Below are 115,343 nucleotides of genomic sequence, written 5' to 3' on the forward strand. Positions count from 1 at the left end.
CGTGTACAACAAGGAATAGAGGCATGGGAACAAGGTAATATTGAGCAATTTGGTAAATTGATGTTTGAATCGGGGGAAAGCTCCATTTATCAATATGAATCCGGTTGCCCAGAGCTGATCACTATTTATGAACTGTTAAAAGAAACAGAAGGTGTTTATGGGGCACGTTTCAGTGGTGCAGGTTACAGAGGATGTTGTATTGGATTGGTTAATCCAGCATATAAGGAACAAATCAAAGAACACATCGATAAAATTTACCCCATTCAACATCCTGCATACAAATACAAATACAAAGTTCACTTTTGTAAATTAAATGATGGTGCACATATTGTAGATCGTATAAAATTAAACCAATAATCAAACTAAAAATTGTTCAACCATGCTTTCTGGAGGGAAAAAGATGAAATGTATTATTTTAGCTGCCGGCTATGCCACAAGATTATATCCCTTAACGAAGAATAAAGCGAAACCTTTACTGGAAGTAGCGGGGAAACCAATATTGAATCACATTATCGAAAAGGTGGAGAAAATAGATTCAATAGACGAAGTATACATAGTCACCAATGAGAAATTCACTTCAAGTTTTCAAGAATGGGTTACTAACTATCAAGGGGATAAACTAGTAACCGTTGTAAATGATCATACAACAACAAATGATAATCGATTAGGTGCAATTGCTGATATACAGTATGTATTAGAGCGTCATGAGATCAATGAAGATATAATGGTCTTAGCAGGTGATAATCTCTTCGAATTTGAATTATTAGATTTCGTGCATTTCTATCACGAGGTGAATGCAGATTGTATTTCCTCACATGAATTAGATGACATTGAAGAAATGAAACGAACGGGGATTGTCGAAGTGAATGAAGAGGGGATTGTAGCTTCCTTTGAAGAGAAACCATCAAAGCCGAAATCAAATTTAGCTGTACCACCATTTTATTTATATAAATCATCAACTCTACCGTTATTCAAGCAATATTTAGCAGAAGGAAATAATCCGGATGCTCCGGGTAATTTTATTCCATGGCTGATTCAGCGACGAAATGTATATGCCTTTACTTTTGAAGGTTTGCGACATGATATTGGTACCATGGAAAGCTATGAGAAAGTACAAAAATTATTTTAGGGGAGTAGAGAGAAATGAAAGTAACAGTAGCGGGGACAGGCTATGTCGGATTATCTAATGCCGTTTTATTAGCGCAGCATAATGAAGTGACAGCAACCGATATTATGGAAGAGAAAGTTAGGATGATTAACCACAAGAAATCACCAATAGTTGATGATGAAATTCAAACTTATTTGGAAACAAAAGATTTGAATTTGGTAGCGACAACCGATGTACATCAGGCTTATGAAAATGCTGAATTTGTGATTATATCCACACCAACCAATTATGATCCAGATCGTAATTATTTTGATACAAGTACTGTTAATAATGTAATTGAAACTGTTTTGAATATTAATCCTGAGGCTGTAATGGTCATTAAGTCTACGATTCCAGTAGGTTATACATTGGAACTTCGAGAAAAGTTTAAAACAGATAATATAATATTTTCACCAGAATTTTTACGTGAAGGACAGGCTTTATATGATAATTTGTATCCATCTCGAATTGTTGTAGGTGAGAAATCAGAGCGTGCTCGTACGCTTGCAAACCTTCTAGCCGAAGGTGCGATCAAAGATGATATTAAAATTCTGTATACGGATTCAACAGAAGCAGAAGCGATAAAATTATTCGCAAATACATATCTAGCTATGCGTGTTGCGTTTTTCAACGAGTTAGATACTTATGCAGAAGTACGTGATTTAAATGCCAAACAAATAATTGAAGGAGTCGGTTTGGATCCGCGTATTGGAGACCACTATAATAACCCTTCATTTGGATATGGTGGTTATTGCTTGCCAAAAGACACGAAGCAATTACTAGCTAATTATCAAGATGTACCAAATAATATTATTGGTGCAATTGTAGATGCAAATAGAACCCGTAAGGATCATATTGCGGACAGGATTCTTGCGAAGAAGCCATCTGTTGTAGGTATTTATCGTTTAACAATGAAAAAAGACTCTGATAATTTCAGACAATCTGCTATACAAGGTGTAATGAAACGTATTAAAGCTAAAGGTATAGAGATCGTTGTCTATGAACCGGTATTAACTGAGGATGAATTCTATGGTTCTCGTGTAGTGAAGGATTTTAGAGAATTTAAAGGCATATCAGATGTAATTGTGGCGAATCGGCTGACAGATGATGTTAGAGATGTTGAGGAAAAAGTATTTACGAGGGATTTGTTTAGTAGAGATTAAGAGATTTGAGAACACCAACCACTTGATAAAGTGGTTGGTATTTTAGTCAGATATAGAAAAGTAGGCTCCATTATATATGTTGGGGTTTGAAAAAATTAAGCATAATAAAACACGCAAGCTCCTATATCCTTTACACTTGAATGGACTAGAAACAAACCAAAGGGATAGGAGATGCGTGTACATGCAGTTTAACATGAATTTACCAGGATTAGAAAGTGTTATTGTTACTAAGATGGAGGAGTTGGAGGGGGACTTTTACTTACATATAAAGTTGCCTGTTAAGAAACACCGTTGTCCTGCTTGTGGGGAAAGAACAAGCCACGTCCATGACTATAGAATACAAAAGGTACAACACTTAAAGCTCTTTGAACGAACATCTTATCTGTTTTATAGGAAGCGAAGATACGTTTGTACTTGTGGAAAGAGGTTTCCTGAGAAAAACCAAGTTGTAGGGCGATATCAAAGACATTCAAAGGAATGGAATCAAGCCCTAGGGCTTCGTGTTATCCATTAAAGATACTGCTGGTCAGTTCAGAACTTCTCAAACAACAGCTATTCGTCGATTTGATCAACTAGCAGCTACTAGTTTAAAAGAAGTGGACACGTTACCACCAGTAATAGCTATCGATGAATATAAAGGGGATACAACAGAAGGTAAATACCAAGTAATCATCGCAAATGGAGAAACAGGTGTCCCGCTTGATATATTACCGAATCGCTCTGTACGTACGATTAAAAAGTACTTAGCCAAAAAAGGATCTCAAGTAAAGATGGTTGTCATGGATATGAGCTATAGCTTTAAGTCAGCAGTTCAAAAGGCTTTGGGGAACCCCATCATCATTGCAGATCGCTTCCACTTTTGTCGGTATATTTATTGGGCTTTAGAACGAGTGAGAAGACGTGTTCAAAAAGAATTCCATGATTACGACCGCAAAAAGTGCAAGCGTATGAAACACATTTTTTATAAACGATATGAAGAACTGAGTAGTAAGCAACACTGGTATTTAGACAGATATTTAGGCTTGTCGGAGGATTTACGACAGGCCTATGGTTTAAAGGAAGCATTCCGCTCCTGGTTTGAAGGAGCGAAAAAGGTTGGAACAAAAGATTTAGGTGAAGTAAAACAAGGACTGTATAACTATTACAAACAGGTAGAAAAAGCAGGACTAGATGAGTTCATCAAAGCCGCTGGTACACTCAAGAACTGGCAAGCAGAAGTTTTAAATAGTTTTGCCTTTGACTACAACAATGGATTTGTGGAGGGCTAAATAACCAAACAAAGGTTATTAAACGTAATGCATTTGGCTTTAAACGATACGATCGATTAAGGTTACGTGTATTACTGCATCATCAATTTAAAAACCTAGATTTTCAAGTTGGTTAAGGGATAGGAGCAAAGATTCCTACCCCAACATTTGACGCAGAACCGAAAAGTATACTAATATAAATTTACAAATTATATAAATAAATGCAAAGTATGACTTTTGTTATATACTATATTTTGTAATAAATTTATAGTGGGGTGGAAGAAAATTAAAAAATCCTTAGTTCCTAAAAATGATCCCATGCAACTAGTAAGTATTCCCCTTGATACAAGAACTTAGATAGTCAAAAAAGGGAAAGATGATAAAATCAATCATGCATATGCCTTTGGTGGTGTAGGTTTGTCTATTAATACTGTGAAGAATTATCTGGATATTGAATTAGACTACTATGTTCGAATGAATATGGAAGGGTTATCAGACTTAGTCGATTCATTGGGTGGTATCTATTATTTAATGGTGTCGGATGAAGCAGTAAACAAGGTTCATAACATGTTAATCAAGTCAGAATCATAAACTTTACATAGTGTTAATATTATCTTCATAAATTACATTGTAAACTTTTTGGCCATTTAGATGCTCAAAAGATTGTGCTGGAGGGGAGATACAATTAACCGACGCTATTCAGCACAAGACCAAAGTGTATTTGCTTATGATTTCACAGGTAAGCGATATGACGTTGGTGAGAAATTAGGTTTTATTAAGACAACGATTGAATTTGCATTGGAGAATGAAGAAATTGGTGAGGACGTCAGGAAGATTTTGCAGGAACTGATGGAAACAAATTTGCAGAAATAATAATGAGTAATACTTCCCTGGATATTCAGGGAAGTATTTTTTGTAATATATATATATGAATATATGAGCATAGGTGATTTTATATTTACTACAAGACTCCAGAGTACTAATTATAAAAGTTCATTACATTGTATTTGCTGGCAATTGATCCTCGAGTACAGGGACAATTCCCTACACTGTATCAACTGCTAGTGTGTGTGCCTTGCTAGTTTTTAGTTGATGACAATAAACAATAACTATAGGAAATAGGTGTCAGTTCCACTGCTGAAACAATGTAGCACACATCCCAGCCCGTTCTTTCTGCATTTTCAATGAATGAATCGATTCTTTAATGGTAAGCGGTGAATGATGATCGAAATAAATCTTCGTTTCTTGCTTCGATATACGTTCTATAAGATGAAGATGACGCCAGAACAGCCAGATACAATCAGGATCTCTAGCGGGTTTTGTGGGGGAAGCGATGATGGATGCTGCCGGATGAATTGGTATCGGGGTCTTTTGGGAGAAGGACAGGTGGTAACGAACTGCTGCCCGCCTGCCTTCGAAAGTAGAGCCATGTCGTAAGCAATTTTCTTTCACAATGGCTAAAGGAGTCTGTGTACTATATAATTCATTCGTTGTTTCGATAATTTTTGTTGGATATGTTGGATGAGCGGCAGGCATGATTACTAGTGTTATATCGGTGACACGATAGTTAGTCGTCACTGCTATCATTAGTTGATCCTGTTTCCCATACGCGCAATACGCTGCTGCATGGCTTCCTGGAGGTATTCCGTATGTAGGTCAGTAAGTACGCTCTTGGGAAGATCGAGAAATGCAAATAAATTTGTTACGTAATAGATGCCCACATTACTATCCCCTTTTTCAAATTTCTCTAATCCATCCACACTCATATCAATCACTTCGGCCACCTGTTGTCGTGTATAGCCTTTCGCCTTACGTGCCTGTTGGCAATAACTGCCTAACGCATATTGAAAATTATCCTTTTCTTTACTACTCATTTTTTAACCTCTTATTTATTTTCATAGATTCAAGAGGCGAATAGAACCGATTATAGTACGGTTTATGTTAATATTTTACATTAATAGAGAACTAATATTACAAATGCCTGATCTTCTGGAATAAGGGGATATGGTTAGTGATGCTTTTTAATTTTGGAATTTGTTTATGGATTGATTGCTTCATAGTATGCGACCTTAATGAAGCAACGATTGATAACAAATTGATTCCGTCACAAGCATAAACTTTACATAGCGTTCATACTAACTTCATACATTTTATAGTAAACTGGTACTAATTTATTGAAATAGGATTGCCTTGTACAATGATTCTTGGAGGGATGACAGTGAAGAAAGTAAGAAAAGCCATTATACCCGCTGCAGGTCTTGGTACTCGTTTTTTACCTGCTACCAAAGCAATGCCGAAAGAAATGCTTCCGATCGTAGATAAGCCGACCATTCAATACATAGTGGAGGAAGCCATCGAATCCGGAATTGAAGATATTATTATCGTCACGGGTAAAGGGAAACGGGCCATTGAAGATCATTTCGATCATAATTTTGAATTAGAAGATAATTTAATGAAGAAGAATAAATTTGAGCTCTTGGAAAAGGCAAAACAGCCTTCACAAGTTGAATTGCATTATATTAGACAGAAGGAACCTCTAGGGTTAGGTCATGCCGTATGGTGTGCACGAAAATTTATAGGGGATGAACCTTTTGCTGTATTATTAGGGGATGACATTGTTCGTGCGGAGAAACCTTGCTTAAAACAAATGATCGAACAGTATGAATCACATGAGGCTTCCATCTTAGGTGTACAACAAGTGCCTGACCATGAAACGCATCGTTATGGAATCGTAGATATTCTAAATAAAAATGGCAACTTATATAACATTAAGAATCTTATAGAAAAACCAGAACAAGGAACAGCACCATCCAACCTTGCTATTATGGGACGTTATCTATTGTCTCCGGACATCTTTCGTTTCTTGGATATGCAGAAGGTTGGCGCTGGAGGAGAGATTCAACTAACAGACGCTATCCAGCAATTAAACGAAAATCAGAGTGTGTTTGCCTATGATTTTAAAGGGAAGCGATATGACGTTGGTGAGAAATTAGGATTTATTAAAACTACAATTGAATTTGCATTAGAGAATGAAGAAATCGGTGAAGATGTAAGAAAGATGTTACAGGAACTGGTGGAAACGAATGTGCAGAAATAATACTGTAAGTGATCAACAAGTTTGAGATAACAAAAATGTTGTGAAAAATGCGGCACTCGCTAAGAAACAAGACGAATGCCGCAATTTTCTTATTATCTATTTAAATACATGATCATGTAGTGTATGTTATTCCAATAATCTATTTATCTTTCAACGTGTACTACTTATAAAGCAGTTCATTACATCGACTGGCAATAAATACTCAACAGGTACCATTTCATAAAAGGGCGCTACTCCTTTCTTATTTGGAATATAACGAATCAATCCTTTTGAGAGGAGTACGGCTCGTCCATTTTTCCTGCCTTTGTCCGATAATTTCGTTAATTGATGAAGGAATCGCTTCCGAAGCTTCCAATTCTTTCTCCCATGCGACAGCACTGTTTATTTGCAGCAAGGTATGCCATAATAAAATCGCATTACGTGGTAGTCTATGAATATCTTTCCCTTTATCATTGTAAATGGTCTATTCACTTCTATAATCAAATAAAGTTAGCGTTGGGTGTCTACTTTTTCATGAAAATAATGAATTGTTTGATGTGTGATAGATCCAGGGGTACAATGTAATGATAGGAAGTAGTTTTGAAATGTTATCGAATCTTTACTGTATAAATGGACTCATTTCTAATTAAGTAAAAGATTCATTATGTGGATCGTCTTATTTGACTATGATTTGGTAAACTATACTTAGTCAATCCATGGATAGTTGTGACCGTCAACTAAAATGAAACAGTTTCTGCTTAATTATCAGAAACACTTAACTGTAAATTACCTTTCCCATTTGTAATGAATTCAGCCTTTCATCACAAGATATATGTTAATCATGGTCTAAATTTCTTACGTAAAGATGGAAGAACAAGGAGCCAGTATATACATTGATATGCATAAATAATGTATATATTGGCTCCACTTAAATATTAGAGTTGTTGAACTATTGCACCCTTTAGTTTAAATGATGTATTTCACAATTGTTTTTTCAATTATCTAGTTGTATAAGATATCCACCAAAAACATTGACCGTAATGAACCTCTAGATCATTGGAATAGGGTCCAAAAATATTTCTTAACTCAGTTTCAGTATAATAATTTTTAATTATTTCGTATTTTGAACCATTTTCTAATGTCCTTATTTTATAAGTATTTTCATCATTTTCTTTTTTAATTAATGTACCTCCCAATGCTCGAATGTACACATTATCAGCCATGAAAATTCTTGATCCTTCCCCTAATTTAAAATGTAGTTGTTTTAGAAATTCTTGTATTCTTGCTTTCGGAATATGGGAAAACCAAAAATTAGCTAAGCCTGCATCAAAATTACCTGTGATAGATTCCAAGTTATATGCATCACCTCGAAGGAAAGTAACTTTATTTGAGGGAATATCTTTTTCCTTTGCTATGGATAAGACTTCAGGTGAAAAATCAATGGCTGTTATATGCTCGGCTTCTTGTTGCACAAATTGAGTCCAATACCCTGTACCACATGCTATTTCTAATACATTTCTATTTTTGAAAAATTCTTTCATGGTGCCTTGTATATTTATTTGCCCTTGTTGTCGTATGGGATCGTCTCTAAAATATACTCTTTCGTATTCTTTTGCTCGATCTGAGTAATATAGTTTCATACTATATCTCCTCTCTCTACAAATTAACTTATTGTAACAAAAATCGATAATCGTTTCAAATTAAATAATCACCTCCTAATATTATCCTTTTTAGCTCATTAAATAGATTTTTCTGATAAGCTAAAAGGGTCTAGTCAAAGGAGGTATAAATTTTGAATGTTAATGAGTTTCAGGAATGGGTAAAAGCGTACTATAATGAGAGAGGGTGGTCAGAGTTAGATATTTTTATTCGAATTAGGTTTTTAACCTGTACTTCATAGTAGACTTTATACGTTGCAACAAACGGGCCAGATTGTTGTATCACAACTTGGGGTAGAAAGGGTTGTCTATGGAGTTTTTTACAGTTTTACCAATGCGAAAATACTTAGATAAGCAGATTGTAATTAGTGATTCAGATAGTACGAAGGTTGGTTTTATTCAGAGAAGGTATAAAAGCCGTTTGGATAAAGTTATTAATTATTTGCCGTTATCTTTTTTGGAAACCAGAAACATTGATGGTGAAGGTGGTGGTTATCAATTAAAGATAAGGGAGCAGTCCTTTAAATCAAATTTAACCAAGTTAAAGTGGGATGTGTATTTAAAAGACGTTAATAAAGAGAGCAGTTTCTTGTTAAGAGACAAAACTAAAATAAGCACAAATCCGCGTATGGTGTACCATAAAAATAACAAGGAATACGTTTTTAAAAAAGATATATTTAACCGTACCTGTGACATCAGCATAGATGGTCATATCAGCTGCGCTGAAATCAAGATGGATAAAAAGTTTCCTCCGTCATTAAGAATCAAAGTAAAGACAGATGATCTTACAGTTGCCGAGGTACTTGGAGTTTACTACATAATAAATTTGGTTTATTAATGCCGCAATAGGGCGCATTTGCGGCATAAGGATCTGATTTTTAAACGACTTTAGTGTAATTTCCATAATTGTGTATTCAGTAATTGTACAAGAAATTAAACGACTTTACTTTTACACCGTCCACATTTTTGGGCGGTGTAATGCGTTTTTTAGCTTCAAAATTAAACAACTTTATTATCATTACACACTTAAGCGACGTTGTATTATCCAAGATTGTGAGTTGAGTTGACACAGAGGGTTGTTCATTTTTTTGAAAGAAAATACAAATGAGAGCTTTCTAGCAACACTTAAATCGTAGCAAAAACCTCAATTCGCGATTCTGTGTTGCCTAAAAGTCTGCTCATCACTCGTAAGCTAGCTAAAAACACTAGCTAACGAGCTGATGGCATTTCGCTTCCCTCTAAAACAATCGATAACAACAAACTGTAGATTGATGGCCAACTATAAGAAAGTGTATAGTTAGCTATCATCTACAGGTTGTAAGTTCCTGTTTGTTTCTTAACGAGTGAACGACAAACTTTGTTAAAAAAAATCAAAAAGGATGAGCACGAGTACTGTTTTGATCGCTCTGATTGTCCCGATGACACCTGGGAAAAAAATAATCCAGGAGAAGACCGAGAGACAGATTTCTACGAATCATTAAAATACTTTAATGAATTGACTACTGAGGAAATTTTAAGAATTTTGGGAGATAAATATGATTACGTTTCAGAAATGCATAAGAATGCGAACTAAATACAAAAGATCCTATAAGAGTGATGAGCTTAAAAGGGGCTCAGACAGCAAAACGGAAATATCGTACGTTAAGGTTACAACCGTTGGTATAATATGAGTAGAATCTAGATCACCTCTGGTAAAATTAGAGGTGATCTAGTTTATTAATTGATTAAAATTGTTTTTATTATAGTAATACAATAAGCTACATTTATAAGTAGTGTTGTTTAAGTAATTCTATGTTTGTGACCCAATACTTACAACAACTGGAGGATCAGTATGGGTCGCCGTTAAAGCTATGCCACTACCATTACTATGATATGATACAGTAGCTGTACCAATTGCTAATAGTCCAGCTGCAATACCGGTAGCAACGCCAGCACCAATATTAATAGGGGCTGCTATTGCTGTTGCAATAGTTGCTAGTCCTGCCGATACGCCCAACAAATAAATAAGATCTTTGGTTATGCAGTGGTCAAGACCAATATAATAGTAATCAGTACTTTCTCCCACGTGATTTAAACCAGGACATGAACTAGCCATAGTGGTTACTGAACGGTTTTCTTTTTCCAACTTGTTATTAAGTTTTTCAAAATCTTGTTTTGTTTGAGTAATTAATGAATCTCTCACACCAGCTTCTTGGGCAGCTTCCGAATCAAAAATGTATCTACATCACTTGAAACCTCGAGATATTTCTGAATAGTTTCAACATCTTTTACATCTTGCTCAGAATAATCAGTAGACACATTGACAGATTGAAAATTAGTTGATTCTAAACCAGCATTTGCGTTAGCGAATGCTGGACTTACTGTCATCACACGCATAGCTAGAATACAAGATACAACTACATTTTTGAAAAAACTAATAATATATTCCTCCTTTGTGTAATATCCATATTATGTTAAAATATTATATATGATTTGTAAATCCTTTATTGGTAATAAAATACATTTTTTGTTAAACGGGAGGTAGAAACAGTGATGAATTCTACGAAAGTTTTTATTATTTCAGATTTGTTACTTATCCTAAGTTTTGTTGTAGGTTTCTTTATTTTGTTCTTTTCTGGTATTTCTGAAGGAAATGATTTTATACCACTATTAATAATACTTGTATTTGGGTTAATGTCTTTCTTTAGTAAAGCTGTTTTCCATACAATTAGTAAAGATTTTTGGAAGTCAATTGCATTTTACTTTCTGTCTTTCTTCTTCTTAGTAATATTTTTTGTGAATTTAACACTTATGCTAAAAAGTTAATTATTAGATATTGTTCTTAAACAGAGAAAGAGAGAGGTAATAACATGCTCTCTCTTTCTATTACTAAACTTTAACTTTCCAATACAAACTAACATGTCTCAAAAACTCTTTCTAGTTCAAATTCAAATATTCCATAGAGGGGTACAGACAACATTTCAGAAATTTTGTACGCTAAGCTAAATAATCTCCCAAATATGCCAATTATATGTACGTTAAGATCTTTCAAATTGCTGAAATTTTTAGGTTATAAGTATTTATAAACAACTTGTTCTTCCTAGTCTATTTTTTTATTTTACCGGTACGCATATTTCGCAATAGGGGTTGTTAATCATATTACCGACGTATTTTTCCATAATTGGTTTGTTATCCATTTGATATCCATCCTATTGTAGGGATGGAAAAATATTAGAATAGGCTTTTTGGATATCTTTCGCTGTATGTTCGATTTCGTAAACAAGGTAATTCCCACCAGGAATTTCACCTTCATAAATTGAATTATCCATTTGATAATCCTTTGAAAGTACAATACACGCATCGAATCTGCAGTTCTCTGGCAGTGTTGTTTTAGGATTATCTTGTGGAACTGCAAATAGGGTTGCCGATTCAAGAAGATTTCTGTCCTTAGCCCATTTTTTTAGTCCTTCTATTACTTCGATATTGGCAGAGCCATATGGACCAACCCTTCGCATATAAGCGATACGATAATCTGGAAATGTTTCGACTTTAAATTTCAATTTGCCACTTCCTCTTTTTTGTTATTTTTTTTGGTGCAATTTGAATGTATCATGCTTTAAATATATATACATTTCAATTTTTGAAATTTTATGAGATGGTTCTTACATCAATAACAATCTTCAAGAAAAGGGCGCAATTCTTGAACAAGAAACAGCGCTAGTATTGCATATAAAGGCCATATTGTGGAATAACATAGGTATAAAAAGATCAAACCTTTTCACAAAAATCCTTCAGATGAAATGTTATAAGAAGAGTCAGTTTTAAATCTTTTTTTCTATAGTGGGTTCTGGACTATTTATTGAATCGTGCCATTTTGTTGGGGGCATCAAGCATAAGTTTGCTCAACGGCAAATCTATGCTTGAATATCGGGATAACAGAGTTTATAGAATAAAAAATTGACAGTAGGAACGTGTTAGGTTCCTGCTGCCAAAATAAGGTGTCAGCATCTTTCGAAGTCGTTTCCATATTGACCCAGTTGTTTCAACTCCAACTTCGATTGTCATATGGCATTGGGTGGGTGAACAACACTGTTACGACCGTCAAGTCAATGCGCTTATCCTGCCCTTACTTAAACTCGATGCGACCAAGCGAGTTATCGCTCTCTTCCAGAGCCGCGCAAGCCGCCGACCAGCTGGAATGTTCAATGTCGAGAGCATGGCGGAGATAGGCCCATGTGACTCGTTGGATCAGAGCGACCCGCGCGGGGTTATCGTCCGTTGTTTCCTGGACCTCGTAGCCGGCAATACCGCCGAGCGAGTGTTCTGCTCCGAAGAGGGTGAGCAGGCTCTCGGCGCCAGGGCTGAGAAAGTAGGGATCGGTCATCCAGTCCGGCCCGCGGACGGTCAGCTGATACTTGTTCGGGATGTTGTCTTGGTCCCCGACAATCACGAGAGTGGGTGTGGTCATGTGCGCGAAACTCACGTTCAGGTGCGGCATGTTCTCGGCTGCGAACGGTGTCAAGCTGTCCCCACCTTGCCCAGCGGTGGCGAACAGCAGGCCTGCTTTGATACGCGAATCGGACAGATCCTCTTCCTTCTTGGTCTCCGGGTTGAGGACTCGCAAGCCCAAAAGATTGCCCGCCGTTTGACCGCCGAAGGAGTGTCCAGCTGTAGCGATGCGGCTTCTGTCTAGGCGCCCGCTTAGACCGGGAACGGCAGATTCTAGAAGATCAAGCTGATCGAGAACGCGATTCATGTCCTCGACTCGGAAACGCCAGATCCGTGGTGTACGGGGGTCGTCCTGAGGAAGGCCCACTGTCCTCGAGTCAAGATGGGTGGGTTGAATGACTACGAAGCCGTGTGCCGCCCAAAAGTCGACCAAGGGACCGTAGCCCTCTAATGACGAACCAGATCCATGTGAGAAAACAATGATGGGTAAGTTACGGCCGGTCGTCGGCGCGGAAACTTTCACCTTCAGACCTTCACCACGGCCTGGGGCTGATAGGACTACCGGCTTCACCGAGACGACTGGGGTGGGGTCACTAACTTTAATTTCTGCAATATCCATAATAAACGTTCCTTTCCTTCTTTAAGAAATAATAATTTTTCCTATACTTCGATCACTATACATACTTAGCATCAGCAGTTATCAGTGCAAGATATAACGTTTACTAAAGCTCGATGTAGATCTCCTCCTCCTTCATATGGACGGGATTTTTCTTCCTGTCAGAGCCTATTATAAAAGTTCGACTCGAATCTAAGTCAAGGTGCAAAAATACAGAAATTGCCCAAGGATAAGAGATGGGGGAATAAGTTTGACTTGGAGTCGGCTCTAAGGTGTATCATATACAAAATGGTAATTTCAGGAGGAGTTGCAATGGAAGAACAAACGTTTACGATCAAGCAAGCCGCTAAGCAAACCGGATTTTCCGAGGACACGATCCGTTTTTACGAAAAGATCAAGCTGTTGCCACAGGCAAAACGAAAGGAAAACGGACATCGCATCTATCGAAAAGAGGAAATCGATAGGATAAAGCTGATATCTTGCCTGAAAAAAACGGGATTGTCGCTCGAGGCTATGCGGCCATTTTTATCGGTCTCGACCGACAATGATTCCGCAGGATATACCGAACTGGTGGACCAATTAAGAAATCACCGCGAAAATATCGTAAATCAAATCTCCACCCTTCAGCAGTTGGTTGATTTTATTGACATAAAGCTGAAAGAAGGGGAACCTCGCCAGGATTACTCAGATCAAAGTCAAGACGAAGTTTTAGAAGAACACAAGGAAAAAGCAAAAATAAGGCCCATTTCTGTCGTTGAGATGAGTTATTTTTCCACATCTGCGAAAATGGACAAATCAGATTAGAAATGGTGTCTATCATACCAAATAATACGTTCAATACGAACGACTACAGGATGCGAATTTAAAAAATCTCCTTGATCGACTGACGGAAGATTAAACTAACGGAAACGATAGTTGAATCAAATGGCAGCAGCAGGATGACAGCTGAATACAAAATATCAAAAGTCGGTAATCCTTAGCGCAGAAAAGCCGACTTTTGCTTTTGTGAAAATTGTCTTAGCGTCGGTTTTACGTTCATTGGTAGGCTGTACCCCTGTAGAACAATTTTGATTTGCTGGAACGCGTTAAACTCTTCCCATGAATTCTAATAAGTTTTCACAACTATAAAAATACAGGTTGAATCAAACCGCCTCAATCCCATACTAGGATGAGATCGCATAAATTAAAGTCCAACTCTATTAAACATAATTTCTGAATTGGTTCAGATGATGAAATTGTAAGCAACAGTATTGAAAAGTTAGATGCTGAAAAAGAAAACAATCTTGAGCCAATGGTGAAGGAATTAGAAGTTTATCAATCAAAGTTGAATTCTCTAAAGGCTAAACTAGCAAAAATAGATAAAGATTATTTTGATGATAAAATTGAAATAACGAATTATAACCGTTTATCTTTAAACACTCAATCTGACATTGGCAATTTTGAACAGAAGGTTAATCAACAAAAGAGTGAGATTGAAAAGCTATCTAGTTCAAATAAAATAGCTCTATCAAGTAACCCCGTTGAGTTAAACGTGAAGCCAAGACTCCTGATGCTCCTGTAATGAACCATGTCTGCATGATAAATACCCTCCAATCGTTGTTATCCACTAAATCATACGAACAACTGGAGGGAGCTAGCCACAGCATGTCTATTCTATTAACGGGAGTAACTGTCTAAGGGAGCCGCCTGTCTTGCTCAAGTAAACGTACTAATCTCTCCTCCGTACCTGAACCGGGCACCGGAACAAAGAAACACCAGTGCAGTCCCGGATCATTATCGATTAAAGCCGAGGAATGGAGCTCGAACTCCATCTCCTGTGCGTCAGGAAGACGGAATAAAGCGGTGGCCACGCGTTTTTGCTTGATTTCATATAGTTCCCAGAAATGCACGAATTCCACGCTTTCCCGCCTCAAGCGTTCGAAGCGTTCCATATAGAACGGGTTATTCTTGTAAAGATCGAATCCTGCCCGCAGAACGGCTACAGCGTAACGGGCAAAGCTTTCCCAATTCACCAGTCTGTTGCGGTAATCCGGCCTTAAAAACATAATGTTCATCATATTCCGTTCGTTGTCCGGCAGACTGCCGAAATCGGCTACAATCAGTTCTGCCGCCCGATTCCAGACGATAATATCTGTACCTTCGTCTGTGATAAAAGAAGGATAATGCAGTTGATCTACAATTTGCTGGAAAACTTTCGTATCCGGCTCTCTGTTATTTGTCGCTGTGACGACGCTCGCCATGTCTACGTTGACCAGATCGAACAGATGCTTCTGCTCGTCTTCGTCAAGCTGAAGCGCTTTGCTGATACTTAGCAGGACTTCCGGCGAAGGATTAACCTCTTTGCCTTGTTCCAGCCAGGCATAGTAAGTCACGCTAATATGGGCAAGATAAGAGACTTCTTCTCTTCGAAGTCCCGGAGTGCGTCTTCGTCCGGGAAGCGGATGAATCCCGGCCTCTGAAGGCTGTAACCGTTCTCTGCGCGATTTAAGGAAGTCACCCAATGCGGATGAGGAACGATTCTTTTTCAAGTGAATCACCTCTATTTACTCATATGGAAGATACATATCGCTAGTAACCAAATGGACCAAAAGCACATTATATATGATTATTATAAGCTATGTTAATTGCCGTTTCCACAAAAGAGAACCATAACAAGTACCGAAGCTGTTAATCCCATTAATAGTATAAACATGATGTGGTTAACTCCCTCCATAGACAGTAGAATGAAGATAATTCACAGCAGAGATGGTGTTGGATAGGAGGTTTGCATCTTGGAAAAGTATTCATATCGAAACAAGCTAGCAGTAGTCACCGGTGCTTCATCAGGGATTGGGAAAGCATATGTGAAAGAATTGGCTTCAAAAGGCTGTCATGTCGTTCTGGCAGCGCGCTCGAAGGACAGACTGGATGCAATGGCTAAAGAAATCAACCTTCAGTATGGCGTGGAGGCTTATGCATTGGCTTGCGATTTGTCCAAAACGAATGCCCCGCGTCAACTGGCAGAACAAATCTCCCAACTGGGCTTGTCTGTTGATATTCTCATCAACAATGCAGGCGTTGGCACCTATGGCCGTTTCGAGGAAATAGACCCAGAGCGCGAGCAGGAAGAGATTATACTGAACACGGCTGCATTAGTCGATCTCACGCATCGGCTGCTGCCCGATATGCTCAGGAGAAAGGATGGAGTCATCGTTAACGTGGCCTCGATGGCTGCGTTCATGCCTTGTGCTTATTCTTCAGTTTATGGGGCTACCAAAGCATTTGTATTGTCCTTCTCTGAGGCGCTATGGGCGGAAACGCGTAGGCGAGGCGTTCGCGTTCTCGCACTGTGCCCGGGTGCAACAGATACGGGGTTTTTCGAAGCGGTCGGCAGTGAGGAGATGGCAGCAGGTCAAAAGCTCTCTACCCCGGAGAAGGTTGTACTGGCCGGATTTCGCGGAATCGATCAGGGACACAGCTATATCATCGATGGCCGTAACAATTTCTTTATGGCTCACATGATCCGATTTTTTAGTAGGCGCAGAGTGGCTTTGATCATGGAGCGCATGTCAAAACCAAAAAAACACTGTTAGTGGGCTGCATCATACGTGACGGGCGTCGTTCTAAAGGTGGATGGTGGTGCGAGAGCATAATCCAGGACAAAAAGATGTAGCACAAAGGGGGCATTGACCCGGAATATTAGCCGTTCGTACCGAGCAACTCTCTAGTAACATGAATAACGGAACGGAGCTCGTTCCTATTCAAGAGTTGTGAGGTCGCAGCTCGCCAGATACCACGCTTAAGTATGTCACGAAAGAAAACGTGAGCAGCATAAGAGATATCTAATATAATAATTGTCATTAGACGTATACTGTGCAACAAACGGACCATAAGAGAACAAGGTCTTCTTATAAAGAAGTCCTCGGTTAAATTTCTGAGTAAACAGTCTTCAGCAAAACTACAGGTAAAGAATCCATTTTGACTCATTCTTTTTTCAAAATGGATTCTTTTCATAGAACAATCAGAAGATAAAAGAGATCAAGTTTGAATAACGATTTGGCCCTCTCTTCCGCCGTCAGTGGCTCTTTTATCGGCAAATGAAGGCTCAAAACTTCGCACAGCTGGCTCAATCTTTCCGCAATACTCAATTTGATTAATAGTGCTATTCATCAGTAAAATGCACCCTGTTAAATTAAACCTGTGCTTGCCCGCCATCTACAAAAAATTCACCACCTGTCATGTAGTTGCTTTCGTCTGAAGCAAGGAAAGATACAACGTTTGCTACTTCTTCAGGTGTCCCAACTTTTTCGGCTGGAACAGTATTTCTTGTATGTTCAAGTACTCCTTCAAGTGCATCACCAAAAAGCTCATTGTAGGCAGGTGTATGAATAACTCCTGGGCTAACCACATTTACACGGATTCCAGTTCCTTTCAGGTCAAGAATCCAGTCGCGAACTAGAGTTCTTAGTGCTGCTTTAGATGCTCCATATACACTGAATGCTGGGTTGCCAATTGATCCAGCAGTAGATCCCGTTACAATAATGGAACCTCCTTTGTTCGGGAATAGTGATAATGCTTTTTGAACAGTAAAAATCGTTCCTTTAACGTTAATGGCGAACGTTCGATCAACCTGCTCTTCAGTAATTTCACCTAATGGAAGAAAGCTGCCGACCCCTGCATTAGCAAAAAGAATGTCCAACTTACCTTTTTCCTGCTTTATAATGTCATATAGTTTGTCTAAGTCCTCAAGCTTAGAAATATCCCCTTGAACTCCGGTTACGTTCTTGCCAATTTGGTTAACAGCTTTATCAAGTTCGTTTTGTCTGCGTCCAGTGATATAAACATATGCACCTTCGTTTACAAACTTTTGTGCTGTAGCAAGACCAATGCCACTTGTACCGCCCGTTACAAGCGCTATTTTACCTTCAAATTTATCCATACTTAACACTCCTTTAGCGTTCATTTTGTTTTATGTCTAGTACCTTTAAGTACTTGAAAAACATCTTACAAGATATAGTGTCTATCAGTAATCACTTTATTGCAAGTACCTACTTTTTTGTGATATAGTAACTAAAAAGTAATAAATGTGAAATGAAGGGGTTTATACATGAAAAAATTTAGTTGTGGTTTTGAAGTAACAATGGAAGTTATTGGTGGAAAATGGAAAGGTCTTGTATTATACTTTTTAATGGATGGACCAAAGAGAACGAGTGAATTAAAGCGCATTATCCCAAATATAACTCAGAAAATGCTGATTCAAACACTGAAAGATCTTGAAGCTAGTGGACTTGTGAACAGAAAGATGTATAATCAGGTACCGCCGAAGGTTGAATATTCACCCACCGAACTTGGAGAATCTCTTAAACCTATTTTGCAGGAATTCTGTCTATGGGGAAGCCATTATGCGGAGCAAGTGTATGCAGAAGGTGAATTCGAAATCGTATCACCAGAAGAGGCTTCTTAATAAGGAATACAACTTTTTAACACCTTTTATGTAAGGTGTTTTTTTGTTGCACTGAGATGAGGTCAGGAGGCAACTTTTTTAGTTACCCCATTAGAGTAGTAATTTATTAGTTAAAAATAAAGGTATCTAATTTTTGGTGCAATTACCGAATAACACTCCATAACTGTAACAACGCGACAAAATCGTTTAAATGGATGGGGTGTTCAACAATCGCGTTTGTGGAAGAGAATTATTCATGCATGATGGACTAACTGATCCAAATTCTATAATATTCTTATGTTAAAATTCGATAAAGTTCCTCAAGCATTTGAATCTCATAGGTTGGAATAATATCAGTGTTATTGGGCTTCATTTCAGCGTTTAACCAACATGTATCTATCCCTGCTAGCTGTCCTCCTTTAATATCCGCACTTAAGGAATCTCCTATAATTAATGCTTGTTTCTCGTCAAAGTTAGGAATTCTCGCAAATACATAATCAAAATATTCCTTCATTGGCTTCTGAAAGCCAGTGTCCTCTGATACAAAAATATCTTTAAATAACGGATGTAATCCTGAAGCACGTAAGCGTTTATACTGAGTCTTGGAAACACCATTCGTAACAATATATAAATCATATTGATGTTGTAGGTCTGTTATCACTTCAAGGGAACCATTGACAAGCTGTTTTCCCTCTTCTAAGTAACTGCGATAGCTCTTTTCCAGTAAAGCTCCATCAACCTCTCGATTATATGCCTTGAACAAAATCGAAAATCGAGTATTCAAGACCTCGTCACGATCTAATTTTCCTTCTTCAAAGGACTTCCAGAGACCTTGATTTATTTTTTTATAATGTGTTTTGATTTCAGCGGTTAAGGCCATGTTTTGCTCCACGAAAAGCAAGCGTAAAGCTTCCCTTTCAGCTGCGCCAAAATCCAGTAATGTATCATCTACGTCAAATAATAAAGTTCTGTACTTTTTCAAAATTATCTCTCCATTTCCTGCTTTTGTTATCCAGTATTATTGTCGAACTGATTGATATTATGCTGCTTTTGGGTTTAACGCCTAATATAAGCGCTTCTAGGTCGATAAACAGACGTAATCATTCCTATCAAAAGTTTAACTTTTTAGAAACAGTGTAACTTTATTTTAAACCTAAACTTATACGAAAATACAATCCTGTGATTAGGATGTCTTGCAAAAAACTTGGTAAAGAACTAGCAAAACGAAATATTGCTCTTGTTTATGGTGGGGCAAGTGTTGGAGTTATGTGCTGTTGCAGATCCAGTTTTAGTAGAAGGAGGCTACGTAATTGGTGTTATGCCTAGATTTCTAGATGATAGAGAGATTGCCCATAAAAAAACTTAACAGAGCTGATCATTGTAGATTCTATGCATGAAAGAAAAGCGAAGATGGCAGATGGATTTATAGCTTTGCCTGGTGGGCCAGGAACTTTAGAAGCATTCTTTGAAATTTTTGCGTGGGCTCAATTAGGACTTCATCATAAACCATGTGGTCTCTTAAATAGTAATCATTATGCTCCTCTTATCACGTTATTTAATCATATGTCATACGAACAGTTTTTACATCAAAAATACCGTACAATGGCATTAGTCGAGAGTGAACCAAAAGGGATACTTGATAAATTCAATACATCTGAACCACCGACCGAAAAATCTTACATTAATAAAAAAACAGATCTGATAGATAAAAAAAGACCGCTTTATTACCCTTGGTCTGTTATCCTATTGAGAATGAACATTTCTATAAATCCGTTGCCTATCCTGATCAAAAGGTAAAAAGAAGCTGGGACAAAAACCAAAAACACCATTTGTCTACTCAAGAAAAAAGGTGTTTTTGTGGTGTGGTGAATTTCTTCAAAATAAGCGCAGGTTCTTTCCAGAAATGCACCAGTTATTTAAGTGCATTTATTCACAATCTGAGAATCAAGTACATTTTAAACTCTAATTTTTTAGTGTAGTAAAAGAGCAACAGCACATTGCAAAAGTAATAACGCCAATATAATATTTATTATTCGATAATGTTTGAAATATGTCTTTTGTAATATCCCGCCGAAAAATACCCAAGACAAAGTAGCAATCGTACCTACTGTAGCAATAAGTATTTCAAAAAATAAAAGCGTTCCCAGTGATGAGTAATAAGGTGTAATATATCCTGTTAATGCGGTAATTCCAAATAAAAATATTTTCACATTAACAACTTGCAGGACAAATCCAATCCAAAAAGAAGGCTGTTTGTCAGATGTTTTATTGTCAGGCTTACTGATTGCAACCCGATAGGCAAGCCATAAAATATAAATAGCTCCCGCATATGTAAGTACATTCATAATTGGATTTATTAAGTTATTTAGTCCAAAAATAAAGAAGGCACATAACGCTTGTACGAAAAAATACCCTGCAAAGATCCCGAAGTATAAAGGTTTTCCTTTTTTCCATCCATAATTCGTCATTGTATTTAATGCCAGAATATTACCCGGACCCGGTGTAAAGGCATTTATTAGTGCGTAGATAACAAATGAATACAATACTTGAACTCCCATACAACAATCACTCTCCAATTTCAATCATTACACATAATTATAAGGGAGCTTACTCGTAATAGCATAATACTTAAACGGCATAGCCTGATATAATTAAAAGTTATATCAGAAAGGCTATTTACTAAGACAATTTTTATTTATAATTCCTGTGCAACACTTTCTAAAGCTTCCACATATATTTCACCAAGTCTTGATAATGTGACATCTCTATGCTGCATTATTCCTACACGTATAAGTGCATCTACATTAAGAGGAACAGCAATAATATCTTCCCCATGAAGATATTTAGGAAAAACTCCCGAAGAAATGGTGTAACCGTCAAGACCAATCATAAAATTAACAATAGCTGCCCTGTCACTGACTTTAATGCTTTTCTTCACACTTCTAGTACTTAGAATTTCTTCTGAAAAATAAAAAGAATTGTACTCTCCTTGTTCGAAAGAAAGGCAAGGGTAGTCATCTAATTCTTCCAGATTAATCGATTCTTTGCCAGCTAATGGATGTCTTTTACTAATAAACACGTGTGGTTTTGCAGTAAATAATTCTGAAAAGGTCAAATCCCTTTCTTTTAACAATTTTAATAAAACAGATTCATTATAATTACTTAAATAAATAATACCTAACTCACTTCGTAAATTTTTAACATCTTCTATTATTTCAAAAGTTTTCGACTCACGAAGTGTAAACTCATATTCAGAAGCCCCAAATTCTTTAACAAGTTCCACAAAAGCATTGGCTGCAAAAGTATAATGCTGGGTTGAAACACAAAAATGTTGCTTAGCTGGTTTTTTACTTAAATATTTTTCTTCAAGCATGTTAAACTGCTGTAATACTTGTCTAGCGTAACCTAGAAACCCGGATCCTTCATTAGTAATGGTAACTCCCCGATTGGTTCTAATGAATATAGTGATTTTAATCTCCTTTTCTAACTCCTTAATCGCATTCGATAATCTTGGCTGGGAGATGAATAAATCTTTTGCTGCTTCATTCATGGATCCCTTACTTGCTACTTCTAATGCATATTTTAATTGTTGTAAAGTCAATTTGAACACCTCTCTTTCAAAGTTCCAATCCTTCATTTAACAATAGATTTTACCACTTTTCTGTCAAACATATTCAATTTTATAGGATTCTCAAGATGCTTTTTTCCGTTAAATGGTTCGATTGATGAATAAGAATTTTTTCTTAAATATGCATAAAATTAATGCCATATATACTATTGTTATTTGTAATTATATACGCTATATTGCTTTTTGCAACCCTATCACAATATGATAGTGAGGATTTCAACTGGAACACAATAGCCCTATTTTAATGAAGGTGAAGAATTTAGGAGTAAATTATCTTGATAAATATGGATATCAGGTTGTGAAACAAGCGAAACAACTGTAATTGGTTTCGTTATTTTCAAAAAAGTACGGTATTTCTCCGAACTGTATGAGAAAGCTCTTTTTCTCTAGAGAAGTGCTTCAAAATCGATCAGGAATAGCGATTATTGCTGATTCAGAACGAAATACCGGTATGTGACCTGCACATGCATTCCCGCTATGATAGACATACCGCGGAATACTGGATAAGTGCTTATCACCTAGCAGGTGCAGGAGAAAGATGGAATTTCAAGAAGTATTGGAAGAGCATGAACGCATGATCCACCATTTTATTCATCGTTATCAGATACGGGATGCAGAGGGTGAATTTTATCAGGAGGGCCTAATTGCTGTCTGGCATGCTTATCAACAACATGATCCTTCTAAATCGAAATTATCCACGTTTATTTACAGCTCCATTTCCAGACGTTTTCTCAATATGATCCAGAAGAACAACCGTGACCAGGAGAAGCAGCAGGACTGGCTGGAACAGGTGAGGGAAGACGACTTATGGAAAGAGGATAGCTATCCACTCGATAGTTACCTGATGGACACGTTCAAACAAGTATTATCAGAAAAACAATGGTGCTGGCTGGTCGAATTTGTCATAGAGGATCAATCTGTAAAATCCATTGCAGAGCGTCACGATACGACAGAGGTTGCCGTGAAGAACTGGGGCAGAATGGCGAAGCAAAAGATTCGGAAGGTGATGGAGCAGTAAGGGGAGGTGGAGAAGGCTTTTTTGATAGAAAATCTTTTCAGCATTTCATAGATAGTGATAAAGCCCTTGTTGAACAAGCAAGGGCTTAATTTATTAAAATTTGTAGCGTATATTAGTCAAGCAGGCAGAAAAAGCGATTTTCTAAATGGAAAATCTAATTTTCTCTCTAGAGAATTGCTTTTTCTACTATGCTCACATAAATATCGGTATATGCTAAATCTTCCGTCTCCCGCTATCATGGAAGCACTGCTTATTATACTATAAGTGAATGAAGAGAGGGGAATGGATATGGCAAATCCGCAAGTGGAAGATGGGTACATAAGAATAGCAAATGAGTTATGGAATGAAGTATTACGACGAGCTTTCTCAAAGAGGCAGACGAATCTGATTCTGTTCATCTGGCGGTTATCATACGGAACCGGACAGAAGGATTGCATGATTCCAAGCTTTATGAACTTTGAATTAGCAGGCATGTATAAACAGGACGTGAAGAAGGAGCTTACTTTTTTACGCGATTGTGCCGTCCTGGATTGGGATCCACAAACAATGGTGTTTTGCATTAATAAAAACTATCATCTCTGGCAAATTACACCGAATAAGAAATGGGACAATGAGCGCTTTAACCAGCTTCTGAAAAAGAATGTACATCGCAAGAAAGCGAATACCTCAGATGCACAACCTGTTACGGCAGAAAGTAAGCAGGTAAGTCATTCACTGACGAAACCGAATAAACAGGTAAGTAAATCACTTACCACCAAGTTAGTAAAATACTTACCCGAAAATGGTGATAAGCCAATGGTGGTAAAGGATCCAGCTTCCCGAAAGACAGAAGAGAGGAAAGATAGAAAAGAATGTAATAGTTATAGAGACCCGCACTTTTGCGAATTATTGCAATTTTATCGTGAAAATTTACAAATAGGAATCACGGATTCGCCATATAACTATGAATTACTGACCCAATGGTATGAGGAGTATGGCTATGAGCTGGTAATGGAGGCGATGAGAATTGCTACCAAGGCCGAAGCGAAGGGGGTGAAATATTTAGAAAGTGTCCTGTTGAATTGGGCACAGATGGGTGTGAAAACAGCAGCGGATGTGAAGGTGATGGTAAAACAACGAAAAACAAATCATATGAAGCCGGCCTATCAGAAAAATCGTGCTGATGTTAAGCGGGATATTATACCGGATTGGTATGTGAGACAGAGAGAGCAGCCGGCAAAACAAAATACGGAGACAGAGGCGGAGAAGGAGAGAAAAGCGGCAGAGGTGGATCGGATGCTGGAGGCGTATTTGATGGGGGAGGTTTAAAAATGAGATATTGGATCTAATATAAATTATGTATAAAGTAGTATTATTCTCGTGTTTTAGTTAGTAAAGAGTAACACATAGCCCATTTCTACGCTTGAATATTGTCTTTATTTGTCGAAAGTGTTGCGATGTTTGATTTTCTTTAGTACTTTTTACTTATAATAGTAAAAAAGAATCATGAAATTAACAGGGGGATCAAGATGAATATAACAAACATTACTAACGAAATAAATTATTTGAAAGATATATTATTAAAATACGAGGAATTAGAAGCCGAGCGATCTAATATTTTTAAAAAACCATTATCAAATATGAGTATAGGAAAGAAAATATTGCTATTTATTGGAATGTATATGGTAAGTGGCTTTATTTATGCGATACCGAATTTAAAATATTTATCTATCTTTGTGCTTTTAGGAAGTGTTTATTTTATATTCTTTTGGCCAAATAGAAAGGTTAAATCAAATATTGCTCAAAACAAATCAAGAATTGAGGAGATAGACACAAAAATTTTATCTTTAAGTCAAAAGATTCGCCCTAATTATATACCAGAAAAATATATTCATTTACATGCTTTAAATTCATTAGAAAGTTATTTTTCTAACAAACGAGCGGCATCATTAAAAGAAGCATTAAATTTATATGAAGAAGAAATAAGACATATGCAACATTTAAAAGAAATGAATATGCTACAAGAGATGCAAAACGCTACTTATAAAAAAGCACAGGAAGCTACAACAATAGGTTGGATAAATATGTTTCGACGATAATGGATTTTCAATGTGAAAATAAAATAGTGGGACAAAGGGGACAAGAAACGATTCTTGTATTTTATCTATGAATGAACCGTTCTTGTATCACCCTTATGGATAATTTTCACCCTTTAATCCCAGTAATCGCAACACCCTCAATAATTTGCTTCTGAGAAAAGATATACACAATCAATACAGGAATAACAGAAATCACAGTTCCCGCCATCATTAATGGCCAGTTAGCGGTGTATAAACCTTTGAACGAGTTTAATAAGATTGGTACGGTAAACTTCTCCGGTGTGTTTAAATAGATTAATGGATCAAGGAAATTGTTCCATGATTGTAAGAAGGTGAAGATTGCGATAGCTGCAAGGGCTGGTCTAATCAGAGGAAGGATAATATTCCAATAGATTCTCACATAGCCAGCTCCATCCATGATGGCAGCTTCCTCCAGTTCTTTCGGGATACCCATAATAAATTGTCTCAATAGGAATACAGCAAACGCATTAAACAAAGCCCCTGGTACAATAAGGGAATAATGGGTATCTAACCAATTTAATTGATCCATTACTAAGTATAGAGGAATCATCGTGACTTGCTTTGGAATCATCATCGTGGCCAGGAAGAGAATAAACAGGATGTTCGCACCTTTGAAGTTAATTTTTGCAAATGCATAGGCGGCCATCGAAGCGGTAATTAATGTACTAAAAACGATCAACACCGTAATGTAGAAACTATTAAAATAGGCTAAGCCAAACGGCATTGCCAATAGCGAGTCTATATAGTTACTCCACATAACCGGATCTGGTATCCATTGAGGTGGAATAACAAATATTTGCGACATATCCTTTAATGAGCTTAAGATCGTCCAAACGAAAGGGAAAATCATGATGAATGATCCGGTAATCAGCATGATATGGAGCAAGATTTTGGTCCAGTTGCCATTCTTTCTTGTTTGAGCCTGATTCGCTATGGTTGCAGGTTGTAATTCCAGATTATTTTTCATAGAAAACCCACCTGTCTTGGAATTTAAATTGAATAAGCGTGAAGATCAGAATGATAATAAACAAAATAATCGCTGCAGAAGAGCTTTGTCCCATTGTGAAATCTACAAAGGCTTGTTCATAGATATGAAATACTATGGTATAACTAGCTTTGGCAGGACCACCCTGTGTCATTACGAATGCTTGATCAAACACTTGAAAGGATGAAATAATCGTCATAATCGTGACAAAGAAAGTAGTCGGTGTTAATAGCGGCAAGGTGATATGCCGGAATTTCTGAAATACATTCGCCCCATCTATGGAAGCTGCTTCATAATAACTCTTGGAGATCCCTTGAAGTCCGGCTAAGAAGATGACCATGTTATAACCTAATCCCCACCAGATACTTAAAATCGCGATAGATGGGATGACCCATTTCGTATCGGTTAACCACATTGGTCCATCTATCCCGACAAGAGCTAGTAATTGGTTTAAAATACCAAAGTCGCCGTTTAGTATCCACATAAAAATAATCCCGACAGAAACAGAACTCGTGACAACTGGCATAAAGAAAAATACTCGGTATATTTCTTTCCCTTTAATTTTATTTAGGCCAATCGAAAGAATAAGGGAAATGAAAATCCCAATCGGTACCACAAGTACCATGTAATAGATCGTGTTCAGCATTGCCTTCCAAAATTCTGGGTTTTGGAACTGTTCTATATAGTTAGCTAAACCGATGAATTGAAAGTCACCAAATCCATTCCAATCGGTAAAGCTTAGTGTGAAAGCATAGACTAACGGAATTAAAGAAAAGATCAGTAAACCAATTAATTGAGGAGCAATAAAAAAATATCCCCATACATTTGGTCTGTTCCGGTTCATTTTTTTCACCTCGTTTGCAATATGCCAAGTGAACGGATCATCTTGGCATATTGCTATTATTGGATTTTTACTTGGTATGTTCCTGAATGACTTCGACTACTTTATCAATCGTCGTATCTGCATCTTGTTTTCCGAGGAACATTAAATCAATCGTTTCGGTTATATCTGTATTAAGGCCAGGGTAATGGGCATCCTTCGCTAAATTAGATCCATGTGTAAAGCCATCTTCACGGGCATTAAACATATATTCAATATGCTTATCGGTGGTATCGGCAAGTGCTTCCGAATTAATAGTATTGATCGAAGGTAAAGCACTTCCTCCTTCCCCTGTACGAACTTCCTGACCAGCTGTACTGACATAATAAGAAACGAATTTCATCGCTTCCTCTACATGATCATTTTTACTGTTTACAGCCAGATAAGCTACAGGAACTCCTACTTCCTCCACTTTGTTGCCCGTATTCGTAGGGAAAGGAATATAATCGTATTCTAAAGCTTTATTTTGGTCGAATTGAGGTGTGAACCAGCGTCCGCCTGCGATCATACCTACCTGGTTGGACATAAACATCGCATCTACGCCTTGTCCTTGAGGCAGGGATCCAGCATACACGGCTTTTTCAGATTGTACGAGATCATGCATGAAATGGAAGGCTTCCTTCGCTTTATCATTTTCTTGCAGCACTACTTCACCATTCTCATCGAAAATTAAGCCATCATTGGACCATACCCAGCTATACCAATGTGCCCACCAGTTCTCCATTACTAGTCCTGTTTTGCCAGATTCTTTGATCTTTTCGGATACTTCAAGAAAAGCATCCCAATTCCAATTCCCTTCGTCATAATATTCTTGTGGGGACTTCGCACCCGCTTCTTCAAATACCTTCTTATTGTAATAGATCACCATTGGGTTCGCATCAGGTGTAATACCATAGGTGACATCATCACTTCTTGCTGGACCAAATAATCCTTCTGAGAAATCATCGAGACTTGCATAACTTTCGTCACTTGCAAAGAAATCATCCAGTGGTTGCACAACACCGGCATCTATCAACTCAGGCATCGTCGGTTCATATGCATAGAATATATCAGGGCCTTTACTTCCTTGAAGAGATGTCATGAGCTTTTGTTCATATTGATCACTAGCAACAGAAACTAAGTCTACTTTAATGTTAGGATTTTCCCCCATAAAACCATCAATGGCTCGTTGGTATACCTTTAATTCTTCTGGATTCCCCCAAGCTTGCATAGTTAAATTAACCGTTTCTCCGCCTGAATCGTCTGTAGAATTGCTGGTTTCCGTATCATTACTGCACCCAACTAAGAACAATATAAATCCAATCATGAATAAAAAGCTATTAATCGGCAATTTTTTCATTACCTTTAACCTCCCTTTTATTGGAATGTAATGCTTGTGTGGCAGCTGGTCTTTCCTGTGCTTTATCAGCTTGTGCCTCATTATTAGCAGTAGCTTTCCTATCTTGGGCTAGCTCTTCGACCGACTTGATCGGTAATCTCGCTGCACCGTGATATTCTTTGGTAGGAAGTACTCTGTCATCTTGTAATCTAACTTTTGCTTCTGCTATTTCGTGTTGATATTGTGGTAACCATTTCTCCTGGCTTACTAGTAATTCGTCTACCATTTGCCAAATTTCTTGAGGATTGCAAATTGCCCCAACGAGAGGGTCCATCATCATCGCCTGTCGCAGTAAATCGATATCACCACGGACTGCTGCTTCAACAGCGAGGTGTTGTACAGAAATACTAGTATAACAAACAGCCGCACAACTGAGTGGTAACTCACCAATGACTGGCATATGAATACCATTTCGATCGACATATCCTGTTGCTTCGATAATCGCATCATTTGGTAAATTCGCAATGACACCATTATTTACTGTATTAAAATGATCCCGATAAATACGCCCGGTTTCCAGCCCTTTAATGATATAAGAGCCATGCTCTTCACTTCGCAACGCTTGTTTGTATTCATATGGAGGGTCTTCCAGCCAATTTGGGAAAGCTGTTTTAAACCAGTTTCTTCCCTCTGTACAAACACGTAAATAGCCACCTGTTTCCCGGTTGATCCAGGAACCAAGATCAATCCATTTTTCAATTTCATCAGGGCGCTTTCGATACCATGGCAAGTACTCGCTTAGATGCCCATTTGATTCGGTGCTGTAGTAACCGAATCTTTTTAACATATCGATGCGTACTTTTTCTGTTTCTTTAAAATGGGGATGGGATTGGAATGCTTCCAGTAACTTACCTGTCATATCTTCCCCTTGATAGTTGACTTGGATATACCATGTTTGATGATTTCCGATCTGTTGTTGCTTCAATGGTAATGTTCAGGCCATTTTCATCAATATCATGCTGACAGAGGCGTCTTACCATGTCCAAGTTTTCCTCAGAGATATCTGTAAAAGCTATCGAGATGTTGTGAAATGCAGGCACTGAAAGTAAATCGCGTAATAGACCACGAGTAAACCCGATACTTCCGGCACCGATAAATGTGACCTTGCATGTCATGAGCTTCCCCTCCTTTAGATAGCATCATAACACCAGAAAAATGAAAACGCTTTAATAAATCTAATCAGGTCATCTGATTTTGTGTAAAATTCTCATCTATTTCTCACAGCTTGCTAATTCTCGATATGCCAATGGACTGACACCCATTTCCTTTTTGAATACTTTACTAAAGTATTGACTACTGTTTATGCCTACAAATCCTGATATCTCTGTGATCGACATTTCTGATTTAGATAACAGCATTTTGGCCTTGTCTATTCTTATTTTTGTTAAATATTCAATGATGGTACAGTTCATGGTGTTCTTAAAAATTTTGTGTAAGTAATTAGGATGGAGGTGAACCAGCTGTGATAACTCGGTGGTTTTAATGTCACAATCATAGTTCTCATGAATATAATTCACTATTTTGGAAACGTAATAATCAGCATCTTGCAGCTCTCTTTCCTGTGATTCCAATTGATTACGAGAAATCTGGATTAAGAGCTGAGCTATCAATAGGTTCACCATTAATTTTTTCTCGTATTTTTGTGTATCCAGTTCAAGGACTAAGCTTCTCAGGGAATGATAGACCTCGTTAATATCCTTTTGGATGATGAACGATTTTTTGTTCTGCAGAAATTCTTTCACTTCTTTGCATTCTAATGCTAATGAGCCTAATACCGAGTTTTGGTCTTTGCAATCTTGGAGTATGAATTCGATATTCAACATTCTGCAAGGTTTGCCTTTTTCGACAATAAGCCGGTGTGGAACATGACTATCAATGAGAATGTATTGTTTTTGTTTTAATAAGAATGTATGGTTATGCACTTCAATTTTACTTTGACCATTTACCATATACATGATCTCGATCGCGGGATGGTCATGTGTAGGCATATGAAATTCATTCCAATCCTTATAGTAATAATAGGTAATTCGTGGGTTGATAAAGTGGTGTTGAAAACTATTATAAATACTATATTTATTCATTTTGATCCCATCCTTTCTTTTACATATATGATTTACTAGAGTGATTTATTTGTAAAATGCTGAAGATGGGGGGACGGGACTAGGAGAGGGGAGTGCTATATTGGATGGTATGTTTGGGAATCTATTATTTAATGTTAGGTAAAAAAACTGGACCTTAGTTAAGCCTGTTAAGTTGTTTGATAAGGTGGATGATGTGGCGGGGTTGGGGGGAACAGCTTGGTAGTGGGAATAAGGGGATAATAAAACTGGAAGGACATTTTGCTAAACATGGAAAAGAATTTGGTGGACTATATTAAAATACAGACGAGTATCTTTCAGGAGCAAAAAAGGTTATTAATATTGGTATAAAAAGTTGAATACGAATATAAAGGAGAAGTAAAGACAGGATATGTTAAGCAGAGGCTTCTGATAGAAGAGCCCCAACTTGACATATACTTTTCACAGTGTTAGAAGCTGTGCTGTTGTATTCTTTTATCCTTGATCAACAAGGAGATGTACAATAATATGGATGTCATGATGGAAACGGCAGCTGTGATATAAATATAGTGATAGCCAAATGCAGATGCAATAAAGCCAAAACCAATCGCGCCGACACCTACCCCCAAATCGAAGAAGGAGAAGAAGGTCGCATTTGCCATGCCTTTACGATTATCAGGTGCCTGATTCACCGCCCATGCCTGAAGCGCAGGTTGTACTGTACCAAACCCCAATCCATATAATGCAGCAGCTAAAAATAGTACAAACGAATTTGGCAGCCAAGCTAATAATATCATTGCTGTAAAAATAGAAATCGTCCCAGGCAAAAACACGACTATATGCCCTTTTCGATCATACAATTGGCCCGCATACGTTCGAGTAATCATCAAAAAAATCGCAAACACAAAGAAGTAAATCTCGATCCCTGCAATACCCTCTTGCTCTGTATATAAAGGCAGGAAAGAGGCAATTCCGCCAAAAGCTGTTGTAATAAAAAATAACAATAACGATGGTCGTAATGCCCTTTTCTCCAATACATCAAACCGGGGAGCAACCGCTTTTTTCGCTTCCGGATCGACAGGTTTGTACGTAATCTGGCTAGACAATAAGAACGCCACTAATCCCAGCGCCGAACAAATTAAAAACAACTTAGTAAAAGAAATATACCCGTATAAAGTGAGCCCTAATGCTGGTCCAAAGGCAAGCGCCAAATTACCTGAAAGACCAAAATAGCCCATTCCTTCGCCACGCCTGCTCTTCGGAATTAAATCCGTAGCAATCGTCCCAGTGGCCGTGGTAGAAAACCCCCAGCCTAACCCTTGTACACAACGCATAATGAACAAAAAGATAATACTTGTAATAAACGCAAACGATCCAATCGAAATCACAAAAATTCCAAGGCCAATCATATAGACATACTGTCGCCCCTTTGACTCCAATGCATGTCCGGCAGTGGGACGTAACATTAATGCTGAAAACGTAAAAATACCTGTAATAATTCCAATTAATTCATCACTGCCACCTAATTGTTGTACAAATAACGGTATCGTCGGTAATGTCATCTGAAAGCCTAAAAATATAAAAAAATTTGCCAAACAAATGAGGGCAAAATCCTTCGTCCAAATCTTGTCTTTTTTTATAGTCGCACCATCCACAAACAAAACTCCTTTAATTCGGTAGTCGAAATATATTATAACGTATTGGTATTCACTCTAATAACAATATGCATTTTAATATGCTGCTAATCATGGGTATGGTTCTCGGTTGACATCGTTAAACTAATACGATCTGCCTTTCTGTACCAACTATGAATCATATTCTAAGCTATCGTGTTGTAGTTGCCAGATGTTCTCTTCATAAGGTCTCAGAGGGCGATGATGGTCTCTGCACTGGTCTGAGCAATTTTCCGTCTTCTTATTTGAGCAATGAAGAAGCTCGACGTAGTGAAAATTTAGCGTGTACCAAGTAATAAGAATGACTACTGGACTTGCTAAAGGACGAGACAAATGCCGAGTTTTTCCAATAATCAAAGAAAGTAGATAATTCCTTCATTAAAGCCGTAGTATCAAAATTCGATTAAGAGCGAGAGGATAATAGTGTAGGAGCTTATAATTCGGATTAAGTAAAGTCAGAGGAGTGATCAACTATCCAATAGAGAGAACTTTCATCAGTACTAGCACCAGCCTATCCTGCGTCATCCTCATAAAAACTCGTTAGCACATGGTCAGTGGGTTTTTGTTCGGTTTTTCTTATGGAGCAGGAAGTATGTTCACTTATCCCCAAAAAAAGCAGGCACCACAGACTGTGATACCTACTTTTCTTTAACAAAACGAATCTTTTGGTTTTGGAACGGATAGTCCAAACATCGGTCGCAGATAAAGTGCGACAAACGTTCCTGCTAACGCTAGAATTCCCCAAATGTACCCGTGAAGGCTGAATGAAGCAATGCCACCGAAATACGCACCAATGTTACAGCCAAAGGCTAATCGCGCTCCATACCCCATCAGTAATCCACCGATGATGGCTGCAAGAACATTTTTAATAGTTAATCGGGTAAACTTGAAAAGTCCTCCCGCAGCGGAAGCTAAAAATGCACCAAGAATAACACCTAGGTTCAATACGGTAGTTGAATCAGCAAATATAGATGCTTCTAATGCTTGAGCATTTGCTCCTTGCCAGAAACCCCAACTTGCGGCATCCATACCGAAAAATTGTGCTACTTTTGATCCCCATAATGCAAAGGCAGAAGTAACCCCCCATGGTGCACCACGAGTCATTAGCGTTAATGCATTTAACACAGCTAGAGCAATGGCTGCTGCAAATAACGGCCAAGAACCACGGAAAATACGCTTCCAGCCAGTGGTAGTTGGCAATGCAGCCATTTTTGGTGCTTTTCTTTTTCTTTCGACTACTAGCGTAATCCATGCAATGAAACCAAATAACAAGATCGATACGACCCATGCACCACCATAACCAAGACCAGTAGAGGTAGCTAATGAAACAGGTTCAAAAGCTGGCAGGTCCTGTGTCCAAAATGTAAAGTGAGCAGCTCCAATGGTAGAGCCCACTATAAAAAATAATAATGTGATTAACATGACAGTACGTCCGCCACCAACGGCATAAAGTGTACCAGACGCACATCCACCGCCTAGCTGCATACCTACACCAAACATAAAGGCACCGACAAGCAGACTAATCCCTATTGGCGATACATAACCTGAGGTACCCGTTCCAAAGAACGATACGCCAAATGCTAGAATCGGAGCAAATAATGTTACGGCAACTGCTAGCATAAGCATGTGAGCCCTTAATGCTTGTCCATTCCCTACAGATGCAAGCCGACGAAAGGCGGAGGTAAAGCCAAAACGAGCATGGAATAATGTATAACCAAGTAATAATCCTATTACTAATAATAATGACTGAGAGATATCTTGCGTTACCATTAAATAGATAAGCAATACGATCCCTATAATAAGCGCACCGATAATTAGTGGCATCTGTGGAGCATTTAACTCTTTTTGTTGTGGTGCCAACTGATCACTTTGCTGAGCAGTTAGATTCTTTGCGGTTGTTGCCACTTAAAACACCCTTTCCCTATTAATTTTATCGGAATAATACTTTTTAATGGTAATGATAGACTCTAATATTGTCAACCTTAATGTTCGGAGGCAGCCTCTGATATCACAAAAGATATTGACAACCCTTATAAATAGACGTACTATAATTAATATTGATAATCATTATCAATTATTAATGTTTAGCGAGTACATAATAAGGAGAGGAAATAACGTGAAGAAAGTACTTATCGCATTTTTATTTGTAACAGCGCTTTTATTAGCAGCTTGTGGGAACACAGAGGATTCCACTAGCACAGATGAAGCAGATACTCAAGAAACTAGCAATCAGGAGCAAGCAGCAGAAGAAGCGTCTTCTTCTGAAACTTTCACATACGATTCAGAAGAAGGGCCGATGGAACTACCTGCTAACCCACAACGTATTGTGGCGCTATCATACGCACCGAATGTACTTGCATTAGGTGGAAACGTCGTTGGTGTAGACGAATGGACATATAATAATCCCATCATGGAAGATAAATTAGAAGGCATTGAATCTGTAACAGAAGAAAGCTTAGAGAAAATCATTGAACTAGATCCGGACTTAATCATCGTAGGTTCCTGGTTGAAAAACATTGATAAACTGAAAGAAATCGCACCGACCGTTTCTTTCACTTATGGTAAGTTAAGCTACTTGGAACAACACGAGGAAATCGGAAAAGTTCTTAACAAAGAGCAAGAAGCAAAAGATTGGGTAGAGAATTTCAAAGCTCGTGCAACACAAACTGGCGAAGAGATCAAAGCCAAGATCGGGGAAGATGCGACCGTTTCCGTTCTCGAAAATGATGTGAAACAAATGGCTGTATTTGGCGACAACTGGGGACGTGGAACAGAGTTATTGTATCAGGAGTTGGAGTTGAACATGCCTGAGAAGGTAAAAGAAAAAGCATTAGCAGACGGTTATTATTCCTTATCATTAGAGGTGATCTCGGACTTCGCGGGAGACTATATTGTGTTAAGTAAGAACCCGGATGGTGATACCTCCTTATTGGAAACAGAAACCTGGAACAACATCCCGGCCGTTCAGAATGGGAATGTGCTTGAATTAAATACACATGTGATTGCAGATAGTGATCCGATTACATTGGAATATTTGTTGGAGCAATTTAGTACGTTCTTTTTAGGGAGTGTAATATAAACTGTGTAAGTAAGAAATGCGTACGGTTTCTTACTCACACAGTTTTTTGTTTGTTAGAATAATAAGTATAAAGCTAAAGGGGGTTTTACATGGGGAAACCGAAAAGAGATCCTAACTCCGTAGAATTAGCTAACAAGATCATTGAACAGTATCAACCTGAAACAGTAGAAGATATGCAACATGCACTAAAAGACATATTTGGACCTATGTTTGAGACGATGTTAAAAGGTGAAATGGACCATCACTTAGGATATTCCTCCAATGAAAAAGGGCAAAAAAGCACGGTAAACAGACGGAATGGATATGGAAAGAAAACCATCAAAACATCCACTGGAGAAGTAGAATTAGAAGTGCCAAGAGATCGAGACGGCTCATTCGAACCACAAGTCATTCCCAAACGTCAGCGAGATGTCTCCGCCATTGAAAACAAAGTCATTGCCATGTACGCCCGTGGTATGTCTCAGAGGGATATATCCTCTACTATTGAAGATATTTATGGATTTTCTGTGTCTCATGAAATGGTATCTAACATGACGGACCATGTACTGACAGAATTAGAAGAATGGCAAACAAGACCCTTACAGCCTTGTTATCCTTTTGTCTTTGTGGACTGCCTTTACGCGACTGTTCGTAATGATTATGAAACGAAGAAATACGCAGTCTATACCATGCTTGGATACACCATCGAAGGCAAGAAAGAGATACTAGGTTTATGGCTTAATGAAACGGAAAGTAAGCATAAATGGATGCAAATCTTTGATGAGATTAAATCGAGAGGAGTAGAAGATATTTTCTTTCTCTCTATCGATGGCGTAACTGGTCTAGAAGAAGGTGCTCGTGTCATATTCCCATCCGTAACGGTCCAACGATGTATCGTTCACCTTATTCGAAATTCCCTTAAATATGTACCAAGTAAGGATTACAAACCCTTCACAGCTGCTTTACGAAAAGTATATGCCGCATCCAGCCTAAAAGCTTGTCGCAGCGCCTTTGAAAACTTTCAACAACAATGGTCTTCTTACCCTGGAGCCATTGATGTCTGGAAGCGCCATTTCTCTCATGTAGAACAGCTTTTTGATTACGGTAGTGCGATTCGTAAAATCATGTATACAACAAATGCCGTAGAAAGTGTTCACTCAAGCTATCGTAAAGTTACCCAAAAAGGAGCATTCCCAGACGAGAATGCCCTATTAAAAGTACTATATTTACGAACGAAAGAATTAGAAGATAAATGGAAAGGTGGCCATATTCAGCAATGGGCCATGGTGATGAACCAGTTGTTAATTCATGACCATCTAAAGGATCGTGTATTAAAGTATTTAGAATAACTTACACACTTTTCTTGACAAGCCCTAGTAGTTCTAATAACGTCCTCATTTCTTATCTCTCACCTACCTCTTTTATATACGCTCCCGTTAATGAAACAAGAATTTATAATTGTTTATATACAAACTCACGATATTTCACAAAATCATGTTTCTCATAGAACTCTTTTGCAATTTTGTTATCTAACCAATAGTCTAACTCAATTAAGTCTATACCTTTTTCATTAGCTAAGTTATAAATGTTATTCATCAAAGCTGTGCCATCTCCCTTTTTTCTTTGAGTTTGAATTATGCTAATTTGATGAACATAAATTGATTTATAACTTTTTTCAAACGCATTTTCTGGATATTCTCTAACCTCAATCCAAGCATAACCTACTGCTTCATGGTTATCTTCTAATAGCAGAAAGATAATATCATCATTTTCTATTAACTTTTTAAAAATTTCTTTGATTTCATCATAGTTATATTCATTAAAATACTTAGGATAGAGAGAACAATGTAAGTCGTGAACTGGTTTGTTTAATTTGGCAACTACCTCAAAATCTTTTGTTTGGCTTATTTTCATTTAAATCCCCCACTTAAGCTTTTAATGATTAACTCTTTTTATTGTTTATTTGGTTAAAATAACAGATTTCTTCTTCCGCATAATGCTTCTTTAGTCGAAAACAAATGAGTTACCGTAGCAACCCCTGTCCTTTAACTCTTGTACCCGTTTGTTGGGATCAAGTATTAATCATAATTCTTTTCAACTTTTAAATGTGAAATATCTTTTTTATTAGAAGTGATAACATTAAGTATTCCTTCTGGATAAAACCGTCTGTCTCCCAATTGCGGTATAGTACGCCAAATGAGTTTGATATCTGATTTCTCATTATGTATTAACTCATTATCTATTTTATTATTGCTTGAACACCAATGAATTAAAGTACAATCGTGCCTTTTCTTCCCATCGTACTGAACAATATTTTCATTTATACAAGCTAATTCACCAATATCTGAGTGTAAATCAAATTCTTCAATTAACTCCCTTTTAATAGCCTCAACTGCTGTTTCACCGAATTCAATACTTCCACCTGGAAGACGATAGAAACTTTCTTCTAAATCACATTGCACAAGGATTTTTGTCTTATCTTCATTTACAATAATCCCTTCAGCTCTTAACAATGGTTTATTCACAAAACCACTCCCAAATAAAGATTTAATTATTTATTTCCATCTTTCATCTAATATTTCCTTCTTCAACATTCCTGCTCCGTTAGTAAAAAAACGACTGCTCAATTGAACAATCGCCCCGTTACTTTAATAGTTATATTTAAGTTTATTTCTCTTTTATGAAATAAAACCCTTGTCCATTTTCCTGTGGCACAAATCCTGATAAAGCTGATGAATTTTCTACTCTATTTTGTTCTTCTGCTGTTATAACTGTTTTAAGGTCTTTACCTTCAATAGTCTTATTTTCACGCACTGCTTGTTCCTCTACTGTTACAACCCTAACTTTATTTCCATCACTAACGTCAGCTTGTCCTTTTGCTAATACATCTGTAAGTCCAATTGATAGTGCAAGAACTCCTATAAAACCAAAAACCAAACCTGATTTTCTTTTCATAAAGCACCCCTCCGTTTTCAATATCTTATAATAAATATATTACTATAAATAAAAAATAAAACCTTCTTCTACATTCCTGCTTCGTTAGTGCAACAACACTACTTGTTCATGTGTATAATTATTAGTATATATACATTTTTCATTAGTATCTATAATAAAAAGGAAAACAATGATTGCATTATCTTTAATACCATCATACACACTCTTCCATAAAAAAGGGAAGTCCTTAACTGGAAAAAAGTGTTTCATTTTATCAAGCAAAAACTGTGTCATCTGTTTCAAGCGGTCACAAGGAGTTACCTTACAAAAATTGATAAACCTATACTTATACCTCTAAAAATCAAGGAAATAAAGAGAAAACAATTGTTTAAATGATTTTTTGGTAAAATCACCCATGATTTAGCCCTTTATTTTGGATTTGGATTGGATTACTATGGAGTTTTATATGGCTTGAAAAGTACTGGTTTAGCAAGACAGTAGGTTAAAAAGAAAAAAGAATAGGGATGACCTATTCTTTCGCACGCTTATTCCATTTGATATAAAGTAAGAATAATTGTCCTAACAATAGAAGGAACGCACCTATTATTACAAGATTGATAATGTTTGTTGCTGTACTCGGTAATAATGCTCCATTATCACTATTGGTAGAAATAGCGAAGGATGATGTTTCTGATTCCATATCATCAAAAGCTGTAATGATAATTTCTGCATTTGTCATTAACCCTTGAAATTCATTTCCCGATTCAGGAGGGAATGTTAAGGTGAACGCCAAATTGTCGGTGCTATCTGGTGGTAAAGTCAAATCTGCTAGTAATGAAAAATTGGATATCTTGTCATCAAATAAAATAGCATCAGCATGCTGTATCTTTAGTGACAATTGATTGTAGAATAGTTCCGATCCGTCCAGGTGTTGAATGTCAATCGTATAGGATATATCGTGATCCACTTGATTACTAATGGTCATTTCACGATCAGCCCAATCTCCTGGCTTCAGATTAGTTAGATCAAATAACTTACCATTTTCGGCAAAAGTTCCATCAAGGTTGATCAGATTTTGGTTCGTCGTAGCCTGGACAATGGGAACAGAAAACAAGAAAAACAGCAGGAATATAGAGTAAAAGAGTTTCGGCTTGGTCAATATCATGCACCACCTTTTTATTAAGCATGAGTCTCTACTTGCAGGGAAACAGGATATTACTTCTGTTCAACTGTTTCCTGGGCCTTTGATTCAGCAGGTTTTTTTAGATCTATTTGGGATAGGGCTTGCCAAATAGTGAAAGCAGCATATCCAATTAATAAAATGCCGGGTAAAATTAACAACATCGCGCTACCAGCTTGTGAATTTGCGAAAGTGACAACATAACCGAGATAGGGAATAGTGAATCCTTCGTACTCCGCCACCACATTATCCGACAGAACGGGTGCTGGATCCACTGCGTTATTATTATCTCCTTTTGTTTCATACATAACATGTTCACCGCTCTCAATGACGTCGGAAACGCGGTGGGTGATTAACGTTTCATTTTCACTTAAGAAGGTGATGACGTCTCCCTCTTGAAATCTTGTCATATCACCACCAGGTTTAACCGCAATGATGGACCCTGTTTGAATGTCGGGTTCCATGGATCCCGATAAGACAGCTTTTAGCTGATATCCCATCACTTCGGGTTCACCACCGGATGCTTTGGTAGAAATCATAATAAATACCGTAAATAGTAAAGAAACAAAAAGCACAACGGTAATAAGAGTACTAAGCCATTTTTTAGTTTGTTTAAAAACTTTATTTGTCATTTTTTTTCACCTTCTTGTGATTCAGTTTGGGATTGTTCTGCATCTTCTTCTGGTTGACTTTGCTCCTTTTCTTTGTCAGTCGATGTTTCAGATCCTTTCATTGTTTGCTCGGTAGATGGTTGTTCTTTGATGACCTCTTCATCTTTTGGTTGTTCCTGATTATCATCGGCTGCAGGTGGTGTTTCTTCTGTATCGGAAGTTGCATCTTTATCAGTATCCTCTGTTGTTGTTTCTTTTTCTTCTTCTTGGGCTGGCTGTTCTACTGGTTCATCAGTCGTTTCTGGAGGCGCTGTTTTTATTGGTGCTTCTTTTTCCGGTTCTTGCACTGTATCTTCCGTATCTGGTTTAGCTTCTTCTTCCTGTTCCTTTTCTGTCGGTTCAGCAGGACAGGATACTTCGATTGTTTCACTCCAGATTACATTTTCTGCTTCACCGGCATAATCCGGGTGTTGTAAAACCTTCACGATATAGAATCCTGTACTCGTCGCTTCGTGTGTGATTGTAGTAACTTCCTCAGCTTCCAGCGGATCAAGCGTATCCTCAGCTATTTTGTCCCCATCTTTTGGGTTACCGTTCTCTATGTAGAAAATCTCGTAATGGGTAGCGCTGGTCATACTGTATCCGTTATTCTGCACGTCCACAGAGAATGCCGCAGGGAGACAACTATCGGTTACATTTTGATTGTCACTAGCTGTAAATAGTAATTCACTCCGATCCCACCAACTTCCAGACGGCATAGAGAAACTAACCGCTTTTGTGTTACTGAACATGGAACTGGTAGGAGAGGTAAGTTGGGACAAAGAAAGTATGACTGCATATAAAATGATGACTAGTTGTATATGAGGGATTTTTTTCCTGTGATTTTTTTTAAATCTAACCGTTCTTGAACTTCTCATATCCATTCCTCCATCTTGAAACGTTTTATTTATTTTCGTGAATAGATATTTGGATTATGTATTCACGGAAATAAATAAAGGATAGAAAAGGGTGAGACAAGCTCACCCTTTCCGTATTATTTTTCTTCGCCGGCTTCTTGTTCAGCTGTGAAAGTCCAGTTAAGTTCTAGAGAATCGCCTTGGAAAATGTTTTGATCCTGTCCGTTGTCTACAAATTCAATTTTCACACTCAAATTGTCGGCTTCTCCTGCAGGGATGCCATCTTGCTCATAATCCCAAATAATAAAATCTTCCATTTCTACAGCTAAATCGTCTGGCGTCATCGCCGAGAGTTCAGCTAGTGTCTTTTGGTAAACTACTGTATATTTATCATCATCAAAAATGTGTTCAGGGTGTCCTTCATTTTTTAGGAATTTGACTACATAATGCTCCCCTAAATCTTCGCTTCCATTGTTATTATCAACATCTGTTACACTATAGGATGTATCTAACAGGACACTTGCAATATCCAAGGATCCAGTATTCTGTAATTCAAAGGTGCGAAGCATGTAATCACCTGGTTTTAAATTATCTACATCAAAGATTACTTGTGGATCTAATGTCAGATCCAATGTACCTGCCGCAAATGTATTAGTAGAAGCTTCTGTATCGTTAAAATATGCATATGTACCTCCGCCTACCAATGCTAAACCTAGTGCAGCTGTAACAACGCCCATACCTAATTTCTTTTTAATTGTCATCTTTTCTCCTCCTTATTTCGTTCTTTATCAAGAACGCAATTTGTATTGTACCTCTAAATCTTCGTTATTCAAAGGACAAAAAAGAGCCGAAATAAGCCTTTTTGACCGTTTTAAAGAACACTTACTTTTGTTTTCTCTGTTTTTCAAAGAATATCACTTATTTGCGAACGTTTAATTCTTTAAAAAGAACAATAATTAGTAGTTTTTATTCAGATAAAATACTTTAATGATACAAAAGGTCAAGTAATAATTAGTATGTAAATAAAAATTGTTGGTATTATTTAGAAAAATGAACACATTTCATCACCCAATACGTCTAACTTATAAAGGGGGGGACAGCAATTGGAAATAGATGACCGCTTTGAGCATGTACAATCAAAAGAAGAGTTGTTAAACGAATTAATTCATTATTATGGTAATGATTTAAAAAGAATTGCCTATTCATATGTAAAAGATATGGCCCAATGTGATGACATTGTTCAAGAAGTATTTATCTCGTGCTATCAGCATCTTCACACTTTTCGAGGAGATGCCGAATATAAAACATGGCTCATCCGTATCACCTTAAATAAATGCAAGGACTATCATCGTAAATGGAGTTTCCGTAATCTGATCTATCATTCTTCTATACAAAAACAGGTCGATAAAGAAAGTATCAGGCATTCGGCGGAGCAGGAAGTCATTCAGCAAGAAGGGGCAAATGAAATTTTTGATGCAATTGCTACTTTGAAACCAAAATATAAAGAAGTGCTCATCTTATATTATGTACAGGATTTAACCTTGAAAGAAATTAGCGAGATAATGAAGCTCAATCTTAATACGATTAAAACCCGTTTTAATAGAGGGAAGACCCAGCTGCAGAAGGAATTGAAAAGGAGGGGATATAACAATGGATCGGTTTGATACGCAAATAAAAAACGATTTAAACAACTATTTACAACAGAATGTGCATGTTACGAACGAAAACAGGAATAAAATTAATGAATCGATAGCAAAAAAGAGGACCCCTTTTCTCATCACTGGATTAACAACCGTGATGCTCGCTATAACCATAGTAGCTATGATCGGTTTACCTGTATGGTTTCAATCACAGAATAATGTTATCCTGCAACAAACGATAGCTACAATATCAGAAATAAATCTCACATTAAAAAACAAACTCCCAGATGATTTCTTTCCGGTAGTTGAACCGGAAGAACCTGAAAAGACGGAAGAGCAGGAAGAAACAGAGCAAAATGAGAAACAAAGTGATACTGAAATAGAAGACAACGAAGACTCACCTTCGCAGAATAAGGAGGAGGAATCGGAGGAGACGGAAGAATCTCCCGCAACTGAGCAGGAAACAGAAGAAGAAGCGAAAACAGACGCAGAAGACGAACAACCTTCCTTTGAAAACGTTGATAAAGCGGTATTTATTGGTTTAGTAAAAAAATATAATGCAATGGGAGATCATTTAATTGTGAAGCAGGGATCTTACAAAGTGGAAAATTATCAGTCCAAAGAAGAATATTATGATTTTCTATCCAGTTTTATGACCTATGAAACAGCAAAAGAATTATGGGATTACAGACTAAAGGAAGTTGAAGATGGATTAGAAGTAATACCAATGGATGGATATGAACGTTTCAGTTTGGAAGAGGGTTACATCTTTGGTCAGTACTCTGATACGGAATACTATATAAATCGTTATCAGGAAAGTGATCTTTTTGGTGGAACTGACATGACCATTAATTTTACGCTTAGAGGAGAGGCATGGGTGATTAGTGATGTTATAAGAAAATAATGGAGAGGTAAATAATCTCCATGTAACGGGAATAACCATTCATGCAGATCTAGGTATACAAGTCGATAAGTGCAAAAGTGGGATACAAGGACGTTCTTGTGTCCCATTTTTTTGCGATAAATCCTACTTGATGTCGTTATAAAATTTGCGAAACAGCAGAAATAATGATTAACAATAATATGATAAAATAGAAATAGCTTTACATATGAGAGTGGGTCAAATTTGGAATCTGTATTATTATTTTTATTTATTATATTAGTGGCCTCTGTCTTGCAAACAAGTACAGGCTTTGGATTTTCCATCATGGCGACACCCTTCTTACTGATGTTATTTTTACCACAAGAAGCCATACAAATAAACATTATTTTATCCTTACTTATTTCCGTTTCATTAATCTGGAAACTAAGCAATGACATTGATTTCACGCTTCTTAAGCGGTTTATTATCAGCAGCATTGTGGGTGTACCTTTTGGTATCGTAATCTTTATTTTCGTTAACATCAACGCTTTTAAAATTGGAGTCAGTATCCTGCTACTGGCATTAACATTGCTATTAATATGTAATGTTAAAGTGAAGCCAACACGTAATAGAGATTTTATAATTGGCGGGTTATCGGGTCTTTTAACAACAAGTGTCGGAATGCCAGGTCCTCCGTTATTACTTTATTTCACAGGGACGGATACTGAAAAAGGGAAGTTAAGAGCAACAACTTTGGCTTTTTACCTGTTTATTTATTTGATCAGTCTCATTACTCAAATAATCTTTACCGGTTCGAATAAATTAATATGGGAATCAAGTCTGTATGCCATTCCCATCGTGTTTCTGGGTTTATTTATCGGTCAAATCATTTTCAAATGGCTTAATCAACGGATTTTTAAAATATTTACCTATATCCTTTTGAGTTTTACAGGGATTTATCTTCTGATTCAAAGTTTGAATTGATACATATCTCTTAATGAAACAAACGCAGCGAACATTCGACCAAAGTACGATGAAAGAAGAGTGGAAGTGAACGAAAGCGGAGCTTATTCGATCAAAATGGGCAGTGAAAAGCGGAGCAGTGAACGAAAGCGGCGCCCATTCGGCCAAAGTGGGCTGTGAAAAGTGGCAAAGTGAACAATAGAGTTGCACCACATTCCTAGCAGTTTTAGGTAGTGATGCTCCACTAAACGCCTTGAATTTTATTTTGATCTGCACAAAGGATACGCTGATGCCGGGTAGCCAAGTCGATAAGATCACAAAGGGGATACAAGCAAAAGTTGCTTGTGCCCTCTTTTCCGGTGGGTTTTAGAAGAGATTTTCTACTCATCCGCAGTCCCAAGTGTCATCCCGCCATCAACCACAATTTCTGTGCCGGTGCAATAAGAACTTTCATCAGAGGCGAGGAATGCTACTACCTTAGCAATTTCAACTGGTTGTCCGATACGTCGAAGAGGAACTGAATTATAATAATCGGGAACACCCTCATCTTGCGTGACCATGTCGGTTTCTATTCCACCCGGGTGGACCATATTCACTCGAATTCCTGTTGGTCCTAGTTCAATAGCTGCAGCTTTGGACATTGCAACTACGGATGATTTTGTTGCAGCATAAATAGAGGATTTGCTGATGGGAGCAAATGCAGAGATCGATACGTTGTTGATAATCGAGCCTTTTAGCTGCTTTTCCATTTGTGGAATAACGGCTTGCATCCCCATAAAAACACCGAGCTGGTTCACATTAATCAACTGCTGATAATCATCGAGCGTTGTCTCTCTAAAGGGTTTGCGTTTGAGAGATCCGGCATTATTGACTAATGCATCCAGCTTACCGAATGTATTTATAATCTTATCGACTGCTGCTTTCCAGTCTGACTCGCTTGTAACATCTAACTGAACGGGGAGAGCATGATCTTCTCCAATCCGTTTTGCTACTTCGTTCGCTGCATCATAGTTGCGAGCACCAACCACTACGATAGCTTCCAAGCTGGCAAGGTGTTGAGCAATAGCTTTTCCCTGTCCACGATTAGCCCCGGTGACTAGAATGACTTGATTTTTTAGATTTGGCATATGTGCACTCCTTCTATTATCATGACTTATATGTGAAACCTTAAGGAATAAACGTCAAATGAATACCTTTTAGAATCGTATTTATTGTATCACGTATGTTTCTAGTGGAAAATCCAGTGTTACTTTTTAGAATGAAGTCTAACCGAGCTGTGTTCTCTCCTTTATTATCCCTGTTTTTCTGAAAAAAATGAAATGAAGGTCGCAGATTAGGAATAGTCTTATAGGAAAAGCTATTATTTGATTGATTCCACAAATCGTTTTATTATTTTTGTAAGCGCTTAAATGTCGTTCCGCAACTATACAGATTCCAAGGGAGGGTTTATTTCGCTATACTTTTTGCTAATGCTTACGGATTAAATAATATCACCTGGAGGTTCAAATGAAATCACCCATGCATTCTATCACCTTCAAAACAAAAATTTTTCTTGCCTTTGCCAGTGCGTTCATAGTTGTAATCCTCATCATCGGAACGGCCATTTTTTTATTTAATGTCGATAATATGAAGAAAAATACGCATTCCCTTTCCAATATCCTGTCTACTCAATTCAGCAAAACCATTGATTTATATTTTGAAGATATCGACCGGGTATCGTTAGCTATTTTTACAGATCCTTATGTCCAGGACATGCTGGAACATTATGATAAAGAAGAGATCACGAATGATATCGACAATCGTAAGGATTTATATCCGAAGATTTTTAATCAAATATATCCGAATGAAGATATCGAGGGAGTGACGATTTATACGACAGATAAGACTGCGTTTACGTATCAGGAAGGGAGTGGGATGGAGCTTCAATATCGGGAACATGATCCGCAATGGACGGCGCAGTTGGATAGGCTGGCCAAGGATGCGTTCATGCTATTGCCGACAAAAAAAGTATCAATTTCAAAAGAAGAGAAACAGGTGGTCTCCTTCGTAAGGCATATTTATGGAATACCGAAAAGAAATAAAATTGGCTCGCTGAAGATCGACATTAACGTAAATGTATTTGATAAATTATTAGAGTTGGATAAGCTCGAAGAATTGGGGGAATATTTGCACGTATTTGTCTTAACAGAGGAGAATCAAGTCATCTATGATCAGGAACGGGAAGAAATTGGCGAGACTCTAAATATAGATCTTCCGGACACAGCCAATGAATTAGCACAAAATTGGACATTAACTTGGAATGACAGATCCTATCTGTCTACCAGTAACAGCTCGTCTTTTACAGGTTGGCAAAGTGTGTTACTGGTTGATAATCATTTTATTATTTCAGAACGAAATCAAATCCTGCTTTTTATGGTGGGAAGCGGTCTGATCACGATATTGATTATTGCGATTATCTCCTATTCGTTATCTTACAGTCTGTCAAAACCGTTGACTCTTTTACGGAAGAAGATGGAGAGAGTAGAAAGTGGGGACTTAGCGGACAGGATGGACCTGACGAACAATGAAGAGCTAAATGTGCTAATAAGGGTGTACAACAGCATGCTCGACAGCATTAACAAGCTAATTACCGAAGTCTATCAATCAAGCATTGCGGAGAAAAATGCGAAGATTTCGACCTTACAATCGCAAATCAATCCGCATTTTCTTTATAACACATTAAATGTCATGAAGTCTTCCAGCCGAGTCAAAGGGGTGGAGGAAGTAGCTGTATTGGCAGAGTCATTAGCGGACCTGTTTAAATACACTATGGTCGGACTTAATAAAAAAGTGATGGTGGCAGAAGAAATCGAACATATCCATAATTATATTCGGATTCAGCAATATCGCTTTGTCGGCAGATTCGATAAGGAAATCTCGATTAGTGAGGAAGCGAAGTATGCGTTTATTCCTAAGCTGCTGATTCAGCCGATTGTAGAAAATGCGGTGATTCACGGCTTGAAGCATACGAAGAAGAACGGTGTTATCACGATCCGCATTTATAAGGAGACAGATGTATTGCATATAGAAGTCACCGATAATGGACAGGGAATGGATGTCCGAACATTAACCCAACTTCAGAAACGTATACAAAATAAGAAGATGGATAGTGATGCTACGAGTGTTGGTTTGATCAATGTCGCTCAGCGGATTCGTTTACTGTACGGTTATCGCTATCGGTTGGAGATTGCGTCTGAGAAAGACCGAGGAACACATATGGTGATAAAGATTCCTTTTGAAAAAGAGAGTGGGTAAGACAAATGAATATATTTATTGTAGAAGATGAGTATTGGGCGCTGGAGGAATTAAAGGCTTTACTCATGAACTATCAGCAGGACCATCAGCTTTTCTTTTTTGACGATGGGGAAGAAGCGTACGAGCATGCGCTCCGTCATACACCGGACCTGGTGATGACTGACATTACGATGCCCGTGATCGATGGAATCGAATTAATCAGAAAAGTGAAGCGCCTTTATCCTGTTACGGAATGCGTGTTGTTAACGGTGCATGATAGTTTTGACTATGCCAAGCAGGCGATTGATCTGGATGTCTCGGATTATTTATTGAAACCGGTAAAAAGACATACATTGGAAGCTATGATGAACCGCCTGCTTCGTAAAATAGCAGACAGAAAAAGGCAGGAGTTCGATAAGCAATTATGGTTCATCAATCAGCAGATCGTAAATCCGACAGCTGCCAATACGGAGATGTTTTTTGACGAAGCATTATTTGTTACATACATCGTGCTCGGAAATTGGAAAGCTCCGATAGAGGATGATTACACCATCATGCAGGAGCTCCAACAGCATACGGAGGGCTGGCTGCTGGCGCTGGATAAGCAACGGATCCTTTTTCTAAATAAAACAGAGGTGATCACAAAAACGCTCTTTCAACAGTGGAGTGAATCCGGGCAGGTTCATATTGCTACCGTGAAAAAAGCAAAACAGCAACGGTTAGGAGATGCCTATCAGCAGGTACAACAACTCATGAATCAGCACAAATTGTTTGGAAAATCCACGTTTATCACAGAACAAACCCCTGCGAAATTTGTTAATATCAGCACGTTATGGGATGAGGTGCGTGTCTTGGAGAAATCATTGCGGAACAGGGAATACACCTCTGTTGCGAAACAGTTGTCGATTCTGAGAGAGCAAATCGAATATTCACAGCCGACACAGAGGGTATTAAGGCAGTTTCTGTTAGATATGTATTATGCGATTTGGTTTAAATTAGAGCAATCGACGAGTAAAGTCATCAGGATCCAGCATATGGACAGTCATTACGCGGCATTAGACAGTCTGCTAACATACAAGGAGCTGAGAGACTGGTTACAGCAGCTGGTTGAATTCATCATAAAGTCGTTAGACGATAAAGAGCTTGCGCCTAGACAGTTAATACCGAAAGTAAAGGAATTTATTGAGACGCATTATGCGGATAATATTACATTTCAGCAATTTGCCGATGATCATCATGTTAGTTTGAGCTATCTTTCGAGAGAATTTAAGCTGCAGACGTCTATGAATTTCTCGGAATATCTGACAAATTATCGGATCGAGAAAGCGAAAGAATTATTTGAGAACGGCTTTACCAAAACAGTTGAAGTCGGGATGTTAGTCGGTTATCATGACCCGAAACATTTTCGTTCGGTCTTTAAAAAAGCGACAAATTATTCACCGAAGCAATATAAGGACCTACAGCAAAAGACAAGAAGGGAGTAAAATTTTCCCCTCTTTTTTGTTAAAAAATTAGGTTTTTCATCGAGATGACTTCCCCTATACTTAACCTAATTCCTTTTCGCAGGGGGTGAACATGGACCGATTATATGAAAAGCAGAGGGGGCAGATGCATGTTGAAAGTAGCGGTTGTCGGCGTGAACAATATTGGCAGTCTGCATTGTAACGCCTACCGGGAGAATCCTGATACGGAGTTAGTAGCCGTCTGTGATCTTCTGGAAGAGCGGGCACAAGCAGTAGCGACGAACTATCAGACCAAAGCATATACAGATCTGGACGCATTATTGGACAAAGAAGAGATTGATATCGTCAGCGTGGCAACGGCAGGTGTGGAGAATGGCAGCCATCATTATACACCGGTGATGGCAGCGGTCGAGGCTGGCAAAGATGTGCTGGTGGAGAAGCCGATCTCCAACAGCTTGGAGGAAGCGAGAGAGATGGTAAGGTTTACGCTCGAGAAGAATGTCCGGCTGGGCTGTAATTTGAATCATCGTTTTGTTCCGGCAGCGGAGAAAGGAAAAGCGCTCATAACGCAAGGCAAATTAGGCTCGCCCCTGTTTGTGAATATGAAATTAACGATACAAAATCCAAAAGATCTCACGGAATGGTTTCATATGAGAGCTCTGCATCCGCATTCGATTGATGTGATGCGCTATTTTGCAGGGGATGTTCGACGGGTGCAGTCTTTTATGACAAGAGCGCCGCAGCGACAGAGCTGGTCAACGGTATCGGTCAACATGGAATTTCAATCAGGGGCTGTTGGTCATTTGACGGGCAGCTACGATATGTCGAGGCATCATCCGATCGAATATTGCGAAGTAGCGGGAACGGAAGGACGATTTGAAATCGATAATGTCTATGAACATTTTCGTTATTTTCCCCATCATCAGCAAGAGATGACGACGATGCGAAATTCAATTATGACAGGTGTGGATACGTTTCATGCTACGATACGAAATAGAATTTATCAATTTATTCTGGAGGTAAAAGCGGGTACACCTCCGATGAAATTGTCTGCATCAGGATTAGATGCGCTAGCTGCACAGGAAATTATTGAAGCAGCCATTGCGTCACATCAACTAAATGGAAAAGTAATCGATGTTCCACAGCTTCATGATGGTATGCCGGTACGTAACGTTTCCCACTAACCGGAGTCCATTTTTCGCTAGATAATGATAACACTTACAAATATAATTGTTAAATCGATAAGGAGGAGTGTTTCATGATAAAGCGCCAGCGTCATTGGGTCTTATTTTTTCTTGTGACGTTTATTGCGATGGTCTTACTAGCAGCATGTGGTGGAGGGTATTCGGAGGAAACGTCAGGGGATGCAGGTGGTGATACAGGCAGTGATTCGGGTGAAGCGGTAGAATTATCGATGCTCGTGTCGGAAACAGCAATGGATGATCCCGGGTTTGTGGCAGTACTGGATGCAATTGAAAAAGACTTAAATATGAAGACGAATGTCGAAGTCAGACCTGGTGGACCGGAAGGGGAAAATGTTGTCAAGACGAGACTTGCTACCGGCGATATGGCAGATCTCGTTTTGTTTAATTCGGGCTCGTTGTTAATGGCTTTAAACCCATCTCAATATTTTGTGGATCTAAGCGAAGAGCCATTTATGGATAACGTCATGGACAGTTACAAAGAGGTCGTTTCGTCTAATGATCAAGTATTCGGTATCCCAGCGAAATCGAGCCAGGTTGGCGCCTGGTTATATAATAAAAAGGTTTATCAGGAATTAGGCCTTGAAGTGCCCCGTACCTGGGATGAGCTGATGGCGAATAATGAGAAGATTAAAGAAGCAGGAAAAACGGCTGTCATTACGACGTATGGAGAGGCTTGGACATCACAGCTTCCAATTTTGGCTGACTTTTATAATGTGCAAGCAGAGGTAGCGAATTTTGCCGATGATTATACGAATGGCGAGGCTAAATTTGCCAATACACCGGAAGCACAGCGAGGCTTTGAGCGGATTCAGGAAATCCATGAAAAAGGCTACCAGAATGAGGATTATACCGTTGCGACCTATGATCAAGGGATGCAGATGATTGCAGAAGGTACGGGGGCCCATTATCCGATGCTAACACAAGTATTACCGATTATTGAAGAGAACTACCCTGATTTAGTTGACGATATCGGCGTATTTCCGCAGCCGTCGGATGATCCGGAAACGAATGGCCTGACGACATGGATGCCGGATGCGATTATGATCAATAAAGAAGCAGAGAATGTCGATGCCGCGAAAAAATGGCTGGACTATTTCATATCAGATAAAGGTATTGCTGCTTATGAATCGAAAGCGAAAAGTATCGGACCATATGTGCTCAAGGATGTGGAATTACCAGAGGATTCCTATGCGGCAGTGGAAGAAATGCAGGTGTACTTTGAGGAAGGCAATATTGCACCAGCTCTTGAATTCGTATCACCGATTAAAGGACCGAACTTACCACAAATTTGTACGTCCGTCGGCAGTGGCACGATGACCGCAGCAGAGGCAGCTGCCATGTATGATGACGATGTCGAAAAACAAGCAAAACAGCTGGGGCTGGATTGGGATTGATGTAGTTAGGTACAGACAACTGGAAAAGCGCGCAATCAGGGGTACTTTTCCAGTTGTGGCAAGAAAGAAATTTTATCGCAAAGGAGTTGACATCGAATGAACAAGAATATCAATAATATGTATCCGTATTTTTTTCTGATTCCAGCTATCCTCATCTATGGTACATTCTTTCTGGTCCCGACCGCTCTATCGTTTTTCTACAGTTTCACTTGGTGGACGCTCACGGACTGGGAGTTTATCGGCTTTGATAACTTTATCCAGTTCTTTCAGGAACCATCACTAAGAATTGGTTTTCGCAATACGTTAATTTTTGCATTTACGACAATGGGCGGGAAAGTCATTCTCGGTCTGGCGCTTGCGGTATTTCTGACGTCGAAAATAAGAAATAAAGATTTGCTGAGATCGATCGTTTTTTTTCCGGCACTGCTAAGTACGATTGCTGTCGGTTATACATTCAGTTCGATGATGCACCCGACAAAAGGGGTGATCAACACCATTCTTTCCTTCTTTGGCATTACAGGACCGAACTGGCTCGGTAATCCGGATATTGCGCTATTGTCGGTAGCTATGACCGATATCTGGAAAGGGGTTGGTATTGCAACGGTTATTTTCATTGCCGGGTTAATGGCGATTCCTACTCATTATTACGAAGCACTAAAGATTGATGGCGGGAATGCCCTGCAAGCGTTTTGGCATATTACCTTGCCATTATCAAGACCTGCGATGAATACCGTTATTATTCTCGCCTTAATCGGCGGCCTCCGTACATTTGATCTGGTATGGGCGATGACAGGCGGTGGACCGGGTTTTAGTACAGACCTTCTCGCATCGATAGTGTATAAACAATATGCAGCAGGTTTCTTCGGTCTATCTACTGCCGGGAACGTCTTATTATTCTTATTTGTGGCAATGGTTGCTTTTCCGATCTTTAAATTTATTAATCGAAAAGAGGTGGACTTATGAGAGCCAATGTGATTAGTCAGATAAACGAACAGCAGCAACAAGAGGAATTGATCCAGGCAAGGAAAAGAAGCAGCCGGCGCATGCTGATCCTCGAAACGCTGGGCGTATTAGTGGCTTTAACCTTCTTTGGGATCCCTTTTTATTTTGTCTTGATTAACTCGTTTAAAGATCGCGCAGGTGCTTCTTTGCTGAACTTGTCTTTTCCTGAGAATTTTCAGTTCCTCCGTAATTACAAAGAAGTACTGACCCTAAACGATGGCGTCGTGCTGCGAGCGTTCATGAACAGCACGATCATCACGGTACTTTCTTTAACAACGATCATCATTATTTGTTCGATGGCAGCCTTTGTGATCGCAAGGCGTTCCGGTTTAGCCAAAAAATTAAATTATGTGATCCTGATCGGTCTCATGATTCCACCTTCTATCGTGCCAACGATCTGGTTACTGCAAGGGATGGGGTTATTTAAAACCTTTCCCGGAATTATTTCATTAGAAGCAGGACTCCATTTTTCCTTTGCCTGTTTGCTGTATACCGCTTTTGTCGGGACGATCCCGAAGGAGCTGGATGAAGCGGCACTGATGGATGGCTGCGGTCCGTTCAACTTATTTTTTCGTGTGATTTTTCCCTTGTTGAAGCCGGTAACGTCGACTGTTATCGTGCTGTCATCGATCCAAATCTATAATGATTTTGAAAATATGCTGTATTTCTTCCCGGGCGCGGATAATGCCACGGTACAGCTCACGTTATACAATTTTACCGGGATTTATGGAACGGAGTATCACTTACTTTTTGCAGATGTGTTATTAATTTCGATACCGCCGTTAATCTTATTTATCTTCTTCAACAAAAAAATAGTAGATGGCATGACGGCAGGTGCGGTCAAAGGATAACAGCCGAATGTCCTGATTGACCATTTGCTGGACGCCATTCGCTATGATAGCGATGTCGAGACGATGTATGATAGATGTAAGCGGTTAAATATATTCGAGGAGGACTTTCGATGAAGCTAGGTGTCAATAGTGTGTTGTTTGGTGGGCATGATTTACAGTCAGCGGTTGAGCAGATCCAATTTTGCGGATATGAAGGGATGGAACTCGCATCGATTGTAGGGATGGCAGAACACTTGTCAGATACGGCCAGTGATCAGGCGTTACAAGACATTCGGAAAATGGTCGAGCAAGCAGGATTAGAGCTCTATTGCGTGGAAGCAGCAACGAACATACTAGAAGCAGAAAATCGTGAACGGACGAAGCGCGTTTTCGAACGGGCGGCGAAACTGGGCATTCCGATGGTGACAACAGGAAGTGCCGGCGAGTCAGATAACGAGGAAAAAATGGAAGCATCCTTGAAAGCGATCGAGGAATTGTCCCAGGCAGCGCATGATGTTGGTATTCAATTTGCACTGAAGATTCATTATGGTCAAAGTATTTATAATACCGAAACAGCCTTACGATTAATGAAGGAAATACAACATCCAGCATTAGGCTTGAATTTCGATGCGACACATGTCGGCAGAGTTGGAGATGATCCGGTGCAAGCAATCGGCGCTTTAAAGGATTATATTATCCATTCCCATATTCGCGACACGAAGATCGAGCAGTTACAGATTGCAGCGCCGGAATTTCAGACAGCAGGAAGAGGGACAGTACCATTAGATGCGGTCGTCAACAAAATGGTTGACATCCATTACCAGGGCGCAACGGTGTTAGAAATTATCGGTGCCAACGATTATTCGCTGGAACAGGTAACGGCGATTGCTGCCGAAAGCCGTGGGTACTTAAAGCGCTTGTTTGAAGAAGCCAAAGCGGAAGCAGTTATATAAGAGGGGGATGGTAACATGCAAAAAGTAGCAGTGGTTGGATTAGGCAATATCGGAAAAACACATTGTAAATTTTATAACGAAAATCCGAATGTCGAACTGGTTGCGGTCTGTGATCTAATGGAAGAGAACGCCAATGCAGTGGCTCACCTTTACAGTGCCAAACCTTATGATGATATCGCAACTATGTTAGCCGAGGAAGAGATTGACGTGGTTAGTATTGCAACAGCCGGGGAAGAAAATGGCGGTGATCACTATGAGCCCGCTGTGCTGGCAATAGAAGCAGGTAAGAACACACTGGTAGAAAAGCCGATTTCGAATGATATCGTCAAAGCGAGGAAAATGGTCCAGCTGGCAAAAGAGAAGAATGTGCGCTTAGTCAGTAATTTAAACCACCGCTTTGTCCCTCCTGCTTATAAAGGGAAGGAGTTAATCGAAAAGGGTGAGTTAGGTACATTACTTTTTCTCAATATGAAACTGACGATTCAAAACCCTGCTGAAACAAGTCCATGGTTCCATCTGCGAGCATTACACCCGCATTCGGTTGATGTGATGCGCTATTTCGCCGGGGATGTCAAGCGCGTGCAGGCATTTATGACCAAGGCACCTGGCAGAGAGATCTGGTCGACGGCGTCTATCAATTTGGAATTCGCCTCAGGGGCGGTGGGCCACTTAACCGGGAGCTATGATATGGCGGTGCGTCATCCAATCGAATATTGTGAAGTGGCGGGAAACAAAGGACGCTTTGTGATCGATAATGTGTATGAGCATTTCACTTTTTACCCGCATGACAGTGATGAGCTGCTGACAATGCGCAATTCGATTATGACAGGAGTCGGAAGTTTTCAGGAAACCTTTAAAAATCGGTTAGACCATTTTATCCAGCAGATTGAAGACGGGGTTCCGCCTGCGGACATGGAAGCATCAGGTGCTCATGCATTGGCAGGTCAGGAGGTCATTGAAGCGGCTATCCGGTCGCAACTGGAAAATGGTGCGGTGATTGATATTCCAACTGTTGAGTAAATGTGGAAAGGGTGGAGCAGATTGAAGTTAAAAGTGAGTCAGTTTATCAAAGAAAACGACTTCCCTTTTTGTATCAATCATAAAGTCCATACAGATCGCAACGCCCCGCCATTACACGCACATGATTTTATTGAACTGGTGTATGTCATGGAAGGAAAGGGAGACCATGTCTGTGATGGGGAGAGCTATCCATTAACCGCTGGGGATGTCTTCATTATTAATCCGGGAGAACAACATACCTATATCATCAACCAAAAGGATAAATTAGAAATTGTGAACTGTCTGTTTATGCCTTATTTATTTGATGCTGTATGGCTGAAGGGGCTGGGGATAACGGAATCGATGGATTATTTCTATGTCCACCCATTTCTCGAAAAGGAAGAACGATTCCATCATTGCATCAATTTAAGAGGCAATGAAGCAGACCAGATTTATTGTATGTTCGAAAAAATGTGCTACGAATACGAAGGCGGTCAGCACGGCTATGAATCGATTATTCGGCTGCAGCTGGTCCAGTTACTTATCGAGTTATCGAGAATTTATCTGCGTGTAAATGACGGGCAGTCCAAGATCGATATCAAACAGCAGGAGCGGAAAACATTTATCCACCGCATTAGTGGTTATCTCGAAAGACATGCCGATCAGAAGTTGACGTTAACCACATTATCGGAATTATTCGGCATCAGCTCACGGCATTTGAATCGAATTTTCAAAGAAGAGACAGGAAGAACCGTTGTCGAATATATTCACGAAATCAGGATGAATCGGGCCAAGAAATTACTGGTCGAAACGTCGGAAAAAATTATCGTGATTGCGATGGAGGTAGGATATGATGATCCAGCCTTTTTCACCCGATTATTTACGAGAAAAGTAGGGTGCTCCCCGGGGAGATACAGGGAACAGCTTGCGTTAACTAGGACTAATCTGAAGGAGGAGAAGATATGAAACAACCAAATGTGATTCTTTTTGGGATTGATAGTTTACGAAGAGACTTTATGAGCAGTTACGGCTACCATAAGCAGACGACTCCTCACATGGATAAAGTAGCAAAAGAAGGCGTGCTTTTCGAAAATCATTTCAGCCCGAGCATCCCGACCACACCTGGTTATGCATCGATGCTATCTGGTCTGGATTGTTTCGGAACCGATACCGTCGCCTTAAGGCATGAAGGGGATATTCAGGGGCAAACGTTAGCGGAATTACTTGGGGAGAAGGGCTATAATACGTCGTGTGTCGGCTTTTCCAATAATCCGTCCGCAAGAGGTTTTCAAAATTATTTAGATTATGAAGCATGGCTGCCGGATGAAACAGGCCGTTGTCCGAAAGCGCAAAATTTAAATGAAGTGGCGATTCCGGAATTACGCCGTTTGCATGAAGCGGATCAGCCATTTTTCCTGTTTATGCGCCATATGGATCCGCACTCTCCTTATTTACCACCGAAACCTTTTGAACGAATCTTCTATGACCGGGATGAGTTGGATCCTGCCAATACATCAATGGGGCCGGTGTACAACTTCAAACCACATGCCGACTTTTTTAAATCGTGGATCCCTGAGGGTGTTACCGATCAACAGTACGTCACCGCTCAGTATGAAGGCGCGATTGCGTACATGGATGCGTGTATCCAGAATCTCCTAACGACGGTAGCCGAATTGGGAATTGAGGAAGAAACGCTGATTATTCTAACATCCGATCATGGGGAAACCTTATATGAACATGACTGCTATTTTGACCACCACGGTATGTATGATAATTGTCTGATCGTGCCGTTGATCATCAAATATCCAGGCAAATTGCCAGAGGGAAAACGAATCAAGGATGTAACACTCATTAAAGATATTATGCCGACCATTTTAGAGTTAATAGGGGTGGAATCAGATGCAGCTTTCGACGGCCAAAGTCTGCTGCCGATGGTCGATGGTTCAGAGTTTGCCAGAGTCTCCGAATTTTATATTACCGAATGTACATGGATGCGAAAACACGGCTGGCGCACGCCGGAATGGAAGTTCATCCAGGCATTGGAACCTGATTTTCATGATAAACCGGAAATCGAATTGTACAACTTGGTGGAAGACCCTGGGGAGAATCACAATCTGGCTGCCCAAAAACCGCAAATCGTGAAAATCCTGCAAGGCAGAATGCATGATTACATCGCAAAAAGAGAAGCCCATACAGGCAGGGAAAATCCAATGTACACGAATACCAATTATCACGGACTAGGCACAGGACCGTTTCAATCCTCACAAGAAGCGTATGACAAACTGTATTTAGGGTCTATTCATAAGGCGCGTGCACTGCAGGCGAAGGATTAGATGTGAGGAACTGTCGGACAGTTCCGCTTGGGGCGGGGGTGTCCGATAGAGGTGTTTAATTGGATGGAGAATGTTGGGTTGGGGGAAGAGAGTGGTTTTTGGGTTGAGTGGGTTATTCGATCAGAGTGGGGTTGGAAAGTGGGGAAGAGGACGAATGAGAAATTGATTCGATCAAAGTGAGGTTGGAAAAAGGGAGAAGTGAACGAAAGCGGTGCCAATCGGACAAAAGGCGGAAGAAAAGCAGAGAAACTGTCCGAAAGCAGCGCCCAATCGGACAAAAGGTAGAAGAAAAGATGAAGAATTGTCCAATAGAAGTGCACAATCGTCTATATTAGAAGATGTGTAAAAATAAAAGGACTGCGGGGTGCATATGAATGAGCGGGGGAGCTTATGGCATTTTACGGATACCTGAGTGGATTCTGAAGTTTGCATATTTAACCGTTTTGTGGGTGATTTTTTCGATGGCTGGCTTGATTGCATTCGGCGTGTTTCCTGCTACAGCTGCGCTTATGGCGATCCAGCGACAATGGCTGAAAAAAGATGCAGATGTATCTGTACTAGCAAATTTCATCCATTATTATAAGAAGAATTTTGTGAAAAGTAATTTGGTAGGTTATCTTTGGGGGACCATCGTCTTCACTTTGTATGTCTATTTTCAACTAATCCAGCTGTTAGATGGACCGCTATATACATTCACTTTTTATGGATTAGTAGTCACTACGTTGCTATCTGTGTTAACGGCAGCTTATTCATTTGCTGTTCTCGTTCATTTTGAGCTTCCATTATTCTATGTTATCAAAAATGCTTTTCTTATTATGATCGTTTCTCCTTTGACTAGTGTGATGATAGTTAGTGGATGTGTTATTCTTTTTTTCGTGTTCAGGCATCATCCAGGATTACTCGTTATCTTTGGGCCAAGTGTGTTCACTTTTCTAGTATTATTCTCGTCTTATCTGGCATTCCTTCATATAGAGAAGAAGCAGGAGCGGCAATTCATGCATACGGTAAAAAAAGTAAGAAGCGAATAAATCTCTCATTTATTCGCTTTTTTAGCTTTCATTAATGTATCTATTTTTTCTTTGGAAGGGTTCTCTCTCCAATCACGCCATGTTAATCCTACGGTATTAAGTATTCGCTCAATCCGCTTTTTAAAAGGTAATCCTTCCACTTCCAATTGTCTGAACATCGGATCTTTTTCCCCTGCCAGCATGTCCTTTACCCATTGATCTAGTGTATCTTCGAATTGGTCGGCAAGTCGGGGATGAGAGGCAGCGAGATTATTCGTCTCAAGCGGATCATTTTTGATATCATATAATTCTCTGGGTGGCCTTGTAAAAAGGCCACTATCTAATGTTTTGATAAATTTATATGTTTCGGTCCGGATTCCTCTCGCTGCTTGCCAGGCACACTCACTTAAGTAGACGGTATCAGTTGTGCCGTTTTCTTCACCTCGGATCGATGGCCATAAACTTTTTCCGTCGATGGTGACATCATTATCGATCTTAAGGACGTCCATGATCGTAGGAAAAAGATCGACTTGTTGCACCATACCTTTTATCCTTTGCTCTTTGGGGATATGACCCGGCCATCTCATGATAAGGGGCACTTGCACGGTCGTATCATAAAGACCACAGTGGTCCCAATAAATATCATGCTCGGTCAAGCTTTCTCCATGATCGCCAAAAATGATAAGGAATGTCTCTTCTTTTATTCCTAATTCCTCAAGGTGTTGATCTAATTCTTGCAGTCTCTGATCCAAATATCGAACTTCCGCATCATATAAGGCATTAACATATTCCGCATCGGTCACGGGTCCAATTAAATCAAAATGATGTTGTTTGAAAAAAGGATACGCCAGATGATTATAGGCTGCTTCCATACTTTTATTCTCGGGATCATAAGGGTCTCTATTGTGATCGTAAAAAAAATCGATGTTTTCCTCTGGTGGTAAATAGGGAGTATGGGGATCCCAGTAATGAAGAAAAAGATAGAAATCTTCGTCTTTATGTTCGGTTAACCATTCTTTCGCATATCCGTTAACGGTTTTGCCGTCGATCCAACGCTCATCGCCGACGCTGTTGATATAGTAGCGATAGCCTCTGGCAAACCATTCCTTCAATTGATAAAGGTTATCCACCGCCGCTGTCGTAAATCCTGATGAACGGAGGATAGTGGTCAGCCATGCTGTTGATCTCGGCAAGTTTGTCAAATTGGAGCCATGAGAGACGATGCCATTTTTTAACCCTACTTTGCCGGTGAAGATGGCTGTATGTGCTGCTTCTGTAGGAATGTCAGCTGCAAATGCTTTTTCAAAAAGAACGCCATCACTCGCTATTTTGTCGAGATAAGGACTCGTCGGTTTATGATAGCCGTAGCAGCCTAAGCGGTTGGCGCGTAATGAATCTAGCGAAATCATGATTATTTTCATTGGTATCCTCCTATCCATAGGGAACATTCAGCTTAGTATTAGCTTAAAATATTTTCCAGTATTTATCTATGAGGATTAAGACAGACAGATAGCTGATGTGGACATTTTGGAAATAAAACGGAGCCTCCCTACGTTTTATAAACACATACTTAGACAAGGAAACTAATTTACGATAGCATTTATAGTGATTCTGAATTACATAAGGAATATGCTGCCGAGCAAAGGCAATGATGTAAAAAGGAGCGTTCCAACATGAATAAACGATTAGAAGCGTTAGTGAACTGGTTAAACGAGGAAGACATTGACGTTCTATTTATCAACTCAACAGAAAATGTCTATTATGTATCAAACTTTCATACAGATCCGCATGAACGGTTGATGGGGGTGTTCGTATTTAAGGAGGCAGAGCCATTATTTATCCTGCCTGGCATGGAAGTGAATCAATTAAAAGATGCAGGCTGGCAATATGAAATCGTCGGTTACGCAGACCATGAAAATCCATGGGACAAGATTGAAGCAGCTTTCGCCTCAAGAAATCAGACCGATGCGAAGAAAGTCTCCTTTGAAGAGGAGGTTCTTACCTATAGTCGTGCCAGCGCTTTTCTTAACCTTTTTGCAGAAGCGGAGGTTATTGCTGCAGAAGATCAATTAAATGGTATGCGGGTTGTCAAAGATGATAGCGAGATAGCGATTATCAAGCGTGCAGCCGAAATGGCTGACTATGGTGTTCAAGTAGGCGTAAATGCACTCCAAGAAGGTGTCACCGAGATGGAGGTATTAGCCAAGATTGAGTATGAGCTGAAGAAAAAAGGCATTCGTGAAATGTCCTTCTCTACGATGGTGTTATTCGGCGAAAAGGGTGGTGACCCACACGGCAATCCAGGAAATCGCCAATTAAAACCAGGTGATATGGTGTTATTTGATTTAGGCGTCGTACTTGACGGTTATTGCTCCGACATCACCAGAACGGTTGCCTATCAATCAGTAACGGACAAACAGAAAGAAATCTATCACACCGTATTAAAAGCTGAAATGGCAGCATTGGAGGCTAGCAAGCCAGGTGCTCGTATTGGCGACCTTGATACCACCGCAAGAGATATTATTACAGATCCGGGATATGGAGACTATTTTCCACATCGACTGGGCCATGGGCTGGGAATTAATGTACATGAGTTTCCATCCATGAGTCATTTAAATGATGGTGTTTTACAAGAAGGAATGGTTTATACGATTGAGCCAGGAATTTATATGCCAAATATCGGCGGGGTTCGAATTGAAGATGATGTGCTTGTGACAAAAGATGGTTGCGAAGCACTCACCAAGTTTCCGAAAGAATTGCAGATTATTGAATGATGTAGGTGTGAGGCACAAGGATGTACTTGTGTCTCGTTTTTTAACAGGTAAGAAAGTATAAAATTTTAAGGTTTCGTACCGCTTTCTAACATGAACAGCCATGTCCAGCGCAAGCGCCCAGAAACTAGGCGACTTCCTGCATCGCCCTACGATAAAGAAGACTTGCCGATTGGTGATAACCAGAGGCCTAGTCGACCTTCTTGATATTATATCAAACGAACAGATACTACAATGGGGAGAAGCAGCTATGAAAAATGGTAAGGTCGTTGGCGCGGGGAGAGAGATAACAGGTGTTGTCTCTAACGGACTGCAATTTAGAGGTTTTCTTAATGAATCAGGCGAAATAACAAATTTTTTTCCTACACTGGATTACAATGAAGGAGTTGTAATCATCGTGGAAGATAAGTATAGAAAATTAATTAGTTACTTTTATCTCCATATGGGAGATGGAAAATTTTTAAGAATCTTAAGAAGCTATGCTAACGGCGAAGGATATGGCGACGAATATGCGAGGTTTGTGTTTGCTGACTATTATGAGGAATGGGAAGAAGACTACTTTGGTAAAGATAGAATAGCTTATTACATTGATCGTCCTCTAGTAGAGAAAGATGAAGAAATTACTTTAGATTATTCTACATTATATAGATATTTAAGAGAAGATTGTGATCGCTATCTTGAAGAATATCCTCAAGATAAATCAGAGGTAGAAGAACTATGAAAAAGAATTAAAGAAAGATTTCATATACAAGAACTTTGATTTGCTTTCATGCGTTTTTTGAATCTACAAATAGAAGAGACCATCCCCATCATTTACTGGGATATTATGTTAAAATTAGAGCGTTAACACTTTTACGACCGAAAAATGTGAGAATCAATGAGGATGGTTCTTGATGTTTAGAAAATCAAAAAAGAGAATGTATGTACTAATTTTGATACTCGGATGGATTTGGTTTATATTTTGGGACTTATTGATAGAGCAGAAGGTTAATTTGTTTGATAATTTAGTTTTTTCCTTGATTTTTACAATAACCTTTGTTTTTTATGACTGGGCTTGGAAGAGCTCTAACAAAAGAAAGAGTAAGTGATCATCACTAAAGCTACTCGTTTGATGAAGGGGGGAGGATAATTTGAAATTAGTAAGCAGGATGCAGGAAAATCTCAACAATCTTCATTCTTGGTGTATCCGTGTATGTATTGTTGGTGTGAAATGAATTTAAAAGTTACATTCCATTTCGTACTCTGTACTTATTGGTGTAAAAAAAGAGCAAGATAGTTGGAAAGTACATATGTCATATGCAGTGAAACGTTGATTCACCTGTAAATTTATGGGTAAGAAAAGGTTGAGATTTTGTACCGTTCTCATGAACGGCCGTGTTCAGTCAGTCGCATCATCGGTTGGCAAGCTAATTGTCATTCCTTTATCGTACGTTGTAGCAATGATTATCAAAAAATATTTGCAATAAAAGCCTGCTGAATAAAAACAGAAGTCATTCGATCAAAAGGGAGAAAAGCGAGAAGCATAATGAACGAAAGCAAGTCTCTTTCAAACAAAGCGTTCTTTTATAAAACTACGCTTTTTAATAGCGTATCGATTCAACACATCTATCGTAACATTTGATTCATTGGCCGGGCGGAGGTGTCATATTTAAACGCATGAGCTCATTATCAAAAAATGAAAATTTGAATCCATTTTAATCCTCAATCGTATGAAGGATATCATGATTTTAATTAATATTAAGTCCATTAATCCCCATCGTATTAGGTATGGTTAAACAAAAAAAGATTCAATAGGTTAGCACTCTTACGTATATCTGTGAAATGTATTTCTTCTATAATGGCTAAACATCAAACTGTTTCAAATGATGGTCAAGATGCTTAAAAATTCCTTTCCCCCACTGTTCGGGAGTTAGTTTCCCGAAAAACGGATGTGGATGACTTGTACATTTTTCTGGACCATTTTCTTGGAATGTTATTATTTTCTGTTTAAGCCTTTCTCTTTCTCTTTCAAAATGCTTCTTATCTGCAATTAAAATGGCTGGAATGGTAGACATATTTAATGGTAAAGGCTTGTCGTTAAAAAAGATCGGTTTTGCCATTCTTCCTACTACTTTACCTAACAAACCTCTTGGAGGAGAAGAATTTCCCATAGCGATATCTTGGAAGGCAGAGCAATGAGCTAACATTTGGGCAACAGCCATTTTCCCCCATTTCGGTTGGGAATGTTCATTTAATTTATCAATCCGTTTAACTATTTCATCTGTACAATATTCATCAAAAATACTATGCATTAGAATGCTCCTTAGTTCTTATTTATATAATATAAGATTCGACGTTAATGATAGTTATCCTTCTTTTATCACGGCGCTAACCGTCCGTAATACCCCCACTTCAAGATGCGAGAGATAAATAAGAAGCTAAGTGGGGGATAAACGGACGATAACTTCCTTATAAGTTTCGCTAGCAATCAGTGGGGGTCAAAAACCCCCACTGATTGAAGTCTCACTTTATAGCGGATGTCTGATTTATTTTTGTCTCATGGAGGTAAGGCAAGGATCATTAATCATATGTTACTACATCATTATCCTCTGAAAATGGTTATTTATGTTAAAATATAAAGGAGTTTACGACAATATATAGTTAAAGTTAAGGCAGTAGCCGGGAGGAATAAGTATGAAGCAACTTTATATCAAACAGAAGGTATTCAGTCTAAGCGGAAAATTCACAGTGAAAGATCAGCAGGAGCAGGATGTATATTATGTGGAGGGAAGTTTCATGAAAGTGCCAAAGACTTTCTCCATTATGGATACAGCGAGAGATGAAATAGCACGCATTACGAAAAAGACGTTCAGCTTTTTACCAAAGTTTTTAGTGGAGGTAAACGGTCGAGAGGTATTAACCATAAAAAAGGAATTTTCTTTCTTGAAAGCACGATATACAATTGATGCGGCAGGGATTGAAGTACATGGTAATTGGTGGGACATGGATTTCCAATTGTTGCAGCATGGTGAAATTGTAGGTGAAGTGGGCAAGGAGTGGTTCTCGTGGGGAGATAGCTACAAGGTTCAAGTAATAGATGAAGAAATGGAAAGTATTATTATTGCACTCGTTGTTGCGATTGATTGTGTGAAGGCTGATCAAGCAGCTGCTTCCTCAGCGACGTCGGTTTAAAGAAGTTTAAAATAAAAGGCTAATGTTTGGTGGTCCTTATTATAAAGACATCAGGTACCAATGTTTTCATCCGTATACCTGCCTATCTTTCATAAGACGTTATTCAGTTATAGAGCGGGTTTATGGAAGAAAAGGATTTAGGGGGGAATAAAGTATGAATAAATTATACAGTCATTTAATTAAGATTATTATAACTTTGCTATTACTGTTTGGCTTCCATGAAATAAGTGAAATGGATCTGCCATTAATATCGGATATCCCATTCATTGGTATGTATATCCAATATCTTTATGAAATTTTAATGGATATTTTATTTTTGATAGCCATTTTTTTGTTTATAAAATTAGCTTATCAATCTATAGAAGATTTATTGTTTAAGAGAAACTAACATTTTGAGCTTGGATAATCATAATAAGTTTAATAAGAGTAAGTGGTAGTTGGTGTGAGTATTAAACGAAAAAGATCGGCTGGACATGAGGGGGCTTGCAGTAGTCCTTATCATTTTTTATTGATGAATAGGCTCTATCCGTATCCCCCTTTCAGTGTCATCAAAAGTGGTATTGCTTGGGCTATTAGTATGTTTTGCTTCATTATTGCACTAATTAGTTTTTCAAAAAAGAAAGTCTGATTTTTAACTAAACAGTAGTTGTTAGCAGAGTGATGCTCAATGGTAAGATAATTGATGGGAGATTTTACGATGAAGTTAAGAATGGAGTTATTTGTGAAAATTCAGGAAAATCAGTTCATTTCTATCAAAGTGTGCTAGGCATCTTCTGGTATAGGAGTCACACCCACAGTTAGAGAAAGAGCATCAACAGTACTTGATGGAACTCCGAAACTAGGATAATTAAAATTACATCCTATCATCTAAGCGACGGGGCTTGTCAAGAAAAGTGTGTAAGTAAGAAACCATACGCATTTCTTACTTACACAGTTCATATTCTCCCTGTACCTCACGTATTTTTAAAATACTTTAATAATAAAGCACATTTACTTTTTTACATTTGCTACATATTTCGTAGAATGGATTACCTTTAAAATGATGGTCACAATTTTGCTGTATATGTTGCTTGCAGTTCTCCAAGTAAGAAATGCGATTTTTTAATTGATTTATTTCCTCTTCCATTTTTGGGATATCCACAGTATGACCTCCCATATGATATAAATTACTGATATAATTTACTTCCAGCTTCTTTAAATTCATTAGCTTTTTCTTTCATTCCTTTTTCTATGGCTTCCTCTGTATCCAGCTTATTTTCTTTAGCGTAATGACGAATATCCTGAGAGATCCTCATACTGCAGAATTTCGGTCCACACATGGAGCAGAAATGTGCTGTTTTTGCCCCTTCTGCAGGTAGTGTTTCATCGTGAAATGCTAATGCACGTTCCGGATCTAATGATAAATGAAACTGATCTCTCCAACGGAATTCAAATCGAGCTTTTGATAAGGCATCGTCTCTTTTGTGAGATCCGGGATGTCCCTTTGCTAAATCGGCAGCATGTGCAGCGATCTTATATGTGATAACCCCTTCACGTACATCATCTCGATTTGGTAAACCTAAGTGTTCTTTAGGCGTAACATAGCAAAGCATAGCAGTACCATACCAACCAATCATGGCAGCACCAATAGCCGATGTAATGTGATCATATCCAGGAGCTATATCAGTAGTCAGTGGCCCGAGTGTATAGAAAGGTGCTTCTTCACACACTTCTAGCTGTTTATCCATATTTTCTTTAATAAGGTGCATTGGAACGTGTCCGGGTCCTTCAACCATAACCTGCACATCATGTTCCCAAGCAATCTTTGTTAGCTCTCCAAGCGTTTCTAATTCTGCAAATTGAGCTTCATCATTTGCATCTGCAATGGATCCAGGTCGTAAGCCGTCTCCTAAAGAAATGGATACATCATAGGTTTTCATAATTTCACAGATATCTTCAAAATGAGTATATAAAAAACTTTCCTGATGATGATAGAGACACCATTGTGCCATTATCGATCCACCTCTGGATACAATTCCTGTTAAACGTTTTGCTGTTAACGGTACATATCTTAAAAGAACGCCGGCATGAATAGTGAAATAATCTACACCTTGTTCCGCTTGTTCGATTAACGTATCGCGGTAGATTTCCCATGTTAGATCCTCTGCAACGCCATTTACTTTTTCAAGTGCTTGATAAATAGGAACTGTACCCACAGGGACAGCAGCATTTCGAATAATCCATTCACGAGTTGTATGAATATTTTTCCCTGTAGAAAGGTCCATAATATTATCAGCGCCCCAGCGTGTTGCCCAAGTCATTTTTTCCACCTCTTGTTCGATGGAAGATGAAACTGCAGAATTCCCAATATTTGCATTGATTTTAACATGGAAATGTCGCCCGATGATCATCGGTTCTGACTCTGGGTGGTTGATATTAGATGGGATAATCGCTCGTCCTCGTGCTACTTCATCACGAATAAATTCAGGTTCCATATTTTCCCTTATCGCGATAAATTCCATTTCAGGCGTAATTATTCCTCTTTTTGCATAATGAAGTTGTGTTACATTGCACCCTTTTTTGGCACGTAACAGTTTTCTTTTTAAACCAGGAAAGACGTTATGGTTGGCACGAGGATCATTTTCATCTTGATAGCCATTATCTTCAGGCTTTATTTCTCTCCCTTCATATTCTTCGACATCTTTTCTTTCCTGGATCCATTTACTTCTAAGTGCAGGAAGGCCCTTGGTTATATCCACCGAGTAATGAGAATCTGTATACGGTCCGCTCGTATCATAGACGCGGACGGGTGGATTCTCTTCATCACCGAAGGTTCCTGTAGTAGGACTTAGCTCAATTTCACGCATCGGTACCTTAATGTCTGGTCTAGAACCTTCTACATATACTTTTTTACTTCCTGAAAAGCTAGACATGATGGAAATGTTTTTTTCACTTACTGAGGTTGTTGACATTGGTTAAATCTCTCCCTTTCAAAATAATAAAGGACAAGAACAGGAACATACCAATTTAAAATAAGATAATTAAGAAGACATAAAAAAGCCGGATCCCTAAAAAGGATGGACCCGGCTTTATATGTAGAAGTATTATTCATAGTAATGATGAGAGTTCTAACTTCCCCACGCTGGTATGATCCAGATCAGGTCCAAAGAGTCAAGAAACTTCAACGTGTTTCTTTCTCAGCCCAACTTATTGGACTCCCCTAGTTATTTCTTATTCTGTTTGTAACAAGTATACACGAGTTTCCATAAAAATGAAAGGATTAGTAAAAAATAGAAGAAATAAAAATTGAATTTTTTGTAAATGTAAAGGTTACCCTTTATTAATTGTGCTTATATCTTGCTGTAACGCAAACAGATGATGGAAACTAAAAGGGATCATTTTGTCTGTTTAGGAAAAAAGCGAATCATTGATGCTAAACTTTACTATACATTGGAATATTATGTTAAAATACATCTATTAACATCTTTAGTTAATGAAGCAGGTCATTTGGTATATTCTGTACGACTACTGGATTTGACTACAGTTATCCTATGCATCTGATTATGTAAGGGGAGAGAACCAATGAATATTGGTCAACCGATAGCAAGCGGAAATACGGCAAATATTTATCTTACAGACAACAAAATAATTAAAGTATTTCATGATGATTTTCCAGATACCGAATCCTTAAAAGAGGCAAATAAGCAAAAATATGCGCGTTCCTGTGGATTGCCTGTACCTAAGCTATTTGATGTAACCAGGATACAAGGAAAACAAGCAATTATAATGGAGTATGTGAAGGGAGTACCATTAGGAGAATTATTTTTCAAAGTAGCGTCAGGAAAATGCGGATTTACAACGTTAAGGAAATTTCAATATCAAAAAGCCTAATTTCTCAATTAAAGCGCCTGATTGTTGAATATAATTTTTTTGTTGAACAGTATCTTTGTACTGCGCAGCAAAATTTCTGTTTAAAATTATAGCTCTTGCTCAATTAAAGTCACCCGTTAATGGAATAAGAGTAGACTATTTGTTAGTTAAAATCCATTCTTAAATAAGTTTTTAGATGTTCATAATCAATTAACTTACCATCTGCACTTACTACAATTATATCTTCACCATAAGTAATATGAGCACGATAATAAGGTTTTACTTTTAATGTGATTTCATATGCTCCACCAACACCATATAATTGCTTTATCTTTAATATCTCCGTATCATATGAAGCCCACATAAGACTTTCTGGTGCACCTTCATCATCTTTATAAATTTCAGATATTGCTTTATCAATTGGCTCTCTTAGGCTATTGATTAGTGCATATTTAATTGTTTCACATAACTCCGTATCAGCTTCATTTACCGTTTGTGAAAATGCTGGGGTGTCATAGCTTACTAAAGATATTATTAAAGTAAGGAATATAGTTAGCTTTTTCATAATTTTCACCTCAGTTTAGTATTTGAACCTAAACTGGTCTTATTCAAGTATTCTGTGACTTTAACGAAATAAACTGTATCCCTTGTTGCAGATAAGCATCCGTTACTTTAAGTTCAATTTTTCACAAATTTACATCATCTCTTTAACCGACTTTAATCCCAAATCCTATCCATCTTCCATCAATATCTTCAATTACAAATTCTTTATTATTGTAATCCGTATTTTCTAAGGTACGGATTATTTTTATATTCGAGTTAATGAACTCTTCTTGGAGTTCTTCTTGATTCTTGGTTATAAAGTAAGCGTCATATCCATATCCATAGAGGTCTCTATTAGGAATTACTTTTTGTCCATTAGTCTTAGTTAAAATAATTTCAGTAGTATCACGGTATAAACAAATATGAGGTTCATTTGCGTCCAAATACTGTACAGCTTTAAATCCCATCTTTTGTTCATAAAAAATTGCTGTTTTAATTATATCTAGTGTTGGAAATACACAGTGTGATTCTAATAGTAAGTTCTTCATTTCCCTTCTCCTCTACAATTTCAAATATATTTCAAAATATATCCATTATCGAACTCTTCTGCTCCTTTACTTCAACAAAGGAAAGCGAATAGATTTGTTTGTTCAGCATTCGCCCCCTTTAGTTGAAGAACTCCCGGTTATCAATCAATGTCTTCTAATAAAGTTAAGCATTTCATCGAAAGCATCTGAGGCTGATTTTGCATTAAAATTAGGAGAGTATGGGTCGCTAAATCCATGTTCTCCATTAAATTCATGTATTTCAGTATTTCTTTTATCCAGATTTGAAATTAATTCATTAACATCAAAGAACCGTTCTTTCTGCGGAAAGAATAAAATTGTGGGTCTTGCTGGGACTAATTCTTTGTAATTCCTAATTCTTGAACCATAATATCCTACTATCCCATCGAGATAATCTTCCTCACTACACAGCCAAGCAACAGTTGCTCCTATACTAAATCCAATAATGTATATTTTTTTGTATTCCAATTTAATACTTACTAATACGTTTTTTATTTTATGAACAGCCTCAGTAAACCCAACATTCTCTATAAAATTTTGATAGGCAATCTCTTCTTCGGAATAATCGAAAGGTTGCTCACGTTTTAGTAAGTTCGGACAGATAACATCAAAGCCCTGTTCTGATAATCTTTCACAAAAACTCGTCATGTGTTGATTAATTCCATATATTTCGTGAATCACAATAATTAAACTATCTGCCTCATTCAGTATCTGAATCATTTTATCCCCTATCTTTCAAGATGACTATAACAAAAAATAAAAAATATTATATATTTTTTATCCCACCACTAAACTGCTCCAAGAGTGAAAGAGCATATCTGTTCCCAGATATGCACCCGTTAGTTCTACAAGCTAATTGTTTACTTTAGTTAATATTGTTTGTAGCTCTGTTAAATCGTTAATGACCATATCAGCTTGAGAAAGTTCATCCTCTCGTGCAAAGTCAAAGTTGCATCCAATTGAAACTAAATCATTATCTTTGGCTGCATTTATATCTGAAAGTCGGTCTCCAACTACTGCTCCATTAGTGATGCCGTATTTTTTTATAATACCTTGGACCAAATCCGATTTATTCAACGATTCAATTTGTTGGATACTGAATGTTTCCGTAACCCATTCATCCAAATGATAATAACTGACAATCGCTTTTAAATATTCCGTTAAGCCATTACTTGCTATGTATATTGAACAATCATTCTCTTTTAAATAACTAAAGACTTCTTTTACATTAGGATATAAAGCACCTTTACCACTGCTTATATTTTCAATTAGCCTTTCTAAAAAATAAGCATCCATTTGTTCTCTTTCCTTAACGGTATGATTAGGTAACAAAGTCTCCCATACTTTCGGTAAAGGAACCCCCATAATTTCACGGTATTTATCAATAGGCGTTTCCTTATCCCACTTATTTAATGACCGTAAACAGCTAAAAGTATCATCCAGTGATAATTCCAATATCTTATCTGTTTGAAATAGTGTTCCATCCATATCAAAGATTAGTGATTGTGCCATTATTTTCTCTCCCCTTAAAATTATTACCTTCCAAACCTTAACAATAAATAAAAATTAATAATGTGTCTTAAACATAAGCCACCCGTTAACGCAATAAGGAGTGATCTTCATTAGCAGGTTTAACGTAGTAATTGAACAGAGATTACGTTAAATTTTTGCATTCTTAAACAAAGAAACTACGTTTTCTGCTAATTGAGATTTTGTAAAATCATCGTGATATATACGACATACTCCTGGCTCATCAGAGTTCAGTTTGATAAATATGGGGTCACCACTACCATGGGAGCAACTGGCTATAAAAACGTATCCGTCTTTTAATGCTGATGTTCCAGGTTCATATTCGGTGTTTTCTTCTATTATATCGTCCACACTACCCCATATCATATAAGAAACACCATCATAATCCCCAATTGGCTCATCTTCTTGAACTCCAAACTCTGCACCGATTAAGGGAACCGTTGTATAAAGTTCAATGTACCATTTTGGTAATTTTATATTCAATTTTCTTTCTAATCTCGCTATATCACTTTCGCTTGCTGTTTTATCAACAAATTCTGGATATTTCAACTTAATTCTTTCAATTAATTGTTTTGCTTCAGATATGGATTCATTATTTGTCATTTTTAAAACCTCCCATTAAACATAAAACAAAAGATCAGCTATCGTTGCTCAAAATCCTTGTTGCGTTTTAGCCACCCGTTGCTTAATAATACTTGCTTATTTTGTCACTGTTACAATCAACTCATCAATGGTTCCAATACATTTCTCAACTTCAGATAAGTGGTAAAACGTACTTGTTGTTTCGAATTTATGTACTTCATCATTTTGTGAATAGAGATAAATTCTTTTTCCTTGTCCAAGTGCAATACCAAATTCAATATGACTTCCTTTGCCTGCTGGTAATAAAACTATTATAAAATCTGCTTCCATTACAGCATTCTTTTCTTCTTGTCCTATTTCTTTTAAATCGTCAATCGTTGAAGCTCTTTCATTTTTTGTCCAATCATATGTTTGAATATAACCTTTGTTTATTAACTCAGTACTAACGTAACGAACTGTATCTATATTTTTAAAACTCGATGCAACATAAAATTTTTTCATTATTTATCTCCTTTGTTAACATTGCTGCTTCATTAGCGAAAGATGCGACTCCCCTGTTCAGCAATAGCCACCCGTTACTTTAATAGGAGTTTTTAACATTTATACTCCATCTTCAGAAACTCAAATGTACTTCCATTTGTATCTTGCATGAAAGTCTCTACATCTTTAAATCCGACTTTTCTATATAACTTTATTGCTCTTTGATTAAAAGTTGCAACTGATAATGTTATTTTTTCAGGTTTAAACTCAGATTGAATAAAGTTAATACCTGCTCTTAAAAATTCTGTCCCATTACCTTGTCCAGTTAAATCAGGTCTCATTCCTAAACCAATATCACAGGTTCTGTGGGCAACTTTACTAAAACTAAGGAACGCAACCAATTCATTTTCTATTGTTACAGAAAATGTTGAGTTCCCTCTTTCTTCTGGGTTTAAAAATTCAGTTAAATCTTCTTCATCAGCTTCCATATTATAAAATGAATATTCGCCTTCATAATGCCAGTTAAATGCAATATTTTCTGCTTGTTTTTGTGTCATGACACTAAATTCATAAGTCATTTTAATTCTCCTTCATTTCTATCTTTTATCTCCTTGTTCAACTTTTCTGCTCGTTAGTTTAAGTGAATAACTTCACAATGTTATATATCTTCTTACTTAAATCATACCAGAATATAAAGAATTATTGTTCCCATTTTCCACAATTATGGAAATAATTTTTGTTGCGCAGTATAAAGTCTACTACGTAATTAGAGATACTCCACAATCGTGTCTTATATGGAATAAGGAGTGACTAATTGTTCACTTCTGACAGCTTTCTATATAATGAAGCCCTAGATACATTTGTAATTTCACAAATTTGATTTACAGTCATATTTCCTTCTTTATATAGCTTTACTGCATAATTCATTCCTGCGTATGATGTTGTTATCGAGATCAAACCACTCACAAATATAACCCACGATTGACTCTTTATCTTCGAATAATGCAGGCTTTGTATTGGCTAGAAATTCAACGTCCAGATCTTCCTTTTCATTTGCACGGATACGTACTAATGTACGCACATTACTAATCTCAATAACACGAGTAATCCTATCGTTTTCGATTTCAAACATGCATTCATTGTGGTCCCTCTGTAAATAATCCAAATTCACCTTGAAATTAAATGCTTCAGGTGTTTTTATTATAATGTGATTGTTATGTTCCTCCCATGACCTCATGAATGTCTACACTCTCGTCTTGTTCGATTCTTCCATTGCAAGCAGTGCTTTTTTCATCTCTAAGCCTCCACGAAATCCAGTTAGGCTACCACTTTTAGAAATTACTCTATGACAAGGCACTACCATCATAACTGGATTTGCTCCATTAGCTGTTCCGACTGCGCGCACAGCATTCGGTCTCCCAATTTTCTCAGCAATATCCGAGTAAGACACCACTTCTCCATAAGGAATATTCTGTAGTTCCTTCCAAACCGCTTTTTGAAAGGATGTACCTTTCAGATCGAGAGGAATATCAAATGTTTTTCTTTTTCCATGCAGATATTCTATCGTTTGATGTACATAGTTACTAACTTTTTCATCATCTTCTATCAGTCTTGCATTTGGCCTGTTTTTATCTGTCCAAATCTGTAATTTGTTTATCGCTTTATTTGGAGAGCCGACAAAACATAATCCTTGGTCAGTTGCTGCAATATAAATCGTCCAATTTCCGTGGTTTAATGTTCCATAATAGATGGTTTGTGCATGTTTATTTTTCATTTATTACCCCTTCTTTTTCTAAATTGACTTGGTGTTTGACTATTTTTCTCTTTGAAGACAGTTGAAAAGCGTGAAGCATTTGTGATTCCGACCAGTCTACCAATTTCCTGTATAGGGAGGTCAGTTTGAACTAAATACTTTTCCGCTTTTTCGATTCTCAGTTGCTGCACATATTCTAGTGGCGTTATGCCTTTTATCTTTTTAAACACACGATGCAGGTGATAAGAGCTGCTGTGGCAATGTTCCGCAATTGATGTTAAAGTTAAAGGGTTGGAATAATTCTCTTTGATATACATTTCAACATGTGAAATCCATTCCTCATCAGGTAGACTGTTTCCTCCTGATTTACAGTGTTTACAGGGCCTATAACCTGCCTTTAGCGCATCTTCTGCTTGCGTAAAAATAGTGACATTATCAAAATTCGGAACTCTTGATTTACAAGAAGGTCTGCAAAAAATGTTGGTTGTTTTTACAGCATAGAAAAATTGATCGTCATAGCTTTTATCATTTTCCACTATCGCTTTCTTTCGTTCTTCAGTGAGTTGCAGCATCATCAATTCATCACCTCTGGTCTAAATTTTACACCTAATTCAAATAAAAGAAACATTTGTCGAGTTGAATAGCAAGATATGAAAAGAATTTTTTGCAATTCGGTAAAAATATTAATGGAATATTATGTTAAAATAAGAAGAGAAGACAGCAATTCATTTAATGCTTCATTATCCATTGATGAAGACACCTTCTTACATCAACGTCTATCACATTTCCATTATAAGACTCTAAAAATAGTAGGTTGAATAATGGAAAAAAGAATAGTCATTTACAAAGGAGGAATGTTATTGAATAGAAAAATACACATTTTAGGTGCTTCAGGGGCTGGGACATCGACATTAGGTGCCGCATTATCCAAGGTTTTACCACACAGGCATCTGGATACGGATGATTACTTTTGGATAACCAAATTCACTGAACAAAGAGAAGTACCGGAAAGAAGAAGATTGTTGGAAAAAGATTTATCACTAAACGAAAACTGGATACTCTCTGGTGCTGTTTGTGGTTGGGGCGATAATTTTAAAAGTAGTTTTGATCTTGTTTTTTTCTTATGGATTCCTCAAGATATAAGGCTTGAAAGACTAAAACAAAGGGAATTCCAGCGTTATGGAAATGAAATATTAGCTGGAGGAAGCAAATATGAGCAATCGAAAAAATTCCTGGAATGGGCTTCTTTATATGATAGTGCTGGAATGGAAGTGAGAAGTAAAACGTTACATGAGCATTGGATGGCAGAGTTATCTTGCCCTGTATTAAAAATAGAAGGTGATTATTCAGTCGAGGAAAGAGTAGATATTGTATTGGATTATCTGAAAGCTAAAGGGTGATAGGTATTTTTGCAAAAGTGGCCATAAAAGTAGCCGAAGTGGCCATAAAACATCGAAAAGTGACCAAGGTTATAGATCGATTACTTTATTTATTTGGGGAGGAGATAATGTTAAAAGCAATAATATTCGATTTTGACGGTTTAGTTTTTGATACGGAGACTTTTGATCTCAAAGCATTTCAGGAATTATATCAAAAATATAATGTTGAATTTCCACTTGATAATTGGATGAATTCTATTGGCATTTCGCTTGCATTTGATCCCTACGAACCGTTATTAATGAGTCTCCCTGGAATCAGTAGAGATGATGCTAAAGAAGAGCGGAGTAATTTATATGAAAAATTATTAGAAGGTAAAGCCCCAAGAGAAGGTGTTGTGGAGTACTTGGAGCGAGGCAAACAACTGGGTATGAAAATTGCAATTGCATCAAGTTCTACAAGAAGCTGGGTGGAACACCATTTAAATATATTAGGGATTAAACCGTATTTTGACTATATTTGTACCTCTGATGATGTCGAGAATGTCAAACCCGAACCAGACTTGTACAAAAAAGTTCTTGAATATTTTGACATTAGCGCTAAAGAAGCTGTTGTGTTTGAAGACTCTCCAAATGGTTCATTAGCTTCGATACGTGCTGGAATACCTTGTGTGATTGTACCTAATGAAACAACTGAAGTGCTTCCTTTTGATAAAAGTGTTGCGTTGCGTTTGAATTCCAAGAAGGATAAGACTTTAGATGAAGTTTTGGAAGCGGTATCGATTGTAGATACATTTGATTAATGTAAAGGAGCTTCCCTTTAATTTAGTGGAAGGAGAATTGAACATGTACAGGGGGACACCTTCTTGAATATTACCAAAAATAATGGTTTCGAATTTCTTGATTTTCTTGTAGTAAAAGAGTCGGAACTATATGATTATCATCGATTGGCTGGTTCTTATGCAGTAATAGAATGTGACGGTAACTATCTTTTTTGTTATAACACTTTGAGAAAGCAATGGGAATTATCAGCAGGGCGAAGGGAAAAGAATGAGACACCGAAAGATTGCGCGATAAGAGAACTTTACGAAGAAACTGGTCAGTGTGTTTCGGAATTAGAATTTAAAGGCTTGTTAAAAATAAAGAACTTAATCAGTGGCGAAATGAAGTATAATCCTGTTTATTTTTCTACTATTGAAAAACTCCAAGCCTTTCAAAAAAATAATGAGATATCTGAGATACAATTATGGGACTTGAAGCAAAAGATTGGCTACATAGATGAAGTAGATATAAAGATACTCGATTATTTTGATTAAATTATCCATACTTAGGAAAGGTGAAAAACACATGACACAGCAAATAAAAGCACTATAGTTGACTGGGGAGACACCCTTATGTGGGATTTCCCCAAATTTGAAGGTCCGATGGTTTTATGGGAGAATGTTGAAGCAGTTCCGGGTATCAAAGAAGTATTGGGAACATTGCACTTGGATTACATATGCTGTGTAGCTTCTAATGCTGGGGAATCTACTAAAGAATTAATGGGAGAAGCGTTAAATAGAGTAGATTTAGGTGAATATTTTAATCACTTATTTACCTCTCGTGAATAGGGGCCACGAAACCAAACCATGAATTTTTCAATAAAATCCTCCAAAGCATAAATCTTAAACCCAAGGAATGTATGATGATAGGTAATGATTATCTAAAGGATATAGTTCCCGCTAAAGCAGTTGGACTTCATACGATTTTATTTACAGATGATGAAAACACTAAAATTGAAAAATGTAGTGATGCAGATTATACTATTCATTCTATGAATCAGCTGCATGAGATAATCTTACATTTAGAGTAATAGTTTGGAATGTTCAATAAACATTGTACGATCACTGAGAGGAGTTTATTAGTGCTTAAAAATAAGAAAGTATTAGTAACTGGTGCAGGTGCTGGCATTGGAAAAGAGATAGTCAAGCAATGTTTAGCCGAAGGTGCTTCAGTAATTGCCTGCGATATCAATAAAGATAATCTCTATGATCTGAAAAAGTCTATCCATAATGATGGTTATTTCCATACATATCAGTTGGACGTAAGTAATTATGAAGAGGTATACGATTTTTTGAATATCTTCAGAGAGAGGATATTAATGTAGAATGTTTGGTCAATAATGCTGGAGTTTATTTAGCAAAAAATCTACTCCATTATCAAATAGATGAAATCAATAAAGTATTAGACATTAATATCAAGGGCTGTATTTATTTCTCCCAACTGTTCGGCAAGAGAATGATGCAGCATAAGTCAGCGGGAGTAATAGTAAATATTTCTTCAGTTTCTGGACTGGAGGGAAGTTCAGATACCATATACGGTGCATCTAAAGCTGCTATTTATTGGTTGGACTAAAAGCTGTGCAATGAATTTTTCCCCCTATATAAGAGTAAATGCTGTTGCTCCAACGATGGTTAACACCTCAATGATGGAGGCAATACCGGATTGGAGAAAAGAAGAGTATATAAGTCACCAGCTGATAAAAACGCCAGTGATGCCTGAAGATATTGCTGATACGGTTGTGTTTTTACTGTCAGATAAAGCAAAGCATTATACTGGTGCAACTTTCGATATAAATAATGGTGGGTACTTAAGGTGATTTTATTTTGAAAATCCCAAGATGTGTCGATGGCAATACATAACCAAAGCTAGAAGAAAACATTTTTCTTCTAGCTCATTTTTTTTGAAACTTTTTCATCTGCTGGCTGCTCTAACGGATGAAAGGGGGGTATAACTTGAAAGATTTATCTATCGTGAAAAAAGCTATAAATGGGAACGAAAAAGCGTTTGAAACGCTAGTCAAAAAGGAAAGTGAGAAACTCTATAAAACTGCTTTTCTTTATGTCCGAAATAAAGAGGATGCCTTGGATGTACTCCAGGAAACTATATACAAGGCTTTTATATCCATTGAACAAGTAAAGCAACCGCAGTTTTTTAATACCTGGCTGACAAAAATACTGATCCGTACTGCTTATGATGTCATAAGAAAGCGAAAGAAAGTCGTTTTTGATGAGGAACTTATGCGTAATATTTCTGACGATAGCAGTATAGATGTGGAAGGCAAAATGGATGTGTTAAACGCCATTTCCGGTTTAAGCAAAAATTATCAAACCGTCATTATCTTATTTTACTACCACGACTGTACGATTGATGAGATTGCGGAAACAATGGGGAAACCCGCGAACACTATCAAAACCTATTTACGTCGGGCAAAAATGGAATTAAAAAAAAGTATTGGAGGGATGAATTATCATGGACAAAGAGCGTTTACATAGAGAAATAGATGAAATAGAAGTTCCACAGAGCGAAATATATCATGCAATAGAGAAAGGGATGGAGGAAGGTCGTAAAGAAAAAGTACCAAAAAGAAGATCCAAGGTTAAATTTTTTAGTGCTGCAGCATCGATTGCGGCAGTAGCATTCTTAGCAGCAGGTTTCATTTTTGCACCTATTTCATATGCCCTATCTTCTATTCCTCTGCTAGGCTCTATTTATGACAAGGTTGGTATGCAAATCGGAGAAGAGTTATTGGAAAGCGATTTAGTTACGCAGCTTAATCAAAAGGCGTCAAGTAAGGGAGTTGATATCACGATAACAAGTGCTTATTATGACGGTAATGTCATTGGTATTACATTTAATGCGAAAGGTGACAAACTTTCATTGGATCGTGTTGGAGGTGCAGGACCAGAAGCTGGATATGGCTTTCATCTTTTTGACGGAAAAGAACAAAATCAGTGGTCTGCTTCCATGTCAGGCTTAAAAGAAACAGAAGATGGATACATCGCCTCGATCGAATTTTACAATGATGATGCTGATTTACTTGAAAACGATACATTGCCATTAACCTTCACTAGTATGACAGGTGTCAAAGGCCGTTGGAAATTTGATGTGCCGGTTGAGCAAATCCCTTCTGAAACGATTTATTCGGAAGCTGCGACTGAGCTTGAAGGTTCAGGATATTCACTTCAAATGGAGTCCATTGTGAAAGGAAAGGCGACGACGATATTAAATTATAAGACGACACTGCCCTTGGCAGGCAAAGAGGATGAATTAAGAATTACAGTGTTCGATAATGAAGGTAACCGTTTATCTAAATTCCACCCCAATGTATTAACAACAGAGATAAAAGCAAATTCTGTTGTGAAAAAGAACCAAGAAATGTTTAGCAGTAGCATCAGTGAAGATGCAACGTATTTAACTGTTCAACCTGAAATCGTAAAATCGGATAAAGATATTGTACAGACAATGGACCAATCGACTCCTTTTACCGTAGAGAGTAGCAGGTTTGACTATTCGATAAAAGTAAATAGTATACAGCAAGAGGGAGATCAGCTAATATTGGATTATCATATACAGAATGTCGATACCGGTTCGATTCGAGAAGATGTCATTCAATATTTTGCAGACTTTATCATGATCATAAAGTCTGACAATGTTCAAAGGGATGAAACGGGAGAATTGAATATGATGAAAATGCTTGAATATAGGATTCGAAGTGATCAAGCAACGTTACAAGAAGATGGCAATCGCCATTTTCAATCCATTTTTGAATTAAAAGATCAAGATACGTTTGATTATAGAAATTATTCCATTGAAGTACCATTTGGAACATTAAGTGAAAATGAAGAGCCGATTAAAATGGAACCAATGAAAGTGGAATTAGAGTAACATAAAGAGCAGGTGTTGGAAAATCTTTTCAACACCTGCTCTTTTATACGTTTGCCTATTATATAACTTAAGATCACCTATATCCTCCGAAAACAAGAAATATTTAGCAGAATGCCAACAGATACAATACTAATTAACAAGGAAGAACCTCCATAGCTTAAAAATGGTAATGGAATACCTGTTATCGGTAAGGTACCTGATACTGCACCTAAATTAATGAATGCTTGGGTTACTATTTGTAAAGTGATGCCTACTGCTAATAATTTACCAAAATTATTTTTGGCGCGCATTCCAATACGAATACCTTTAACAAAGAAGAAGAAATAGAAGCCTAGGACAAGAAGCACCCCTATAAATCCCAATTCTTCCGCTATGATAGACATAATAAAATCCGTATGAGCTTCAGGTAAATATCCATGTTTCTGCACACTTTGACCCAGACCTAACCCGGTAACGCCTCCTGAGTGAATAGATATATAGGAATTGACTAATTGATAACCTGCACCATCCATGTCTTCAAAGGGGGCCAGAAAGGATGTAATACGCATCAAGCGGTATGGCGCCATTAAAGCAAAACAGGAAAAACCTAAAAGTGCGAAACACATTAACAAAATTAAATAGCGGAGACGAATCTCTGTGAAGAATAGAATGATACCACATGAGAATATAATTAGAGTAGCAGAGCCTAAGTCAGGCTGAGATATTATCAGACAGAATACTATTGCTAATATAATTAAAGGTGGTAGCAGCCCTTTTTTGACATTATTTATCTCTTCCTCATTCTTGCTGTAGAAATAAGAAAAATAGATGAGGATGGTTAATTTTGTTATTTCAACAGGTTGAAGTAATATACCCCCGATTGATAACCATCTGCTTGAATAATTACGTTCCACCCCTATTTGTGGAATCAATACAAGAACTAAAAGAAGAATGGTTAATATGGTGAGAGCAGAAACAAGTTTCCCATATAACTTGTATGGTAATACTATCGTTGGGATCAGAAATAATAAACCGAGCAGAGCCCAATATAACTGTCTGTGAAAGTAATACTCTGCGTTATCAAACCGTATAAGAGCATAGGGAGAACTAGCACTATATACCATAGTTACACCAAAAAAAATAAAAAGAACTACGGCTATTAATAAGGTTAAGTCCATTCGTTTTAAGTATTGCAATGCAAGCCCCCTCCTACGCCATCACTCTGTATTAGTGAAAAAAATATAATTTTTTGATCTAGCATCTATACTTTGTACTAAACCAAGTGCAAACAAATTAGTCATTAAAGCACTCCCACCATAACTGATGAAAGGTAATGCAATACCTGTTACTGGCATTAACCCAATAGTCATGCCAATGTTTTGAAACACCTGAAAACCAATTAATAGGATGACGCCAACACATATATAAGTACCGAATATATTATCTGTCCGTAATGCTATCGTTATTATTCGATAGATTAATAAGAAAAATAATAAAACTAAGAGACTGCTGCCCATAAAACCAAATTCCTCCCCAATTACGGCAAAGATAAAATCAGTATGTGCCTCAGGTACACGGCCACTTTGCACTTGAACTCCTTGACTAAATCCCGAACCATTGAGTTGACCCGCACCAATTCCAAGCATGGCATTTTTAACTTGATAGCCAAAATTATCCGAGTAATCTGAAGGGCTTAGCCAACTATAAATTCGTCCTAATTGATGTGTTTGAAATACATTAGTAACAACATCTTCATGAAAAGTGAATAAATAGATGAGAAAGGAGCCACTTGAAGCTATAACAGTGAAGATAAGGGTGATCATTTTGCTACTGATAGTCGAAGTAAGTACTAATCCTATAGAGGTTATAGCTATCAAAATGGCAGAGCCTAAATCAGGTTGTTTCAATATAAAATAAAAAGGAAAAATAGAAATAGCCATGGCTTTAAAAACAACGGGAATGCTTTTACTAAATGACAAATTCTTTTTGCCGTTTTTTTTAAGCATCGCAGCTAAATAGATCACTAAAAAAACCTTCATCAATTCAGAAGGCTGAAACTCCATAAATGTTAAATCAATCCATCTTTGAGAACCATTTTTTAATACACCAAAAAAACGAACATAGAGTAGTAGCATCATACCGAAGATATAAAGATATACAGCCCAATTTTCAAGTAATTCGTAATCAAATCTGCTGACACCTATCATCAAGGCAAAACTGATGGTGTACCAGATGAGTTGTCTGAGTGCGAAGTGAAAGGATTGACCATCTGTATATTGACCAGTTCCACTATAAACGGTTATCAAGCTGATGATGAAAAAGACGATAAGTATGAAAAGAATCAAGTAGTCTATCGATTTATTTTCGCCCATTCGTTGTCTCATTCTTTCTGTGTTAAGGATTGCGCTACGTACTGTACAACAAATCCATCATCTAAAAACCCAACCGGAAATAAGTAGTCAGGTATCATGTCTGTTGAAGTGATAAAGTATAATAAGGCTCCACCTATTAATAAGATGTCTTGCTTTGTTCCTGCATTTTCTTTAAATGATTGAAACATCGATTTTAATTGTTCTATCAATGGTCCTTGGCTGCTTAATTCGGAAAGTTTTGCTTTAAAATCATTTAGAATAGTTGTCCTTCCTTTTTCTGTTGCTCCCTTTAATTGATGTTTGTGCAGATTATCTTGAAGAGCAGTAAAGGTAAATTCTTTGACAGAGAATCCCATATTTTCGATTATGACTCGAATATTGTGGAATTGCTGAGCTATACTCTCTCCCTTATTTTGCTCCATAGTTAATAACTCAGATATAGGTATATTTAAGCAATTCGATATTGCATGAATATGATTCAACGTCGCTTTTCTTTGTCCATTTAAGATTCTGGAAATGGTAGATACATTAATAGCTGTTTCTTTTGCTAATTCACGCATACTTGTATTCGTTTCTTTAAGTTGTTTTTTTACCAAAAGAGTATTTAGTTCAGGCATACATATGCACATCCTTACATGTATAAGTCATGTTTTTTTCATCACTATTATTGTAGATGGTAATTAAAGAATAAAGAAGTGTTGACATTTTGTCAACACTTCTTTATTCTTTTGGTTAGAAACAAATACTGTCTACTATTGCAATCCAGGCTACTATATAATCTGTACATATAAATGACATTGTTTTCACAGGTTCCGCAGCTTTTGGACAGGCTCCTTTGTGTTCAGCGCAAGCTTGCTGGTGACATTGCGTTTACCACCAACTACTTCATTCCTATAGAGAAAAAGGACAATTAAGGTGCTTGCACAAGGTTTTAGTGCTCTTCTTGTTTCTTAACGAAGGGAGGGATAATGACTGGTATTGCAAGTGGGATAGGTTAGCTACTGTTACTCCATTCGTTCGCGGGAGAAAAACGCTTCAGAAAATAGCGTCTTCTTTATATATCAATAGCTTTAATGTTTAAAACTTAGGAAGCAAATGTACGAAGGAGGTAGATTTATAGTGAGTGATCGATTAAAGAAGAGGTCAAATAAATATAAGCGAAAATTACTACTTTGGTTTCTGTTCGTTGTGTTTCTTCTAGTTCTATCTTGTGGAACATATATATTTGTTCAGGTCTACACCGCGACAAAAGGTGCATATGAAGAGATAGATCGACAAGGGAATAAATCAGAATATAGAGAAGAGGAAGTAACCTTTAGCAAGGATCCCATCTCCATTCTGCTCATAGGTGTGGACTATGGTGTTGAAGGGAAGAATGGTCGTGCAGACACGTTAATGGTTGTGACGCTCAACCCGTCAACGAAAAAAACCACGTTAACCACGGTTCCCCGAGATACGAGGGTAGAATTTTATGAATCGGAAGCTCAAGAATATGCGGGATTTCATAAAATTAACGCAGCCTATTCCTACGGTTCAATTTTTGAATATGGGTCCAATAAATTAACGATCGAAAAGGTAGAAGAATTGCTTGATATCCCAATAGATGAATATGTAGCCCTTGACTTTGATGCCTTTCACCAGCTGGTAGATACATTTGGTGGTGTAACCGTGGATGTAAAACAACCTTTTAGTCAAAAAAGTTTTAAAAATGATGGAAAGATGATCAATTTTGACAAAGGAATAATGAAAATGAATGGAGAAGAGGCACTAGCGTTTGTCAGGATGAGAAAGCATGCGGCAAATACGCTTTATTCCCGTGAAGAAAGACAGCGTCAATTTGTTCAAGCTGTGATAAATGAAGCGCTATCTACTACAACCTTTTTGAAGATAGCGGAACTTTCTAATGTTTTGGAAAATAATATAAAAACAAGCTTAAGCCCGTCTGAAATTCTTCAATTACAGAAAGCATACGCATCTATGGATAATGTGGATGTGCAGACATTTGAAATAGAAGGTCAGAACGAAGTACTTCATGATATATATTACTTCATTCCTGAGGAAGAAAGTTTGTTAAACGTGTCCGAACAAATAAAGCAGGAGTTGGCATTACCCTAAATTAGCTTAGGATGTTTCCTTGTTTTAAGTGTTATTTCATATGTCAATATAGCTGAAGTTAATCAATGTTACAGAAGCTTTAATCTGGTCCAAATCTTATAATACATATTGTGTACTGGAGGAAATAGTAAATAAGGGAAAAAATGGGGTCAAATGATGATCCCATTTTTTTGTTATTTTTGGAGGATGAATTAAAAGCATGATACCTCTTACAATTGCAAAAAAAATAACCATTCAAGTTCAATAAATTAGTCTGTTTTTTTATCTGATGCAAGAAAGGAACGTCCATGATACCACCATATATTCGCAATGTGTGAAACAGTTCTTCAACTAATTTGCGCCTATGTGTCATCCGGGGTATTTGGTATAGAAGAGAAAAAGATAAGCTAGCAATCTAACAGACTTCATTTTTCTAAAAAAATAGAATCAGCTATTGCTATCTGGTTTATATTACTGTACACTAGTAACGACATTTTCAAATGAAAGTGATTCTCATTATCATAACAGGAGGAAGATTCAATTGAAAAAAGGGGTAATTATTTCTATTATATGTTTATTTTTCATGTTCTTGGCTGCCTGCGGTCAGTCCGAAAGTACTAACCAGGAGGAGAATGATGATAAAGCAGAAGCAACGGGTTCGATTGAAATTGATCATGCTCTTGGAACAACTGCTATTGATGGAGAGCCGGATCGGGTAGTTACGCTTTATCAAGGAGCAACAGATGCAGCGGTTGCTTTAGGGATTAAGCCAGTAGGTGTTGTAGAATCATGGCGTCAGGCTCCGATGTATGATTATCTAAAAGATGATTTAGGAGAAGTTACATATGTAGGTCAAGAAACACAGCCTAATTTAGAAGAGATTGCAGCACTTGAACCTGACGTGATTATTGCCTCAAAGATGAGACACGAAGAGATATATGATCAACTAAGTGCTATTGCGCCAACTGTTGCACACGAAACTGTATTTGCTTTTAAGGAAACGCTTGAATTAGTTGGAAAAGCAACTGGTAAAGAAGAAAAAGCGACGAAGCTATTAGAAGATTGGGACAATAGAGTAGCGGATTTCCAAGAAAAGGTTGCCTCAGAGTATAAAGGAGAATGGCCACTACATGCAGCTGTTCTCAATTTTAGAGCAGATCATGCTCGTATTTATGTAACAGGTTTTGCAGGTTCTATTCTAGATGAATTAGGGTTCAAGGGACCAGCGAATATAACAGACAAGTCACAAGCTGTGCTTAAGCTAACAGATAAGGAAAGTATTACAGAAATGAATGCTGACGTCTTTTACTTGTTTATGGATGATGACCCTGCAGTGGAACAAACGTATCAAGATTGGACTTCGCATCCTTTATGGGAAGAACTTGACGCCGTTCAATCAGATCAAGTCAACCGTGTGGATGAAGTGGTCTGGAATATGGGAGGGGGTATCATCGCGGCTAACCTAATGCTCGATGATATCTACGATCGATTCGACTTAGAGAAATGATAAGAGCAGGTAGGAGCAACTTCCTACCTGTTGATTTTTGCTATTATGCTCTAGAATACAATGAGGTGTGTCAGATGAAAACGAAATCTCGAGTAAAAAAAAGGGTGCTAACCTTTATTGTAGCTGTTATCCTTTTCATTCTATCCTTTTTTGCTAGTCTAACACTCGGTCAAACGAATATATCTATTTCTACGACGCTTCAAGCAATTCTGCGGTTTGATCCCAATAACACGGAACATATTATTGTGGTCACTTCCCGACTGACCAGAACGTTGATTGCATGTGTGATTGGAGCTAGTCTTGCGATTGCAGGTGCTATGATGCAAGCATTAACTCGAAATCCACTGGCATCCCCAAGTATTTTCGGTATTAATGCTGGAGCTATCTTTTTTATTGTAGTTGGCATTACCTTCTTTTCTATGGAATCGTTGACGCAATATATGTGGATTGCTTTTTTGGGAGCAGGAGTAGCGGCAATATGTGTCTATGTTTTAGGAAGCTCTGGTTCTCAAGGGGTGTCACCGCTAAAAATAGTATTATCTGGTGCAGCAATTTCAGCATTATTTATGTCCTTTACACAAGGTCTATTGGTAATAGATGAGCAACGAATTCAGACAGTCCTGTTTTGGATGACTGGTTCTGTTGCAGGAAGAAGTATGGATATGTTATTACCCGTTTTTCCTTTTATTGTATCAGGGATGGTGATAGCACTTTTAATGGGACATTCTATGAATATATTGTTGTCAGGTGAAGATGTAGCAAAAGGGTTAGGGCAACAGACGTTGTGGATTAAGATATGTATGGCTATCGTTGTTGTTTTTTTAGCAGGAGGTTCTGTTGCTATTGGTGGCTCTATCGGTTTTCTCGGATTAATCGTACCTCATATGGTACGGGGGCTGGTTGGTCCTGATTATCGCCTGGTTCTGCCTTTATGCGGAATTACAGGAGCATGTCTGTTATTATTTGCTGACGTAGCAGCACGATTAATTATTATGCCACAGGAAGTGCCGATTGGTGTCATGACAGCGTTTATAGGAACACCATTTTTTATTTACATTGCTAGACGGAGGTTATCATAAAATGGTCGCAGCACAAACCAAAAACGGAAGAAGATTGCTCTATATATACCTCGTTTTAGTGCTTGTTTTATTTGGAGTAGTAATGCTAAGTTTATCAATGGGAGCGGAGTGGATATCTCCTCTTGAGTTATGGCGCTATTTTACGGGACAAACAGAAGGACAATACGATTTCACCATTTATATGTTGCGATTACCTAGAGTCCTATTAGCAATAGTAGTTGGGAGCTGTCTAGCTGTTGCCGGACTTATTTTACAATCGATTATTCGTAACCCGCTGGCTTCTCCGGACATTATTGGCGTGACTGCTGGTGGCTCTGTGGGTGCAATGGTTTTTCTTGTCCTATTTATGGGGACGATAACTATCATTTGGTTACCTTTATTTGCAATATCAGGCGCTGCCATTGTTATGATTCTCATCTATGGATTATCATGGAAAAATGGCGTAACACCCAATCGTTTAGTTTTAATTGGCATTGGAATAGCGGCTGCCATGCAAGGTCTTGTATCATTTATGATTGTTTTTAGTGATACAAGTGTTACAACCAAGGCATATATATGGATGACCGGTAGTATTTACGGTGCTGTTATGAAGGATGTCTATCAGCTTTTACCTTGGGCAGTCTTGGGTATTTTGATGACGGTTATGTTAGCAAGAACGGTTAGTACGTTGGAATTAGGTGATGAATTAGCAACCAGCCTGGGTGTACGTGTGCAATTAATTAGATTGTCATTATTAATTCTTAGTGTTTTGTTGGCTGGTTCGGCTGTCGCTTTTGCGGGTGGAATCGGGTTTGTAGGATTAATTGCACCTCATATCGCAAAGAAGTTAATTTCTTATTCCTTTGTACTTCTTGTACCAATAACAGCTGTAATCGGTGCTATAATGGTAGCAGTATCTGACCTTGTTGCACGGACGGCTTTTTACCCGTTAGACCTTCCAGCGGGAGTATTCACTGCTGCAATAGGAGCTCCGTTCTTTATCTATTTATTGTATCGAAACAGATATCATAATTAAAAGGGAAGTTTTGCTATGAATGAATTAATAAATGATCTAAAAAACTACCATCTCCACCTGAATCCAAAAGAAGGGGTACTCGTAACAGATTTATTCGATGATGCTAAATGCAAACACATGTTAGAAGAACAAAGTAATATTTGGGGAGCACCTAACTTAGTAATTGCTGCTTCTATGTTTATAAAGAGATACGCAATGATTACTGTGTCATCTACAATGTATAGCATGATTGTTCATCAAACGGTTTTGTCCCTTCATCCTGCCACATTGACATGGTCTAAGAACGGTTCGCTGGGCCTGAAGCATGAAGAGGTAGTATATATTACGTTAAACAAAACAAATCGGAATACAATACGGGAAAGTTATTTGCAACAATTATTTGCTCAACATCTTACACCTTTGGTATTAACACTGTCGAGAATGACAGGTGTTAAGGAGGAAATGCTGTGGGAAAATATTGCAGTGAGAATTAATTCTGTTTATCGTAAGCTGTTAGAAAAGAATCCGTCAGAACAAGTGATTACTAATATTTATGAAGATTTTCATTTCCTTATACAAGCTGATGCCGAACTATTTGGCATAGGGAGTAACCCATTAGCTTGTTATCTTAAGATAGGTGAGGAGTTGAAGGAAAATCCTCAGCGAAAAACTTGCTGTCTGTACTATCTTTTAGATAAAAATAGAGGCAAAGGAAACTACTGTGTGAACTGTCCTTTAATATAATTACCTAATGTATGTGTTCCATTTCATTTAGTAAAATCAGAATCAAAGAGGCAAATAATCTAAACTTCTTCCTATTCAAGAGTTTAGATTATTTAATATCGAATAATAGTTAAGGGAATGGGTAATCCATTGATAGGTGGCTGATTTCTTTGAGGATAAAGGATCAGCACCTTTTTTATGTCCGGAATATGGAAAAAAGACTATTCAGCCAAATGTTTTAAAAATATTTCTTTGAAAATGGTTATTTATGTTAAAATATAAAAGAGGTTCTGAAAATATTCGATTTAACGTCGTGATTATAGAGGCATAATTAAACAGAAAATAAATGCTGATCGGAGACATATGAATGAAAAATAGGAATATATAGGAGGTATGAAAAATGAAAGTCCATAGAATCGATCATGTTGGTGTTATCGTCCAGGATCTTCCTGCCGCTAAGGACTTTTTTATTGAACTTGGACTGGAAGTGTTGGGGGAAGCAGAAGTGGAAGGGGAGTGGGTGGAACGGATTATTGGTCTTACGGACGTTAAAGAGACGGTTGTCATGTTAGGAATGCCAGACGGTGAGGCAACCTTGGAACTCGTCAAATTCCATACGCCTTCAGATGAAAATGGGATGCAGCCATCTTTTTCAAATACGCTGGGTATCCGGCATATTGCATTTGCTGTCCAAGATATCGAATCGATTGTTGCCAAGTTGAAAAAGAAAGGCGCCGAACTTGTTGGTGAGATACAAAACTATGAAAACGCTTATAAATTATGCTACATTCGTGGTCCGGAAGGGATTATTTTGGAGTTAGCGGAGAAGATCAATTAAATGAAAGAAGTGATTCAACATGGGAGTTATCCAAGCAATTACCCTTTCGTGATTGACGCAGTGATTGTATTATTTGTCCTCTATAGGCTTCGACATAAATATAACCAAGGTGAACTGGGGAAGAAAAAAACAAAACGTGCCCAAGTGATAGTAGATAGCTTGATACCGATGGGAATGCTTGCTGGCTGTGCTATCGGTGTGCTGGCAGGGATCTATTTGCCGTATTCACTGCTGCTTACCATCAGTTTAGGAACTGGAATCGGCTATTTGTCTGGCTATTTTGCTTATGAAATGTATAGTCATCAGGAAAATATGTAAGTTTTTGAAAACGCATACTTAAATTAACTTGGCTGTGTTATTAAGAAATGAAGGTGGTCAAATATGCATGTTATTGCATGGATAATTGTAGCGTGTGAAATTGGGTTTTGGATTTTTATTATCGCAGGATTAATAACGAGATATATGTTAAACAAGGAAAAAGCGGGTCTCTTTTTATTGGCGATGACTCCAATTGTCGATCTTGTTTTACTAGTCGTAACGAGTATTGATGTATATCGTGGAGCAGAAATAACAGGGGCACACAGCATTGCGCCCATTTATCTAGCCATATCTATTGTTTATGGAAAATCGATGATTCGATGGGCAGATGAACGTTTTTTATATTATGTGAAACGCGAGGGTCCGAAACCAAAACGCAGAATCGGAATGGATTATGCAAAACATAGTATGAAAGGCTCCTTACAGCATGTGCTGGCTTATATAATAGGGGGCGCACTGCTGTTGTTGATGATTTTCTATATTGGAAAATCCAGTGAAACAGAGGTACTGTGGGGAACCCTCCAAGTATGGGGAATCGTTGTACTAATTGACATTGCCATTTCTGTCACTTATTTTATTTCGCCAAGAAAATAACAGGTCTGGACTTTCCTTTATACACCTTATTGGCGCTAGGTAAATAGTTTTATATTTGTGAAAATATTTTAAAACTTTCTTCATTTATTATACAATAGTGTTTATATTGAAAAAGTGGTAGACTGTTGGATTCTTTCGTTTTGCCTATCCCCATGTTTGAAACTACATAAATAGATCCAGTAGAAAAAGAGATCCTCTTCTATAAGAAACCACGAATAAAACGCAGCAGGCAAGAATCGAAAGTGCGTAGTAAAAGGGATTCTGGTCTGATATTTATGATGAGCAAATTTTATTAGAAAAGATAATCAACGAGAAAGGACGAATGATATGAGTTTAACGAAAAAGATACTGATTGCACTGGTTTTAGGTGTAATTACAGGTATTGGTTTATCGTTGTTACCGAGTGACATTTTTTCTGGTGTTGATACCTATGTATTAAATCCAGTTGGACAAATATTCTTAAATCTAATTATGATGATTGTTGTACCGATCGTTTTTGTATCCATTGTTCTGGGAACGGCTGGTCTTGGTGATCCTGCTAAGCTCGGGAAAATTGGGATTCGAACGATTGGCTTTTACTTATGTACGACTGCTATAGCTTTATTCATTGGGCTTGGAGTTGGCTTAATTCTGGAGCCTGGTAAAGCGGGCACATTTGATACAGGAAATGCGAGCTATGAAGAAGAAGCTGCGCCACCTATTATGGATACCTTTATCAATATTATTCCGGAGAACCCAATCGAAGCAATGTCAACGGGGAATATGCTGCAAATTATTGCTTTTGCCGTGTTTATTGGGATTGCTTTAGCAAAACTTGGTGATAAAACAAGCGGAATACTTAGATTATTTGAACAAGCAAATGAGATTTTAATTTTTATAGTAAATGCGGTAATGAGAACGGCTCCCTACGGTGCGTTTGCTTTAATTGCATCTGCAATTGGAGATGCCGGATTAGATGCATTAGGGTCGATGTTAATGTATATGATTGCAGTTATCCTGGCATTGTTTATCCATGGGGCTATTACGTACAGTTTAGCTATTAAAGGATTAGGAAAAGCCAGTCCGATAAAGTTTTATAAACTGTTTTTCCCTGCGATGTCTGTTGCCTTCAGTACCTCGAGTTCAAGTGCCACACTTCCAATTTCTATGAAAATGGCACAGGAAAGACTCGGGGTGAAAAAGTCAATCAGCAGTTTTGTTCAGCCATTAGGTGCAACGATTAATATGGATGGTACTGCGATTATGCAGGCGGTAGCTACCGTATTTATCGCACAGGTATATGCAGAGCCACTAGGCATTAGCCAAATGTTAATGGTTGTCTTAACCGCAACTCTGGCAAGTATCGGTACAGCCGGTGTTCCTGGTGTTGGACTCATTATGTTGGCAATGGTGCTGAAGCAAGTCGGCTTACCTGTAGATGGTATAGCATTAATAATCGGTGTTGATAGATTATTAGATATGTTACGTACGTCGCTTAACATTACCGGTGATGCTGCTTGTGCGTATATTATATCAGAAGGCGATAAACGGGATGAGAAAGAGAAAGCGGGAGAAACTGCTTAGAATGGAAACACGTCTATTTTTGGATAGGCGTGTTTTACATTATAAAAATGATGTCATTTGTCGAGTAGAAAGGAATGATTGCATATAAGTAAGCGTAGATCTATCAAGTTTTTAACTTATGTAACAGCAATATCTATCACGACAATAGTTTTTATTATTCTCATTTGGTATGGTAAAGGACTTAATGAAGAAGATTATGCATACATGGACGAAGGGTTGGTAATAAAAAAAGAATCAAAAGATGATAGTTTTTTAAAATCGTATAAGGTAGTTATTTATACATCTGACGAGTTGTTCCACATAAATGTAAGCGAGGATTTATATAATAAAATAGAATTGGGAACATACGAGGATATTAGAGTTGTTAAAGGGGTAGCAAGGATAGTAGAAAGTGATAAAAAATCGGGGTGATAAGCTGTGAGGGCGGTTAGTGTGTATATAATATGTCTAGACATAAGCAATTAGCAGAAGCCAAAACCGGTATCTTTAGCAGAAGGAGCGCTCAACTCCACTTAAATAAATAGTAGAAATGCAACCTCCAACAAGTCTTTTTGTCAACGATGGAGGTTATTTCTGTTGACTAAGAACTTCAAAAATTGCGGAAGATCTCACATGCCTGTAAAACCGTTTATCACTTTACAAAATATGAAAAAAAACCTACACTATTGTTAACTTTTTATATAAGTTGGTTTACAATGAAAGTTAATCATATTATCTATGTATCTATGTTTGCGGCAATTATGGGTGTATTAGGGATTCTTCCGCCGATTCCTTTGGCCTTTTCTCCTGTACCGATTACAATGCAGACCTTTGGGGTGATGCTAGCTGGAAGCCTGTTGGGATCCCGTTTCGGTCCGAAATATGCAGCTTTAAGCCAGATGTTGTTTCTATTGCTTGTGATGGCGGGAGTACCACTGTTATCTGGTGGACGTGGTGGAGTGGGCGTCTTTTTTACACCGTCAGCAGGCTTTTTAGTTGGTTGGATCGCCGGTGCTTATGTGATCGGATATGTATGTCAGCGTATGAAAGCTGTATCAGTCAGCAAAATGTTACTGGCTAATGCTATTGGTGGTATTCTTGTTATTTACGTAATTGGTATCCCGATTCAAGCTATGATTATGCAAATTTCTGTAGGTGAAGCGGCAATCCTCAGCATGGCATTTCTACCTGGTGATTGTTTGAAAGTGACGATAGCATCACTAATTGCTGTTAAATTGCATGCTGCGATTCCTGTTAATAGAGAGGTGAGAGTCTGAATGAATAAAATTACCGATCCTTACGATCAACATGCCAAACAACATCCAGACCGTCCTGCTATCATTATCGATGGTATGACCATTTTTTATCGGGAATGGGCGAAGCTTGTTCTACAGACAGCAGCTGCTTTTTCACAAGAGTCATCAGTTCATCAGCGGGTTGCGATATTTCTTCCAAACGGGCACTTGTTTCTTCAAGTATTTGCCGGAGCGAGTACAGCAGGATGGGCTAGCATTGTGGGGGATATGCGTTGGAAGCAAGAAGAAATGGAAGAGCGCTTACATGAAACCGCACCTGATATAATCGTTGCTGACGAGAGCATGAGAAAATATTTACATAATCAACCGGCGAAGATTATTTTATCAGGAGAAATTAGTGAATGGCTGTTCCATGAAAATGAATGCCAACCTGATGAAACAGATAATCCATCTTTTTATATTGGCTTTACTTCCGGATCGACTGGAAAACCAAAAGCATTTTCACGATCACATCGGTCATGGGTAGAATCTTTTCAGTGTAATCGGACTGATCTTTCGATGACGGGAGAAGAACATGTTTTACTTCCGGGCTCTTTTGTGAATTCAACCTTTTTATATGGAGCGTTAAGCACATTGTATTTAGGCGGGACGGTTTATATCCTGAGAAAATTCTCAACTGGTCGGGTGATGGATGTAATGAGGCATTATCCGATTTCGATCATGTATGCAGTACCGACCATGATACAAGCGTTAATTAATGGAGGATGGGAAGAGAAATCGCGAGTAACCTTTCTTTCTACAGGTGCTAAGTTATTGCCTTCTGTCAAACATATGGTAAAGAAAAAGTTCCCATATGCCAGTATCTATGAATTCTATGGCGCATCTGAGCTCAGCTATATTACGGTATTGAAGGAACAGGAACAGGCAGAGTACGGAGATTCAGTCGGCAAGGCTGTACATAATGTCGAAATCATTATTCGTGGGGAAGATGGCAACGAAGTACCTCCTAATGAAAAAGGGATATTGTATGTGAAGAGTAAGATGCTTTTTGACAAATATCTTGATAACGGAGAGGAAACCGAAAAAGTATTTGATGGAGAGTGGGCGACGGTTCATGATATTGCCAAAAAGGACAAAGACGGTTTTATCTATATACTAGGACGCCAGAATGACATGATTCTTTATGGAGGAATGAATATATATCCTCAAGAAATAGAGAAGGTATTGAAAAAAATAAAGGGCGTCGAGGAAGTGGTGGTATTTGGTGTGAATGATGAGTACTGGGGAGAAAAAGTGGCTGCATGTATCAAAGGTGACGTGACTGTAAAATCCCTGCAAGCCTATTGTCTGGAGCATTTAACTGCATACAAAATACCTCGGATTTGGAGAAAGTTCGATCGTTTTCCGTATACATCTAGCGGAAAGGTTTCGCGTAAGGAATTAAGAAAATGGCTGGAGGCAGAACAGGCATGAAACGGGCCGTTATCGTCGATGCAAAAAGAACAGTAATTGGGAAGAAAGAGGGAGTTCTGAAAGGATATCCTCCTGAAAAACTGGCTGCATCTGTGATTCGAGCACTTATTCAAGATCTTCCTCTTCCTGTCGATGATATTTTGCTGGGAAATGCAGTTGGTCCAGGTGGAAATCTGGCAAGACTGTCATCGTTAGAGAGCGGGCAGTTGGTTTCTGTAACAGGTATAACAATCGACCGGCAATGTAGTTCGGGATTGGAAGCGATCCGTCTGGCGTGCCATCTGATTCAAGGTGGTGCAGGTGAGATATTTGTTGCGGGGGGTGTGGAAAGTGCCAGTCAATCACCATTTAAAACTCGGGCTCGTTTTTCACCCGAAGCTATTGGAGATCCAGATATGGGGATGGCGGCAGATCAAACTGCACGAAATTACGGGATTACAAGAAAAATGCAGGATGATTATGCACTGCTGAGCTATCAACGAGCGATTCACTCACTGAAAGAAGGCTATTTTAAGGAGGAAATCGTTAGCTTGGATGGGGTTCCTAAAAAAGACGAAAGTCTCAATCCCAGGATGAATTATAAACGAATGCTTGACCGCTTGTCACCCTGTTTTATGGAGAATGGAACGGTTACGATGGGGAATTGTTGCGGTATTAATGATGGCGCTGCAGCGGTACTGGTGATGTCTGAGGAAAAGGCCCATCAATTGGGATATCGGCCTATCTTAAGATTTGTCGACAGCGCAGTAACCGGTGTGGATCCGAACTATCCAATTACAGGCGCTGTTTCTGTTATTTCTAAGCTGCTTTCTACGTGTAAATTAACGGCTGATGATATTGATTTAATCGAGTTAAATGAAGCATTCGCTGCAAAGGCTGTGTTAGTTTCAAGAGAACTTTCGATGCCATACGAAAAAATAAATGTGGATGGTGGTGCCATTGCGCTGGGCCATCCCTTTGGTGCATCTGGCGCTATATTGGTAACACGTCTATGTTATGAGGTGCAACGATATATGGCAAAGTATTGCTTATCTGTGATCGCGGCTGGTGGTGGAATAGGATGTTCAGTGCTATGGGAAAGCCTAAGATGAAAACAGAGATAGTGTCTGTGTCGATTACAAAAGAAATGGTTGAGGAATTTGAGTCGCTTTTTGGCAAGCAGCTTGCATTACCGCCAACATTTCCGATGATCTTTTACCGTTATATGGACATTCCGTGGCAACCCCAGTCTCCTCCGATCTTAAGAAAACATCATGGCACAAAAAACAAGGAGCTTTCTGTCGGCGAAACGTATCAATGCCAGGTGAAGCTGGAAGTGAAAAAACAGAGGAGAAATACTATTTTTTATACCGAAACGCTTTTGGTAAATGATGAGCATGGAGAGGAGTGTGCGCGATGTGTATCCTACTTACTCACAGGATCACAATGACGAAAGAACGGGTGAGGCAGTATGCGTTCCTTTCCGGTGATGATAATCCGATTCATTTGGACGAGTCAGCAGCAGTGCGTCAAGGGTTTCCAGCACCTATTGCTCATGGATTACTGACAATGGGTCTTGTGATGAGCATTGCTTCCCCTTTTACTGAAAAAGGAATGAGTATTTCAACATATGTGATGCGGTTTCTCAAACCGGTATATGTAGATGAAACGATAGAAATCACTGCAGAAGTAGTACATATGGGGAACTGTATTCATCTTAAGATTACCGGTGAAAAGGTTAGAGGATCCTTAATTATGCATCCCAGTCATAATCTACAATAGTATTTATGGAAAGGTATACAAAAAGAAAAACTTACACCCTGGTATCTTATCATGGAATATGGAAGACTCTATTACGATTACAGAGGTCTCAATGCCTTAGACGGTTTCTGGGGTTTTTATGGCCACTACGTTAGGTGTTGACAACTTTGCCTTTTTACCATGGGCTATTTTTAACCATGGTGGTATTTATTTTCAGCGTTATATGGTTTTCTTGCTCCGATTACAGGAGGTTTTGGGATTCGGAAACTGGAGATAATGAATAAAGGTGATTTTTGCTTGTTTGATAGACATCTTCCGGAAAGTTGATGGCCATGGTTTTTTCGAGAGGTGTTTTTCCAATTTGTCTGTCGTTAGAAAAATTTTATTGAAAAGGATTCTCTTGGGAATTTTTGTGGAAAGTAAAATAATGCCAAAAGGTTAAGTAGGTTAATTTTTCTTATATGGTTAACAAACTTGGAGTGATCCACATATGCTTTAGTAAAAGTTATAGGTGGAGGAACTAGTATGATAAGACGTGCTACACAAAGGGATATTCACTATATATTGTCAAAGGCACAGGATTCCGCAGTCGAAGGGGCATTGTTGAAAGGTCAAATCAGTCAGGAACAAGCAGTGCAAATGCCTCTAGCTATTCTCGAACAAGGAGGTCATTATTTAGTATTTGGTAATCAGAGAAATGAAATAGCTGGCTGGATTTTACTAGGCGAAAATATTGATTTTATTACCAATCAACCACATGTCTTTGTGTATGAACTTTATGTTTTACCAAATTATCGTAATCAGGGGATAGCAAAGCAATTATTACAAGCTGCGTTCCATGATAGCAAGCGCCATGGTTATCAGGATATTCGACTTAATGTGTATGCAGGCAACTATGCAAAAGAAATTTATCATAAAATGGGCTTCGAAGATTTTAACACAGTGATGTCTAGAAAATTATGAGACATCAGTGTTTCGACATTAGAAGCTAGTAAGGCGCCAGAAGATATTACAAATTCAGGCGGAAGGGGATCAAAAAGGTCCCTATCACCAGAACAACATTTAACTTTTGTAGACGGATCGATTTTGGACTATATTAGATCAACGATCACTATCAGTAAAAAGATATATAAGAAAATCAGCTAATTCTATTGTAAATTAGGGGATTAGCTTTTTTGCTTGATACAGGTGCAAGAAACGATTAAAAATTAAGAAGTATTATGAGGCGTGGGGATGAGAAGGGGACAAGGCATTCATTGCGCACACTTCGGAAGACCAGCCTGTTGGAGCTGTCTGGAATCGTTTGTTCGATTGTGATAACAAAGGCTATGGGGATGTCAATTCGAATACCCCGGAGTTGGGGATCGCAGTTTCGGAAGAGGCAAGAGAAAAGGGTCTTGGTTATTTGTTATTGAAAAAATGATAGAACATGCGAAATTGGATGGGTTTAGTAAGCTATCGTTAAGTGCAGACCGAGGAAATACGCCTGCGATCCATCTTTATGAAAAAACAGGATTTAAGCTGTATGCTTTTGATGGGACTCTCAAACAATGCTTTTAAAAATGTGATGGAAGAAAGCGGGCAGAATGATTAGCGATTAGCTATCAAACTGTGTTCGGACATTTGAAATATTTTTGTGCTCCATTCCGTTTGAAGTTGTACTAATTCAAGCGAATGGGGCGTTTTTGATGCGTTTTCCATCTGAAGTTGAGCTGACTTCAAGCGATAGAGCCTTATTTAACACGCCTTCCTCCTGAAGTAGTGCTAACTTCGGGCTTTTGAACCTTATTCGATGCCACATCCGCTTGAAGTTACACTATCTTCAGGCGTTTGAATCCTTTTCAAAGTTCCTTGCGCCTGAACGTACTCTAACTTCAAAAGTTTGAGCTTCTTCCAATCACGCTTCCGCTTGAAAATGAAACAATAGAACATCCACACGCCTTTTATACAATAAAGTAAGTTAAAACAGATAGACAAATAGAAACAATCACCATCACAACCATTGGTTTCAGCGCTTTTGCGCGGAGATCTTGTAAGTTTACATTCAGTCCCAAGCCAACCATTGCTGCTGTCAAGCACCATGAACTAAGATTGGAAACACCGTTTGTAAATGTACTAGAAACAGGAATAGCATCCCCGAGTACATAGCTTCCCAATATACTCATGATGATGAATCCTATTAAAAACCAAGGAAAACCTATTTTTGTCTGAACATGTTCGTCTCGACTGCTTTTCAGTTTGATGATATACATAAATAGAAAGCACAGTGGAATGAGCAAGAATACCCTGCCTAATTTGGCTAGCAGACCGATAGCTAGTGCTTCTTTTCCTGCCGGTGCAGAAGCCAGGGCCACATGAGCTATTTCATGCAAACTAATGCCAGACCAGATGCCATATTCTATTGAGGTTAATGGTAAGAATGGCCGTAATACAGTGTAAGTAATAGCAAAAACAGTTCCAAATAATGCGATAATACCAACACTAATGGCTGTGTCTTCCTCTTTAGATTTTATAATTGGTGCAATGGCAGCGATGGCTGCGGCACCACATACACCTGTCCCCACGCCAAGCAGAAGGGAGATAGTAATGTCTGCCTTAAACAGTCGAGCTAACCATATAGTGGTTAGAATAGCAAAGATGATAACACCAGTATCTCGCATAAGTAATCCTGCACCATCTTGTATTACCGTAGCCATATTGAGTTTTAATCCGAATAATACGATCGCAAACCGTAATAATGATTGAGAAGAAAAGGCAATTCCTAAGCGGAAGAATGCAGGATACCCAAATAACTGACGATATAGCACAGCGATAACGATAGCGGATGCCAGCTGCCCCATATGGTCAAAGCCGGGTAACTTCGCCAAACCATAACCTAGTAAGGCGATTATAAAGGTGAAAGCTATGCCACCGCCCCCATTGATAACCGTTGTTTTATTAAACAGTTGGACAGGCTTTATAAGATTTTTTATGTTTTTCATGTCAACACCACCTGTTCTCAGATTACGTCCTCTCTGGATATAAGTAAAATAATCATTTATTATAAGTATCATAAGTAAATCTATATAATGAAATGAATGGAGAAAGGTTGGAGAACAATGGATCAACAATTACAGGTCTTTGTCACCGTAGCGGAATTGAAGAATTTCTCACGTGCAGCGGAAAAATTACATATGACGCAGCCTGCTGTGAGTCAGTACATACGATCGCTGGAGATTACAATGGGATCCAAATTGCTGGAACGAAGCAATAAGTTTGTACGCTTGAATCAGGCAGGTGAAATGGTGTATTACCATGCCAAGGAAATCTTAGGGCTTTATACAAAAATGCACGACTTGATGGATGATCTTATTAATCAGGCAAGCGGTTCTATTTCGATTGGTGCCAGTTATACCTTTGGTGAATATGTATTGCCCCATGTGATAAAAAGAGTGCACCAGCACTATCCACTGATTCAGCCAACCATCACGATTGGAAATACATTCAAAATAGCCAATCTGGTATTGAGTCATCAAATAGATGTGGGAATAGTTGAAGGAGCGTTTCATGATAAGCATTTAGTTATTGAACCTTTTGCAGAAGATCTCATGTATATAGTGGCCGCTCCTAACCATGGTCTGGCTAGAAAATCTATTTCAGAGTTAGAAAAGGAGACATGGATCGTGAGGGAACAAGGTTCTGGAACAAGGGAAGTCACGGAAAAAATGTTTCAATCGATTGGCATTGCTCCTAAGGAAAAGTTAGAGTTTGGCAGTACACAAATTATTAAAGAATCCATTGCAGCGGGTTTAGGTATTAGCTTGCTTTCTTACTGGGCGATTCGTGAAGAAAGTGCCAGGGGTTCATTGTCTGTTATGGACGTCAATCTACTGCCAATCAAGCGTGAATTCTCCATTGTTTTGCGTTCGCCGTTCCAAACCAAAGCGCTAAACGTTTTTTTAAGCTTGTTAAGAGAATTCAGAAGCAAAAGCCCTCAAGAATTTGAGTAGAAGCTGGGCTCATTCATTGCTTGATGTAACCATTTTCTTTTATTAATAGATGGTTGTTAATGCTGCTATGCACCTAAAAAGAATGTTAACCAGATAACTCGAATGTACCGATTGCATTAAATAGATTGATAACTTCATTCTATTTGATGCTTTCCTTTTGAGCTTATGACCGTCTAAACAAACGAATGACCAGAAGCAATATTGGAATCAATAAGCCAACTAATAGAGATGTAATTATATTCGTTCCATTAATATAGGCATTGGATGTAAAGGAGTTAGCAGTTGAATGCAAACTGCCAAAAAAGATAATAAACATCAATGGTATCGTTATTACTTTATATTTTTGTATTTTTAAGGTGTAAGACAGAGCATGGACTAATATATAATAGGAGACACATATTTTAAAGAAAATAGTAAAAAACCAAATGAACGCTACAATAATTTCTACTCGTTGGAAAAAATTATAAAGGTTAATTCGTTGCCCCAATGCGTATACTGGATACGAAGAATTTGCCGTACCGTTAACCCCCAAAACAGCAATACACATTACCGTAATAATAAGCAGTAATACACCACTTGTAATTCCACCATAGATCATCCCTTTCTTAGCACTCTGCTTATCGTGAACCATGTGTGTAATACCTAACATAATGAATAGTTCCAGGTATGTAATAGAAATAATCGGAAGAATACCAGCGACGGTCGCCTCTTGATGTACACGGAAAATTGGTTTCGCGTTCGTCCAATCAGCCTGCCCCATGACAAGCAATGTCAACAGTATCGCGCAAAGAATCGTAAATGGAAAAAATAGCTGTGCGGTACGACCAATTACTTCTATACCATAACGAATAGCAAATAGTACCGTTAATATAATGAGAAAAGTAATGACTTCAAATGGTGTACCCATCAATATCTGTATCGAGATAAAATCGCCAATTGCCCACAAGTTCCCAATAATATTCATGAAAGTATATAGCATGAAAATGATTAAAATCAGTTTACCAAACCATTTGCCTGTAATCTTATCTATGGTAGCATACAAACCTTTATCATAACTGATATGGATCAGATGATTATAAAGGAGGATTATCGCTAAACCGATGATGACCGTTAAACTGATGGTAATCCAACTATTTTCTTTGGCGTAACTGGCAGCAAGACTTGGAATAAATATTATCGCCGCTCCTAAAACATTCATTGTGACTAGAATAAAGAATTGAATACCATCTAATTTTGCTTCCAATTAATAATCCTCCTTTCCTTCAAATTAATTACGGTTGCTTTTGTAGTGATTCTAACCATTTGGATAAAGGGGCAGAAATCGGATCAAATATCATACTGATAATATCCGTGAAATATGGTAGTTGTACGTCAAAGAAATGTAAAGATAGTAGAACCACTGCGACACTCATGAATATGATAAGAAAAATACGATCCTGCTGCTCTTTTGGTTTACTTAGGTACTTCCATTCGAAGTAAAGAAGAAATATACTCAATGTCAAGATCAATAAAATAGTTAACATATTACTCTTCCTTTGCGGTCTTTTTTTCTATATCTTCTGAGATAGGTTTTGTTATGGTACCTGCTTTCTTAATTTCTACCGTTATTTTTGTTTTTACCTCTGTTTCTGTAAAGTGGTCCTCCCAATCATTTCGAATTTCCATCCATTTTTTTGGTTTAGAGTGTCTAAGCGCATTTCCAAATCCAAAGATATCACTTTTATATGATTTCGCAGCGTTTATACTTTCCTCAACTATGGTATTTGTTTTCGACTCAAGCTGTTTCTGAAGCTTCGGAATCGTTTTTGGATCAGTAAAGTCAATAGAGCACTCGACATCGCCAATATTTGCAATAATATCTATAGTAAGGTTAATAACAGGCTTGCCATTTTTCCAATCAGCTTTTAAATCAGTTTTACTTCTAACAACCTCAAATGATATGGTTCCACTGTCACCGCAAGGTACAAACCCGATCGTATTCGTCACATTATCCGTTATATAATTAAACCCCTTACTCTCTGTTTCAGATAGCCATCCCTGTAACTTATCTGCATGAAAAATACCTAATCCATCCAGATAAATTCTGGTTGGCGAATCCACATTTTCTGCATTTTCAATATTTTTTCCTGCCTGGATATTTCCCACCACATATACACCAGTCAATACCGCATCTTTACCAGGAACAGATATAGAATTCACTAATTCATTTAATTCTACTTCTTTGGTAGGTGCCCAAAAATTCTGAGAGGAGTCCAGACTTGCTTTTATTTTGTTGGCAGGAATTTTTTCTAAAGGCGTAAGGATACTTATCAAATCCTTTCCTTTTAGACCCTGTGCAATGACAATAGAAAAGTCTGTTCGTAATTCGTGATCTCTCATCAGAAAGTCGAGTGTTTTTCCAATCCCTTGCCGTGCGGTTTCTTCTCCATAAATGATGACCTGCAAATGGCTTAAATTAACCTTACGTGGTGCAACGGTCGTTAACTTTCTAATGGCCTCAAACATAGTTTTTCCAGTAGCAGTATAGGTAGAAACCGTTGTTCTAGTAGAAGTGTTCTCCCCGGCAATTTCACCTGGATTTATAGCTTGTATGGATAGCTCATAACCCTCGTCCGTAATATCAATGGCTAGAGCAGTGGAAATCGTTATTTCTGTTAGTTCTTTTGCACTCCAGCAACCCGTTAACAAAACGGATAGCAACAGTAAACAAATGAACTTTTTGGTGAAAGCTATCATGTTCATCCCTCAATCAGTTTTTGCCGTTCATTTTATAGATTGGCGTTTTACATTTCGTTGGTTGATTAGTCTTGGTCTAGTGGTTAGTTCTTCTCTTGATTCACGCACCAGTGCATCTTTTTGATCCTTCTTGATAAATGGTGCAAATGGGGCAATATAGGGAACACCAAACGATCGAAGACTAGTGATATGCAAGGCTAAGAGAAGCAAACCGATAAAGATGCCAAATAATCCTAGTGTTGCTGCCAAGATCATAAAACCAAATCTTAAAATACGTACACTGCTGGTTAAGCTGTAATTAGGAAAAATAAAACTAGATATGGCTGTTAATGAGACAACAATAACCATTGTGGCTGATACAATCCCCGCATCAACCGCTGCCTGACCGAGCACTAATGCACCAACAATAGAAATAGCTGCCCCTATCGCATTTGGTAATCTGATTCCAGCTTCTCGCAAGAGTTCAAAAGTAACCTCCATAATTAAAGCCTCTACGAATGCTGGAAATGGGATTCCTTCCCTCTGAGCGGCTAAGCTTATTAATAAAGTAGTAGGTATCATTTCTTGATGAAATGTGGTCAATGCAACATAAAGAGATGGAGTCAATAAGGCTAAGAAAAACGCCAGGAATCGAAGCAGACGGATTGCTGTAGCAATATCGCTCCTTTGGTAATAATCTTCATTTGATTGAAGAAAATCAATGAATAAGGATGGAACTAATAATGTAAAAGGTGTCCCATCAACAAATATCGCTACTTTTCCTTCCAGAATACCTGCACTAATGGCATCAGGTCTTTCACTGTTCATTACGGTTGGAAAGGGTGAATGTTTACTATCTTGAATTAATTCTTCAATATAGCCACCTTCTAATACAGCATCCACATCAATTTTTGCTAACCTGTTCTTCACTTCTTCCACTATTTCAGGGGATACGATGCCGTTTAAATAGACGATCGAAACCTTTGTTTGTGTTTGCCTGCCAATTCTAAAGGATTCTTGCCATAGGTTAGGGTCTTTGATGCGTTTACGCACCAAAGAAATATTGACACCAATTGATTCGGTAAAGCAATCCTTTGGTCCTCGTACTACTTGTTGTGTGGTTGGCTGTTCGACGTTTCGCTCACTGGCACCTTTAGAGCCAATGGCGAATCCTTTCTCCATTCCATCCATAAGTAAAATGGTGTCGCCAGCAAGTAAATGTTTCAATAACGTATTATAGGAATGGATTTCCAACAATTCAGCTGTTGTAATAACTGATTTATACATAAACTGATAGGCATCATTCCTATCAATTACATCCTCATTTAAGTCATTGGACTTCTCGATTAATGGGGTTAGTAAATAGTGTTGAATCAGCTCTTTATCAACTAATCCCTCTAAAAAGATAATGGCAGCCTGATGATTCTGTACGGCGAATTTTCTTGTTATTAAATCTGTGCTGTTTCCCATAAGCTGTGTGATACATTCTATATTTTTATCCAATTGGTCATATATTGGACGATTGTCAGTCTCGGCAGAAGGATTGCTTTGCTCTTGCTGTTGCTTAACATCCTTTTTTTTTCTCATCAGAATCTACCCTCACGTGTGAATTTTCTGTTTTTTAACAGTTTGGACAACAATACTAGTTTTCAAACGTCTCATACATAAATGGTAAAAAAAAACATCTTAGTGTGATCCCCCGATATGTCTAGTAGCGGAGAATGAATCTGTCGGATGTTTGGAATCGATCTTGTAAACTTGTTTCAACACTAAGCTTTTTAGTTCTAGAGTAGAAGACGCTTCAATATTAGCAAGTCATTTGCAACACGCCTTGTAAATGGGACTTAAAGATACATGCGATTTTCTGTTTTTATCTGTTTGGAAAGTGAAATTTTAGCAGAGTAGTAATGGAACGTGGGGGAATTTCAGGAATAAACAAGAGATGAAAACTTTTGCCAGTGCTTGGAGATCGAAAAGCCAAATTTTTCTTTAATGTAAAACCTCGGAATATCTGTAAGAGAATCAGAAAGAAGAGTGATTGTGCAAAGTTATTCTATAATCTGTGATAGAATGGGAGTATTCATGCTTAGTAGACTAGTTCTTGAAAATTGTTTCATAAGTGGGGCGAATCAGTTGGCGTTTAAGTATAGACGGTACATATTCGTATTTATTGTCACTTCATTGATGATGTTGGTGATAAATAATAACAGTACCTTTGCAAAGCAGTCAGATACATCAGAGACGATTCACCATTTGAATGAGATAGAGGGAAAGGATTTTTATACAGATTTAGATGGAAAGTGGCATTTCTTTGCAAAGGAATTGTTAACACCTGATAAAATAAACGAACATGTATTACATGGAAAAGGAAAAATAGTATCTCTTCCTAGCTCATTTGAAACGCAAACAGGGGAAGTGAATGCTTTCGGAACATATAGTACAACCATTGAAATACCTAAAGAATATGTTGGGAAAACATTAGCTATCCATATTCCTTATCAATACAGTGCATATATTCTTTATATAGATCAAGTAGAAGTTGCCCAAAACGGTACAGTTGGAAAGGATCCAGCTTCCCATTCAGCTGAAATGGCTCCAAAAACGGCTTATTTCGTTCCTGAATCAAAGGAAATCTTACTTACGATGCAAGTTTCTAGCTTTGACCATATTAGAGGTGGATTTGAGAATTCGATTTATCTAGGGGAAGCTTCAGTAGTGACCCAAAAATTTAATAGGAAGATGATCGGTACGATTTTTCTCAATGGAATTATTTTTATCATCGGTCTATTTATGATTTTATTTGCTTGGTATCGCAGAAAAGAGTTTTTGTTTTTTTTATTCGGATTGTTTGCCATGCTAATATCCGTTCGTGCTATATTTGCTGTTCCTTTTTATTACACGCTTATATTCATTGATATGCCTTGGCTTTTGGGAACAAAATTAGAATATATACTAACCGAGGCGACTTCCATGTTTTATATTATTTTATTGTGGAAATGGCATGAAAAGGAGTTTTCTAAGAAAATCATGTATGGACTAGTGTTCATACATTTATTCTTAATTGTGACTACCTTAATTACGCAACCGGTATTTTTTCAAGATTTATTTTTTCAAGTATTTTACATAACCATTCCTACTTTTTTCTATGCGGCTTATGTTATTGCTAAGAGTATTCGCAATAACAACAAGAATGCCAAAATAAATTTAATCGGATTGTCGCTTATTTTTCTGGCATTCTTTAATGACTTTGCGATAGGACAGAATTGGTATCAGTCATGGACATTGATGCTGCCAGCGGTTGCTGTCTATGTCATGATTCACGTTATCGTAATGAGTAAAGGCTTTGCCGATTCTGTATGGCAGACAGAGCAACAAAATAAACAGTTAATTTCATTAAATACTTCTAATGAAGAACTTGCTCTGGAACTGCAAAAAGAGATTAAACAAAAAGATGAATTTCTTGCCAATACATCCCATGAGCTTCGCAATCCATTACATGGGATTATTAATATCTCGCAATCGATTTTGCAGAACAGATCGGAGCAAGTGGATAAAAAAACGCGTAGTAACATACAACTACAGCTGACCATTGGGCATCATATGTCACGGACTTTGGAAGATTTATTAGACATTACTCGCTTGAAAGAACATAGGATACACTTACATAAGGAGCGTCTGGACCTGCAAGCTATCACGAGAGGCGTAGTAGATATGCTTTCGTTCCTTATGGAAAATAAAAATATCCAAATGGACGTCCAAATTGCTAGTGACTTTCCGAGTGTAGCAGCGGATAAAAACCGTCTGATTCAAATTTTGTTTAATGTACTTCATAATGCAGTGAAATTTACTGACGAAGGCATCATTACAATAGATGCTGACATACATAATGGGAAAGCAAGAGTTCATATTACAGATCCAGGTATTGGAATGGATGACAAGACATTAAATACGATCTTCCAAGCCTATAAACAAGGTGATTCCAGTATGACAGCAATAGGGGGTGGCCTGGGATTAGGTTTATATATTAGCAAGCAGTTAGTGGAAATGCACGGTGGTAGTATAAAAGCGCATTCTGTCTTAGGCGAAGGAACCGTATTTACTTTTACCTTACCATTAGCAAAAGACTCCTCGTTTGAAAGCGGAAAAGGAGCAACCCCAGCTAAACATATGCAAATAGGAGAACTTTCATTAAAAGAAACACCAATTGTCATGAATCATGCCATGGTGGAGGCATTTACTAATAATGTTGCCGTTTCTAAACGGCCAAGAATATTGGCAGTCGATGATGATCCTGTAAATTTGCAAGTGTTACGGAATATCTTGTCTAAAGATCAATATATAGTCGAATCCGTTACTAATGGAAAAGCCGCCTTACAACTATTAGAAGGGCAGGACTGGGATTTAATTATTTCGGATGTAATGATGCCAACTATGTCTGGCTATGATTTAACGCGTGCGATCCGGAAGAAATTTTCCATTTCTGAACTTCCTATACTGCTTCTTACAGCACGAAGCAATCCGGAAGATATCTATACAGGTTTTTTAGCAGGTGCAAATGATTACGTCACAAAACCCGTTGATGCTGTTGAGTTAAATGTTCGGGTACATGCTTTAACCAATTTACAAGCATCTGTTAATGAACGATTAGGGATGGAGGCAGCATGGCTACAGTCTCAAATTCGACCACACTTTTTATTTAATACGCTAAATGCTATTGTTTCATTGAGTGAAGTAGACACGACGAGAATGAAGCATCTTCTGGATAGATTCACCCAGTATTTGCAGAGTAGTTTTTATCTGCAAAACTTAGAGAAGGTCGTTCATCTCCAATACGAAGTAGATTTGATTACGTCTTATTTATATATTGAAAAAGAGCGATTTAGAGATAGGCTACAAATAAAATGGGAAATAGAAGAAGTGGGTGATGTCATGATTCCTCCTTTATCTATCCAAACATTAGTAGAGAATGCTGTTAATCATGGCGTCTTAAAGCAATCTGGTGGTGGTTCCATTACCATTCGAATTCACAAAGTTGAAGAGGATACTGAAATTTCTGTTATGGATGATGGGATCGGTATGGAGAAGGAAACAATAGAAAAAATCTTTACGATCCAACCTGACCGCAAGAAAGGTATTGGACTACTGAATACCCAGCAGCGTTTGAAGCAGTTGTATGGCAAGGGGTTACATGTCAGGAGCACACCTGGTATTGGAACAACCGTCACGTTTACTGTACCTAACATATCTTAGAAGTTTGTTACGGAAAGGCTCTTTTTCTTTTCTGATGGATTAAGAAAATTAATTCATCAGAAAAGCCGCATTACAATAATTTTCGCTTAAGATTTAGAAAATAAAAGTGCAGATTCTTGTAGGTAATTTTGAAATGATTCAAGTACAAGGACAGCGATCCGGCCTCCTGCTGGGCAAAGAGGAAGCTAACTTTGTAAAGAAGACCATTTTGTCTGCAGCTGTGACTGCATGTATTGCTTCGAAGTCAGCTTCCTCGGCACCAGGCAGCAGAGAAGCCGTTCAAGTAATAGCCTAGCTGAAGCCGTAGCCCCATAACCGTCAAGCTAAGAAAAAGATAAAAAGTGCTTAAACTACCTTCTATGTTCGCTCCTAATATAGAATCGATTCTTATGAACGGTTTAATACGTTTTTTCCGATTTTCGTCCATGAGATTCGATCTTATGACTGTTTGAAAAGGAAAAAAGCAAAAGTTGTCCGTAAGATTCAAATTTGTGACTTCTCAAGGATATGAAAGGACACTTGAGTCAATACCGATACTCTTTTTGCCAATATAGATTTTGCTCTTTTTTTAGTTTCTTCTGGCATTCCATAAATCCAGTTTCTTGAGCCAATTCTTGTAGTTTACCTCAGGAATAGCTTTTATAAATGGTTTCATTTTAGCCATTACGGTATCGTGTTCTCTTTGCTGTTTAAAAGCCTTACCTTATCTTGACGGTTATGAGCCGTGAAAATTACTTCATTGTCATACAGTTCTATTCTACATAATCCATTAAAAAGGTAGCGGTCGTTAGAACCGTTCGAATTGTTGCCCGGTTTAACTGAATAATCTTTATTCACGTAAACGGCATCAATTCAACAATGGGCTACTAGAGCGATGGGTGGAAATCTTCTAATGTAAACAACTCATCCAAATGAAAAATACCAGGTGGTAAAGGTTGCTTTAACATCTTTTCTATCAATAATGCCGTTATCATTGCCGTCATTATCGCCTCACTCTTGCCATACACTACATGACTGACCTCTTTAATGGTATCGTCTGTTTGATTATTCCCTTCCACATGAATCGCGCAAATATCGGAACCTATGCTAAAGGAATGAATGAGCTTGATAACTGCTTTTTTTATCCATTTTTGCTTTAATAGTGCGGTAAGGCGTGTGAATCGCAGCAAAGAGATAAGACGATTTATGCCTTCCACATCAAATGTAATATAGGTTTTGACCGTGCCAGAGGAGAAATGCTTTCTTAATGTATGCTGATCAGAGAAATTAAACAGGTAACTGCTGCGAGGTCCGACCTTTTGAAAATATGTTTTTTTCTTTTGAGAGAAATTAGTCACTTCCTTCTTAGTTGCGGCGTTTTGCAATAAATAGGATTGATTGAACTGATCAAGCATCCATTCGATTGCTCCTTTACCATGTGCCTCCCCTAGTCCTAACAAAATAGTTATTCGTAATTCATCCATGTTGGAAAGGTGATTTGCTGTATGCTTTGCAAGTAGATTGGACAGACCTGGAGCAAATCCTACACTAATAATGCCTGTTGCGTCTTGAACAACGGAATGAAGCTGCTCTATTTGTTGAATAAATCCATAACTGGCTGTAATATCAATGTAGTGGACACCATTTTCTAAGCAAAGTTTAGCAAAATTCGTATTTCGTTGTTCTAAACACATGACGATGAGGTCCATATTCTTAATTTGCTCGAAACTTATCGGTTCGGTTACGTCAAGCTGTATGGCATGTGCATATGGACAAGTCTCCTCACAAAAATTTAGCGCTTTATCCAAACTTCTTCCACCAATATAAATAGTGAGGTCGGTGGAATTTGCCAGTTGTTTTGCGATTTGTCCACCTACTTTTCCATATCCGCCAACAATCAACACATTTCTCATCATGGCAGAGCACCTTTTGTTGCTACTATCGCATCTATTGCATAACTCTTGAAGTAGGGAATGATCTTAATAAACCCTGCCTCTTGTAACCATTGATGAATCCATTCAGCAGAAACAGGATGAGTGGTTTTGCCAAAAGATGATGAAAACGTTTCTATTTCTTCATCAGGCACGCCATTATTACGCATATGTTGTTGCCAATAAGATAGGAGACGACTATCTGCTGTATTAATAGAGGAGATAAAGCAAAGTCCGCCTTCTTTCACTCTTTCACCAATATCTAACAGTAATTCTTTTTTTTCTTCATGCAAAAAATGAAGCATCAAATGGCATGTAACAATATCAAACGGAGTAGTTGTTGGCACGTTAGCTAATTCTGTCTCATACCAATCGATATGTTTCATCGATTTGTTAAGTCTCGATTTTGCTAATGCCATCATTCGATGAGATGGATCTATAGCGGTATACCTGACATCTGGATAGTCTTTACTAAGTGTGACAAGCTCTTGACCACCTCCGGCACCTATGATCAGAATGTCTTCTGGTATCTGAGTGGATCGGATAATGGCTAACATCTGTTCGTATATCAAATCATATCCGGGTACTTTATTGCGGATCGTTTGTTGGTAGTTTTGGACAACGCGACTGTTCCAATTACCATGTGTCATGATATCACTCCTTTAATTCCCGCGTATGTTCTTGATCCTGAACGTATAAGATCAACCAATGGATATCGACTAAAATACGATATAATCCTATTCATTTTTTCAACACTCCTTGTTATCATTTGAATAATAATCATTCTCAATTATAAACCTTAATTTTGAAAGTCACCATCCCATAAACTAGGGAGAGGGAGATGCGTAAATATGCAAGCTGAAAATCAATATTGGAAACAACTATCAAATCGATTGCGTGGGAAATATCATGATTCCTATCATTATCGAAAAAAAATGGTAGAGGCATTACAAACGAGCATTTTTTTCGATGCTTATTGCTGTACTATTGTCAATCCACATACCCTTACATCTGTTGGCGCTGTTACGGAAAGTTCCATTGATGTTATCCATCAGCAATTATTAATAAGTGAGTATAAGGAAGACGATGTACACCTTTACAAAGATTTAGTTCAGAACCAGAAGAAGATTGGCAGATTAAGTGATACATTTGGAGAGGTGGGAAGCAGAAGGTATGACACAATACTTAAACCACATCGTTTTTCTGATGAAATACGTGTAGCGCTTATGGAGAAAAATCAATGTTATGGTTTTTTAACATTATTTAAGAAAGAGCAGGCTGTTCAACAGTCTTATTTTTCAGATACGGATGTATTCTTATTAGAGAATGTAGCACCGATAATGGCACAGGCACTGCGATCTTATTACCATGCTATTTCAGATAATGTGGATAATAGACAACCAGCCGGAACTGGCATTATCCTATTGAACCAGGATCTTCAGATTATATCGTCGAATGATACAGGTTCAAGCTATCTGCAGACGTTACAGAATTTTGAACGTTCATCTGCTTTGCCAAAGCCCATTCAAGCAATTGGCGCAAAATTAATAACAGAAGGGGAACCATTGGCTCCAGTGTTTGTCCCGATCATTAACAACGTTTACTTGGTAGTTTCGGCATCCTTTCTACAAACAGAGTCAGAGACTCCTAGTATTGCAATTACATTGAATAAAGCAACTTCAAGAGATATGCTTTTTTATCTAATGGAGGTCTATCGGTTAACTTTAAGAGAAAAGGAAGTGGTACTTGAAAGTATCAGAGGCATTCCAGCTAAAGAAATAGCAGACAATTTAAATATCTCTTATTATACTGTTCAGGATCATCTTAAAGTCATTTTTCAAAAAGCAGGTGTTACTACACGAAACGAATTGATTTGGACGTTATTTTCGAAGTATCAGTGATAGACGTACTATTTTTTAATGACAACATCACCATTAATTGCTTTATACTTGTATGCAATCTTTATCAGGGGAATTATAGTATAATGTCATTATGAGTCGATTGCTTACTGTCTTTTTTTACATCAATAGAAGAATGGGTAGCCATTATTGGCATTAAATGATAATTCAATCTTATGCTTGAATTAGTCCGTTTTTTGTAACAAGTAAGTTTTTGTGCAACAGACAACGTTTATGATAAAATCAAACTAATTGTATTTGCGCAGGAGGGTATTACTACGTTGAAACAAATCCTATTTGAAAAGGCACTTAATCGAACAAAAGTGGGAGTAGTCATTACGGATCCCGATCAACAAGATAATCCGATCATCTTTGCTAATGAAGGCTTTTATAAATTAACTGGATATCGTAGTGAGGAAGTGATCGGACAGAATTGTCGCTTTCTTCAAGGTCCAGATACGAACAGGAATAGTGTAAAAAAGATTTCTGAAGCTTTACATAATCGAAAATCGATTGAAATCTTGTTGTATAATTACAAAAAGAATCAGACAGGCTTCTGGAATGAGTTAATCATTGATCCGCTCTGGATTGAAGAAGAATCCAAGTTTTATTTTATTGGCATTCAAAAAGATATCAGTGAAGAAAGAGAAAAAACAATTATATTAGAAGAGACATTAAAAGAGATGGATAGCATCTCTACACCGATTGTGCCGATAACAGATAATGCGGTTATCCTGCCTTTAATTGGTAACTTTACCGATAAAAGATTTGAATCGATGAGCAACAGGCTATCCTTTTATTTGGAAGATTCGGATGAAGATTACCTTATTATCGATTTGTCGGGCTTGTATGAAATGGATACGTATGTTGTTTCCCGTTTCTTTGAGATCAGTCAATTAGCTCGTTTAATGGGAAAAGAAACACTATTGGCAGGAATCGGTCCTAATCTGGCTATGAAAACAGCTGGTCTGGTTGACACGGTAAATAAAATTCCGACATTTAACAATGTGAAAGCAGCTGTTAAATATATTTCCGAATAATATTTCTTGAGAAAAAGCATCTGATCGAAGATGCTTTTTCTGGTAGGTAAGAAAGTATAAAAGTAAAGTCATAGAAGTAAACATGCTAAACATGATTGATGGGTTCTTATAATATGGATTATGTCAACTAACACAGTGGTAACTTTGAAATGTTTCATATGCTGGGAGACCGCTCCGTCCAACCACTCCGCGTCCTGCGGGGCACGGCTGAAGCTAACTTTGTGAAGAAGATCGCTTCACAAAGTGGATCTTCAGCACCTGCATGTCCCGCGGGAGTCTTCGTGGTTGGCCTACGTTCTAGTATTGGTTCTACAACGGACGCAAGAGGTAACATTTTGGGCAGTCTCCACCGATTTCATCATTCACTGTAACAATGCTTAAAATCCTTACTTTTAGCTGTTACAAACGCTGTAGCACTTCCCTAAAGCGTAGGAAATATGCGGAGACTCCTCATGCGTCAGCGCGAGCTGAAGATCCACTTTGTCTGTGCCTGTGTCTGCTAGAATCACTTCGAAGTGAGCTTCCTCGTCACAAGGCAGCAAAGAAGTTGTTCAAGTAGTAGCCTAGCTGAAGCCGTGCCCACTGGACGCGGAGCATATTTCCGGAGCTTTGCTGAGCAAATGAAATCTATCAAAATTAACACAATGTCAGATAGTTCTACTTTACTTAATCCATATTATAGGTAGTTGTATATTATTTATGTTAGTTAGGACCGGGTGGTCTTTCCCGTTTTTTCTTAATTCACCCTCTATAGTGCTACTTCTACATCAAACATGTCCTGAACTCAACGTTCTGTTGACTAATGATAGTTATGTATAGTGTTTAATCGAATAGTATATCCGTTAGTACTTGATATGATTAGAAGACGCCTCCCCCTAAAGATAAGCGTGTCAGATGAAACAACATAACTTCCAAATAATGTTTGAATTGCAATTCATTCTGAGCATATTATATAGTAATCGATTACATTTTGGAGGAAAAGGAAATGAAGCAGAAACCCGTCACTATTTATGATATTGCCAAAGAAGCCAAGGTCTCAACGGCAACAGTGTCGAGAGTGATAGCTAATAACTATCCTGTCAGTGAGAAAACGAAAAAAATGGTATTGGACCTTATTAAAAAATATGACTATCAACCAAATGCTGTAGCAAGAAGCTTAACCAAAAAAGAATCGAAAATGATTGGCTTTATATTACCTGACATCACCAATCCATTTTTTGCGCAAGTGTTTATTGAAGCGGAGAAATATGCGTTAACGAAAGGGTATACGCTTATATTAGGGAACTCCATGAACAGTAATGAAATAGAATCCAAGTATTTACGGGACCTTTCGGAACGACAGGTAGAGGGGATTATTTTCATGGGCGGCAGAATAAATAAAAGCCAACCAGATCATATGGAAATAAATGAACTTAAAGATGTGATGAATAAAATACCTGTCATAATGGTAAATGGCAAAATAGATGGTATTAATTGCAGCAGTGTACATACAAATGAAGCAAAGGGAATAGATTTAGTTATTGAACATCTAGTTAGTCACGACCATAAAAAAATTGGTCTCATCGGTGGTGTGAAAGGAGTAACAACGACTGATATCAAAGTGAATGCTTATTGGCGCTCTCTAAC

110 protein-coding genes, 10 pseudogenes and 1 riboswitch (2 of these 121 only partly in view) are annotated in these 115,343 nt (G+C 38.0%); of the genes and pseudogenes, 69 read left to right on the forward strand and 51 right to left on the reverse strand.

The window, feature by feature from the left end; all coding sequences use genetic code 11:
• From MUN88_RS09840 to MUN88_RS09865, 6 genes and pseudogenes are all read left to right on the forward strand, one after another.
• Positions 1-357, forward strand: partial view of a GHMP family kinase ATP-binding protein gene (locus tag MUN88_RS09840; protein WP_244723886.1) — the end only. 843 nt of this gene lie to the left of the window's left edge; only the last 357 of its 1,200 coding nucleotides appear in the window; its start codon lies off the left edge, out of view; it ends in the stop codon at positions 355-357.
• Between the two features lie 43 nt (positions 358-400).
• Positions 401-1,129, forward strand: a complete 729-nt coding sequence (locus MUN88_RS09845; protein WP_244723888.1) for a nucleotidyltransferase family protein — start codon at positions 401-403, stop codon at positions 1,127-1,129.
• Positions 1,130-1,143: 14 nt separating this feature from the next.
• Positions 1,144-2,310, forward strand: coding sequence for a nucleotide sugar dehydrogenase (locus MUN88_RS09850; RefSeq protein ID WP_244723890.1), 1,167 nt, complete (start codon positions 1,144-1,146; stop codon positions 2,308-2,310).
• A 175-nt stretch (positions 2,311-2,485) separates the two neighbouring features.
• Positions 2,486-3,694: pseudogene (locus tag MUN88_RS09855) on the forward strand (ISL3 family transposase).
• A 157-nt stretch (positions 3,695-3,851) separates the two neighbouring features.
• A pseudogene (locus MUN88_RS09860) lies at positions 3,852-4,079 on the forward strand (LCP family glycopolymer transferase); the annotation flags it as partial.
• A 145-nt stretch (positions 4,080-4,224) separates the two neighbouring features.
• A pseudogene (locus MUN88_RS09865) lies at positions 4,225-4,430 on the forward strand (UTP--glucose-1-phosphate uridylyltransferase); the annotation flags it as partial.
• A 252-nt stretch (positions 4,431-4,682) separates the two neighbouring features.
• Here the strand turns inward: MUN88_RS09865 and MUN88_RS09870 are convergent.
• Together MUN88_RS09870 and MUN88_RS09875 are read right to left on the reverse strand one after the other, a co-directional pair.
• Positions 4,683-5,144 (reverse strand): competence protein ComK, encoded by a 462-nt coding sequence (locus MUN88_RS09870; RefSeq protein WP_244723893.1) that lies wholly within the window; start codon positions 5,142-5,144, stop codon positions 4,683-4,685.
• Positions 5,144-5,431 carry a helix-turn-helix domain-containing protein gene (locus MUN88_RS09875; RefSeq protein ID WP_244723895.1) on the reverse strand — a complete coding sequence of 96 codons (288 nt, stop codon included), beginning with the start codon at positions 5,429-5,431 and terminating at the stop codon, positions 5,144-5,146. The genes MUN88_RS09870 and MUN88_RS09875 overlap by 1 nt, the downstream gene beginning before the upstream one ends.
• Positions 5,432-5,775: 344 nt before the next feature.
• Here MUN88_RS09875 and galU point away from each other — a divergent pair, with 344 nt between their 5' ends.
• Positions 5,776-6,654: a UTP--glucose-1-phosphate uridylyltransferase GalU gene (gene galU, locus MUN88_RS09880; RefSeq protein ID WP_244723897.1), complete on the forward strand. Its 879-nt coding sequence runs from the start codon at positions 5,776-5,778 to the stop codon at positions 6,652-6,654.
• Between the two features lie 977 nt (positions 6,655-7,631).
• Here galU and MUN88_RS09885 read toward each other — a convergent pair.
• Positions 7,632-8,273, reverse strand: coding sequence for a class I SAM-dependent methyltransferase (locus MUN88_RS09885; RefSeq protein ID WP_244723899.1), 642 nt, complete (start codon positions 8,271-8,273; stop codon positions 7,632-7,634).
• 152 nt (positions 8,274-8,425) lie between these two features.
• On the opposite strand from MUN88_RS09885, the pseudogene MUN88_RS21950 reads away from it, so the two are divergent.
• A pseudogene (locus MUN88_RS21950) lies at positions 8,426-8,518 on the forward strand (MazG nucleotide pyrophosphohydrolase domain-containing protein); the annotation flags it as partial.
• An 83-nt stretch (positions 8,519-8,601) separates the two neighbouring features.
• A complete protein-coding gene (locus MUN88_RS09895; RefSeq protein ID WP_440136858.1) occupies positions 8,602-9,129 on the forward strand; it encodes a tubby C-terminal domain-like protein in 528 nt (175 codons plus the stop codon).
• A gap of 951 nt (positions 9,130-10,080) precedes the next feature.
• Here MUN88_RS09895 and MUN88_RS09900 read toward each other — a convergent pair.
• Together MUN88_RS09900 and MUN88_RS09905 are read right to left on the reverse strand one after the other, a co-directional pair.
• On the reverse strand, positions 10,081-10,473 hold the full coding sequence (locus tag MUN88_RS09900; protein WP_244723902.1) for a hypothetical protein: 393 nt from the start codon (positions 10,471-10,473) through the stop codon (positions 10,081-10,083).
• Positions 10,470-10,658 (reverse strand): hypothetical protein, encoded by a 189-nt coding sequence (locus MUN88_RS09905; RefSeq protein WP_244723904.1) that lies wholly within the window; start codon positions 10,656-10,658, stop codon positions 10,470-10,472. The genes MUN88_RS09900 and MUN88_RS09905 overlap by 4 nt, the downstream gene beginning before the upstream one ends.
• 162 nt (positions 10,659-10,820) lie before the next feature.
• Here MUN88_RS09905 and MUN88_RS09910 point away from each other — a divergent pair, with 162 nt between their 5' ends.
• Positions 10,821-11,096: a hypothetical protein gene (locus MUN88_RS09910; RefSeq protein ID WP_244723906.1), complete on the forward strand. Its 276-nt coding sequence runs from the start codon at positions 10,821-10,823 to the stop codon at positions 11,094-11,096.
• Positions 11,097-11,383: 287 nt separating this feature from the next.
• Here MUN88_RS09910 and MUN88_RS09915 read toward each other — a convergent pair.
• A pseudogene (locus MUN88_RS09915) lies at positions 11,384-11,830 on the reverse strand (AraC family transcriptional regulator).
• Positions 11,831-12,396: 566 nt separating this feature from the next.
• Complete coding sequence (locus MUN88_RS09920) at positions 12,397-13,338, reverse strand: alpha/beta hydrolase family protein (RefSeq protein WP_244723909.1); 942 nt, start codon at positions 13,336-13,338, stop codon at positions 12,397-12,399.
• A 309-nt stretch (positions 13,339-13,647) separates the two neighbouring features.
• Between MUN88_RS09920 and MUN88_RS09925 the strand changes: the two genes are divergently transcribed.
• Positions 13,648-14,139, forward strand: a complete 492-nt coding sequence (locus tag MUN88_RS09925) for a MerR family transcriptional regulator (protein ID WP_244723911.1) — start codon at positions 13,648-13,650, stop codon at positions 14,137-14,139.
• 869 nt (positions 14,140-15,008) lie between these two features.
• Here MUN88_RS09925 and MUN88_RS09930 read toward each other — a convergent pair.
• Positions 15,009-15,863, reverse strand: a complete 855-nt coding sequence (locus tag MUN88_RS09930) for a helix-turn-helix transcriptional regulator (RefSeq protein ID WP_244723913.1) — start codon at positions 15,861-15,863, stop codon at positions 15,009-15,011.
• 243 nt (positions 15,864-16,106) lie between these two features.
• On the opposite strand from MUN88_RS09930, the gene MUN88_RS09935 reads away from it, so the two are divergent.
• A complete protein-coding gene (locus MUN88_RS09935; RefSeq protein ID WP_244723915.1) occupies positions 16,107-16,907 on the forward strand; it encodes an SDR family NAD(P)-dependent oxidoreductase in 801 nt (266 codons plus the stop codon).
• Positions 16,908-17,506: 599 nt separating this feature from the next.
• Here MUN88_RS09935 and MUN88_RS09940 read toward each other — a convergent pair.
• Positions 17,507-18,253, reverse strand: a complete 747-nt coding sequence (locus tag MUN88_RS09940; protein ID WP_244723917.1) for an SDR family NAD(P)-dependent oxidoreductase — start codon at positions 18,251-18,253, stop codon at positions 17,507-17,509.
• A gap of 168 nt (positions 18,254-18,421) precedes the next feature.
• On the opposite strand from MUN88_RS09940, the gene MUN88_RS09945 reads away from it, so the two are divergent.
• Positions 18,422-18,778, forward strand: coding sequence for a winged helix-turn-helix transcriptional regulator (locus MUN88_RS09945; RefSeq protein WP_244723919.1), 357 nt, complete (start codon positions 18,422-18,424; stop codon positions 18,776-18,778).
• Positions 18,779-19,052: 274 nt separating this feature from the next.
• Here MUN88_RS09945 and MUN88_RS09950 read toward each other — a convergent pair whose 3' ends face one another.
• Positions 19,053-19,739: a YjjG family noncanonical pyrimidine nucleotidase gene (locus tag MUN88_RS09950; protein ID WP_244723921.1), complete on the reverse strand. Its 687-nt coding sequence runs from the start codon at positions 19,737-19,739 to the stop codon at positions 19,053-19,055.
• Between the two features lie 206 nt (positions 19,740-19,945).
• On the opposite strand from MUN88_RS09950, the pseudogene MUN88_RS09955 reads away from it, so the two are divergent.
• Positions 19,946-20,437 (forward strand): annotated as a pseudogene (locus tag MUN88_RS09955) (LOG family protein); the annotation flags it as partial.
• 290 nt (positions 20,438-20,727) lie between these two features.
• Here the strand turns inward: MUN88_RS09955 and MUN88_RS09960 are convergent.
• Entirely contained in the window at positions 20,728-21,315 is a 588-nt protein-coding gene (locus MUN88_RS09960; RefSeq protein ID WP_244723923.1) for a LysE family transporter, read from the reverse strand.
• A 137-nt stretch (positions 21,316-21,452) separates the two neighbouring features.
• Positions 21,453-22,358 carry a LysR family transcriptional regulator gene (locus MUN88_RS09965; protein ID WP_244723925.1) on the reverse strand — a complete coding sequence of 302 codons (906 nt, stop codon included), beginning with the start codon at positions 22,356-22,358 and terminating at the stop codon, positions 21,453-21,455.
• 565 nt (positions 22,359-22,923) lie between these two features.
• On the opposite strand from MUN88_RS09965, the gene MUN88_RS09970 reads away from it, so the two are divergent.
• The 3 genes from MUN88_RS09970 (at position 22,924) to MUN88_RS09980 (ending at position 25,481) form a co-directional block, all read left to right on the forward strand.
• Entirely contained in the window at positions 22,924-23,403 is a 480-nt protein-coding gene (locus MUN88_RS09970; protein WP_244723928.1) for a sigma-70 family RNA polymerase sigma factor, read from the forward strand.
• 288 nt (positions 23,404-23,691) lie between these two features.
• Positions 23,692-24,711, forward strand: a complete 1,020-nt coding sequence (locus MUN88_RS09975) for a replication protein (protein WP_244723931.1) — start codon at positions 23,692-23,694, stop codon at positions 24,709-24,711.
• 200 nt (positions 24,712-24,911) lie between these two features.
• On the forward strand, positions 24,912-25,481 hold the full coding sequence (locus MUN88_RS09980) for a hypothetical protein (RefSeq protein WP_244723934.1): 570 nt from the start codon (positions 24,912-24,914) through the stop codon (positions 25,479-25,481).
• Between the two features lie 106 nt (positions 25,482-25,587).
• Here MUN88_RS09980 and MUN88_RS09985 read toward each other — a convergent pair whose 3' ends face one another.
• The 7 genes and pseudogenes from MUN88_RS09985 to MUN88_RS10015 all read right to left on the reverse strand — a co-directional run bounded on the left by MUN88_RS09985 (position 25,588) and on the right by MUN88_RS10015 (position 34,335).
• Positions 25,588-26,376 (reverse strand): carbohydrate ABC transporter permease, encoded by a 789-nt coding sequence (locus MUN88_RS09985; protein ID WP_244724442.1) that lies wholly within the window; start codon positions 26,374-26,376, stop codon positions 25,588-25,590.
• 82 nt (positions 26,377-26,458) lie between these two features.
• The gene (locus MUN88_RS09990) at positions 26,459-27,331 is read right to left on the reverse strand and encodes a carbohydrate ABC transporter permease (RefSeq protein ID WP_244723937.1); all 873 of its coding nucleotides are present in this window, start codon (positions 27,329-27,331) and stop codon (positions 26,459-26,461) included.
• Positions 27,332-27,398: 67 nt separating this feature from the next.
• Positions 27,399-28,706, reverse strand: coding sequence for an ABC transporter substrate-binding protein (locus MUN88_RS09995; protein WP_244723940.1), 1,308 nt, complete (start codon positions 28,704-28,706; stop codon positions 27,399-27,401).
• Positions 28,687-29,860 (reverse strand): annotated as a pseudogene (locus MUN88_RS10000) (family 4 glycosyl hydrolase). Before MUN88_RS10000 ends, MUN88_RS09995 begins: the two are co-directional and overlap by 20 nt.
• A gap of 96 nt (positions 29,861-29,956) precedes the next feature.
• On the reverse strand, positions 29,957-30,826 hold the full coding sequence (locus tag MUN88_RS10005; RefSeq protein WP_244723942.1) for an AraC family transcriptional regulator: 870 nt from the start codon (positions 30,824-30,826) through the stop codon (positions 29,957-29,959).
• A gap of 446 nt (positions 30,827-31,272) precedes the next feature.
• A complete protein-coding gene (locus MUN88_RS10010; protein ID WP_244723945.1) occupies positions 31,273-32,457 on the reverse strand; it encodes an MFS transporter in 1,185 nt (394 codons plus the stop codon).
• 666 nt (positions 32,458-33,123) lie between these two features.
• The gene (locus MUN88_RS10015) at positions 33,124-34,335 is read right to left on the reverse strand and encodes a YeeE/YedE family protein (protein ID WP_244724445.1); all 1,212 of its coding nucleotides are present in this window, start codon (positions 34,333-34,335) and stop codon (positions 33,124-33,126) included.
• Between the two features lie 256 nt (positions 34,336-34,591).
• On the opposite strand from MUN88_RS10015, the gene MUN88_RS10020 reads away from it, so the two are divergent.
• Positions 34,592-35,554, forward strand: a complete 963-nt coding sequence (locus tag MUN88_RS10020) for an iron-hydroxamate ABC transporter substrate-binding protein (RefSeq protein ID WP_244723948.1) — start codon at positions 34,592-34,594, stop codon at positions 35,552-35,554.
• Between the two features lie 89 nt (positions 35,555-35,643).
• Positions 35,644-36,882, forward strand: a complete 1,239-nt coding sequence (locus MUN88_RS10025; RefSeq protein WP_244719327.1) for an IS256 family transposase — start codon at positions 35,644-35,646, stop codon at positions 36,880-36,882.
• Positions 36,883-36,985: 103 nt separating this feature from the next.
• Here the strand turns inward: MUN88_RS10025 and MUN88_RS10030 are convergent, their stop codons facing one another.
• The 7 genes from MUN88_RS10030 to MUN88_RS10060 all read right to left on the reverse strand — a co-directional run bounded on the left by MUN88_RS10030 (position 36,986) and on the right by MUN88_RS10060 (position 41,915).
• Positions 36,986-37,447, reverse strand: a complete 462-nt coding sequence (locus MUN88_RS10030) for a GNAT family N-acetyltransferase (RefSeq protein ID WP_244723951.1) — start codon at positions 37,445-37,447, stop codon at positions 36,986-36,988.
• A 164-nt stretch (positions 37,448-37,611) separates the two neighbouring features.
• Positions 37,612-38,058, reverse strand: coding sequence for an NUDIX domain-containing protein (locus MUN88_RS10035; RefSeq protein WP_244723953.1), 447 nt, complete (start codon positions 38,056-38,058; stop codon positions 37,612-37,614).
• Positions 38,059-38,200: 142 nt separating this feature from the next.
• Positions 38,201-38,488, reverse strand: a complete 288-nt coding sequence (locus MUN88_RS10040; RefSeq protein WP_244723955.1) for a hypothetical protein — start codon at positions 38,486-38,488, stop codon at positions 38,201-38,203.
• Between the two features lie 508 nt (positions 38,489-38,996).
• Complete coding sequence (locus MUN88_RS10045) at positions 38,997-39,626, reverse strand: LPXTG cell wall anchor domain-containing protein (protein WP_244723957.1); 630 nt, start codon at positions 39,624-39,626, stop codon at positions 38,997-38,999.
• A 56-nt stretch (positions 39,627-39,682) separates the two neighbouring features.
• Entirely contained in the window at positions 39,683-40,279 is a 597-nt protein-coding gene (gene sipW / locus MUN88_RS10050; protein WP_244723959.1) for a signal peptidase I SipW, read from the reverse strand.
• Complete coding sequence (gene tapA, locus MUN88_RS10055; RefSeq protein WP_244723961.1) at positions 40,276-41,175, reverse strand: amyloid fiber anchoring/assembly protein TapA; 900 nt, start codon at positions 41,173-41,175, stop codon at positions 40,276-40,278. The genes sipW and tapA overlap by 4 nt, the downstream gene beginning before the upstream one ends.
• A gap of 116 nt (positions 41,176-41,291) precedes the next feature.
• Positions 41,292-41,915, reverse strand: coding sequence for a CalY family protein (locus tag MUN88_RS10060; protein ID WP_244723962.1), 624 nt, complete (start codon positions 41,913-41,915; stop codon positions 41,292-41,294).
• Positions 41,916-42,257: 342 nt separating this feature from the next.
• Between MUN88_RS10060 and MUN88_RS10065 the strand changes: the two genes are divergently transcribed.
• The 3 genes from MUN88_RS10065 (at position 42,258) to MUN88_RS10075 (ending at position 44,640) form a co-directional block, all read left to right on the forward strand.
• Positions 42,258-42,818 carry a sigma-70 family RNA polymerase sigma factor gene (locus MUN88_RS10065; protein WP_244723963.1) on the forward strand — a complete coding sequence of 187 codons (561 nt, stop codon included), beginning with the start codon at positions 42,258-42,260 and terminating at the stop codon, positions 42,816-42,818.
• Positions 42,805-43,698 carry a hypothetical protein gene (locus MUN88_RS10070; RefSeq protein WP_244723965.1) on the forward strand — a complete coding sequence of 298 codons (894 nt, stop codon included), beginning with the start codon at positions 42,805-42,807 and terminating at the stop codon, positions 43,696-43,698. The genes MUN88_RS10065 and MUN88_RS10070 overlap by 14 nt, the downstream gene beginning before the upstream one ends.
• A gap of 222 nt (positions 43,699-43,920) precedes the next feature.
• A complete protein-coding gene (locus tag MUN88_RS10075) occupies positions 43,921-44,640 on the forward strand; it encodes a sulfite exporter TauE/SafE family protein (RefSeq protein WP_244723966.1) in 720 nt (239 codons plus the stop codon).
• A 359-nt stretch (positions 44,641-44,999) separates the two neighbouring features.
• Here MUN88_RS10075 and MUN88_RS10080 read toward each other — a convergent pair whose 3' ends face one another.
• A complete protein-coding gene (locus tag MUN88_RS10080) occupies positions 45,000-45,746 on the reverse strand; it encodes an SDR family NAD(P)-dependent oxidoreductase (RefSeq protein ID WP_244723968.1) in 747 nt (248 codons plus the stop codon).
• A 379-nt stretch (positions 45,747-46,125) separates the two neighbouring features.
• Between MUN88_RS10080 and MUN88_RS10085 the strand changes: the two genes are divergently transcribed.
• The 12 genes from MUN88_RS10085 (at position 46,126) to MUN88_RS10135 (ending at position 59,099) form a co-directional block, all read left to right on the forward strand.
• The gene (locus MUN88_RS10085; RefSeq protein ID WP_244723970.1) at positions 46,126-47,913 is read left to right on the forward strand and encodes a cache domain-containing sensor histidine kinase; all 1,788 of its coding nucleotides are present in this window, start codon (positions 46,126-46,128) and stop codon (positions 47,911-47,913) included.
• A gap of 5 nt (positions 47,914-47,918) precedes the next feature.
• On the forward strand, positions 47,919-49,376 hold the full coding sequence (locus MUN88_RS10090; RefSeq protein WP_244723973.1) for a response regulator transcription factor: 1,458 nt from the start codon (positions 47,919-47,921) through the stop codon (positions 49,374-49,376).
• 128 nt (positions 49,377-49,504) lie between these two features.
• Positions 49,505-50,539 (forward strand): Gfo/Idh/MocA family protein, encoded by a 1,035-nt coding sequence (locus MUN88_RS10095; RefSeq protein ID WP_244723976.1) that lies wholly within the window; start codon positions 49,505-49,507, stop codon positions 50,537-50,539.
• 74 nt (positions 50,540-50,613) lie between these two features.
• Entirely contained in the window at positions 50,614-51,954 is a 1,341-nt protein-coding gene (locus MUN88_RS10100; RefSeq protein WP_244723979.1) for an ABC transporter substrate-binding protein, read from the forward strand.
• 96 nt (positions 51,955-52,050) lie between these two features.
• Positions 52,051-52,917 carry a carbohydrate ABC transporter permease gene (locus MUN88_RS10105; RefSeq protein ID WP_244723982.1) on the forward strand — a complete coding sequence of 289 codons (867 nt, stop codon included), beginning with the start codon at positions 52,051-52,053 and terminating at the stop codon, positions 52,915-52,917.
• The gene (locus tag MUN88_RS10110; RefSeq protein ID WP_244723984.1) at positions 52,914-53,807 is read left to right on the forward strand and encodes a carbohydrate ABC transporter permease; all 894 of its coding nucleotides are present in this window, start codon (positions 52,914-52,916) and stop codon (positions 53,805-53,807) included. The genes MUN88_RS10105 and MUN88_RS10110 overlap by 4 nt, the downstream gene beginning before the upstream one ends.
• A 110-nt stretch (positions 53,808-53,917) precedes the next feature.
• Entirely contained in the window at positions 53,918-54,739 is an 822-nt protein-coding gene (locus MUN88_RS10115) for a sugar phosphate isomerase/epimerase family protein (protein WP_244723986.1), read from the forward strand.
• Positions 54,740-54,754: 15 nt separating this feature from the next.
• Complete coding sequence (locus MUN88_RS10120; RefSeq protein ID WP_244723989.1) at positions 54,755-55,759, forward strand: Gfo/Idh/MocA family protein; 1,005 nt, start codon at positions 54,755-54,757, stop codon at positions 55,757-55,759.
• A 21-nt stretch (positions 55,760-55,780) separates the two neighbouring features.
• Positions 55,781-56,704 (forward strand): AraC family transcriptional regulator, encoded by a 924-nt coding sequence (locus tag MUN88_RS10125; protein WP_244723992.1) that lies wholly within the window; start codon positions 55,781-55,783, stop codon positions 56,702-56,704.
• Positions 56,701-58,071, forward strand: coding sequence for a sulfatase family protein (locus tag MUN88_RS10130; RefSeq protein ID WP_244723995.1), 1,371 nt, complete (start codon positions 56,701-56,703; stop codon positions 58,069-58,071). Before MUN88_RS10125 ends, MUN88_RS10130 begins: the two co-directional genes overlap by 4 nt.
• A 211-nt stretch (positions 58,072-58,282) precedes the next feature.
• Positions 58,283-58,417, forward strand: coding sequence for a hypothetical protein (locus MUN88_RS21665; RefSeq protein ID WP_256463983.1), 135 nt, complete (start codon positions 58,283-58,285; stop codon positions 58,415-58,417).
• Between the two features lie 28 nt (positions 58,418-58,445).
• Positions 58,446-59,099: a YesL family protein gene (locus tag MUN88_RS10135; protein ID WP_244723997.1), complete on the forward strand. Its 654-nt coding sequence runs from the start codon at positions 58,446-58,448 to the stop codon at positions 59,097-59,099.
• Positions 59,100-59,104: 5 nt separating this feature from the next.
• Here the strand turns inward: MUN88_RS10135 and MUN88_RS10140 are convergent, their stop codons facing one another.
• A complete protein-coding gene (locus MUN88_RS10140; RefSeq protein WP_244724000.1) occupies positions 59,105-60,499 on the reverse strand; it encodes a sulfatase family protein in 1,395 nt (464 codons plus the stop codon).
• 252 nt (positions 60,500-60,751) lie between these two features.
• Here MUN88_RS10140 and MUN88_RS10145 point away from each other — a divergent pair, with 252 nt between their 5' ends.
• Entirely contained in the window at positions 60,752-61,852 is a 1,101-nt protein-coding gene (locus MUN88_RS10145) for a M24 family metallopeptidase (protein ID WP_244724001.1), read from the forward strand.
• A 247-nt stretch (positions 61,853-62,099) separates the two neighbouring features.
• Positions 62,100-62,570 (forward strand): ribonuclease toxin immunity protein CdiI, encoded by a 471-nt coding sequence (gene cdiI, locus MUN88_RS10150; RefSeq protein ID WP_244724003.1) that lies wholly within the window; start codon positions 62,100-62,102, stop codon positions 62,568-62,570.
• Between the two features lie 1,120 nt (positions 62,571-63,690).
• Here the strand turns inward: cdiI and MUN88_RS10155 are convergent.
• Positions 63,691-64,140 carry a DUF1569 domain-containing protein gene (locus tag MUN88_RS10155; protein ID WP_244724005.1) on the reverse strand — a complete coding sequence of 150 codons (450 nt, stop codon included), beginning with the start codon at positions 64,138-64,140 and terminating at the stop codon, positions 63,691-63,693.
• Between the two features lie 382 nt (positions 64,141-64,522).
• Between MUN88_RS10155 and MUN88_RS10160 the strand changes: the two genes are divergently transcribed.
• Both MUN88_RS10160 and MUN88_RS10165 read left to right on the forward strand, forming a co-directional pair.
• The gene (locus MUN88_RS10160) at positions 64,523-65,020 is read left to right on the forward strand and encodes an LURP-one-related/scramblase family protein (protein ID WP_244724007.1); all 498 of its coding nucleotides are present in this window, start codon (positions 64,523-64,525) and stop codon (positions 65,018-65,020) included.
• 154 nt (positions 65,021-65,174) lie between these two features.
• Entirely contained in the window at positions 65,175-65,408 is a 234-nt protein-coding gene (locus MUN88_RS10165) for a hypothetical protein (protein WP_244724009.1), read from the forward strand.
• A 778-nt stretch (positions 65,409-66,186) separates the two neighbouring features.
• Here MUN88_RS10165 and thiC read toward each other — a convergent pair.
• On the reverse strand, positions 66,187-67,971 hold the full coding sequence (thiC, locus tag MUN88_RS10170; protein WP_244724011.1) for a phosphomethylpyrimidine synthase ThiC: 1,785 nt from the start codon (positions 67,969-67,971) through the stop codon (positions 66,187-66,189).
• 145 nt (positions 67,972-68,116) lie between these two features.
• Positions 68,117-68,231, reverse strand: a riboswitch (TPP riboswitch).
• A gap of 350 nt (positions 68,232-68,581) precedes the next feature.
• Between thiC and MUN88_RS10175 the strand changes: the two are divergent.
• A pseudogene (locus MUN88_RS10175) lies at positions 68,582-68,821 on the forward strand (phosphotransferase); the annotation flags it as partial.
• A gap of 211 nt (positions 68,822-69,032) precedes the next feature.
• On the opposite strand, the gene MUN88_RS10180 reads toward MUN88_RS10175, so the two are convergent.
• From MUN88_RS10180 to MUN88_RS10230, 11 genes and pseudogenes are all read right to left on the reverse strand, one after another.
• Positions 69,033-69,434 (reverse strand): DUF3888 domain-containing protein, encoded by a 402-nt coding sequence (locus MUN88_RS10180; RefSeq protein ID WP_244724012.1) that lies wholly within the window; start codon positions 69,432-69,434, stop codon positions 69,033-69,035.
• A gap of 142 nt (positions 69,435-69,576) precedes the next feature.
• Positions 69,577-69,960: a VOC family protein gene (locus tag MUN88_RS10185; RefSeq protein WP_244724014.1), complete on the reverse strand. Its 384-nt coding sequence runs from the start codon at positions 69,958-69,960 to the stop codon at positions 69,577-69,579.
• A 144-nt stretch (positions 69,961-70,104) separates the two neighbouring features.
• Entirely contained in the window at positions 70,105-70,698 is a 594-nt protein-coding gene (locus tag MUN88_RS10190) for a dienelactone hydrolase family protein (RefSeq protein WP_244724016.1), read from the reverse strand.
• 132 nt (positions 70,699-70,830) lie between these two features.
• A complete protein-coding gene (locus MUN88_RS10195) occupies positions 70,831-71,490 on the reverse strand; it encodes an HAD family hydrolase (protein WP_244724018.1) in 660 nt (219 codons plus the stop codon).
• A 147-nt stretch (positions 71,491-71,637) separates the two neighbouring features.
• Positions 71,638-72,111, reverse strand: a complete 474-nt coding sequence (locus tag MUN88_RS10200) for an SMI1/KNR4 family protein (RefSeq protein ID WP_244724020.1) — start codon at positions 72,109-72,111, stop codon at positions 71,638-71,640.
• A gap of 96 nt (positions 72,112-72,207) precedes the next feature.
• On the reverse strand, positions 72,208-72,591 hold the full coding sequence (locus MUN88_RS10205) for a group-specific protein (protein WP_244724024.1): 384 nt from the start codon (positions 72,589-72,591) through the stop codon (positions 72,208-72,210).
• A gap of 92 nt (positions 72,592-72,683) precedes the next feature.
• Positions 72,684-73,148: a GNAT family N-acetyltransferase gene (locus MUN88_RS10210; RefSeq protein ID WP_244724027.1), complete on the reverse strand. Its 465-nt coding sequence runs from the start codon at positions 73,146-73,148 to the stop codon at positions 72,684-72,686.
• 232 nt (positions 73,149-73,380) lie between these two features.
• Positions 73,381-73,509 (reverse strand): annotated as a pseudogene (locus MUN88_RS10215) (helix-turn-helix domain-containing protein); the annotation flags it as partial.
• Positions 73,472-73,807, reverse strand: coding sequence for a hypothetical protein (locus MUN88_RS10220; RefSeq protein ID WP_244724710.1), 336 nt, complete (start codon positions 73,805-73,807; stop codon positions 73,472-73,474). The gene MUN88_RS10220 and the pseudogene MUN88_RS10215, both read right to left, overlap by 38 nt.
• 6 nt (positions 73,808-73,813) lie before the next feature.
• Positions 73,814-74,344: a methylated-DNA--[protein]-cysteine S-methyltransferase gene (locus tag MUN88_RS10225; protein WP_244724029.1), complete on the reverse strand. Its 531-nt coding sequence runs from the start codon at positions 74,342-74,344 to the stop codon at positions 73,814-73,816.
• Complete coding sequence (locus MUN88_RS10230; RefSeq protein ID WP_244724448.1) at positions 74,341-74,898, reverse strand: bifunctional transcriptional activator/DNA repair enzyme AdaA; 558 nt, start codon at positions 74,896-74,898, stop codon at positions 74,341-74,343. The genes MUN88_RS10225 and MUN88_RS10230 overlap by 4 nt, the downstream gene beginning before the upstream one ends.
• Before the next feature lie 285 nt (positions 74,899-75,183).
• Here MUN88_RS10230 and MUN88_RS10235 point away from each other — a divergent pair, with 285 nt between their 5' ends.
• From MUN88_RS10235 to MUN88_RS10265, 8 genes and pseudogenes are all read left to right on the forward strand, one after another.
• Positions 75,184-75,723 carry an ATP-binding protein gene (locus tag MUN88_RS10235; protein WP_244724451.1) on the forward strand — a complete coding sequence of 180 codons (540 nt, stop codon included), beginning with the start codon at positions 75,184-75,186 and terminating at the stop codon, positions 75,721-75,723.
• Between the two features lie 107 nt (positions 75,724-75,830).
• On the forward strand, positions 75,831-76,502 hold the full coding sequence (locus tag MUN88_RS10240) for an HAD-IA family hydrolase (protein ID WP_244724031.1): 672 nt from the start codon (positions 75,831-75,833) through the stop codon (positions 76,500-76,502).
• A gap of 63 nt (positions 76,503-76,565) precedes the next feature.
• A complete protein-coding gene (locus tag MUN88_RS10245) occupies positions 76,566-77,015 on the forward strand; it encodes an NUDIX domain-containing protein (RefSeq protein ID WP_244724033.1) in 450 nt (149 codons plus the stop codon).
• Positions 77,016-77,093: 78 nt separating this feature from the next.
• A complete protein-coding gene (locus MUN88_RS10250) occupies positions 77,094-77,309 on the forward strand; it encodes an HAD family hydrolase (protein WP_244724035.1) in 216 nt (71 codons plus the stop codon).
• Between the two features lie 47 nt (positions 77,310-77,356).
• Positions 77,357-77,551, forward strand: coding sequence for an HAD family hydrolase (locus tag MUN88_RS21875; protein WP_369809988.1), 195 nt, complete (start codon positions 77,357-77,359; stop codon positions 77,549-77,551).
• Between the two features lie 51 nt (positions 77,552-77,602).
• Positions 77,603-78,337, forward strand: a pseudogene (locus MUN88_RS10255) (SDR family NAD(P)-dependent oxidoreductase).
• A gap of 136 nt (positions 78,338-78,473) precedes the next feature.
• Complete coding sequence (locus MUN88_RS10260) at positions 78,474-79,013, forward strand: sigma-70 family RNA polymerase sigma factor (RefSeq protein WP_244724038.1); 540 nt, start codon at positions 78,474-78,476, stop codon at positions 79,011-79,013.
• The gene (locus tag MUN88_RS10265) at positions 78,991-80,406 is read left to right on the forward strand and encodes a DUF4179 domain-containing protein (RefSeq protein ID WP_244724041.1); all 1,416 of its coding nucleotides are present in this window, start codon (positions 78,991-78,993) and stop codon (positions 80,404-80,406) included. The genes MUN88_RS10260 and MUN88_RS10265 overlap by 23 nt, the downstream gene beginning before the upstream one ends.
• Before the next feature lie 77 nt (positions 80,407-80,483).
• On the opposite strand, the gene ftsW is transcribed toward MUN88_RS10265, so the two are convergent.
• The 3 genes from ftsW to MUN88_RS10280 are packed head-to-tail and all read right to left on the reverse strand — an operon-like array spanning position 80,484 to position 83,374.
• Entirely contained in the window at positions 80,484-81,581 is a 1,098-nt protein-coding gene (gene ftsW, locus MUN88_RS10270) for a putative lipid II flippase FtsW (RefSeq protein ID WP_244724044.1), read from the reverse strand.
• A 21-nt stretch (positions 81,582-81,602) separates the two neighbouring features.
• A complete protein-coding gene (gene rodA, locus MUN88_RS10275; protein WP_244724047.1) occupies positions 81,603-82,757 on the reverse strand; it encodes a rod shape-determining protein RodA in 1,155 nt (384 codons plus the stop codon).
• Positions 82,758-82,765: 8 nt separating this feature from the next.
• A complete protein-coding gene (locus MUN88_RS10280) occupies positions 82,766-83,374 on the reverse strand; it encodes a helix-turn-helix domain-containing protein (protein ID WP_244724050.1) in 609 nt (202 codons plus the stop codon).
• A gap of 502 nt (positions 83,375-83,876) precedes the next feature.
• Here MUN88_RS10280 and MUN88_RS10285 point away from each other — a divergent pair.
• The 17 genes from MUN88_RS10285 to MUN88_RS21880 all read left to right on the forward strand — a co-directional run bounded on the left by MUN88_RS10285 (position 83,877) and on the right by MUN88_RS21880 (position 98,475).
• On the forward strand, positions 83,877-84,872 hold the full coding sequence (locus MUN88_RS10285) for an LCP family protein (RefSeq protein WP_244724052.1): 996 nt from the start codon (positions 83,877-83,879) through the stop codon (positions 84,870-84,872).
• Positions 84,873-85,434: 562 nt separating this feature from the next.
• Positions 85,435-86,358 (forward strand): ABC transporter substrate-binding protein, encoded by a 924-nt coding sequence (locus tag MUN88_RS10290; RefSeq protein WP_305852504.1) that lies wholly within the window; start codon positions 85,435-85,437, stop codon positions 86,356-86,358.
• Between the two features lie 74 nt (positions 86,359-86,432).
• Complete coding sequence (locus MUN88_RS10295; protein ID WP_244724056.1) at positions 86,433-87,437, forward strand: FecCD family ABC transporter permease; 1,005 nt, start codon at positions 86,433-86,435, stop codon at positions 87,435-87,437.
• A 1-nt stretch (position 87,438) separates the two neighbouring features.
• Positions 87,439-88,452 carry a FecCD family ABC transporter permease gene (locus MUN88_RS10300; protein WP_244724058.1) on the forward strand — a complete coding sequence of 338 codons (1,014 nt, stop codon included), beginning with the start codon at positions 87,439-87,441 and terminating at the stop codon, positions 88,450-88,452.
• 15 nt (positions 88,453-88,467) lie between these two features.
• Positions 88,468-89,175 carry an IucA/IucC family C-terminal-domain containing protein gene (locus MUN88_RS10305; RefSeq protein ID WP_244724060.1) on the forward strand — a complete coding sequence of 236 codons (708 nt, stop codon included), beginning with the start codon at positions 88,468-88,470 and terminating at the stop codon, positions 89,173-89,175.
• 379 nt (positions 89,176-89,554) lie between these two features.
• Positions 89,555-89,992, forward strand: a complete 438-nt coding sequence (locus MUN88_RS10310) for a VOC family protein (RefSeq protein ID WP_244724063.1) — start codon at positions 89,555-89,557, stop codon at positions 89,990-89,992.
• A complete protein-coding gene (locus MUN88_RS10315) occupies positions 89,993-90,310 on the forward strand; it encodes a hypothetical protein (RefSeq protein ID WP_244724066.1) in 318 nt (105 codons plus the stop codon).
• Between the two features lie 63 nt (positions 90,311-90,373).
• Positions 90,374-90,904, forward strand: a complete 531-nt coding sequence (locus tag MUN88_RS10320; RefSeq protein ID WP_244724068.1) for a hypothetical protein — start codon at positions 90,374-90,376, stop codon at positions 90,902-90,904.
• 327 nt (positions 90,905-91,231) lie between these two features.
• Complete coding sequence (locus MUN88_RS10325; protein ID WP_244724071.1) at positions 91,232-92,467, forward strand: dicarboxylate/amino acid:cation symporter; 1,236 nt, start codon at positions 91,232-91,234, stop codon at positions 92,465-92,467.
• 78 nt (positions 92,468-92,545) lie between these two features.
• On the forward strand, positions 92,546-92,878 hold the full coding sequence (locus MUN88_RS10330) for a hypothetical protein (protein WP_244724075.1): 333 nt from the start codon (positions 92,546-92,548) through the stop codon (positions 92,876-92,878).
• A gap of 284 nt (positions 92,879-93,162) precedes the next feature.
• Positions 93,163-93,723 (forward strand): biotin transporter BioY, encoded by a 561-nt coding sequence (locus MUN88_RS10335; RefSeq protein WP_244724078.1) that lies wholly within the window; start codon positions 93,163-93,165, stop codon positions 93,721-93,723.
• Positions 93,724-95,175 carry an AMP-binding protein gene (locus MUN88_RS10340; RefSeq protein ID WP_244724081.1) on the forward strand — a complete coding sequence of 484 codons (1,452 nt, stop codon included), beginning with the start codon at positions 93,724-93,726 and terminating at the stop codon, positions 95,173-95,175.
• Positions 95,172-96,266, forward strand: coding sequence for an acetyl-CoA C-acyltransferase (locus MUN88_RS10345; RefSeq protein ID WP_244724453.1), 1,095 nt, complete (start codon positions 95,172-95,174; stop codon positions 96,264-96,266). The genes MUN88_RS10340 and MUN88_RS10345 overlap by 4 nt, the downstream gene beginning before the upstream one ends.
• On the forward strand, positions 96,248-96,604 hold the full coding sequence (locus MUN88_RS10350) for a hypothetical protein (RefSeq protein WP_244724084.1): 357 nt from the start codon (positions 96,248-96,250) through the stop codon (positions 96,602-96,604). Before MUN88_RS10345 ends, MUN88_RS10350 begins: the two co-directional genes overlap by 19 nt.
• Positions 96,601-96,936, forward strand: a complete 336-nt coding sequence (locus MUN88_RS10355) for a MaoC family dehydratase (RefSeq protein WP_244724087.1) — start codon at positions 96,601-96,603, stop codon at positions 96,934-96,936. The genes MUN88_RS10350 and MUN88_RS10355 overlap by 4 nt, the downstream gene beginning before the upstream one ends.
• Before the next feature lie 504 nt (positions 96,937-97,440).
• Positions 97,441-97,878: a GNAT family N-acetyltransferase gene (locus MUN88_RS10360; RefSeq protein ID WP_244724090.1), complete on the forward strand. Its 438-nt coding sequence runs from the start codon at positions 97,441-97,443 to the stop codon at positions 97,876-97,878.
• A gap of 456 nt (positions 97,879-98,334) precedes the next feature.
• A complete protein-coding gene (locus MUN88_RS21880; RefSeq protein ID WP_369809970.1) occupies positions 98,335-98,475 on the forward strand; it encodes a GNAT family N-acetyltransferase in 141 nt (46 codons plus the stop codon).
• A 383-nt stretch (positions 98,476-98,858) separates the two neighbouring features.
• Here MUN88_RS21880 and MUN88_RS10365 read toward each other — a convergent pair whose 3' ends face one another.
• Positions 98,859-99,896: a YeiH family protein gene (locus MUN88_RS10365; protein ID WP_244724093.1), complete on the reverse strand. Its 1,038-nt coding sequence runs from the start codon at positions 99,894-99,896 to the stop codon at positions 98,859-98,861.
• 117 nt (positions 99,897-100,013) lie between these two features.
• Here MUN88_RS10365 and MUN88_RS10370 point away from each other — a divergent pair, with 117 nt between their 5' ends.
• Positions 100,014-100,904, forward strand: a complete 891-nt coding sequence (locus MUN88_RS10370; RefSeq protein ID WP_244724096.1) for a LysR family transcriptional regulator — start codon at positions 100,014-100,016, stop codon at positions 100,902-100,904.
• A gap of 163 nt (positions 100,905-101,067) precedes the next feature.
• On the opposite strand, the gene MUN88_RS10375 is transcribed toward MUN88_RS10370, so the two are convergent.
• The 4 genes from MUN88_RS10375 to MUN88_RS10390 are packed head-to-tail and all read right to left on the reverse strand — an operon-like array spanning position 101,068 to position 105,206.
• Positions 101,068-102,147 carry a GerAB/ArcD/ProY family transporter gene (locus tag MUN88_RS10375; protein ID WP_244724099.1) on the reverse strand — a complete coding sequence of 360 codons (1,080 nt, stop codon included), beginning with the start codon at positions 102,145-102,147 and terminating at the stop codon, positions 101,068-101,070.
• Positions 102,148-102,175: 28 nt separating this feature from the next.
• Entirely contained in the window at positions 102,176-102,427 is a 252-nt protein-coding gene (locus MUN88_RS10380; RefSeq protein ID WP_244724102.1) for a hypothetical protein, read from the reverse strand.
• A gap of 1 nt (position 102,428) precedes the next feature.
• Complete coding sequence (locus MUN88_RS10385; protein ID WP_244724105.1) at positions 102,429-103,640, reverse strand: Ger(x)C family spore germination protein; 1,212 nt, start codon at positions 103,638-103,640, stop codon at positions 102,429-102,431.
• A 27-nt stretch (positions 103,641-103,667) separates the two neighbouring features.
• Positions 103,668-105,206, reverse strand: coding sequence for a spore germination protein (locus tag MUN88_RS10390; RefSeq protein ID WP_244724107.1), 1,539 nt, complete (start codon positions 105,204-105,206; stop codon positions 103,668-103,670).
• A gap of 546 nt (positions 105,207-105,752) precedes the next feature.
• Between MUN88_RS10390 and MUN88_RS10395 the strand changes: the two genes are divergently transcribed.
• Positions 105,753-108,869: a hybrid sensor histidine kinase/response regulator gene (locus tag MUN88_RS10395; RefSeq protein WP_244724110.1), complete on the forward strand. Its 3,117-nt coding sequence runs from the start codon at positions 105,753-105,755 to the stop codon at positions 108,867-108,869.
• An 866-nt stretch (positions 108,870-109,735) separates the two neighbouring features.
• Here MUN88_RS10395 and MUN88_RS10400 read toward each other — a convergent pair.
• Both MUN88_RS10400 and MUN88_RS10405 read right to left on the reverse strand, forming a co-directional pair.
• Complete coding sequence (locus MUN88_RS10400) at positions 109,736-110,764, reverse strand: saccharopine dehydrogenase family protein (protein ID WP_244724113.1); 1,029 nt, start codon at positions 110,762-110,764, stop codon at positions 109,736-109,738.
• Complete coding sequence (locus tag MUN88_RS10405) at positions 110,761-111,429, reverse strand: class I SAM-dependent methyltransferase (RefSeq protein WP_244724116.1); 669 nt, start codon at positions 111,427-111,429, stop codon at positions 110,761-110,763. Before MUN88_RS10405 ends, MUN88_RS10400 begins: the two co-directional genes overlap by 4 nt.
• 201 nt (positions 111,430-111,630) lie before the next feature.
• Between MUN88_RS10405 and MUN88_RS10410 the strand changes: the two genes are divergently transcribed.
• The 3 genes from MUN88_RS10410 to MUN88_RS10420 all read left to right on the forward strand — a co-directional run.
• The gene (locus MUN88_RS10410; RefSeq protein WP_244724119.1) at positions 111,631-112,680 is read left to right on the forward strand and encodes a helix-turn-helix transcriptional regulator; all 1,050 of its coding nucleotides are present in this window, start codon (positions 111,631-111,633) and stop codon (positions 112,678-112,680) included.
• Positions 112,681-112,958: 278 nt separating this feature from the next.
• On the forward strand, positions 112,959-113,717 hold the full coding sequence (ytvA, locus tag MUN88_RS10415; protein WP_244724122.1) for a YtvA family blue-light photoreceptor: 759 nt from the start codon (positions 112,959-112,961) through the stop codon (positions 113,715-113,717).
• A gap of 985 nt (positions 113,718-114,702) precedes the next feature.
• Positions 114,703-115,343, forward strand: the 5' portion of a protein-coding gene (locus MUN88_RS10420) for a LacI family DNA-binding transcriptional regulator (protein WP_244724124.1). It continues 382 nt past the right edge of the window; only the first 641 of its 1,023 coding nucleotides appear in the window; it begins with the start codon at positions 114,703-114,705; the stop codon falls past the right edge of the window.

Source organism: Gracilibacillus caseinilyticus (genome assembly GCF_022919115.1).
Taxonomy (GTDB): Bacteria; Bacillota; Bacilli; order Bacillales; family Amphibacillaceae; genus Gracilibacillus; species Gracilibacillus caseinilyticus.

Excerpts from the sequence above, each read along its gene's own strand:
- MUN88_RS09850 (WP_244723890.1), top strand. The coding sequence starts at position 1,144 with ATGAAAGTAACAGTAGCGGGGACAGGCTATGTCGGATTATCTAATGCC.
- MUN88_RS10120 (WP_244723989.1), top strand. The coding sequence starts at position 54,755 with ATGCAAAAAGTAGCAGTGGTTGGATTAGGCAATATCGGAAAAACACAT.
- MUN88_RS10300 (WP_244724058.1), top strand. The coding sequence starts at position 87,439 with ATGGTCGCAGCACAAACCAAAAACGGAAGAAGATTGCTCTATATATAC.
- MUN88_RS10350 (WP_244724084.1), top strand. The coding sequence starts at position 96,248 with ATGGGAAAGCCTAAGATGAAAACAGAGATAGTGTCTGTGTCGATTACA.
- MUN88_RS10295 (WP_244724056.1), top strand. The coding sequence starts at position 86,433 with ATGAAAACGAAATCTCGAGTAAAAAAAAGGGTGCTAACCTTTATTGTA.
- MUN88_RS10390 (WP_244724107.1), bottom strand. The coding sequence starts at position 105,206 with ATGAGAAAAAAAAAGGATGTTAAGCAACAGCAAGAGCAAAGCAATCCT.
- MUN88_RS10365 (WP_244724093.1), bottom strand. The coding sequence starts at position 99,896 with ATGAAAAACATAAAAAATCTTATAAAGCCTGTCCAACTGTTTAATAAA.
- MUN88_RS10405 (WP_244724116.1), bottom strand. The coding sequence starts at position 111,429 with ATGACACATGGTAATTGGAACAGTCGCGTTGTCCAAAACTACCAACAA.
- MUN88_RS10005 (WP_244723942.1), bottom strand. The coding sequence starts at position 30,826 with ATGAATAAATATAGTATTTATAATAGTTTTCAACACCACTTTATCAAC.
- MUN88_RS09925 (WP_244723911.1), top strand. The coding sequence starts at position 13,648 with ATGGAAGAACAAACGTTTACGATCAAGCAAGCCGCTAAGCAAACCGGA.
- MUN88_RS09990 (WP_244723937.1), bottom strand. The coding sequence starts at position 27,331 with ATGAACCGGAACAGACCAAATGTATGGGGATATTTTTTTATTGCTCCT.
- MUN88_RS10135 (WP_244723997.1), top strand. The coding sequence starts at position 58,446 with ATGAGCGGGGGAGCTTATGGCATTTTACGGATACCTGAGTGGATTCTG.
- MUN88_RS10210 (WP_244724027.1), bottom strand. The coding sequence starts at position 73,148 with ATGACTTATGAATTTAGTGTCATGACACAAAAACAAGCAGAAAATATT.
- MUN88_RS09875 (WP_244723895.1), bottom strand. The coding sequence starts at position 5,431 with ATGAGTAGTAAAGAAAAGGATAATTTTCAATATGCGTTAGGCAGTTAT.
- MUN88_RS10315 (WP_244724066.1), top strand. The coding sequence starts at position 89,993 with ATGAAAGAAGTGATTCAACATGGGAGTTATCCAAGCAATTACCCTTTC.
- MUN88_RS10370 (WP_244724096.1), top strand. The coding sequence starts at position 100,014 with ATGGATCAACAATTACAGGTCTTTGTCACCGTAGCGGAATTGAAGAAT.
- MUN88_RS09905 (WP_244723904.1), bottom strand. The coding sequence starts at position 10,658 with ATGACAGTAAGTCCAGCATTCGCTAACGCAAATGCTGGTTTAGAATCA.
- MUN88_RS10115 (WP_244723986.1), top strand. The coding sequence starts at position 53,918 with ATGAAGCTAGGTGTCAATAGTGTGTTGTTTGGTGGGCATGATTTACAG.
- rodA (WP_244724047.1), bottom strand. The coding sequence starts at position 82,757 with ATGGGCGAAAATAAATCGATAGACTACTTGATTCTTTTCATACTTATC.
- MUN88_RS10030 (WP_244723951.1), bottom strand. The coding sequence starts at position 37,447 with ATGAAAATAAGCCAAACAAAAGATTTTGAGGTAGTTGCCAAATTAAAC.
- MUN88_RS09885 (WP_244723899.1), bottom strand. The coding sequence starts at position 8,273 with ATGAAACTATATTACTCAGATCGAGCAAAAGAATACGAAAGAGTATAT.
- MUN88_RS10290 (WP_305852504.1), top strand. The coding sequence starts at position 85,435 with ATGTTCTTGGCTGCCTGCGGTCAGTCCGAAAGTACTAACCAGGAGGAG.
- MUN88_RS10200 (WP_244724020.1), bottom strand. The coding sequence starts at position 72,111 with ATGACAAATAATGAATCCATATCTGAAGCAAAACAATTAATTGAAAGA.
- MUN88_RS09980 (WP_244723934.1), top strand. The coding sequence starts at position 24,912 with ATGAATATAACAAACATTACTAACGAAATAAATTATTTGAAAGATATA.
- MUN88_RS10360 (WP_244724090.1), top strand. The coding sequence starts at position 97,441 with ATGATAAGACGTGCTACACAAAGGGATATTCACTATATATTGTCAAAG.
- MUN88_RS10145 (WP_244724001.1), top strand. The coding sequence starts at position 60,752 with ATGAATAAACGATTAGAAGCGTTAGTGAACTGGTTAAACGAGGAAGAC.
- MUN88_RS10265 (WP_244724041.1), top strand. The coding sequence starts at position 78,991 with ATGGACAAAGAGCGTTTACATAGAGAAATAGATGAAATAGAAGTTCCA.
- MUN88_RS09945 (WP_244723919.1), top strand. The coding sequence starts at position 18,422 with ATGAAAAAATTTAGTTGTGGTTTTGAAGTAACAATGGAAGTTATTGGT.
- MUN88_RS10240 (WP_244724031.1), top strand. The coding sequence starts at position 75,831 with ATGTTAAAAGCAATAATATTCGATTTTGACGGTTTAGTTTTTGATACG.
- MUN88_RS10180 (WP_244724012.1), bottom strand. The coding sequence starts at position 69,434 with ATGAAAAAGCTAACTATATTCCTTACTTTAATAATATCTTTAGTAAGC.
- MUN88_RS10195 (WP_244724018.1), bottom strand. The coding sequence starts at position 71,490 with ATGGCACAATCACTAATCTTTGATATGGATGGAACACTATTTCAAACA.
- MUN88_RS10250 (WP_244724035.1), top strand. The coding sequence starts at position 77,094 with ATGTGGGATTTCCCCAAATTTGAAGGTCCGATGGTTTTATGGGAGAAT.
- MUN88_RS10335 (WP_244724078.1), top strand. The coding sequence starts at position 93,163 with ATGAAAGTTAATCATATTATCTATGTATCTATGTTTGCGGCAATTATG.
- MUN88_RS09870 (WP_244723893.1), bottom strand. The coding sequence starts at position 5,144 with ATGATAGCAGTGACGACTAACTATCGTGTCACCGATATAACACTAGTA.
- MUN88_RS10130 (WP_244723995.1), top strand. The coding sequence starts at position 56,701 with ATGAAACAACCAAATGTGATTCTTTTTGGGATTGATAGTTTACGAAGA.
- tapA (WP_244723961.1), bottom strand. The coding sequence starts at position 41,175 with ATGAGAAGTTCAAGAACGGTTAGATTTAAAAAAAATCACAGGAAAAAA.
- MUN88_RS10325 (WP_244724071.1), top strand. The coding sequence starts at position 91,232 with ATGAGTTTAACGAAAAAGATACTGATTGCACTGGTTTTAGGTGTAATT.
- MUN88_RS10080 (WP_244723968.1), bottom strand. The coding sequence starts at position 45,746 with ATGCCAAATCTAAAAAATCAAGTCATTCTAGTCACCGGGGCTAATCGT.
- MUN88_RS10155 (WP_244724005.1), bottom strand. The coding sequence starts at position 64,140 with ATGCATAGTATTTTTGATGAATATTGTACAGATGAAATAGTTAAACGG.
- MUN88_RS10160 (WP_244724007.1), top strand. The coding sequence starts at position 64,523 with ATGAAGCAACTTTATATCAAACAGAAGGTATTCAGTCTAAGCGGAAAA.
- MUN88_RS10090 (WP_244723973.1), top strand. The coding sequence starts at position 47,919 with ATGAATATATTTATTGTAGAAGATGAGTATTGGGCGCTGGAGGAATTA.
- MUN88_RS10140 (WP_244724000.1), bottom strand. The coding sequence starts at position 60,499 with ATGAAAATAATCATGATTTCGCTAGATTCATTACGCGCCAACCGCTTA.
- MUN88_RS10185 (WP_244724014.1), bottom strand. The coding sequence starts at position 69,960 with ATGAAGAACTTACTATTAGAATCACACTGTGTATTTCCAACACTAGAT.
- MUN88_RS10310 (WP_244724063.1), top strand. The coding sequence starts at position 89,555 with ATGAAAGTCCATAGAATCGATCATGTTGGTGTTATCGTCCAGGATCTT.
- MUN88_RS09995 (WP_244723940.1), bottom strand. The coding sequence starts at position 28,706 with ATGAAAAAATTGCCGATTAATAGCTTTTTATTCATGATTGGATTTATA.
- MUN88_RS10205 (WP_244724024.1), bottom strand. The coding sequence starts at position 72,591 with ATGAAAAAATTTTATGTTGCATCGAGTTTTAAAAATATAGATACAGTT.
- MUN88_RS10220 (WP_244724710.1), bottom strand. The coding sequence starts at position 73,807 with ATGAGGTCATGGGAGGAACATAACAATCACATTATAATAAAAACACCT.
- MUN88_RS10410 (WP_244724119.1), top strand. The coding sequence starts at position 111,631 with ATGCAAGCTGAAAATCAATATTGGAAACAACTATCAAATCGATTGCGT.
- MUN88_RS10355 (WP_244724087.1), top strand. The coding sequence starts at position 96,601 with ATGACGAAAGAACGGGTGAGGCAGTATGCGTTCCTTTCCGGTGATGAT.
- MUN88_RS10105 (WP_244723982.1), top strand. The coding sequence starts at position 52,051 with ATGAACAAGAATATCAATAATATGTATCCGTATTTTTTTCTGATTCCA.
- MUN88_RS09895 (WP_440136858.1), top strand. The coding sequence starts at position 8,602 with ATGGAGTTTTTTACAGTTTTACCAATGCGAAAATACTTAGATAAGCAG.
- MUN88_RS10025 (WP_244719327.1), top strand. The coding sequence starts at position 35,644 with ATGGGGAAACCGAAAAGAGATCCTAACTCCGTAGAATTAGCTAACAAG.
- MUN88_RS10400 (WP_244724113.1), bottom strand. The coding sequence starts at position 110,764 with ATGATGAGAAATGTGTTGATTGTTGGCGGATATGGAAAAGTAGGTGGA.
- MUN88_RS10345 (WP_244724453.1), top strand. The coding sequence starts at position 95,172 with ATGAAACGGGCCGTTATCGTCGATGCAAAAAGAACAGTAATTGGGAAG.
- MUN88_RS10095 (WP_244723976.1), top strand. The coding sequence starts at position 49,505 with ATGTTGAAAGTAGCGGTTGTCGGCGTGAACAATATTGGCAGTCTGCAT.
- cdiI (WP_244724003.1), top strand. The coding sequence starts at position 62,100 with ATGAAAAATGGTAAGGTCGTTGGCGCGGGGAGAGAGATAACAGGTGTT.
- MUN88_RS10225 (WP_244724029.1), bottom strand. The coding sequence starts at position 74,344 with ATGAAAAATAAACATGCACAAACCATCTATTATGGAACATTAAACCAC.
- MUN88_RS10110 (WP_244723984.1), top strand. The coding sequence starts at position 52,914 with ATGAGAGCCAATGTGATTAGTCAGATAAACGAACAGCAGCAACAAGAG.
- MUN88_RS09970 (WP_244723928.1), top strand. The coding sequence starts at position 22,924 with ATGGAATTTCAAGAAGTATTGGAAGAGCATGAACGCATGATCCACCAT.
- MUN88_RS10340 (WP_244724081.1), top strand. The coding sequence starts at position 93,724 with ATGAATAAAATTACCGATCCTTACGATCAACATGCCAAACAACATCCA.
- MUN88_RS09920 (WP_244723909.1), bottom strand. The coding sequence starts at position 13,338 with ATGGATATTGCAGAAATTAAAGTTAGTGACCCCACCCCAGTCGTCTCG.
- MUN88_RS10060 (WP_244723962.1), bottom strand. The coding sequence starts at position 41,915 with ATGACAATTAAAAAGAAATTAGGTATGGGCGTTGTTACAGCTGCACTA.
- MUN88_RS09940 (WP_244723917.1), bottom strand. The coding sequence starts at position 18,253 with ATGGATAAATTTGAAGGTAAAATAGCGCTTGTAACGGGCGGTACAAGT.
- MUN88_RS10165 (WP_244724009.1), top strand. The coding sequence starts at position 65,175 with ATGAATAAATTATACAGTCATTTAATTAAGATTATTATAACTTTGCTA.
- MUN88_RS09845 (WP_244723888.1), top strand. The coding sequence starts at position 401 with ATGAAATGTATTATTTTAGCTGCCGGCTATGCCACAAGATTATATCCC.
- MUN88_RS10085 (WP_244723970.1), top strand. The coding sequence starts at position 46,126 with ATGAAATCACCCATGCATTCTATCACCTTCAAAACAAAAATTTTTCTT.
- MUN88_RS10040 (WP_244723955.1), bottom strand. The coding sequence starts at position 38,488 with ATGAAAAGAAAATCAGGTTTGGTTTTTGGTTTTATAGGAGTTCTTGCA.
- MUN88_RS10100 (WP_244723979.1), top strand. The coding sequence starts at position 50,614 with ATGATAAAGCGCCAGCGTCATTGGGTCTTATTTTTTCTTGTGACGTTT.
- MUN88_RS10305 (WP_244724060.1), top strand. The coding sequence starts at position 88,468 with ATGAATGAATTAATAAATGATCTAAAAAACTACCATCTCCACCTGAAT.
- MUN88_RS09985 (WP_244724442.1), bottom strand. The coding sequence starts at position 26,376 with ATGCTGATTACCGGATCATTCATCATGATTTTCCCTTTCGTTTGGACG.
- MUN88_RS09975 (WP_244723931.1), top strand. The coding sequence starts at position 23,692 with ATGGCAAATCCGCAAGTGGAAGATGGGTACATAAGAATAGCAAATGAG.
- MUN88_RS10320 (WP_244724068.1), top strand. The coding sequence starts at position 90,374 with ATGCATGTTATTGCATGGATAATTGTAGCGTGTGAAATTGGGTTTTGG.
- MUN88_RS21880 (WP_369809970.1), top strand. The coding sequence starts at position 98,335 with ATGATAGAACATGCGAAATTGGATGGGTTTAGTAAGCTATCGTTAAGT.
- MUN88_RS10190 (WP_244724016.1), bottom strand. The coding sequence starts at position 70,698 with ATGATTCAGATACTGAATGAGGCAGATAGTTTAATTATTGTGATTCAC.
- MUN88_RS10380 (WP_244724102.1), bottom strand. The coding sequence starts at position 102,427 with ATGTTAACTATTTTATTGATCTTGACATTGAGTATATTTCTTCTTTAC.
- MUN88_RS10280 (WP_244724050.1), bottom strand. The coding sequence starts at position 83,374 with ATGCCTGAACTAAATACTCTTTTGGTAAAAAAACAACTTAAAGAAACG.
- MUN88_RS10385 (WP_244724105.1), bottom strand. The coding sequence starts at position 103,640 with ATGATAGCTTTCACCAAAAAGTTCATTTGTTTACTGTTGCTATCCGTT.
- sipW (WP_244723959.1), bottom strand. The coding sequence starts at position 40,279 with ATGACAAATAAAGTTTTTAAACAAACTAAAAAATGGCTTAGTACTCTT.
- thiC (WP_244724011.1), bottom strand. The coding sequence starts at position 67,971 with ATGTCAACAACCTCAGTAAGTGAAAAAAACATTTCCATCATGTCTAGC.
- MUN88_RS09960 (WP_244723923.1), bottom strand. The coding sequence starts at position 21,315 with ATGGGAGTTCAAGTATTGTATTCATTTGTTATCTACGCACTAATAAAT.
- MUN88_RS10230 (WP_244724448.1), bottom strand. The coding sequence starts at position 74,898 with ATGATGCTGCAACTCACTGAAGAACGAAAGAAAGCGATAGTGGAAAAT.
- MUN88_RS10070 (WP_244723965.1), top strand. The coding sequence starts at position 42,805 with ATGGATCGGTTTGATACGCAAATAAAAAACGATTTAAACAACTATTTA.